The organism is Serratia sp. szju (assembly GCF_044594185.1).
Classification (GTDB): domain Bacteria; phylum Pseudomonadota; class Gammaproteobacteria; order Enterobacterales; family Enterobacteriaceae; genus Serratia; species Serratia bockelmannii.
This window is the reverse complement of record NZ_CP172576.1, coordinates 1,998,513-2,113,855: the sequence shown is the minus strand read 5'-3', so window position 1 is coordinate 2,113,855 and position 115,343 is coordinate 1,998,513. Positions and strand designations below refer to the sequence as shown.

101 protein-coding genes and 1 tRNA gene (2 of these 102 cut by a window edge) are annotated in these 115,343 nt (G+C 59.4%); 59 read left to right on the top strand and 43 right to left on the bottom strand.

Features of this window, described 5'->3' with window-relative positions; all coding sequences use genetic code 11:
- The 3 genes from RE418_RS09925 to RE418_RS09915 form a co-directional block, all read right to left on the bottom strand.
- Positions 1-250: the start of a polysaccharide deacetylase family protein gene (locus RE418_RS09925; protein ID WP_025304228.1), read on the bottom strand. 1,031 nt of this gene lie to the left of the window's left edge; the window shows 250 of its 1,281 coding nt (coding positions 1-250); it begins with the start codon at positions 248-250; its stop codon lies off the left edge, out of view.
- A 177-nt stretch (positions 251-427) separates the two neighbouring features.
- Positions 428-1,198, bottom strand: coding sequence for an ABC transporter permease (locus tag RE418_RS09920; RefSeq protein WP_004937535.1), 771 nt, complete (start codon positions 1,196-1,198; stop codon positions 428-430).
- Positions 1,195-2,118 carry an ABC transporter ATP-binding protein gene (locus RE418_RS09915; RefSeq protein ID WP_015379030.1) on the bottom strand — a complete coding sequence of 308 codons (924 nt, stop codon included), beginning with the start codon at positions 2,116-2,118 and terminating at the stop codon, positions 1,195-1,197. Before RE418_RS09915 ends, RE418_RS09920 begins: the two co-directional genes overlap by 4 nt.
- Positions 2,119-2,328: 210 nt before the next feature.
- On the opposite strand from RE418_RS09915, the gene can reads away from it, so the two are divergent.
- Positions 2,329-2,985 carry a carbonate dehydratase gene (gene can, locus RE418_RS09910; protein ID WP_016930066.1) on the top strand — a complete coding sequence of 219 codons (657 nt, stop codon included), beginning with the start codon at positions 2,329-2,331 and terminating at the stop codon, positions 2,983-2,985.
- Between the two features lie 38 nt (positions 2,986-3,023).
- On the opposite strand, the gene hpt is transcribed toward can, so the two are convergent.
- Together hpt and cueO are read right to left on the bottom strand one after the other, a co-directional pair.
- The gene (gene hpt / locus RE418_RS09905; RefSeq protein WP_048234659.1) at positions 3,024-3,560 is read right to left on the bottom strand and encodes a hypoxanthine phosphoribosyltransferase; all 537 of its coding nucleotides are present in this window, start codon (positions 3,558-3,560) and stop codon (positions 3,024-3,026) included.
- A 98-nt stretch (positions 3,561-3,658) separates the two neighbouring features.
- Positions 3,659-5,302, bottom strand: a complete 1,644-nt coding sequence (gene cueO, locus RE418_RS09900; RefSeq protein ID WP_025304229.1) for a multicopper oxidase CueO — start codon at positions 5,300-5,302, stop codon at positions 3,659-3,661.
- Positions 5,303-5,519: 217 nt separating this feature from the next.
- Here cueO and RE418_RS09895 point away from each other — a divergent pair, with 217 nt between their 5' ends.
- The 3 genes from RE418_RS09895 to speD all read left to right on the top strand — a co-directional run bounded on the left by RE418_RS09895 (position 5,520) and on the right by speD (position 7,678).
- Positions 5,520-5,867, top strand: a complete 348-nt coding sequence (locus tag RE418_RS09895) for a YacC family pilotin-like protein (RefSeq protein ID WP_004937515.1) — start codon at positions 5,520-5,522, stop codon at positions 5,865-5,867.
- A gap of 125 nt (positions 5,868-5,992) precedes the next feature.
- Positions 5,993-6,856 carry a polyamine aminopropyltransferase gene (speE, locus tag RE418_RS09890; protein WP_089181282.1) on the top strand — a complete coding sequence of 288 codons (864 nt, stop codon included), beginning with the start codon at positions 5,993-5,995 and terminating at the stop codon, positions 6,854-6,856.
- Positions 6,857-6,883: 27 nt separating this feature from the next.
- On the top strand, positions 6,884-7,678 hold the full coding sequence (gene speD, locus RE418_RS09885; RefSeq protein ID WP_004937510.1) for an adenosylmethionine decarboxylase: 795 nt from the start codon (positions 6,884-6,886) through the stop codon (positions 7,676-7,678).
- A 32-nt stretch (positions 7,679-7,710) separates the two neighbouring features.
- Here the strand turns inward: speD and yacL are convergent, their stop codons facing one another.
- The 6 genes from yacL to pdhR form a co-directional block, all read right to left on the bottom strand.
- Positions 7,711-8,073: a protein YacL gene (gene yacL / locus RE418_RS09880; protein ID WP_004937507.1), complete on the bottom strand. Its 363-nt coding sequence runs from the start codon at positions 8,071-8,073 to the stop codon at positions 7,711-7,713.
- A 139-nt stretch (positions 8,074-8,212) separates the two neighbouring features.
- Complete coding sequence (gene acnB / locus RE418_RS09875; protein WP_038872455.1) at positions 8,213-10,810, bottom strand: bifunctional aconitate hydratase 2/2-methylisocitrate dehydratase; 2,598 nt, start codon at positions 10,808-10,810, stop codon at positions 8,213-8,215.
- 517 nt (positions 10,811-11,327) lie between these two features.
- Positions 11,328-12,752, bottom strand: a complete 1,425-nt coding sequence (gene lpdA / locus RE418_RS09870) for a dihydrolipoyl dehydrogenase (RefSeq protein WP_004937500.1) — start codon at positions 12,750-12,752, stop codon at positions 11,328-11,330.
- A gap of 233 nt (positions 12,753-12,985) precedes the next feature.
- Positions 12,986-14,869, bottom strand: coding sequence for a pyruvate dehydrogenase complex dihydrolipoyllysine-residue acetyltransferase (gene aceF, locus RE418_RS09865; protein ID WP_043141312.1), 1,884 nt, complete (start codon positions 14,867-14,869; stop codon positions 12,986-12,988).
- Between the two features lie 13 nt (positions 14,870-14,882).
- On the bottom strand, positions 14,883-17,546 hold the full coding sequence (gene aceE, locus RE418_RS09860) for a pyruvate dehydrogenase (acetyl-transferring), homodimeric type (protein ID WP_025304233.1): 2,664 nt from the start codon (positions 17,544-17,546) through the stop codon (positions 14,883-14,885).
- Between the two features lie 165 nt (positions 17,547-17,711).
- A complete protein-coding gene (gene pdhR / locus RE418_RS09855) occupies positions 17,712-18,476 on the bottom strand; it encodes a pyruvate dehydrogenase complex transcriptional repressor PdhR (RefSeq protein ID WP_004937490.1) in 765 nt (254 codons plus the stop codon).
- 631 nt (positions 18,477-19,107) lie between these two features.
- On the opposite strand from pdhR, the gene RE418_RS09850 reads away from it, so the two are divergent.
- Entirely contained in the window at positions 19,108-20,484 is a 1,377-nt protein-coding gene (locus tag RE418_RS09850; protein WP_025304234.1) for an amino acid permease, read from the top strand.
- Positions 20,485-20,547: 63 nt separating this feature from the next.
- Here the strand turns inward: RE418_RS09850 and RE418_RS09845 are convergent, their stop codons facing one another.
- Genes RE418_RS09845 through RE418_RS09835 form a run of 3 tightly spaced genes read right to left on the bottom strand, consistent with a single transcriptional unit; the run spans position 20,548 to position 25,120 of the window.
- A complete protein-coding gene (locus tag RE418_RS09845) occupies positions 20,548-21,783 on the bottom strand; it encodes a c-type cytochrome (RefSeq protein WP_089181283.1) in 1,236 nt (411 codons plus the stop codon).
- The gene (locus tag RE418_RS09840; protein WP_025304236.1) at positions 21,780-22,334 is read right to left on the bottom strand and encodes a (2Fe-2S)-binding protein; all 555 of its coding nucleotides are present in this window, start codon (positions 22,332-22,334) and stop codon (positions 21,780-21,782) included. The genes RE418_RS09845 and RE418_RS09840 overlap by 4 nt, the downstream gene beginning before the upstream one ends.
- Positions 22,331-25,120, bottom strand: a complete 2,790-nt coding sequence (locus tag RE418_RS09835; protein WP_060434526.1) for a xanthine dehydrogenase family protein molybdopterin-binding subunit — start codon at positions 25,118-25,120, stop codon at positions 22,331-22,333. Before RE418_RS09835 ends, RE418_RS09840 begins: the two co-directional genes overlap by 4 nt.
- 208 nt (positions 25,121-25,328) lie before the next feature.
- Between RE418_RS09835 and RE418_RS09830 the strand changes: the two genes are divergently transcribed.
- The gene (locus RE418_RS09830) at positions 25,329-25,913 is read left to right on the top strand and encodes an NTP transferase domain-containing protein (protein ID WP_049296232.1); all 585 of its coding nucleotides are present in this window, start codon (positions 25,329-25,331) and stop codon (positions 25,911-25,913) included.
- Positions 25,914-25,921: 8 nt separating this feature from the next.
- The gene (locus RE418_RS09825; protein ID WP_043141323.1) at positions 25,922-26,974 is read left to right on the top strand and encodes an XdhC family protein; all 1,053 of its coding nucleotides are present in this window, start codon (positions 25,922-25,924) and stop codon (positions 26,972-26,974) included.
- Here the strand turns inward: RE418_RS09825 and RE418_RS09820 are convergent.
- Together RE418_RS09820 and fumA are read right to left on the bottom strand one after the other, a co-directional pair.
- On the bottom strand, positions 26,898-27,764 hold the full coding sequence (locus RE418_RS09820) for a helix-turn-helix domain-containing protein (RefSeq protein ID WP_089181284.1): 867 nt from the start codon (positions 27,762-27,764) through the stop codon (positions 26,898-26,900). The genes RE418_RS09825 and RE418_RS09820 overlap by 77 nt on opposite strands.
- A 150-nt stretch (positions 27,765-27,914) precedes the next feature.
- Positions 27,915-29,561 carry a class I fumarate hydratase FumA gene (gene fumA / locus RE418_RS09815; protein WP_025304241.1) on the bottom strand — a complete coding sequence of 549 codons (1,647 nt, stop codon included), beginning with the start codon at positions 29,559-29,561 and terminating at the stop codon, positions 27,915-27,917.
- 349 nt (positions 29,562-29,910) lie between these two features.
- Here fumA and RE418_RS09810 point away from each other — a divergent pair, with 349 nt between their 5' ends.
- From RE418_RS09810 to ruvX, 6 genes are all read left to right on the top strand, one after another.
- Entirely contained in the window at positions 29,911-30,423 is a 513-nt protein-coding gene (locus tag RE418_RS09810) for a SprT family zinc-dependent metalloprotease (RefSeq protein ID WP_004937462.1), read from the top strand.
- A gap of 101 nt (positions 30,424-30,524) precedes the next feature.
- A complete protein-coding gene (gene endA / locus RE418_RS09805; RefSeq protein ID WP_025304243.1) occupies positions 30,525-31,220 on the top strand; it encodes a deoxyribonuclease I in 696 nt (231 codons plus the stop codon).
- Positions 31,221-31,289: 69 nt separating this feature from the next.
- A complete protein-coding gene (gene rsmE / locus RE418_RS09800; protein WP_025304244.1) occupies positions 31,290-32,021 on the top strand; it encodes a 16S rRNA (uracil(1498)-N(3))-methyltransferase in 732 nt (243 codons plus the stop codon).
- A 10-nt stretch (positions 32,022-32,031) separates the two neighbouring features.
- A complete protein-coding gene (gene gshB / locus RE418_RS09795) occupies positions 32,032-32,982 on the top strand; it encodes a glutathione synthase (RefSeq protein WP_025304245.1) in 951 nt (316 codons plus the stop codon).
- A 147-nt stretch (positions 32,983-33,129) separates the two neighbouring features.
- The gene (locus RE418_RS09790; protein WP_004937452.1) at positions 33,130-33,693 is read left to right on the top strand and encodes a YqgE/AlgH family protein; all 564 of its coding nucleotides are present in this window, start codon (positions 33,130-33,132) and stop codon (positions 33,691-33,693) included.
- Positions 33,693-34,115, top strand: a complete 423-nt coding sequence (ruvX, locus tag RE418_RS09785) for a Holliday junction resolvase RuvX (protein WP_025304246.1) — start codon at positions 33,693-33,695, stop codon at positions 34,113-34,115. Before RE418_RS09790 ends, ruvX begins: the two co-directional genes overlap by 1 nt.
- Here ruvX and RE418_RS09780 read toward each other — a convergent pair.
- Positions 34,112-35,134: a type IV pilus twitching motility protein PilT gene (locus RE418_RS09780; protein ID WP_049204215.1), complete on the bottom strand. Its 1,023-nt coding sequence runs from the start codon at positions 35,132-35,134 to the stop codon at positions 34,112-34,114. The two genes, ruvX and RE418_RS09780, sit on opposite strands and share 4 nt — an antisense overlap.
- Before the next feature lie 20 nt (positions 35,135-35,154).
- On the opposite strand from RE418_RS09780, the gene RE418_RS09775 reads away from it, so the two are divergent.
- Genes RE418_RS09775 through hemW form a run of 6 tightly spaced genes read left to right on the top strand, consistent with a single transcriptional unit; the run spans position 35,155 to position 39,322 of the window.
- Positions 35,155-35,862: a YggS family pyridoxal phosphate-dependent enzyme gene (locus tag RE418_RS09775; protein WP_025304248.1), complete on the top strand. Its 708-nt coding sequence runs from the start codon at positions 35,155-35,157 to the stop codon at positions 35,860-35,862.
- Positions 35,863-35,881: 19 nt separating this feature from the next.
- Positions 35,882-36,703, top strand: coding sequence for a pyrroline-5-carboxylate reductase (gene proC, locus RE418_RS09770; protein ID WP_025304249.1), 822 nt, complete (start codon positions 35,882-35,884; stop codon positions 36,701-36,703).
- A gap of 31 nt (positions 36,704-36,734) precedes the next feature.
- On the top strand, positions 36,735-37,289 hold the full coding sequence (locus tag RE418_RS09765; protein WP_049296239.1) for a YggT family protein: 555 nt from the start codon (positions 36,735-36,737) through the stop codon (positions 37,287-37,289).
- Positions 37,286-37,576, top strand: coding sequence for a DUF167 family protein YggU (gene yggU, locus RE418_RS09760; protein WP_004948014.1), 291 nt, complete (start codon positions 37,286-37,288; stop codon positions 37,574-37,576). The genes RE418_RS09765 and yggU overlap by 4 nt, the downstream gene beginning before the upstream one ends.
- A gap of 17 nt (positions 37,577-37,593) precedes the next feature.
- Positions 37,594-38,187 (top strand): XTP/dITP diphosphatase, encoded by a 594-nt coding sequence (locus RE418_RS09755; RefSeq protein WP_043141349.1) that lies wholly within the window; start codon positions 37,594-37,596, stop codon positions 38,185-38,187.
- Positions 38,180-39,322, top strand: coding sequence for a radical SAM family heme chaperone HemW (gene hemW / locus RE418_RS09750; RefSeq protein WP_033635947.1), 1,143 nt, complete (start codon positions 38,180-38,182; stop codon positions 39,320-39,322). The genes RE418_RS09755 and hemW overlap by 8 nt, the downstream gene beginning before the upstream one ends.
- 37 nt (positions 39,323-39,359) lie before the next feature.
- Here the strand turns inward: hemW and RE418_RS09745 are convergent, their stop codons facing one another.
- The 6 genes from RE418_RS09745 to trmB all read right to left on the bottom strand — a co-directional run bounded on the left by RE418_RS09745 (position 39,360) and on the right by trmB (position 42,867).
- The gene (locus tag RE418_RS09745) at positions 39,360-39,608 is read right to left on the bottom strand and encodes a DUF2442 domain-containing protein (RefSeq protein WP_025304253.1); all 249 of its coding nucleotides are present in this window, start codon (positions 39,606-39,608) and stop codon (positions 39,360-39,362) included.
- On the bottom strand, positions 39,592-39,834 hold the full coding sequence (locus tag RE418_RS09740) for a DUF4160 domain-containing protein (protein WP_004937418.1): 243 nt from the start codon (positions 39,832-39,834) through the stop codon (positions 39,592-39,594). Before RE418_RS09740 ends, RE418_RS09745 begins: the two co-directional genes overlap by 17 nt.
- A 95-nt stretch (positions 39,835-39,929) precedes the next feature.
- The gene (locus RE418_RS09735) at positions 39,930-40,652 is read right to left on the bottom strand and encodes a DUF2884 domain-containing protein (protein WP_043141352.1); all 723 of its coding nucleotides are present in this window, start codon (positions 40,650-40,652) and stop codon (positions 39,930-39,932) included.
- Between the two features lie 30 nt (positions 40,653-40,682).
- Complete coding sequence (gene glsB, locus RE418_RS09730; protein WP_044031973.1) at positions 40,683-41,606, bottom strand: glutaminase B; 924 nt, start codon at positions 41,604-41,606, stop codon at positions 40,683-40,685.
- Positions 41,607-41,821: 215 nt separating this feature from the next.
- Complete coding sequence (locus tag RE418_RS09725; protein WP_025304256.1) at positions 41,822-42,148, bottom strand: YggL family protein; 327 nt, start codon at positions 42,146-42,148, stop codon at positions 41,822-41,824.
- A complete protein-coding gene (gene trmB, locus RE418_RS09720) occupies positions 42,148-42,867 on the bottom strand; it encodes a tRNA (guanosine(46)-N7)-methyltransferase TrmB (protein WP_049204213.1) in 720 nt (239 codons plus the stop codon). The genes RE418_RS09725 and trmB overlap by 1 nt, the downstream gene beginning before the upstream one ends.
- 177 nt (positions 42,868-43,044) lie before the next feature.
- On the opposite strand from trmB, the gene mutY reads away from it, so the two are divergent.
- The 3 genes from mutY (at position 43,045) to mltC (ending at position 45,554) form a co-directional block, all read left to right on the top strand.
- Positions 43,045-44,145: an A/G-specific adenine glycosylase gene (gene mutY / locus RE418_RS09715; RefSeq protein WP_074055087.1), complete on the top strand. Its 1,101-nt coding sequence runs from the start codon at positions 43,045-43,047 to the stop codon at positions 44,143-44,145.
- Positions 44,142-44,414, top strand: a complete 273-nt coding sequence (locus RE418_RS09710) for an oxidative damage protection protein (protein ID WP_004937404.1) — start codon at positions 44,142-44,144, stop codon at positions 44,412-44,414. The genes mutY and RE418_RS09710 overlap by 4 nt, the downstream gene beginning before the upstream one ends.
- A 63-nt stretch (positions 44,415-44,477) precedes the next feature.
- A complete protein-coding gene (gene mltC, locus RE418_RS09705; RefSeq protein ID WP_004937402.1) occupies positions 44,478-45,554 on the top strand; it encodes a membrane-bound lytic murein transglycosylase MltC in 1,077 nt (358 codons plus the stop codon).
- A gap of 50 nt (positions 45,555-45,604) precedes the next feature.
- Here the strand turns inward: mltC and speF are convergent, their stop codons facing one another.
- The gene (gene speF / locus RE418_RS09700) at positions 45,605-47,770 is read right to left on the bottom strand and encodes an ornithine decarboxylase SpeF (protein WP_399676268.1); all 2,166 of its coding nucleotides are present in this window, start codon (positions 47,768-47,770) and stop codon (positions 45,605-45,607) included.
- Positions 47,771-48,476: 706 nt separating this feature from the next.
- Between speF and RE418_RS09695 the strand changes: the two genes are divergently transcribed.
- The 16 genes from RE418_RS09695 (at position 48,477) to RE418_RS09620 (ending at position 67,375) form a co-directional block, all read left to right on the top strand.
- Positions 48,477-48,552, top strand: a tRNA-Phe gene (locus RE418_RS09695).
- 711 nt (positions 48,553-49,263) lie between these two features.
- On the top strand, positions 49,264-49,746 hold the full coding sequence (locus tag RE418_RS09690) for a type VI secretion system tube protein Hcp (protein ID WP_025304260.1): 483 nt from the start codon (positions 49,264-49,266) through the stop codon (positions 49,744-49,746).
- A 47-nt stretch (positions 49,747-49,793) separates the two neighbouring features.
- Positions 49,794-50,276 carry an Hcp family type VI secretion system effector gene (locus RE418_RS09685; RefSeq protein WP_399676133.1) on the top strand — a complete coding sequence of 161 codons (483 nt, stop codon included), beginning with the start codon at positions 49,794-49,796 and terminating at the stop codon, positions 50,274-50,276.
- A 36-nt stretch (positions 50,277-50,312) separates the two neighbouring features.
- Positions 50,313-51,173 carry a hypothetical protein gene (locus tag RE418_RS09680; protein WP_225735547.1) on the top strand — a complete coding sequence of 287 codons (861 nt, stop codon included), beginning with the start codon at positions 50,313-50,315 and terminating at the stop codon, positions 51,171-51,173.
- 929 nt (positions 51,174-52,102) lie between these two features.
- Entirely contained in the window at positions 52,103-53,398 is a 1,296-nt protein-coding gene (locus RE418_RS09675; RefSeq protein ID WP_089181346.1) for a lysine N(6)-hydroxylase/L-ornithine N(5)-oxygenase family protein, read from the top strand.
- A gap of 50 nt (positions 53,399-53,448) precedes the next feature.
- Positions 53,449-54,333 carry an ATP-grasp fold amidoligase family protein gene (locus RE418_RS09670; RefSeq protein WP_025304264.1) on the top strand — a complete coding sequence of 295 codons (885 nt, stop codon included), beginning with the start codon at positions 53,449-53,451 and terminating at the stop codon, positions 54,331-54,333.
- Between the two features lie 617 nt (positions 54,334-54,950).
- Positions 54,951-55,865, top strand: a complete 915-nt coding sequence (locus tag RE418_RS09665) for an alpha/beta hydrolase (protein ID WP_025304265.1) — start codon at positions 54,951-54,953, stop codon at positions 55,863-55,865.
- A gap of 427 nt (positions 55,866-56,292) precedes the next feature.
- Entirely contained in the window at positions 56,293-56,703 is a 411-nt protein-coding gene (locus tag RE418_RS09660; protein WP_019453029.1) for a GNAT family N-acetyltransferase, read from the top strand.
- Between the two features lie 27 nt (positions 56,704-56,730).
- Entirely contained in the window at positions 56,731-57,420 is a 690-nt protein-coding gene (locus RE418_RS09655; protein ID WP_025304266.1) for a PAS and helix-turn-helix domain-containing protein, read from the top strand.
- Positions 57,421-57,440: 20 nt separating this feature from the next.
- Positions 57,441-58,742, top strand: a complete 1,302-nt coding sequence (locus RE418_RS09650; RefSeq protein ID WP_025304267.1) for a cytosine permease — start codon at positions 57,441-57,443, stop codon at positions 58,740-58,742.
- A 530-nt stretch (positions 58,743-59,272) separates the two neighbouring features.
- Positions 59,273-59,887 carry a helix-turn-helix transcriptional regulator gene (locus tag RE418_RS09645; RefSeq protein ID WP_025304268.1) on the top strand — a complete coding sequence of 205 codons (615 nt, stop codon included), beginning with the start codon at positions 59,273-59,275 and terminating at the stop codon, positions 59,885-59,887.
- Positions 59,888-60,784: a queuosine precursor transporter gene (locus tag RE418_RS09640; protein WP_399676129.1), complete on the top strand. Its 897-nt coding sequence runs from the start codon at positions 59,888-59,890 to the stop codon at positions 60,782-60,784.
- Positions 60,762-61,601, top strand: a complete 840-nt coding sequence (gene queF, locus RE418_RS09635; protein WP_043142166.1) for an NADPH-dependent 7-cyano-7-deazaguanine reductase QueF — start codon at positions 60,762-60,764, stop codon at positions 61,599-61,601. Before RE418_RS09640 ends, queF begins: the two co-directional genes overlap by 23 nt.
- A 122-nt stretch (positions 61,602-61,723) precedes the next feature.
- Complete coding sequence (locus tag RE418_RS09630; RefSeq protein ID WP_089181347.1) at positions 61,724-63,868, top strand: phosphocholine-specific phospholipase C; 2,145 nt, start codon at positions 61,724-61,726, stop codon at positions 63,866-63,868.
- 86 nt (positions 63,869-63,954) lie between these two features.
- Complete coding sequence (locus tag RE418_RS09625; protein ID WP_089181348.1) at positions 63,955-65,088, top strand: ABC transporter substrate-binding protein; 1,134 nt, start codon at positions 63,955-63,957, stop codon at positions 65,086-65,088.
- A 163-nt stretch (positions 65,089-65,251) separates the two neighbouring features.
- On the top strand, positions 65,252-67,375 hold the full coding sequence (locus RE418_RS09620) for a TonB-dependent siderophore receptor (RefSeq protein ID WP_089181349.1): 2,124 nt from the start codon (positions 65,252-65,254) through the stop codon (positions 67,373-67,375).
- A 28-nt stretch (positions 67,376-67,403) separates the two neighbouring features.
- Here the strand turns inward: RE418_RS09620 and RE418_RS09615 are convergent, their stop codons facing one another.
- Positions 67,404-68,300 (bottom strand): LysR family transcriptional regulator, encoded by an 897-nt coding sequence (locus RE418_RS09615; protein ID WP_025304273.1) that lies wholly within the window; start codon positions 68,298-68,300, stop codon positions 67,404-67,406.
- Between the two features lie 272 nt (positions 68,301-68,572).
- Between RE418_RS09615 and RE418_RS09610 the strand changes: the two genes are divergently transcribed.
- The 8 genes from RE418_RS09610 (at position 68,573) to RE418_RS09575 (ending at position 79,583) form a co-directional block, all read left to right on the top strand.
- The gene (locus RE418_RS09610; protein WP_043142136.1) at positions 68,573-69,889 is read left to right on the top strand and encodes a M20 family metallo-hydrolase; all 1,317 of its coding nucleotides are present in this window, start codon (positions 68,573-68,575) and stop codon (positions 69,887-69,889) included.
- Positions 69,886-71,337: a M20 family metallopeptidase gene (locus tag RE418_RS09605; protein WP_164067698.1), complete on the top strand. Its 1,452-nt coding sequence runs from the start codon at positions 69,886-69,888 to the stop codon at positions 71,335-71,337. Before RE418_RS09610 ends, RE418_RS09605 begins: the two co-directional genes overlap by 4 nt.
- Positions 71,338-71,437: 100 nt before the next feature.
- The gene (abgT, locus tag RE418_RS09600) at positions 71,438-72,964 is read left to right on the top strand and encodes a p-aminobenzoyl-glutamate transporter (protein ID WP_025304276.1); all 1,527 of its coding nucleotides are present in this window, start codon (positions 71,438-71,440) and stop codon (positions 72,962-72,964) included.
- A 177-nt stretch (positions 72,965-73,141) separates the two neighbouring features.
- A complete protein-coding gene (locus RE418_RS09595) occupies positions 73,142-74,068 on the top strand; it encodes an aminoimidazole riboside kinase (protein ID WP_025304277.1) in 927 nt (308 codons plus the stop codon).
- Between the two features lie 197 nt (positions 74,069-74,265).
- Positions 74,266-75,675, top strand: coding sequence for a carbohydrate porin (locus tag RE418_RS09590; RefSeq protein WP_025304278.1), 1,410 nt, complete (start codon positions 74,266-74,268; stop codon positions 75,673-75,675).
- A gap of 63 nt (positions 75,676-75,738) precedes the next feature.
- Positions 75,739-77,109 carry a sucrose-specific PTS transporter subunit IIBC gene (locus RE418_RS09585; protein WP_043142125.1) on the top strand — a complete coding sequence of 457 codons (1,371 nt, stop codon included), beginning with the start codon at positions 75,739-75,741 and terminating at the stop codon, positions 77,107-77,109.
- Entirely contained in the window at positions 77,109-78,518 is a 1,410-nt protein-coding gene (locus RE418_RS09580; RefSeq protein ID WP_089181700.1) for a sucrose-6-phosphate hydrolase, read from the top strand. The genes RE418_RS09585 and RE418_RS09580 overlap by 1 nt, the downstream gene beginning before the upstream one ends.
- 21 nt (positions 78,519-78,539) lie before the next feature.
- Complete coding sequence (locus RE418_RS09575; protein ID WP_399676124.1) at positions 78,540-79,583, top strand: LacI family DNA-binding transcriptional regulator; 1,044 nt, start codon at positions 78,540-78,542, stop codon at positions 79,581-79,583.
- A 55-nt stretch (positions 79,584-79,638) separates the two neighbouring features.
- Here the strand turns inward: RE418_RS09575 and exbD are convergent, their stop codons facing one another.
- Together exbD and exbB are read right to left on the bottom strand one after the other, a co-directional pair.
- A complete protein-coding gene (gene exbD, locus RE418_RS09570) occupies positions 79,639-80,061 on the bottom strand; it encodes a TonB system transport protein ExbD (RefSeq protein ID WP_004937307.1) in 423 nt (140 codons plus the stop codon).
- 3 nt (positions 80,062-80,064) lie between these two features.
- Positions 80,065-81,063, bottom strand: a complete 999-nt coding sequence (gene exbB, locus RE418_RS09565; protein WP_399676122.1) for a tol-pal system-associated acyl-CoA thioesterase — start codon at positions 81,061-81,063, stop codon at positions 80,065-80,067.
- A gap of 432 nt (positions 81,064-81,495) precedes the next feature.
- Between exbB and metC the strand changes: the two genes are divergently transcribed.
- Entirely contained in the window at positions 81,496-82,692 is a 1,197-nt protein-coding gene (metC, locus tag RE418_RS09560) for a cystathionine beta-lyase (protein WP_043142120.1), read from the top strand.
- Positions 82,693-82,837: 145 nt separating this feature from the next.
- On the top strand, positions 82,838-83,500 hold the full coding sequence (locus RE418_RS09555) for a DedA family protein (protein WP_025304285.1): 663 nt from the start codon (positions 82,838-82,840) through the stop codon (positions 83,498-83,500).
- Between the two features lie 10 nt (positions 83,501-83,510).
- On the opposite strand, the gene RE418_RS09550 is transcribed toward RE418_RS09555, so the two are convergent.
- Positions 83,511-84,431: a LysR family transcriptional regulator gene (locus RE418_RS09550; RefSeq protein WP_025304286.1), complete on the bottom strand. Its 921-nt coding sequence runs from the start codon at positions 84,429-84,431 to the stop codon at positions 83,511-83,513.
- A gap of 107 nt (positions 84,432-84,538) precedes the next feature.
- On the opposite strand from RE418_RS09550, the gene RE418_RS09545 reads away from it, so the two are divergent.
- Positions 84,539-85,567 (top strand): NAD(P)-dependent alcohol dehydrogenase, encoded by a 1,029-nt coding sequence (locus tag RE418_RS09545; RefSeq protein ID WP_025304287.1) that lies wholly within the window; start codon positions 84,539-84,541, stop codon positions 85,565-85,567.
- 7 nt (positions 85,568-85,574) lie between these two features.
- Here RE418_RS09545 and RE418_RS09540 read toward each other — a convergent pair whose 3' ends face one another.
- Positions 85,575-86,462 (bottom strand): AraC family transcriptional regulator, encoded by an 888-nt coding sequence (locus RE418_RS09540; RefSeq protein WP_227255625.1) that lies wholly within the window; start codon positions 86,460-86,462, stop codon positions 85,575-85,577.
- Between the two features lie 226 nt (positions 86,463-86,688).
- Between RE418_RS09540 and yqhD the strand changes: the two genes are divergently transcribed.
- The 3 genes from yqhD to RE418_RS09525 all read left to right on the top strand — a co-directional run bounded on the left by yqhD (position 86,689) and on the right by RE418_RS09525 (position 89,713).
- Complete coding sequence (yqhD, locus tag RE418_RS09535) at positions 86,689-87,852, top strand: alcohol dehydrogenase (protein ID WP_089181352.1); 1,164 nt, start codon at positions 86,689-86,691, stop codon at positions 87,850-87,852.
- 287 nt (positions 87,853-88,139) lie between these two features.
- Positions 88,140-88,964 (top strand): 2,5-didehydrogluconate reductase DkgA, encoded by an 825-nt coding sequence (gene dkgA, locus RE418_RS09530; RefSeq protein ID WP_016930128.1) that lies wholly within the window; start codon positions 88,140-88,142, stop codon positions 88,962-88,964.
- 143 nt (positions 88,965-89,107) lie between these two features.
- Positions 89,108-89,713 (top strand): transglycosylase SLT domain-containing protein, encoded by a 606-nt coding sequence (locus RE418_RS09525; RefSeq protein WP_025304291.1) that lies wholly within the window; start codon positions 89,108-89,110, stop codon positions 89,711-89,713.
- Positions 89,714-89,776: 63 nt separating this feature from the next.
- On the opposite strand, the gene RE418_RS09520 is transcribed toward RE418_RS09525, so the two are convergent.
- Positions 89,777-91,945, bottom strand: coding sequence for a YgiQ family radical SAM protein (locus RE418_RS09520; protein WP_025304292.1), 2,169 nt, complete (start codon positions 91,943-91,945; stop codon positions 89,777-89,779).
- 80 nt (positions 91,946-92,025) lie between these two features.
- Positions 92,026-92,760, bottom strand: coding sequence for a GntR family transcriptional regulator (locus tag RE418_RS09515; RefSeq protein ID WP_043142111.1), 735 nt, complete (start codon positions 92,758-92,760; stop codon positions 92,026-92,028).
- Positions 92,761-93,417: 657 nt separating this feature from the next.
- Between RE418_RS09515 and RE418_RS09510 the strand changes: the two genes are divergently transcribed.
- Both RE418_RS09510 and RE418_RS09505 read left to right on the top strand, forming a co-directional pair.
- Positions 93,418-94,815 carry a cytosine permease gene (locus RE418_RS09510; protein WP_049204426.1) on the top strand — a complete coding sequence of 466 codons (1,398 nt, stop codon included), beginning with the start codon at positions 93,418-93,420 and terminating at the stop codon, positions 94,813-94,815.
- Positions 94,812-95,744, top strand: a complete 933-nt coding sequence (locus RE418_RS09505) for a PfkB family carbohydrate kinase (RefSeq protein WP_399676117.1) — start codon at positions 94,812-94,814, stop codon at positions 95,742-95,744. The genes RE418_RS09510 and RE418_RS09505 overlap by 4 nt, the downstream gene beginning before the upstream one ends.
- Positions 95,745-95,778: 34 nt before the next feature.
- On the opposite strand, the gene RE418_RS09500 is transcribed toward RE418_RS09505, so the two are convergent.
- Positions 95,779-97,029 carry a nucleoside permease gene (locus tag RE418_RS09500; RefSeq protein ID WP_089181701.1) on the bottom strand — a complete coding sequence of 417 codons (1,251 nt, stop codon included), beginning with the start codon at positions 97,027-97,029 and terminating at the stop codon, positions 95,779-95,781.
- Positions 97,030-97,110: 81 nt separating this feature from the next.
- Entirely contained in the window at positions 97,111-97,932 is an 822-nt protein-coding gene (xapA, locus tag RE418_RS09495; protein WP_049204424.1) for a xanthosine phosphorylase, read from the bottom strand.
- Between the two features lie 136 nt (positions 97,933-98,068).
- On the opposite strand from xapA, the gene RE418_RS09490 reads away from it, so the two are divergent.
- Positions 98,069-98,980, top strand: coding sequence for a LysR family transcriptional regulator (locus RE418_RS09490; protein WP_089181355.1), 912 nt, complete (start codon positions 98,069-98,071; stop codon positions 98,978-98,980).
- A gap of 17 nt (positions 98,981-98,997) precedes the next feature.
- Here RE418_RS09490 and ftsP read toward each other — a convergent pair whose 3' ends face one another.
- From ftsP to parC, 3 genes are all read right to left on the bottom strand, one after another.
- The gene (ftsP, locus tag RE418_RS09485) at positions 98,998-100,413 is read right to left on the bottom strand and encodes a cell division protein FtsP (protein ID WP_025304299.1); all 1,416 of its coding nucleotides are present in this window, start codon (positions 100,411-100,413) and stop codon (positions 98,998-99,000) included.
- 132 nt (positions 100,414-100,545) lie between these two features.
- Complete coding sequence (locus RE418_RS09480) at positions 100,546-101,280, bottom strand: 1-acylglycerol-3-phosphate O-acyltransferase (protein WP_025304300.1); 735 nt, start codon at positions 101,278-101,280, stop codon at positions 100,546-100,548.
- A gap of 246 nt (positions 101,281-101,526) precedes the next feature.
- The gene (gene parC / locus RE418_RS09475; RefSeq protein ID WP_089181356.1) at positions 101,527-103,800 is read right to left on the bottom strand and encodes a DNA topoisomerase IV subunit A; all 2,274 of its coding nucleotides are present in this window, start codon (positions 103,798-103,800) and stop codon (positions 101,527-101,529) included.
- 325 nt (positions 103,801-104,125) lie between these two features.
- Here parC and RE418_RS09470 point away from each other — a divergent pair, with 325 nt between their 5' ends.
- Entirely contained in the window at positions 104,126-104,707 is a 582-nt protein-coding gene (locus tag RE418_RS09470) for an NAD(P)H-dependent oxidoreductase (RefSeq protein WP_049204421.1), read from the top strand.
- 33 nt (positions 104,708-104,740) lie between these two features.
- On the top strand, positions 104,741-105,049 hold the full coding sequence (locus RE418_RS09465) for a putative quinol monooxygenase (RefSeq protein ID WP_025304303.1): 309 nt from the start codon (positions 104,741-104,743) through the stop codon (positions 105,047-105,049).
- A gap of 8 nt (positions 105,050-105,057) precedes the next feature.
- Here RE418_RS09465 and RE418_RS09460 read toward each other — a convergent pair whose 3' ends face one another.
- From RE418_RS09460 to nudF, 6 genes are all read right to left on the bottom strand, one after another.
- Positions 105,058-105,954: a LysR substrate-binding domain-containing protein gene (locus RE418_RS09460; RefSeq protein ID WP_025304304.1), complete on the bottom strand. Its 897-nt coding sequence runs from the start codon at positions 105,952-105,954 to the stop codon at positions 105,058-105,060.
- An 81-nt stretch (positions 105,955-106,035) separates the two neighbouring features.
- Complete coding sequence (gene parE, locus RE418_RS09455) at positions 106,036-107,931, bottom strand: DNA topoisomerase IV subunit B (protein WP_025304305.1); 1,896 nt, start codon at positions 107,929-107,931, stop codon at positions 106,036-106,038.
- A 46-nt stretch (positions 107,932-107,977) separates the two neighbouring features.
- On the bottom strand, positions 107,978-108,562 hold the full coding sequence (gene yqiA, locus RE418_RS09450) for an esterase YqiA (protein ID WP_025304306.1): 585 nt from the start codon (positions 108,560-108,562) through the stop codon (positions 107,978-107,980).
- Positions 108,562-109,389, bottom strand: coding sequence for a 3',5'-cyclic-AMP phosphodiesterase (gene cpdA, locus RE418_RS09445; RefSeq protein ID WP_060434581.1), 828 nt, complete (start codon positions 109,387-109,389; stop codon positions 108,562-108,564). Before cpdA ends, yqiA begins: the two co-directional genes overlap by 1 nt.
- A 27-nt stretch (positions 109,390-109,416) precedes the next feature.
- Positions 109,417-109,842, bottom strand: coding sequence for a DUF1249 family protein (locus RE418_RS09440; protein ID WP_004937244.1), 426 nt, complete (start codon positions 109,840-109,842; stop codon positions 109,417-109,419).
- Positions 109,842-110,474, bottom strand: coding sequence for an ADP-ribose diphosphatase (gene nudF / locus RE418_RS09435; protein WP_043142088.1), 633 nt, complete (start codon positions 110,472-110,474; stop codon positions 109,842-109,844). Before nudF ends, RE418_RS09440 begins: the two co-directional genes overlap by 1 nt.
- Positions 110,475-110,821: 347 nt before the next feature.
- Between nudF and hasF the strand changes: the two genes are divergently transcribed.
- Together hasF and dhaR are read left to right on the top strand one after the other, a co-directional pair.
- A complete protein-coding gene (gene hasF / locus RE418_RS09430; RefSeq protein ID WP_089181357.1) occupies positions 110,822-112,339 on the top strand; it encodes a multidrug efflux transporter outer membrane subunit HasF in 1,518 nt (505 codons plus the stop codon).
- A gap of 150 nt (positions 112,340-112,489) precedes the next feature.
- On the top strand, positions 112,490-114,439 hold the full coding sequence (gene dhaR / locus RE418_RS09425; protein ID WP_049208371.1) for a dihydroxyacetone kinase operon transcriptional regulator DhaR: 1,950 nt from the start codon (positions 112,490-112,492) through the stop codon (positions 114,437-114,439).
- Here dhaR and dhaM read toward each other — a convergent pair.
- Positions 114,436-115,343, bottom strand: the 3' portion of a protein-coding gene (dhaM, locus tag RE418_RS09420; protein ID WP_043142081.1) for a dihydroxyacetone kinase phosphoryl donor subunit DhaM. It continues 523 nt past the right edge of the window; the window shows 908 of its 1,431 coding nt (coding positions 524-1,431); its start codon lies beyond the right edge, outside the window; its stop codon occupies positions 114,436-114,438. The genes dhaR and dhaM overlap by 4 nt on opposite strands.

The window sequence follows — 115,343 nt, the reverse complement described above, 5'->3', positions numbered from 1 at the left end:
CGTGCCCGAATTTGAATTCGTAGTATTCCGCATCCGCCGGGAAGACTTGGATCAGCTGCCCGCGCTTCACTTCCCCTACCGGGATCACATGCTCGCCCACCAACGCATAGACTTCGCTATCGCGCTGCGCTTCCATGTATTCAGATTTAACCGCGCCGTCTTCCGACAGCAGATTAGCCAGGCTCACAGGGGAAACCAACGACATCAGAATGCCGAGTAACCCAGCCGTTAACGTGTATTGAGACCGCATGATGATGTTCTGCTTACGAGTGCGTAATGACAAAAGTGAAGGAAATGTGGAGCGCCAGCATAGCACGATTTGAACAGCGGGGAACTAGCGGTTATTTGAGCAATTCTATTGATTTACGCGCCGCCTGCGCCAAATCAAGAAAGGCGCTCCCGCCGGGAAAGCGGGAGCGCGATATGATCAGCTGCGCAGGCCGCGGCCGCGCTCGATCAGATACCAGGACAGCAGATAGAACACCGCGATAAACGCCACCAGCACCGCCATAGTGAACGCCAGCGGCACATCGTTGATGCCGAGGAAGCCGTAGCGGAAGCCGCTGATCATATAGACGATCGGATTCAGCTTGGACACCGCCTGCCAGAATGGCGGCAGCAGCGACAGCGAGTAGAACACCCCGCCCAGGTAAGTCAGCGGCGTCAGCACGAAGGTCGGGATCAGGCTGATATCATCGAAAGTGGTGGCAAACACCGCGTTGATCAGCCCCGCCAGCGAGAACAGGATCGCCGTCAGCAACAGCGTCAGCGCAATCACCCACCAGGCGTGCACCTGCAGCGGCACGAAGAACAGCGAGATGATGGTCACCAGCACGCCGACGCAGATACCGCGGGCCACGCCGCCGCCGACATAGCCGGCGATCACCACGTGGGTCGGCACCGGCGCCACCAGCAGTTCCTCAATGTTGCGCTGAAACTTGGCGCTGAAGAACGACGAGGCGACGTTGGCATAGGAGTTGGTAATGACCGCCATCATGATAAGGCCGGGCACGATGAACTGCATGTAGCTGAAGCCGTGCATATCACCGATACGCGAACCGATCAGGTTACCGAAGATGATGAAGTACAGCGTCATGGTGATCACCGGCGGCACCAGGGTCTGGATCCAGATGCGCGCGAAGCGGTTCACCTCTTTGGCCCAGATGCTTTGTAAGGCCACCCAATACAAACGCGTCATGCTTTCTCTCCATTGCCGTTAACCAGGGTGACAAACAGCTCTTCCAGGCGGTTCGCCTTATTGCGCATGCTCAGCACCTGCACGCCCTGCGCGCTCAGCTGGGCGAACAGGCCGTTCAGCCCCTGCTCGCGCATCACCTCCACTTCCAGCGTCGAGGTATCCGTCAGGCGGCTGTGGTAACCATCCAGCTTCGGCAGCGGGCTCTTCGCCGCCAGATCGAGGATGAAAGTTTCCGACTTCAGCTTGGCCAGCAGCCCCTTCATCGAGGTGTTTTCCACCAGTTCCCCGTTCTGGATGATGCCGATGTTGCGGCACAGCATTTCCGCCTCTTCCAGATAGTGGGTGGTGAGGATGATGGTGGTGCCTTGGGCGTTCAGCTCTTTCAGGAAGCCCCACATCGAGCGACGCAGTTCGATATCCACCCCGGCGGTCGGCTCATCGAGGATCAGCAGCTTCGGCTGATGCATCAACGCGCGGGCGATCATCAGACGGCGCTTCATGCCGCCGGACAGCATACGGGCGCGCTCGTTGCGCTTGCCCCACAGATCCAGCTGATTGAGGTATTTCTCGGCGCGCGCCATCGCTTCACGCCGCGTGACGCCGTAGTAACCCGCCTGGTTCACCACGATCTGCAACACGGTCTCGAACGGGTTGAAGTTGAACTCCTGCGGCACCAGGCCGAGCTGGCGCTTGGCGTTGACGATGTCTTTATCGATGTCATAACCGAACACCCGCACGCTGCCGGCGGTTTTGTTCACCAGCGAGCTGATGATGCCGATGGTGGTGGACTTTCCGGCGCCGTTTGGCCCCAGCAGGGCATAAAAGTCCCCCGCTTCGACGCTCAGGTCGATGCCGCGCAGCGCCTTGACGCCACCGGCGTAAGTCTTGGTCAGCTGCGCTAATTCCAGTGCATAATTCATATGTAAAATAGTACCTTATAACGATGAGTATGCCGCCGCGCCCCTGTTTGCGAGGCTTGAAACACTAACAATAATCCTAGCATCGACGGCGTTTTCACTGCGTCGAATCCGTGCGGTAAATGAGGTTGCACCACTGTTCCGATTTCCAAATTGTGACGCTTACCCTATATTACTCCAACGCAATCTGTTCGTTACGGGTCAATCACCTTCATGAAAGAAATCGAAGAGCTTATCGCCAACAACCAGGCCTGGTCGGCCAATATCAGTCAGGAAGACCCGGAATTTTTCGAACGTTTAGCCCAGGCGCAAAAGCCCCGCTTCTTATGGATTGGTTGCTCTGACAGCCGCGTTCCTGCAGAACGCCTGACCGGCCTCGAGCCGGGTGAACTGTTCGTCCATCGCAACGTGGCGAACCTCGTGATCCACACCGATCTTAACTGCCTGTCGGTGGTGCAGTATGCGGTAGATGTGCTGGAAGTCGAACACATCATCATCTGCGGCCACCTGGGCTGCGGCGGCGTGCAGGCGGCGGTGGAAAACCCGGAACTGGGATTGATCGACAACTGGCTGCTGCACATTCGCGATCTGTGGTACAAGCACAGCTCGCTGCTGGGCGAGCTGCCGCCGGAACAGCGTTTCGACATGCTGTGCGAGATCAACGTCATTGAGCAAGTGTACAACCTGGGCCACTCCACCATCATGCAGTCCGCCTGGAAGCGCGGCCAGAAGGTGATGATTCACGGTTGGGTGTACGGCATTCAGGACGGCCGTCTGCGCGATATGGAAGTGCTGGCGACCAGCCGCGAGAGCCTGGAGATGGGCTACCGCAAAGCGATAGCCAAACTGAAGCAGGATAAAGGCGTATAACCCCGCCGCGGGCGCGGCTTGCCGCGCCCCACATCCAATTACTCGTCCAGCAGCACCACTTTGCCGACGTACGGCAGGTGACGGTAGCGCTGAGCGTAGTCGATGCCATACCCCACCACGAACTCATCCGGGATCGAGAAGCCGACATATTCGACCGGCACCTGCACTTCACGGCGCTCAGGTTTGTCCAGCAAGGTGCAAATCGCCAGCGATTTCGGCCCGCGCAGCGCCAAAATCTCGCGCACTTTGTTCAGCGTGTTGCCGGAATCGATGATGTCTTCCACGATCAGCACGTCTTTACCGCGAATGTCTTCGTCCAGATCCTTGAGGATCTTCACGTCGCGGGTGGTGGACATACCGCTGCCGTAGCTGGAGGCGGTCATAAAGTCGACTTCGTGCGGCACGTCGATCGCGCGGCAGAGATCGGCCATGAACATGAAGGAGCCGCGCAGCAGCCCGACCAGTACCATGTCGCTGCCGCTGTCGCGGTAATGTTCGGTGATCTGGCGGCCAAGTTCGGCGATACGGGTCTTAACTTCCTGCTCGGAAATCATTACGTCTACAGTGTGTTTCATAGTATTCAGGTCAGTTGCCGGAAGAAAGGCGCAGAGTTTAGCATAGCCTTTCGCCGGTGGCGACGCGAGCGCACCGCCACCTGAGCGATGAACCGCGATCAGTCGTCGACGGTAAAGCCCATCATCATGCCGGTATCTTCATGCTCCAACAGGTGGCAGTGGGCCATATACGCATGTTCGCTGCTTGCCGGATGATCGAAACGCACCAGCACTTCGCTGCGCCAACCTTCGACGCGCACCGTGTCCTTCCAGCCGCTGCGATGCGCCGCCGGCGGTTTGCCGTTTTCCGACAGGATACGGAACTGGGTGCCGTGAATGTGGAACGGGTGCAGCATCATGTCGCCCTCACCGGAAATGGTCCATTTTTCATACTGACCCCGTTTGGCGGCAAACATCGGTTTGTTCATGTCGAAGGCCTTGCCGTTGATCATGTTGCCGTGGCTGAAATCGAACGGTTTGGCTTTGCTCTGCGCGCCGCCGTGATCCATCCCGGCCATCTTGCCATGATCCATGCCCTTCATGTTGCCGTGGTCCATGCCCTGCATGCCGCCCTTCTCCATGCCTTTCATGTCTCCAGCGCCCGTCGCGCCATGATTCATGCTCATGCCAGCCATCGCCTGGTGACCATAACGATCCATCAGCGCCTGCATGCCGAGCATATCCAGCTGCGGATCCATCATCAGCTGCAGCCAACGCTCCTGGATACCAGTGGTGGCAGGCAATGTCGGCAGCTTCACCAGGCTGTCCGGCATGGTTTTGATACCCTGTGCCAACGACGGCTGAATGCGCAACACCGGCAGCGGCTGATCGAACGGAGCCAGCGTCATGCCCATCTGTTTCACCGGCAGCGTCACGATATCGAACGCTTTCCCGTCGGAGGCATCCACCAGCACTTCAAAGCGTTCGCCCATCAGCATCGGCAGCTCGGTCAGCTTCACCGGCTCAGCCAGGAAACCGCCGTCGCTGGCGATAACATACAGCGGACGGTTGTCACTGGCCGCCAGATTCAACGAGCGGGCGTTGCAACCGTTGAGAAAACGCAGACGCAGCCAGCCGCGCGGCGCCAGATGTTGCGGATACTGCGCGCCGTTGGTGAACATGCGATCGCCAAACCAGCCCACCGCCGCGCTCATCACGTCCAGGCGGTATTCGATCTGCGCGTCTTTGCCCAGCCGCTTATCCTGCAGGATCACCGGAATATCATCCTGCCCCCAGGTTTTCGGCAGCGGCAGTTTGGCGCTTTCATCGTCTTCCAGCAGCACCAACCCCGCCAGCCCCATCATCACCTGGCTGCCGGTTTTACCGTGCGTGTGCGGGTGGAACCAGCAGGTAGCGGCCGGTTGTTCGACGGTGAAATTCACCGTGCGCGTCGCGCCGGGGTGGATCAGCGCCTGCGGGCCGCCATCGACGTCGCCGGGAATTTCCAGCCCGTGCCAGTGGACGGTACTGGCCTCCGCCAGGCTGTTTTTGATATCGACCGTCACCGGCTGGCCACGCTGCAGCTTCACCGCCGGCCCGAGCAGCGCGCCGTTGAATCCCCAGGTTTTGGTGGCGGCACCGGGCAACCAGCGGGTTTCACCCGCCTGCAGCGCCAGCGCAATCTTTCCCTGCGCGTCCGGCATCAACAGCGGCGGTACCGGCAAGGCCGGCCGATCGGCCGCCCAGGCGGCCCGGCTCCATAACGGCAATGCGCTCGCCGCGCCCAGCGCAGCGGTTAATTTAATAAAATCACGGCGTAACATCGCTGACTCCCTTTTCTCAGTGACATAACTCAATGCCGTCAGCCTAAACCTTCCCCCAGGCGGAAGGTCAAGCCTTTCCTGGCGGTATTTTAAGCTATGCCTCACAATCAAGAGAGTATGACCGGCACGCGCGACGCCGGCCCGGCAGCAATAAAATTTGGTGCCTTTACAGGCAAGTGTGGTAACGTCAGCAGACGACAAACAGGCCTATTTCATGATGAAAAAAACAACGTTATCGATGCTGTTGCTGGCGATGCTGGGCTTCTCCAACGCCAGTCTGGCGCTGAATGAATCCGAGGCGGAAGATCTGGCCGATCTGACGGCGGTATTTATTTATTTGAAAAATGATTGCGGCTACAACGATTTGCCAAATGCGCAAATCAAACGCGCCATTGTCTATTTCGCGCAACAAAACCGCTGGGATTTGAGCAACTACAACAGCTTTAACATGAAGGCGCTGGGCGAAGACAGCTATCGCGATCTCAGCGGCATCGCCATTCCAACGCCTAAGAAGTGCAAATCGCTGGCGCGCGACTCTTTGAGCCTGCTGGCCTACGCCAACTAATTCCGCCCCTCTCCCCCACCCGCCTTTCGCTCTCTCTGTCTGAAATTCAACCGTGCATCGCCAGACAGAGTTAGCTATGATGTTGCGCCGATTTTTCATGGCTGTTATTACGGAGTTTCCCGCACATGACCCAGAAAGAAATTTGGTACGAAACGCTGCATACGGGCTTCGGCCAGTATTTCTCGGTAGAGAAGGTGCTGTACCGCGAGAAGACCGATCATCAGGATCTGGTGATCTTCGAGAACCCGGTCCTGGGGCGCGTGATGGCGCTCGACGGCGTGGTGCAAACCACCGAGCGTGACGAGTTCATCTATCACGAAATGCTGACCCACGTGCCGCTGCTGGCGCATGGCCAGGCGAAGAAAGTGCTGATCATCGGCGGCGGCGACGGCGGCATGCTGCGCGAAGTCAGCCGGCATCCTGGCGTGGAGCAGATCACCATGGTCGAGATCGACGCCGGTGTCGTCGAGTTCTGCCGCCAATACCTGCCCAACCACAGCGCCGGCGCCTATGACGATCCGCGCTTCAAGTTGGTGATCGACGACGGCGTCAACTTCGTGAATCAAACCGACGAAACGTTCGATGTGATCATCTCCGACTGCACCGATCCGATCGGCCCCGGCGAAAGCCTGTTCACCTCGGCGTTTTATGAAGGCTGCGCCCGCTGCCTGAATGAGGGCGGCATTTTCGTTGCGCAGAACGGCGTCTGCTTCCTGCAACAGGATGAGGCGGTCAACAGCCACGCCAAACTGAACCGCTACTTTACCGACGTCAGCTTCTATCAGGCAGCGATCCCGACCTATTACGGCGGCATCATGACCTTTGCCTGGGCGAGCCAGAACCCGGCACTGCGCCAGATCGATCTGCCGACTCTGCAACAACGCTTTAACCAAAGCGGCCTACACTGCCGTTATTACAACCCGGCAATTCACGTCGGCAGCTTTGCCCTGCCGCAATATTTGCTCAATGCCCTGAACGTAACACGTTAAGCGAGAAGATAAAGGAGGTGGCCTAAATTGCATAAGCTAAAACTGCACGGCTTCAACAACCTGACCAAGAGCCTGAGTTTTTGTATTTACGATATTTGTTATGCCAAAACCGCGGACGATCGCGACGGCTATATCGCCTACATAGACGAACAATATAACGCCAACCGGCTGACCGAGATCCTGAGCGAGACCTGCTCGATCATCGGCGCCAATATTCTGAACATCGCGCGTCAGGACTACGAGCCGCAGGGCGCCAGCGTCACCATCCTGGTCAGCGAAGAGCCCATCGATCCGAAAGACGTCGATACGTCGGAACACCCAGGCCCGTTGCCGAATACGGTCGTCGCGCACCTGGACAAAAGCCATATCTGCGTACATACCTACCCGGAAAGCCATCCGGAAGGCGGGCTATGCACCTTTCGCGCCGATATCGAGGTCTCGACCTGCGGCGTCATTTCGCCCCTCAAGGCGCTGAACTACTTAATTCACCAGCTGGAATCCGACATCGTCACCATGGACTATCGCGTGCGCGGTTTTACCCGCGACGTGAACGGCGTGAAACATTACATCGATCACGAGATCAATTCGATCCAGAACTTTATGTCGGAAGACATCAAGGCGCTGTACCACATGATGGACGTGAACGTTTACCAGGAAAATATCTTCCATACCAAGATGTTGCTGAAAGATTTCGATCTGAAGCACTACCTGTTTAACGCGGAGCCGGAGGCGTTGAGCGCAGCCGAACGCAAGCAGATCACCGATCTGTTATGGAAAGAGATGCAGGAAATCTATTACGGCCGCAATATTCCGCATCTGTGATGGAAAGGGCGCGGCACGCCGCGCCCTGATGCTTAGTACTTCAGCATGAAAGAACGATAGGCCTTCAACACCAGCAGGAAGTCCTCAACGCCGCAGAATGAGAGGCTTTCTTCGTCGTAGTAGTTCATCCCCTCTTCCATTTCATCGCCCTCAAACTCCAGCTGATTGGCGCGGATCATCACTTCTTCACCATCCATCAGCAGCGTATATTCATGGCCTTCCAGCTGCCATTGACGCTCGCTGCCTTTGACCTCGGCCGCACCGGCTTCAATCCGGTCCAGCAGGTTGAAATCGCCTTTAACTTCTTCGTTGATCCAGTGGCCAATCGCTTCATGCCCCATCGAAAATCTGACGATCACCTGACCGGTGACGTCACGCAGAAATTCGTAATCCATAGCATGCCCTCCTGAGCCCTTTTTCTTAGTGTAAACATAAATGGCGGACTAACTCAGTGAGCGCTCGCAAAGTTGGCAACTGAGCAAAATAAAACGGGAGGCCAAGGCCTCCCGTTAAACAGTTGCGCAATATAGCGGCTTACACGGCGGTTTGGAAGATCACGCCGTCGGCTTTTTCGGTGTACTGCCCCAGCTGGTCAAAGTTCAGGTAGCGGTAGGTATCCGCCGCCGTCTTGTCGACCTGCGCCATATAGGTCTGGTACTCGTCCGGCGTCGGCAGGCGACCCAACAGGGACGCTACCGCGGCCAGTTCGGCAGACGCCAGATAGACGTTGGCACCGGTGCCCAGACGGTTCGGGAAGTTACGGGTCGAGGTGGAGACCACCGTCGCGCCGTCCGCCACGCGCGCCTGGTTGCCCATGCACAGCGAGCAGCCCGGGATCTCGATACGCGCACCGCTCTTGCCGAAGACGCTGTAGTAGCCTTCTTCGGTCAGCTGAGCCGCATCCATCTTGGTTGGCGGCGCCACCCACAGACGGGTCGGCAGCTGGCCCTTGTGCTGATCCAGCAGCTTGCCGGCCGCGCGGAAGTGGCCGATGTTGGTCATGCAAGAACCGATGAACACTTCATCGATTTTGCTGTTGGCCACGTCGGACAGCAGGCGTGCATCGTCAGGATCGTTCGGCGCGCACAGGATCGGCTCTTTGATCTCGTTCAGATCGATGTCGATCACCGCTGCGTATTCCGCATCCGCATCGCCTTCCAGCAGTTGCGGATCCGCCAGCCATTTTTCCATGCCCTGAATACGGCGCTCCAGCGTACGGCGATCGCCGTAGCCTTCGGAGATCATCCACTTCAGCAGCACGATGTTGGAGTTCAGATACTCTTCGATCGGCGCCTTGTCCAGCTTGATGGTACAACCGGCGGCGGAACGTTCGGCGGACGCATCGGTCAGCTCAAACGCCTGCTCGACCTTCAGGTCCGGCAGGCCTTCGATCTCCAGAATGCGGCCGGAGAAGATGTTTTTCTTGCCCTTCTTTTCGACGGTCAGCAGCCCTTGCTGGATCGCGTAGTAAGGGATGGCGTGCACCAAATCGCGCAGGGTGATGCCCGGCTGCATTTTGCCTTTGAAGCGCACCAGCACCGACTCAGGCATATCCAGCGGCATCACGCCGGTCGCGGCGGCAAACGCCACCAGGCCGGAACCGGCCGGGAAGGAGATGCCGATCGGGAAGCGGGTGTGGGAATCGCCGCCGGTGCCGACGGTGTCAGGCAGCAGCATACGGTTCAGCCAAGAGTGGATCACGCCGTCGCCCGGACGCAGCGAGACGCCGCCGCGGTTCATGATGAAGTCAGGCAGCGTGTGGTGCGTGGTCACGTCGACCGGTTTCGGGTACGCGGCGGTGTGGCAGAACGACTGCATGACCAGATCGGCGGAGAAGCCGAGGCAGGCCAGGTCTTTCAGTTCATCGCGGGTCATCGGGCCGGTGGTGTCCTGAGAACCGACGGAGGTCATCTTCGGTTCGCAGTATTCGCCAGGGCGAATGCCGGCGACGCCGCAGGCGCGGCCGACCATTTTCTGCGCCAGCGAGAAGCCTTTGCTGCTCGCGGCAACCGGTTTGGCGATACGGAACACGTCGCTGTGCGGCAGGCCCAGCGCTTCGCGCGCCTTGGTGGTCAGGCCGCGGCCGATGATCAGCGGGATACGGCCGCCGGCGCGCACTTCATCCAGCAGCACGTCGGTTTTCAGCTCGAAGTTGGCGATCAGCGCACCGGTCTCGTGGTTGCGTACTTCACCTTTGTACGGGTAAACGTCGATCACGTCGCCCATGTTCAGCTCGGACACGTCCACTTCGATCGGCAATGCGCCAGCATCTTCCATGGTGTTGAAGAAGATAGGTGCAATCTTGCCGCCCAGCACCACGCCGCCGCCGCGCTTGTTCGGCACGTGCGGGATGTCATCACCCATGAACCACAGCACCGAGTTGGTGGCGGATTTACGGGAGGAACCGGTGCCGACCACGTCGCCGACGTAGGCCAGCGGGAAGCCTTTCTTGTTCAGCAGCTCGATCTGTTTGATCGGGCCAACGCTGCCCGGCTGATCCGGCACGATGCCTTCACGTTCGTTTTTCAACATCGCCAGCGCGTGCAGCGGGATGTCCGGGCGCGACCAGGCGTCCGGCGCCGGAGAAAGGTCATCGGTGTTGGTTTCGCCGGTGACTTTGAACACGGTGACGGTGATCTTTTCCGCCAGCTCAGGGCGCGACAGGTACCATTCGGCATCGGCCCAGGACTGCATGATCTGCTTGGCGTGCGGGTTACCGGCCTTGGCCTTATCTTCCACGTCGTAGAAGTTGTCGAACATCAGCAGCGTGTGGGACAGCGCTTTGGCGGCGATAGGCGCCAGCTTTTCGTTGTCCAGGGCATCGATCAGCGGATGAATGTTATAACCGCCCTGCATGGTGCCTAACAGTTCAATGGCTTTCTCGGGGGTAACCAGGGGGGATGTCGCTTCGCCTTTGGCGATGGCCGCCAGGAAACCTGCTTTAACGTAGGCGGCTTCGTCGACGCCAGGTGGAACACGGTTAATCAGCAGGTCTAACAGGAATTCTTCTTCGCCTTTTGGCGGATTCTTCAGTAGTTCGACCAGCGCGGCCATTTGGGTGGCGTCTAGCGGCTTAGGGGCGATGCCCTCAGCAGCACGCTCGGCTACGTGCTTACGGTATTCTTCTAGCACGACGTTCTCCTCGCTCTCATTGTCATTTATTGTGCCTGGCGTATATGCAAACCGGGTTTATACCCTTGGGGTTTCACTCTGTGGCTAGGCGATCGGCCCGTAAAGGCCCCGAAACGGTGATTGGGGCAAACAAGCACGGTCAAACAGCGTTACAGCATGAAAGACTGATGGGTAGAGCGCACGGCGATATTGATGCCATCTATCCTGACGGGGCACTGCTGTCGATGTCCTGGACTGTAAGGTACAGTGCCCGGTTCCGCTCAGCCAGCATATCAGGATTTGAAACGGTTGTTAATTCGTTCACATAAAAGCAACATTAAATCTTTGCTGAATCGTTGAGCGCAGCGTAATCGGCTGCCGGACTAGCAGAGCATTATATCCACATAATTAAAATGGATATAAGCATAAGGATCGGAATTTGGCGCAGCGGCCACAAAAATACCGCTTGGTGCATCTGAGCAAAAAAAAAAACGGCCCCTTCTCAGGAGCCGCTTGTTTACCGGTCAAACCAGCAGAATTACTTCTTCTTGGCTTTCGGGTTAGGCAGGTCGGTGATGCTGCCTTCGTAGATTTCCGCCGCCAGGCCCACGGATTCGTGCAGGGTCGGGTGAGCGTGGATGGTCAGCGCGATGTCTTCCGCGTCGCAGCCCATCTCGATAGCCAGACCGATTTCACCCAGCAGTTCACCGCCGTTGGTGCCGACAATCGCGCCACCGATGATGCGGTGAGTTTCTTTGTCGAAGATCAGTTTGGTCATGCCGTCTGCACAGTCGGAAGCGATCGCACGGCCGGAAGCCGCCCACGGGAAGGTGGAGGTTTCGTAGCTGATGCCTTTCTCTTTCGCTTCTTTCTCGGTCAGACCCACCCATGCCACTTCCGGCTCGGTGTAAGCGATGGATGGGATCACTTTCGGATCGAAGTAGTGCTTCATGCCGGCGATAACTTCTGCGGCAACGTGGCCTTCGTGCACGCCTTTGTGCGCCAGCATCGGCTGACCGACGATGTCGCCGATAGCGAAGATGTGCGGCACGTTGGTACGCAGCTGTTTGTCGACGTTGATGAAGCCACGCTCGTCAACTTCAACACCGGCTTTGCCAGCATCCAGCAGTTTGCCGTTCGGCACGCGGCCGATCGCCACCAGCACCGCGTCGTAACGCTGTGGTTCTGCTGGCGCTTTTTTACCTTCCATCGTGACGTAGATGCCGTCTTCTTTGGCTTCTACCGCGGTCACTTTGGTTTCCAGCATCAGGTTGAACTGCTTGCTGATACGCTTGGTGAAGACTTTCACCACGTCTTTATCTGCCGCCGGGATAACCTGATCGAACATTTCAACGACGTCGATCTGTGAACCCAGTGCATGGTATACGGTGCCCATTTCCAGGCCGATGATGCCGCCGCCCATAACCAGCAGACGCTCTGGGACGGTTTTCAGCTCCAGCGCATCGGTGGAATCCCACACGCGTGGATCTTCATGAGGAATGAATGGCAGTTGGATCGGACGAGAACCTGCAGCGATGATGGCGTTGTCGAAGTTGATGGTGGTTGGGCCGTTTTCGCCTTCCACAACCAGGGTGTTAGCGCCGGTGAACTTGCCCAAGCCGTTGACCACTTTCACTTTACGGCCTTTCGCCATGCCAGCCAGACCGCCGGTCAGCTGAGTGATGACTTTTTCTTTCCAGACGCGCACTTTGTCGATGTCGGTTTTCGGCTCGCCGAAAACGATGCCGTGTTCGGCCAGCGCTTTGGCTTCTTCGATCACTTTGGCAACGTGCAGCAGTGCTTTGGAAGGGATACATCCCACGTTCAGGCAAACCCCGCCCAGAGTGGAATAACGTTCAACCAGAACGGTTTCAAGACCTAAGTCAGCGCAACGAAAGGCTGCAGAGTAACCTGCCGGGCCCGCCCCAAGTACCACGACCTGAGTTTTAATTTCAGTACTCATCATGACCTCTTAATTGATTGTCCGGCGGGTCAGACGTCATTTTTATTGCTAATCGATCTCATAACGCCCTTCATCCACCGGGACGCTTACACCGCGAGCAGTTTACAGAATTGTTAATAATCTGCAAAGCGTGTTCGAGTGACCCGTGTCTCAACAATTTTGTCGAGTTGTGCAAAATCCGACAAAACTGCTACAGAATCATCAGGGGCGCAGCATGCTGCGCCCCTTTTGCATTACATCACCAGACGGCGAATGTCGGACAACATGTTGTTGATGATGGTGATGAAGCGCGCACCATCGGCACCGTCGATAACGCGGTGGTCGAAGGACAGCGACATCGGCATCATCAGGCGCGGCATGAACTCTTTACCGTTCCAGACCGGCTCCATCGCAGACTTGGAGACGCCCAGGATAGCCACTTCCGGCGCGTTGACGATCGGCGCGAAGTGAGTCGTCCCGATGCCACCCAGGCTGGAGATGGTGAAGCAGCCGCCCTGCATCTCGCCCGCGGTCAGCTTGCCGTCGCGCGCTTTCTTGGAGATGGCCATCAGTTCGCGAGACAGCTCGGTGATGCTCTTCTTGTTCACGTCCTTGAACACCGGAACCACCAGGCCGTTCGGGGTATCTACCGCCACGCCGATGTTGATGTATTTCTTCAGCGTCAGCTTCTGGCCATCTTCGGACAGCGAGCTGTTGAAGCGCGGCATCTGCTCCAGAGCGGCAGCAACGGCTTTCATGATGAACACGACAGGCGTGAACTTCACGTCCAGCTTGCGCTTGGCCGCTTCTTCGTTCTGTTGCTTGCGGAACGCTTCCAGATCGGTGATGTCGGTTTTGTCGAAGTGAGTCACGTGCGGGATCATCACCCAGTTGCGGCTCAGGTTCGCGCCAGAGATCTTCTGGATGCGGCCCATTTCGACTTCTTCGATCTCGCCGAACTTGCTGAAGTCCACTTTCGGCCATGGCAACATGCCTGGCAGACCGCCGCCAGCAGCAGCCGGAGCTGCTTCAGCGCGTTTCACCGCGTCTTTCACGTAAGTCTGAACGTCTTCGCGCAGGATGCGGCCTTTACGACCGGTACCTTTCACTTTCGCCAGGTTAACGCCGAATTCACGCGCCAGACGACGAATGACCGGGGTCGCGTGCACGTATGCCGCGTTCTCGGCGAACTCGCCTTTGTCGTCAGCTTTCGCAGCCGGAGCGGCGGCTTTAGCGGCGGCCGGCGCCGGCGCAGCGTCCGCTTTAGCGGCTGGAGCGGCGGCAGCGGCAGGCGCAGCGCCTTCCACTTCGAACACCATGATCAGGGAGCCGGTTTTCACTTTGTCGCCGGTCGCGATCTTGATCTCTTTCACGGTACCCGCGAACGGCGCTGGCACTTCCATGGAGGCCTTGTCGCCTTCCACGGTGATCAGAGACTGCTCGGCGGCAACCTTGTCGCCCACCTTAACCATCACCTCGGTCACTTCGACTTCGTCACCGCCGATATCCGGCACGGCGACGTCTTTGGCCGCAGAGGCCGCAGGCGCTGCAGCGGCGGCAGGAGCTTCAGCCGCAGCCGGGGCGGCAGCGGAAGCGGCGCCAGCCACTTCGAACACCATGATCAGGGAACCGGTTTTCACTTTGTCGCCGGTCGCGATCTTGATCTCTTTCACGGTGCCCGCGAACGGCGCAGGGACTTCCATGGAAGCCTTGTCGCCTTCCACAGTGATCAGGGACTGCTCGGCTTCCACCTTGTCGCCCACTTTCACCAGGATCTCGGTCACTTCGACTTCGTCGGCGCCGATGTCCGGCACAGCAACGTCTTTGGCCGCAGCGGCAGCCGGGGCAGCTGCTGCTGCCGCCGGTTTTTCTTCCGCTTTCGCCGCCGGTGCAGCTTCCGCTGCGCCTGCCGCTTCGAAGATCATGATCAGTTTGCCGGTTTCGGTTTTATCGCCGACCGCCACTTTAATCTCTTTCACCACGCCCGCCTGCGGGGAGGGCACTTCCATGGAGGCCTTGTCGCCTTCCACGGTGATCAGCGATTGTTCCGCTTCAACTTTATCGCCGACCTTCACCAGAATCTCGGTGATTTCGACTTCATCTGCACCGATGTCCGGTACGTTGATTTCGATAGACATTATTCAGTACCTCTTAGGCCAGACGCGGGTTAACTTTTTCCGGGTTGATGTCGAATTTCTTGATTGCATCAGCAACCACAGAAGCTTCGATCTCACCGCGTTTAGCCAGTTCACCCAGAGCAGCAACCACCACGTAAGATGCATCGACTTCGAAGTGGTGACGCAGGTTTTCGCGGCTGTCCGAACGACCGAAGCCGTCGGTGCCCAGTACGCGATAATCGCTGGCCGGCACATAAGTACGAACCTGTTCAGCGAACAGTTTCATGTAGTCGGTAGACGCTACCGCTGGCGCGTCGCTCATCACCTGAGCGATGTAAGGCACGCGTGGCGTTTCGGTTGGGTGCAGCATGTTCCAACGCTCGCAATCCTGGCCGTCACGCGCCAGTTCGGTGAACGAGGTCACGCTGTAGGTGTCGGAACCCACGCCGTAGTCCTTCGCCAGGATCTGCGCAGCTTCGCGCACGTGGCGCAGGATAGCGCCGGAGCCCAGCAGCTGTACCTTGCCTTTGCTGCCTTCCAGCGTTTCCAGCTTGTAGATACCCTTGCGGATACCTTCTTCCGCACCCTGCGGCATCGCAGGCATGTGGTAGTTTTCGTTCAGCGTGGTCAGGTAGTAGTACACGTTTTCTGGGTTGTCGCCATACATGCGCACCAGACCGTCGTGCATGATCACCGCCACTTCGTACGCGTAAGCCGGATCGTAAGAGATGCAGTTAGGGATGGTCAGAGACTGAATGTGGCTGTGGCCATCTTCGTGCTGCAGACCTTCGCCGTTCAGGGTAGTACGGCCCGAGGTCCCGCCGATCAGGAAGCCACGCGCCTGTTGGTCGCCCGCTGCCCAGCACAGGTCGCCGATACGTTGGAAACCGAACATCGAGTAGTAGATGTAGAACGGAATCATCGGCAGATCGTTGGTGCTGTAGGAAGTCGCTGCGGCCAGCCAGGAAGAGGCTGCGCCCAGTTCGTTGATGCCTTCCTGCAGGATTTGACCTTTCTCGTCTTCTTTGTAGTAAGCAACCTGCTCACGGTCCTGCGGGGTGTACTGCTGGCCGTTCGGGCTGTAGATACCGATCTGACGGAACAGACCTTCCATACCGAAAGTACGCGCTTCGTCGGCGATGATTGGCACCAGGCGATCTTTGATCGACTTGTTCTTCAGCATCACGTTCAGGGCACGCACGAAGGCGATAGTGGTGGAGATCTCTTTGTTCTGCTCTTCCAGCAGCGAGCTGAAATCTTCCAGCGCCGGCATTTCCAGCTTCTGGGTGAACTCCGGCAGACGGGTTGGCACGTAGCCTTTCAGCGCCTGGCGACGTTCGTGCAGGTATTTGTATTCTTCGGACTCTTTCTCGAAGGTGATGTACGGCAGTTTTTCGATGTCAGCATCGGCAACCGGCACATTGAAACGATCGCGGAAGTGGTGAACCCCTTCCATGTTCATTTTCTTCACCTGGTGAGCGATGTTTTTACCTTCCGCGGTTTCACCCATGCCGTAACCTTTGATGGTGTGGGCCAGGATAACGGTCGGTTTGCCTTTGGTGTCCTGCGCTTTTTTCAGTGCAGCGAAGATTTTCTTCGGATCGTGACCACCACGGTTCAGCGCCCAGATTTCGTCGTCGGTCATGTCTTTGACCAGCGCCGCGGTTTCCGGGTAACGGCCGAAGAAGTGCTCGCGCACGTAAGCGCCGTCTTTGGATTTGAAGGTCTGGTAGTCGCCGTCCAGGGTCTCGTTCATCAGCTGAACCAGTTTACCGCTGGTGTCTTTGCGCAGCAGCTCGTCCCAACGGCCGCCCCAGATCACTTTCAGCACCTGCCAGCCTGCGCCGGAGAAGATGCCTTCCAGTTCGTTGATGATCTTGCCGTTACCGGTGACCGGGCCGTCCAGGCGCTGCAGGTTGCAGTTGATGACGAACACCAGGTTGTCCAGCTTCTCGCGAGTCGCGATGGTGATGGCGCCTTTGGATTCCGGCTCATCCATCTCACCGTCGCCCAGGAAGGCGTAAACGGTCTGCTCAGAGGTGTCTTTCAGGCCGCGGTGTTCCAGGTATTTCAGGAACTTCGCCTGATAGATGGCGCTGATTGGGCCCAGGCCCATGGATACGGTCGGGAACTGCCAGAATTCCGGCATCAGCTTAGGATGCGGGTAAGAGGACAGGCCGTTGCCGTGCACTTCCTGACGGAAGTTGTTCATCTGTTCTTCGGTCAGGCGGCCTTCAAGGAAGGCACGCGCGTAAACGCCCGGAGAGATGTGGCCCTGGAAGTACACCAGGTCGCCGCCGTCTTTCTCGTTGCGTGCGCGGAAGAAGTGGTTAAAGCAGACTTCATAGAAGGTCGCGGAAGACTGGAAGGAAGCCATGTGGCCGCCCAGCTCCAGGTCTTTTTTGGATGCGCGCAGAACGGTCATGATCGCGTTCCAACGGATCGCAGAGCGAATGCGGCGTTCCAGATCCAGGTTGCCTGGGTAGGCCGGTTCGTCTTCTACCGCGATGGTGTTGACGTAGTTGTGCGCTGCAGCACCGGCCGCAACGTTAACGCCGCCTTTGCGGGCTTCTCCCAATACCTGATCAATCAGAAACTGAGCTCGCTCAACACCCTCTTCACGGATGACCGATTCGATCGCCTGCAGCCAGTCGCGGGTTTCGATCGGATCCACGTCATTGTTTAAACGTTCTGACATGGTGGTATTCCTTATCTGTCTAATGGTTTGTTTGGAGCCTGTCTTCCTGTGCTCTGTGCAAAAACACACGAAGACAGGCCCATCAGTTTAGTTGCCGCTTAAGTACTTAACTAAGTACCTCGAACTTAACCCCCGCAGGCTGGTGTACCCTGAAGAGGACAGCTCTTAATCCTTGCGTTGCTGGAGACGCCGTAGCGATCTCTCGCGCCGAGTATGCTCCCGGCTGAGATCCAGCAAGATTTCCTCGATAAACGCCAAGTGGCGATGCGAGGCTTCACGGGCCTTTTCCGGCTCGCGTGCCACAATCGCCTCAAAAATTCCGGCGCGGTGGCTGCTCACTTTTGCCAACATCTCACGGCGCGAGTAGAGCAATTCAAAGTTCTGACGCACGTTCTGTTCCAGCATCGGCCCCATGCAGCGTAGCAGGTGAAGTAACACAACGTTGTGAGCGGCTTCAGTCACGGCGATTTGATACTGCATGACCGCATCGGCCTCGGCGTCGAGATCGCCGCTGTCTTGAGCCTGTTGAATCACGATGTGGCAATCGCGGATGCGCGCCAGATCTTCATCGGTGCCGCGCAGCGCCGCGTAATAGGCGGCAATGCCTTCCAGCGCGTGACGGGTTTCCAGCAGATCGAACTGTGATTCGGGATGGTCGGCCAACAGCTCGGCCAGCGGATCGCTGAAGCTCTGCCACAGATTAGTTTGCACGAAGGTGCCGCCGCCCTGACGGCGCAGGAGCAGCCCTTTCGCTTCAAGGCGCTGAATGGCCTCTCTCAGAGAAGGACGGGAGACATCAAATTGTTTCGCCAGCTCGCGCTCCGGAGGCAGTTTTTCGCCTGGGCGCAGTGTCCCCTCGAGGATCAGGTATTCGAGCTGTTGCTCGATAACATCTGACAACTTGGGTTGGCGGATTTTGCTGTAGGCCATGAGTGAATTCTTCTCTGCGAATGGCGCGGAGTCAATTGGTAATACCAATTTCAAAAACGTGACGGTAAAGTAACAAAGTATTCACCTCCTGTCCATACGGGCCTTGATCGAAATCAGGTTACCCGCACATTTTAACACCCCGCTGAAAACCCCGCTGCAAACCGGTAACGCCGTGATGGTATTACCATTTACGCGATGGGTTGGGGATTTAACTTTTACCAAACCTTACGCAAGGCAGAGTGCAAACTTTTTGCCCGAGTTTTATTGCATGGTTATGACGCTTTAATGAATGGCTATTTGGCGAGCAGCGCAACGGCGGTTCGTTCATTATTTGAACGCACCCCACCGTTCAGATCTACGTTATTTTTGCGCATTATGTGATTTGTTGCTTATTTCATGCACTGAATCCCCCCCGCCGTCACACAACCCGCATTTTGTTTCCTAAACTGCTGCAATCTTAATCACTCACACGACAAAGCAGGTGCAAACCGACGCGCATAACATTATTCTCTGCCAAACGGTAGCGGCGCCGTGGAATTAATAGCTATAACGCCGTAAATAAAACAAAACACACATCGTAACCACTGCTTTACAGGCAGATGGGCATTCACAACGACAGAGGGTTAGATTGATGGATGGTCAACAGCAGGGTGACCAGCTGAAACGCGGCCTGAAAAACCGCCATATTCAGCTCATCGCCTTAGGTGGCGCAATCGGTACCGGGTTATTTCTCGGTATCGCTCAAACAATAAAAATGGCCGGCCCGTCAGTGCTTCTCGGCTACGCCATCGGCGGCTTCATCGCGTTTCTGATCATGCGCCAGCTGGGGGAAATGGTGGTGGAAGAGCCGGTCGCCGGTTCCTTCAGCCACTTCGCCTACAAATACTGGGGCAACTTCGCCGGCTTCGCCTCCGGCTGGAACTACTGGGTGCTGTATGTCCTGGTGGCGATGGCGGAGCTGACCGCGGTCGGCATCTACGTGCAGTACTGGTGGCCGGAGATCCCGACCTGGGTCTCCGCCGCGGTATTCTTCCTGGCGATCAACGCCATCAACCTCGCCAACGTTAAAGTTTACGGCGAGATGGAGTTCTGGTTCGCCATCATCAAGGTGGTGGCGATTATCGGCATGATCGTGTTCGGCGCCTACCTGCTGTTCAGCGGCATGGGCGGCCCGGAAGCCACCGTCACCAACCTGTGGGCGCAGGGCGGGTTCTTCCCGAACGGCGTCATGGGCCTGGTGATGGCGATGGCGGTGATCATGTTCTCCTTCGGCGGCCTCGAACTGGTTGGCATCACCGCCGCCGAAGCCGACAACCCGCAAAAGAGCATTCCGAAAGCCACCAATCAGGTGATCTACCGCATCCTGATCTTCTATATCGGTTCGCTGGCCATTCTGCTGTCGCTGTACCCGTGGGGCAAAGTGGTCGAAGGCGGCAGCCCGTTCGTGCTGATCTTCCACGCGCTGAACAGCAACCTGGTGGCGACCGTGCTGAACGTCGTGGTGCTCACCGCCGCGCTGTCGGTGTACAACAGCTGCGTCTACTGCAACAGCCGCATGCTGTACGGTCTGGCGCAGCAGGGCAACGGCCCGAAAAGCCTGCTGAAGGTCGACGGCCGCGGCGTGCCGGTGGTGGCCATCGGCATCTCCGCCCTCGCCACCGCGCTGTGCGTGCTGATTAACTACCTGATCCCGGGCCGTGCCTTCGAACTGCTGATGGCGTTGGTGGTGTCGGCGCTGGTGATCAACTGGGCGATGATCAGCCTGGCGCACCTGAAGTTCCGCGCCGCCAAAAACCGCGAAGGCGTGGTGCCGAAGTTCAAAGCGTTCTGGTACCCGTTCAGCAACTACCTGTGCCTGCTGTTCATGGCCGGCATCCTGGTGATCATGTACCTGACGCCGGGCATTCAAATCTCGGTGCTGCTGATCCCGGTATGGGTGGCGATCCTGGCCGTCGGTTACGCCATCAAACAGCGCAGCCAACGCGTCGACGGCGTCACCAGCCGTTGAATCCCGTGACCGCGCAATAAAATGGCCCGCAGATGCGGGCCATTTTTTTCGTCTGAACGCCGCTTACTTGCGCAGCGCTTTCACCTGCTCGGCGGTGACGTCCGCCGGCAAACCGCCCCAGGTCACCCGCAGGTAATTTACCAGTTCCGCCACGTCGGCATCGCTCAGACGCTCGCCGAAGCCCGGCATGCTCTGCATGCTTTCACCGTTCGGGAACTGCTGGGCCGGCAGGCCGTCCAGCACCGACACGATCAGGTTCTTGCCGTCCGCCTGGCGCAGCGTGGCGTTATCGCGCATCGCCGGTGCGACGTGCGGTTTGCCTTCGCCTTCGCGCGCATGACAGCCGGCGCACTGATCCAGATAGGTCATGCGCCCGGCATCGCTGCCCTGCCCCATTTTCACCGGCACCGCCGCTGGCGGCTGCTCGCCCATCAGATACAGCGCCAGCGCCTGATGGTCTTCTGGCGTCAAATGACGGGTGCTGAGATCCACCACCATATGCATCTCACTGAAGGCCGAACCCTGCGGCGCGAGGCCGGTGCCAAGGAAGCGGCTGACGTCCTGCGGTGTCCAGCCGCGCTGCGCCAGGCCGTGCGGCGTAATGTCCGGCGCCATGAAGCGGCCGAGATCGCCGCCCTGCATCGGCTTGCCGAGATCCATCTGCCCCAGCGCGCCGCGCGGCGTGTGGCATTCGCCACAGTGGCCCAGCACGTCGGCCAGATAGCGGCCGCGCTGCCATTGCGACGAGCTGCCCTGCGAGCTGGCCGGCAGCGGATCCTGGCTGCGGAACAGCAGGTTCCAGCCGATCAGCGCCATGCGCTGGTTGAACGGGAACGGCATCTCGTTGGCCGGAATGGCCACGTCCACCGCCGGGCGCGTCATCAGGTAAGCGTAGATGTCATCGGCGTCCTGACGCGACATGCCCTTGTACGAGGTGTAAGGCATCGCCGGGTACAGGTGCCGTCCGCCCGGCGCCACGCCCTGCGTCAGCGCCAGGAAGAAGTCGTCCTTGCTCCAGCGCCCGATGCCGTGGTCGCCCGATGGCGTCAGGTTGCTGCCGTAAATCGTGCCGAACGGCGTGTCCAGCGGATAGCCGCCGGCCAACGGCGCCCCGCCGCTGGCGGTATGGCAGGCGGCGCAGTCGGCGGCCTGCGCCAGATAGCGGCCGCGCGCGATCTGTTCGGCGCTGGCGGTCACCTGCTGCACCGGGCCGTCGTAACGGCGGTTTTCCCGCCACCACAGCAGCGCAATCACTACGATCGCCACCAGCACAATCAACACTGCGAGACGTTTTTTCATTGCGCCGTCTCCTTCAGCAGGCCCGGCGTTTTCAGCACCACGTCGCGCACCGCTTCGTAGTAGCGCACGTAGCCGGTGCAGCGGCAGATGTGGCTGTCCAGCGCCTGCTCGATGGCGTTTTCCAACTGTTCGCGGGCGATCGGCTCACGCTTGAGCTTTTCCACGAAAATGGTGGCGGCGTTGACGAAGCCCGGCGTGCAGTAGCCGCACTGGAAGCTGTAGTGCTCCAGAAACGCCTGCTGGATCGGCGACAGTTCAACCACCTCGCCCTGCTCGTCCACCTTGGCATGGCCTTCGACGGTACGCACTTTCTTGCCGTTGAAGAAATGCGCGCCGGTGATGCAGGTGCGCACCTCTTCGCTAGTGCCGCTCGGGTGATCGACGATCGCCACGCAGGCGTGGCAAATGCCCTGCCCGCAGCCGAGGCGCGAACCGGTCAAATCGAGGTACTCATGCAGGAAATCGATCATCATCAAGCCTTCCGGCACCTCGATCGGGCCGTACTGCTTTTCGTTGATGGTCAGGGAAATCGGCTGGGTTTTAATGCTCATTGTAATACCTCACGAATATTTTCTGCACGAACGGGCAAATCACGGAAACGGTGGCCGGTGGCGTCGGCGATGGCGTTGACCAGCGCGGCCACGATCGGGATCATCACCACCTCCGCCATGCCTTTCGGCGGATCGGTTTCCGACAGCGCCGGCAGGATGTCGCCGCTCTGCTTCCACACCGCCACGTCACTAGCGCGCGGCAGGTGGTAACGGTTGAAGTTCCAGGTGCCGTTGCCCGGGCCGTCTTCGTACAGCGGTAAATATTCGTGCAGCGCATGGCCGATCCCCATCGCCAGCCCGCCCTGCAGTTGGCCGGAAACCAGTTCCGGCACGATCAGGTTGCCACACTCCATGATCGAGTGGTGATTCAGCAATTCCACCTGGCCGGTGGCGATATCCACCGCCACTTCCGCCAGCGTGCCAACGGCGCTGTAGTAGGTCACCGCCGCATTGTTGCGCTGGGTCGGCGGATAATAGACCTGCCCGCGCGCCAGCGGTTTGAATTCGCCGCCGGCGTTGCGCAGCGCCATACCGTCGACCGGCAGGCGCTCGCTTTTGCCGTTCAACGTGAAATCGGCCTCCGCCCACTGCCAGCGGTTGAACACGTGCACCGCAGCGCCGGTGACGCCGCCCATCTGATAAGCCGTCTTGGCCAGCAGCTCGAGGCTCAGCACCGACATGCCCGCCGCCGTCAGGCCGCCTTCGACCCAACGCGCATCTTCGCGCCGCACCACCAGCGGCGCCGCCTGGCCGCCGCCGATGCCGGCCTGCCACAGCGCCATCGCCGCCGGCCACAGGCCGTGATCGAAGATCAGGCGCGCCGCTTCGCGGGTGCTGTGCGAGAAGTAATAGGCCGAGTTGCTGGCGCTGGACGGCGAACAGTAGCTCGGCGTCCAGTTGGGGTTGGTTTGCAGCTTGTCCTGCTCTTCTTGCGACATCAGGTAAGGATCGCCGCTGGTGACCATCGGCAGTACCGACCAGTCGGTGACCGAGAAGTGCGCTTCGTCGGCCGGTTTGCCCAGCCACTGCGCGCACAGTACCGACTGCGAGGTCGACATGCCGGTGCCCATCTCCGCGCCGCTGTGATGCAGGGTGATGCGCCCGTCTTCGCTCAGCTCCACCCGGGCGAACGAGGTTTCCGCCCCGGTGCCGAAGTCTTTCTGCACGCAGCCGAAGCCAACGCCATAGCGCTTGCCGGGATAGCGGCTCTCAAACTCGGCCTTGCGTTCGGCGCGCTTGAGCCACATCTCATGCTTCGCCGCCTTCTCCAGCACTTCATCGGCGCGGATCGCACCGGCCGGGATCGCCCCTTGGGTGTTTTTCATGCCGGATTTCAGCACGTTGCGCAGGCGGAACTCGATCGGGTCGATCTTCAGCTCGGCGGCCAGCTCATCCACCATCATCTCGGTGGCGGCCATGCTCTGCAGCGTGCCGTAACCGCGTGCCGAACCGGCGTCGATGGCGCGTGAGGCCAGCCCGACCGACGACAGATCGCTTTTTGGGAAGTAGTAAATCGACTGGGCGGCGGTCGCGCCGACCATCACCACCGAAGGGGTAAAGTTGCTGCGGCCGCCGCCGTCCGCCGTCATGTCACCGAGGAACGACTGCATAACGCCGGTCTGGCGATTCACCGCGATGCGATAGTTCATGTCGAACGCGTGGCGCTTCAGCGCCGTCTGGAACTGTTCGAAGCGATCATTGGCCAGGCGCACCGGGTGGCCGTCGCCGTACATCGCCGCCACTGCGCCGTAATAGGGGAAGTTGTAGTGATCTTTCGAGCCGTAGCCCACGGTGTAGCACGGGTGCAGGATCAGCTGTTTCACCGGCGGGTTGCGCTTGGCCAGCATGCGCGGCATCTCGTCGGCCACTTCCTGCGGCGACTGGGTCGGCACCACCAGATGCAGGGTTTGCGTCTGCGCGTCGAACCAGCCGTTGGCGTTGTCCGGCTCCAGCGCCGAGGTATCGATCGACTGCGTGGTGTAGCGGCGTGACATCACCAGCCAGTCGGCCGGCGGGTTGGCCATCTCGTCGGCGATCTGGCCCGCATAGCGCATGCCTTCCTGATCCAGCTTGCCGCCCTCGCGCCCTTCCGGCCACACCGGCAGGTGCTTTTTCATCGATACCGGGAAGATTGGCGTGTCCTTCAGGCTGGAGAAGCGATCGTCGTCGAACGGTTGATCGCCCCCCACCCGCACATAGCGGAAGCTGCCCCAGGGATCGCGCTCCAGCGGGCCGGTGACCGCGCCGAATTTGATGGTCTCTTCACGGAATTTCAGCTTGTCCTTGGCAAAGCGGAATCGGGCGAAGTCGTGATAGATCAGGATCGCCACCGCCTGGCCGAGGTAGGCCGGGGTTTTGCCGCTCGGCAGCAGCATGTCGTCACCGTAGAACGCCGGGAAGGCCAGGCCATCGCGCGCCAGATCTTCCGCCGTCACCAGGCGATCCGGCTGCAGGTCGTCCCCCAACAGCGACAGATCGACCCCTTCGAACAGCCGGTCGGCTTTGGTGACGCGCAGAATGAAGGCGTGCGCCTGTTTCTGCGGCCAGTGCGGCATGTCCACCGCGCGGATATCGCGCGCGAACACCTTCTGCCCCATGACCTTGGCGCGGCCATCGATGCGGAAACGGACGCGTTTGGTCTGCGGATCCCAGTTGGGCGACTGGAGGATTTTTTGCTCGAACAGCGCGGCGTAGGCGCGGCTGTACAGGGGGGCGAGATACACAGACACCCCCGCAATCACGGCGCTTTTGATAAAGCGGCGCCGCGACGGGTTGAAATTGCTCATAAATAAGTCCTTCACGTCTTTCTTGTAATTGGTTTTTGTTCGCGGTGTTGTTGCGCAAACGCTGACGACCTTGCCGTAGACGTCATAAGCATATGCTTATAACTAAAATTATGTGATGATTAACAGGCTGTTTTCAACAAAAAAACATTTGCAAAACACAGGTAGTTTGTAGGCTAATAAATAATTTGCGCAAACGCGGACTTCAACCATGACCACGGGCATTGTCATTACCGCCGCCGGACGCGGGGAGCGCTTTATCCAGGCCGGCGGCCAGGGCAACAAATTGAACGCCGGATTCGCCGATGCGGCGGGCGAGCAGCGATCGCTGTTCGAACACACTCTGCGCCAGGCGCTGGCTTCCGGCCTGCCGGTACAGGTGGTAACCCGGCCGGATAATCTGCCGGTGCTGGCAGCCTGCGCCGCCAAGGAAGTGCCGGTCACCCTGCTCGCCAGCGGGGGCCTCGGCGACTCGATCGCCGCGGGCGTTGCGGCCACGCCGCACTGGCAGGGCTGGCTGATCCACCTGGCCGATATGCCGTTCGTCGGCGCCGACGTTTTCCGACAGGTGGCGGATGCCTTACGGCAGCACTCGATCGTGCGCCCCTGCTATGCGCAACAGCCCGGTCACCCGGTCGGCTTTTCCGCCCGATTGCGCAAACCGCTTTGCCAACTGCGCGGCGATAATGGCGCGCGTGAACTGCTGCAAGGCGCGGCGGTACACCTGCTGCCGCTTGAGTACCCCGGCGTCGTGCAGGATATTGATCTTCCATCGCAACTCCCGGCCAGCGAGTAAACTCACCTATGCAACATCTTGATGTCACCGTGGTCAGCCAGGCGATAAGCTGGCTGCAGCAACAGCCGGTCTGGTTATGCACCGTGCTCAGTACCTACGGCTCTTCGCCGCGGTCGCCGGGCGCGTTGATGGCCGCGACCCGAGACGGCCGCTACAGCGGTTCATTGTCGGGCGGGTGCGTGGAGGAGGACTTTCTACGGCGCGTAGCCGCCGGGGAGTATCAGGCGCCCAGCCAGGTGATCCGTTATGGCGAAGGCGGCATGACGCCCAACGTGGCGCTGCCCTGCGGCGGCGTGCTGGACGTGCTGATCGAGTATCTGCCGGCGGGAGAAGCCAGCGTCGCTTATCTGCAACGCATCGCCGGCGCGCTGGAAGGGCATCACGCGTTGATCAAACGCCTGACGCTGCCCCACGCCTGCCACAGCCTTGAGCAGAGCCACTTCACCAGCGCCACCCAGGTCGAACGCCGGCTCGAGCAGATCACCCTGCACATCGCGGCCGCGCCACGCCTGCTGATCGCCGGGTTGTCCAGCGTGGCGCTGTACTGCGCCGACTTCGCCGTGGCGCTGGGGTTTGAGGTGCTGGTGTGCGAGAGCCGCCCGGAGGCGCTGGATAACTTCGCCGCCGAGCTGAAACCGGGCGTGACGCTGCTGCGCCAGTTTCCGGCCAAGTTCATTGAGGACGGCGGTTGCCACGCCAATACCGCCGTCGTGGCGCTGACCCACGATCCGCGCATGGACGACCTGACGCTGATGGAAGCGATCCACACCCCGGCGTTTTACATCGGCGCCATGGGCTCGCTCAGAAACAGCGCGCGGCGGCGCCAGCGTTTGCAGCAGATTGCCGAATTCACGCCGCAGGAGCTGGAACGCATTCATGCGCCGATCGGCCTGCCGCTGGGCAGCAAAACCCCGGCGGAGATCGCCCTGGCAGTGATGGCGGCGATCGTGCAGCAGAAAAACCGGCGGCCGGCCGCCGACGGGATCAGTGCAACGGCACCACCGGCACCAGATGCTGCAGCTCCAGATACAGCTCCTCTTTCCCGCTCAGCGAATAGCTGAACACCGTCATGTCCGGCCCGTCACCGCGGGCCAGCCCCATTTCGGGTAGCACCTGCGTGTAAATTTTAATGATGTGGTCGTTGAGCGCCACCGGCTTGCCGGAATAGCGAAAACGGCAAAACTCGCCGTGGATCTCCGGCAGCGGCTCCAGCGCCACGCCTTCGCGCAGCGGGTAGTCCGTCGTCACGCCCAGGGTATAATCGACCCTGACCCGCTCGCCGTCCGGCACCAGTTGGGTAAACGAATAGGTTTGTGCCGGGCGCTCACCCAGCAAAGTATAGAACTGCCCTCGCAGCGCGCTGCGCTGCGGCAGGTGCGACTTGTCCAGCTTCTCGATATCCAGATGGTACGCGTAATGTTTGCCGTGAAAGGCATATTGCCCTCTGGCGATGCTGACGCGTTCGACCTGAATATCGCCGGGCTGGCTGGCCGCCAGCGAACGCACCAGATTGCTGAAGTCCTGCTTGCGGGCATGGCGATACACGCTGGGCGATTCGGCGAAGTGCTTTTTGAAACAGCGCGAGAATGTCTGCTGATTATCGAATTGATATTCAACCGAAATATCGAGGATGCTCTTCTGCGTGAAACGCAAGGCGAAGGCGGCGAGGTAGAGACGGCGAGCGCGGATATACGAGGCTAACGATAATCCGGTCTGCTTTTTGAACATGCGCTGCAGGTACCATTTCGTGTAGCCTGACTTGGCAGAAACGATATCCAACGATAGCGGATTGGTCAGGTTATCTTCAATCCAGACCAGCAATTCCTTGATGTGACTTTCCTGCGTTCCCATGTGCTTGCCGAACCTTCTGTTGCCGATATTCCATTAGTCGAATTTTAGTGCTACCCGCGTAGGGTATACAGGTTAAAACTCGACGTCCAGCAAGCTACAGGACTTTACACACTCCCCTTCACCGCCCGCGGGCGGCGAAGGGGGCAGCGATTATTTCAGGCAGCTGGAGCACTGACCGGCCTGAATCTTCTGGAAGAAGTCATTGCCTTTGTCATCCACCAGGATAAACGCCGGGAAATCTTCCACTTCGATTTTCCAGATCGCTTCCATGCCCAGCTCAGGGTACTCCACGCACTCCAGGCTCTTGATGCTCTGCTGCGCCAGCACCGCCGCCGGGCCGCCGATGCTGCCGAGGTAAAAGCCGCCGTGCTTGTGGCAGGCATCCGTCACCTGCTGGCTGCGGTTGCCTTTCGCCAGCATGATCATGCTGCCGCCGTGGGATTGCAGCAGATCGACGTAGGAGTCCATACGCCCAGCGGTGGTTGGCCCCAAGGAACCGGACGCGTAGCCTTCCGGCGTTTTGGCCGGGCCGGCGTAGTAGATCGGGTGATCCTTGACGTACTGCGGCAAGCCTTCACCGCGATCCAGGCGCTCTTTCAGCTTGGCGTGCGCGATATCGCGGCCGACGATGATGGTGCCGCTCAGCGACAGGCGGGTGGAAACCGGGTACTGCGACAGCTGTTTGAGGATCTCGGCCATTGGACGGTTGAGATCGACTTTGATCGCCTCGCCTTCCCCGGCCTGGCGCAGCTCCTGAGGAATGAATTTACCCGGATTGTGCTCCAGTTTTTCCAGCCAGATGCCGTCGCGGTTAATCTTGCCTTTGATGTTGCGGTCTGCCGAGCAGGAAACGCCCATGCCGACCGGGCAGGACGCGCCGTGGCGCGGCAGGCGCACCACGCGGATATCGTGCGCGAAGTATTTGCCGCCGAACTGCGCGCCCAGCCCCAGGTTCTGCGCTTCTTGCAGCAGTTCCGCTTCGAGTTCCAGATCGCGGAACGCCTGACCATGCTCGTTGCCTTCGGTCGGCAGGCCATCGTAATACTTGGTCGAGGCCAGTTTGACGGTTTTCAGCGTCGCTTCCGCCGAGGTGCCGCCGATGACGAACGCCACGTGGTACGGCGGGCAGGCCGCAGTGCCCAGCGTGCGCATCTTGTCGACCAGATAGTTTTTCAGCTTGCCCGGCGACAGTAGCGCCTTGGTTTCCTGATACAGATAGGTTTTGTTGGCAGAACCACCGCCCTTGGCGATGCACAGGAATTTGTATTCTTCGCCGTCCACGCTGTAGAGATCTATCTGCGCCGGCAGGTTGCTGCCGGTATTGACCTCTTTGTACATATCCAGCGCGGCGTTCTGCGAATAGCGCAGGTTCTCTTCGATGTAGGTGTTGTACACCCCGCGCGACAGCGCTTCTTCATCGCCGCCGCCGGTCCAGACGCGCTGGCCCTTTTTGCCGACGATGATCGCCGTGCCGGTATCCTGGCAGGTCGGTAAAATACCCTTGGCGGCGATTTCTGAGTTACGCAGAAATTGCAGCGCAACGTACTTGTCGTTTTCGCTGGCGTCCGGATCGTCGAGGATATCGGCCACCTGCTGTTGATGCGCCGGGCGCAGCATGAACGAGGCGTCGTGGAACGCATGCTGGGCAAGCAGGGTTAACGCTTCAGGGGCAACTTTCAGTATTTCCTGGCCTTCAAACTCGCTCACGGAAACGTGGTCGCGGCTCAGCAGATAATATTCGGTATCGTCTTTCTTCAGCGGGAACGGATCTTGATAGTGGAACGGTTTATTCGACATTGATCTCTCACTTGCAACATCAGCTGCGTTAAATTCACACTTGTGGCGCGCGAGGCGGCGCCTTGTCAAAAAACTGCCTCCACCTTACGTATTTTTAATCAGTCAGTTATTGCGCCAAATCGCAAAATAACCGCTCTTTGCGTAAGGGATTACCACAGGCGGCGTTTCAACCTTGCTCGGTGAGAACTGCGGGTACAGGCTCATCATGCACGCTTTATTATCCCGCAGTTAACACATTGATTACAATCCATCGACGGCGATCGCTTTATCAATGTGGCGAAAAAACGCGGATGCGGATTTGCGTCGGAGCATATTGTCAGCCGCCGTGCCATTGCTTAAGCTAGCCGCAATGAACAAACCAAGAATCCCCATCGCGCTGCAACAAGCGGTGATGCGCTGCCTGCGAGAAAAGCTGCAGTTGGCACGCCAGCATTTTGCCGTCGAGTTCCCCGAACCCAGCATCGTCTATCAGCAACGCGGCACCAGCGCGGGCACCGCCTGGCTGCAAAGCTGGGAAATCCGTCTGAACCCGGTGCTGCTGCTGGAAAACCAACAGCCGTTTATCGATGAGGTGGTGCCGCATGAGTTGGCGCACCTGCTGGTGTTTCGCCAATTCGGCCGGGTGGCGCCGCACGGCCGCGAATGGCGCTGGATGATGGAAAGCGTGCTACTGACCCCCGCCAGCCGCACTCACCGTTTCGAAACCGCCTCGGTGCAAAGCAAAACCTTCCCCTACCGCTGTGGCTGCGGGCAGCACCAGCTCACCATTCGCCGCCATAACCGCGTGCTGCGCGGCGAAAGCGAATACCGCTGCCGCCGGTGCGGCGAAAAACTGAAATTTCTTGCTAGCGAGAACCTTTAGTTAAACGATTTATACGTTAAAACAAGCAAATATCGCCATTTGCCACTGCCGGCAAGTTCCGTTACCCTGCCTGCTTTTCCAATTTTGAGCTGTTTTGGAATATGCTTCGCAGAATTTTGTTTATGGCGGTTTTCGCCGCAGGCGCCGTACAGGCGCACGGCATCAATAACTTCTCTCAGGCCAAAGCGGCGGCGGCCAAGATTAATCAGGATGCGCCGGGCAGCTTTTACTGCGGCTGCCGCATCGACTGGCAGGGCAAGAAGGGCATCCCGGATCTCGCCGGCTGCGGCTATCAGGTACGTAAAAACGCCCAGCGCGCACAGCGCATCGAATGGGAACACGTAGTGCCGGCCTGGCAGTTCGGTCACCAGCTGCAGTGTTGGCAGGACGGCGGGCGCAAAAATTGCAACAAGGACGCCACCTATCGCCAGATAGAAACCGATCTGCACAACCTGCAGCCGGCGATCGGCGAAGTGAACGGCGACCGCAACAACTTCATGTACAGCCAATGGAACGGCGGCGCAGGCCAGTACGGGCAATGCCCAATGAAGGTGGACTTCAAGAATAAACAGGCGGAGCCGCCCGCCCGCGCCCGCGGCGCCATTGCCCGCACCTACTTCTACATGCGCGATCGCTACCAGCTGCGGCTGTCACGCCAGCAAACCCAGTTGTTCGAGGTGTGGAACCGGCAATATCCGGTGAGCCAATGGGAATGTCAGCGTGAAGCACGTATCGCCAAGGTGCAGGGCAACCACAACCCCTATATTCAACAGGCTTGTCAGCAGCGGAAAAGCTAACCTACTATAGCCTTTATCTTTCATGGCGCCGCCAACCCGCGGCGCCGTTTCGTCAGGATCAGACTACCCATGCGCATACCCCGCATTTACCATCCGCAGCCGTTGACCGATCGGGCGGAGATCGCCCTCAGCGAGGACGCCGCCAACCACGTCGGGCGCGTGCTGCGCATGAGCGCCGGCCAGGCGCTGCAGCTGTTCGACGGCAGCAACCAGGTGTTCGACGCCGAGATAGTCCGGGTGGACAAAAAGAGCGTGCTGGTGCGCCTCGGCGACGGCCGCGTGGAGGACATCGAATCGCCGCTCAACCTGCATCTGGGCCAGGTGATCTCGCGCGGCGAGAAGATGGAGTTCACCATTCAGAAATCCATCGAGCTGGGCGTCAACGTCATCACCCCGCTGTTTTCCGAGCGCTGCGGCGTCAAGTTGGACGGCGAGCGTCTGGCGAAGAAAATCCAGCAATGGCAAAAGATCGCCATCGCCGCCTGCGAGCAGTGCGGCCGCAACCGCATTCCCGAAATCCGCGAGGCGATGTCGCTGGAGGCCTGGTGCGCCGAGCAGGACGGCAGCCTGAAGCTCAACCTGCATCCGCGCGCCAGCCACAGCATCAACACGCTGCCGCAGCCGGTAGACCGCGTCCGCCTGCTGATCGGCCCGGAAGGCGGTTTGTCCGCCGACGAAATCGCCATGACCACCGACCACGGATTTACTGATATTCTGCTGGGACCACGCGTTCTGCGTACCGAAACCACAGCGCTCACCGCCATTACCGCTCTGCAGGTCCGCTTCGGCGACCTGGGTTAAAGGAGAAAAGATGATTAAGCTCGGCATCGTGATGGATCCTATCGATTCCATCAACATCAAGAAAGACACCAGCTTCGCCATGCTGCTCGAAGCGCAGCGCCGCGGTTACGAATTGCACTACATGGAGATGAACGATCTCTATCTGCACGCCGGCGACGGGCGCGCCCGTACCCGCCTGCTGAGCGTGAAGGAAGACAAGGAGAGCTGGTTCAGCTTCGGCGCCGAGCAGGATCTGGCGCTGCACGATCTGGACGTGATCCTGATGCGCAAGGATCCGCCGTTCGATACCGAATACATCTACGCGACCTACATTCTGGAGCGCGCCGAAGTCAAAGGCACGCTGGTGGTCAACAAGCCGCAAAGCCTGCGCGACTGCAACGAGAAGCTGTTCACCGCCTGGTTCCCTGAGCTGACGCCGGATACGCTGGTCAGCCGCAGCGCCGCACACATCCGCAAATTCCACCAACAGCACGGCGACATCATCCTGAAACCGCTGGACGGCATGGGCGGCGCGTCTATCTTCCGCGTGAAGCAGGACGATCCTAACCTGTCGGTGATCATCGAAACCCTGACCGAACACGGCAGCCGTTTCTGCATGGCGCAGAACTTCCTGCCGGCGATCAAGGACGGCGACAAGCGCATCCTGGTGGTGGACGGCGAGCCGGTGCCTTACTGCCTGGCGCGCATTCCGGCGCAGGGCGAGACCCGCGGCAACCTGGCGGCCGGCGGCCGCGGCGAAGCGCGTCCACTGAGCGAGAGCGACTGGAAAATCGCCCGTACCGTCGCCCCGACGCTGAAAGAGAAAGGGCTGATCTTCGTCGGTCTGGACGTGATCGGCGATCGCCTGACCGAGATCAACGTGACCAGCCCAACCTGCGCACGCGAGATCGAGGCGGCATTCCCTATCTCGATTACCGGCATGCTGATGGACGCGATTGAAAAGCGCCTGGCGGCGAAGTAATGCGTCATGCGGGCGGCATGCCGCCCGCTATCCTGTATCGCGCCTGCCAAAGCCCGCCTTTCCGGCAGCGGCTTGAAAGGCGGCGGGTATAGCCGCATACTGGCGGCTGTTTATTTTCTCACCCATTGATTACCTTATACTAACGCCATGAATTTACAGCACCATTTTCTGATCGCCATGCCAACGCTGCAGGATCCTCGCTTCAAGCGCTCGGTGATTTACATTTGCGAGCACAATGAAGAAGGCGCCATGGGTTTGGTGATCAATAAACCGGTGGAGCAGTTCACGGTAGCCACGGTGCTGAGCAAGCTGAAGATCATGCCGCCTGCGCGCGATCCGGCCATCAGCCTGGACAAGCCGGTGTTCGCCGGCGGCCCCCTGGCGGACGATCGCGGGTTTATCCTGCATACGCCGCGCCACGGCTTCGGCGCCAGCATTCAAATTTCGCCCAACACCATGATCACCACCTCGAAAGACGTGCTGGAAACGCTCGGCACGCCAGAGCAACCGGACGACGTGCTGGTGGCGCTGGGTTATGCGGGCTGGGAAAAGGGCCAGTTGGAGCAGGAAGTATTGGAAAACGCCTGGCTGACCATCGAAGCCAACACCGACATTTTGTTCCGCACGCCGATCGCCAGCCGCTGGCGCGAGGCGGGGAACCTATTGGGTATCGACATTCGCAGCATCGCCAACCACGCAGGACACGCCTGATGAGCAACCGCACCATTATCGCCTTCGACTTCGGCACCAAAAGCATTGGCGCGGCCATCGGCCAGGAGTTGACCGGCAGCGCCCGCGCCCTGCCGGCCTTCAAAGCGCAGGACGGCTCGCCGGACTGGCTGAAAATTGAAAAACTGCTGAAGGAGTGGCAGCCGGATTTGGTGGTGGTCGGCCTGCCGCTGAACATGGACGGCACCGAACAACCCGTTACCGCCCAGGCGCGCAAGTTCGCCAACCGCCTGCACGGCCGCTTCGGCATCCAGATCGATCTGCATGACGAGCGCCTGAGCACCGTGGAAGCGCGCGCCAACCTGTTCGACCGCGGCGGCTTCCGCGCCCTTGATAAAGGCAGCGTGGATTCCGCCTCCGCGGTAGTGATCCTCGAGAGCTGGTTCGAACGGCAGCTGGGCTAAACACCCGTTCCCTCCCCCGCACAGTCCCCCAACACACCGGCGTCAATCCGCTGCTGCAAACCTTGCTCAAAGGTTTGCATGCCGGACTGTGCGCCGGTTTGCAACACGCTCGCCAACTGATGCGTTTTCCCTTCGCGGATCAGGTTGCTGACCGCCGCCGTCGCCGTCAGCACTTCGAAGATCGCCACGCGTCCGCCGCCGGGCCGCCTCATCAGCTTTTGCGCGATCACCGCCTGCAGACTGCCGGCCAGCTGGGCGCGCACATAGGGTTTTTCTTCCGCCGGAAACACGTCCACTAACCGTTCCACTGCCTGCGACGCGCTGCGGGTGTGCAGCGTCGCCAGCACCAGGTGGCCGGTCTCCGCCGCGGTGAGCGCCAGCCGGATGGTGGTGGTATCGCGCAGCTCGCCCAGCAGGATCACATCCGGATCTTCGCGCAGCGCGGCGCGCAACGCCGCATCAAAGCTGTGGCTGTCGCGGCCGATCTCCCGCTGCTGGATCAGCGATCGCCGGCTGCGGTGCAGGAATTCAATCGGATCCTCCAGCGTCAAAATGTGCCGCTGCTGGTGCCGGTTGATCTCGTCGATCATCGCTGCCAGCGTGGTGGACTTGCCGCTGCCGGTGGCGCCGGTGACCAGGAGAAGCCCATCGTCGCGCCGCAGCAGCGCCGGCACGATGGCCGGCGCTGCCAGCTCGGCAAGCGAAGGCGATTGCCCGGCAATACGCCGCAACGCGAGAGAAATCCCCGCGCTTTGTTGAAAAATGTTGGCGCGCAACCGCTCCCCGCCCGGCCTGTGCAACGCCAGATCGACCTGCCCCAGCCGCCGCAGGCTCTCGCGCTGCTGCGCATTCAGCAATCCATCGCAGAGGGCCTGCGCGCCTTGCGCCGTCAGCGTTTGCGCCGCCGCCAGCGGCTGCAGTTCACCGTCGATGCGCAACATCGGCGGATGACCGGCACAAAGGTGCAGATCGGAAGCATTATGCTTTACACTAAGGGCCACGAATTCATCGATATCCATATCACTCTCCCGGGTCAATAATGAGCACTATCCAACAGAACCTGCAGGATGTCAGAAACCGCATCGCGGCCGCCGCGCAAAACTGCGCACGGGCGCCGGAAGAAGTTGCTCTGCTTGCAGTCAGCAAAACCAAACCTGTGGCGGCGATCGAAGAAGCCATCGCCGCCGGCCAGCGCGCCTTCGGCGAGAACTACGTGCAGGAAGGGGTAGACAAGATCCGGCATTTCGCCGAGTCGCCGCAGGGCGGTGAGTTGGTGTGGCACTTTATCGGCCCGCTGCAATCCAATAAGAGTCGGCTGGTGGCGGAACATTTCGCCTGGTGCCATACCGTGGATCGGCTGCGCATCGCCCAGCGCCTGAGCGATCAGCGCCCGGCCGACCTGCCGCCGCTCAACGTGCTGATTCAAATCAACATCAGCGATGAGCAGAGCAAATCCGGCATTGCATTAAGCGAACTGCCGGCGCTGGCCGAGGCGCTCGCTGCGCTGCCGAACCTGACGCTGCGCGGCCTGATGGCCATCCCGGCGCCGGAAGCGGATTACCAGCGGCAGTTGGCGGTATTCAACCAGATGAACGACGCCTTTCTCGCCCTGCGCCAGCGTTATCCGCAGGCCGATACGCTGTCGATGGGCATGACGGACGATATGGCGGCAGCGATTGCCGCAGGCAGCACCCTGGTGCGCATCGGCACCGCAATTTTTGGCGCCCGCGACTACTCGCAGGCCTGACAAACAGACGAGGGATTTGATGCAACATCGCAAGATTACCTTTATCGGCGCCGGCAACATGGCGCGTGCAATCATCGCCGGCCTGGTGGCGGGCGGCTATCCGGCCAAATCCATCAGCGTCTGCGCCCCTTCGGCGAAAAACCGTGACGCGCTGGCGGCGGACTACGGCATCGTCAGCAGCGGCGACAACGTCGCCTGCGCGCGTGAAGCCGAGGTGGTGGTGCTGGCGGTCAAACCGCAGATGATGGCCGACGTGTGTCAGCCGCTGCGCGAACAGGTCGATTTCGGCGGCAAACTGGTGCTGTCGATCGCCGCCGGTATTCAGGTCAGCCGTTTCTATCAGCTGCTCGGCGACCAACTGGACATCGTGCGCATCATGCCCAACACCCCGTCGCTGGTCGGCAAGGGCATGAGCGGGCTGTACGCGCCGGCGCAGGTCAGCCAACAGGATCGCGACTACACCGGCGATTTAATGGCGTCGGTCGGTAAAGTTTGCTGGGTAGATGACGAAAATGGCATCAACGGCGTGATCGCCGCCGCGGGCAGCGCCCCGGCTTATTTCTTCCTGTTTATGGAAGCGATGCAAAAAGAGGCCGAACGCATGGGCTTCGACAGCCAGACCGCGCGCGATCTGGTGCAGCAGGCCGCTTCCGGTGCTGCCGCCTTGGTGGAAGCCAACCCGGATACGCCGCTGGGCACGCTGCGCGAGCAGGTGACTTCCAAAGGCGGCACCACCGCCGAAGCGCTGCGGGTGTTCAACGAACGCCAACTGCCGGAAACCGTGGCGCAAGCAATGCAGGCCGCCGTTTCTCGTGCGCAAGAAATGGAAAAATTATTTTAAATAACCATGAGTTAAGGAGAAGGACCACTTCATGCTAACGCTGACTTTCCTGGTCAAGACCGTTATTGATCTGTACGTGATGGTGCTGTTGCTGCGCATTTGGATGCAATGGACGCGCACCGATTTTTATAACCCGTTCTCGCAGTTTGTGGTGAAGATCACCCAACCGGTGGTCGGCCCGCTGCGCCGCATCATCCCATCGCTGGGGCCTATCGACAGCGCTTCTCTGCTGCTGGCGTTCCTGTTGATGACCATCAAGTACCCGCTGCTGCTACTGATCCAGGGCGGCGCGATATCGCTCAGCCCGTATAACCTGCTGTTCGGCCTGATCTCGCTGGTCAAATCCGCCGGCTACCTGATCTTCTGGGTGATGATCATTCGTGCGCTGATGAGCTGGGTAAGCCAGGGCCGCAGCCCGATCGACTACGTGATGTACCAGCTGACCGAACCGTTGATGGCGCCGATCCGTCGCATCATTCCGGCGATGGGCGGCATCGACTTTTCCGCCATGGTAGTGATCCTGATCCTCTATCTGATCAACTACCTGGGCATGGATGTGTTCGGCGAGATCTGGTTCCTGCTGTGAGTGCCGTCACTCCGGTGCTGGACGGGCTGGCGATCAGGCTATATATTCAGCCGAAAGCCAGCCGCGACCAAATTATCGGCTTGCATGGCGACGAACTAAAAGTCGCCATCACCGCCCCGCCGGTCGACGGCCAAGCCAACGCCCATTTGATCAAGTTTATCGCCAAGCAGTTCAAAGTGGCGAAAAGCAACGTCACCATCGAGAAAGGCGAACTGGGGCGGCATAAACAGTTACGCATCGTGAATCCGCAACAGATCCCCGCCGTGGTCGCGGCGCTCATCGAATAATTTTCAAGGTAGTCATTATGCAAAAAGTCGTTCTTGCCACCGGTAACCCGGGCAAAGTGCGCGAACTTGCCGACCTGTTGGCCGATTTCGGCCTGGACGTGGTCGCGCAAACCGATCTGGGCGTGGAATCCGCCGAAGAGACCGGCCTGACGTTTATCGAAAACGCCATTCTGAAAGCGCGCCATGCGGCACAGGTCACCGGCCTGCCAGCGATCGCCGACGACTCCGGTCTGGCGGTCGACGCGCTGGGCGGCGCGCCGGGCATCTACTCCGCACGCTACGCCGGTGAAGACGCCGACGATCGGCAGAACCTCGACAAGCTGCTGGCGGCGATGAAAGACGTGGCGCTGGGCAAGCGCGGCGCGCAATTCCACTGCGTGCTGGTCTATCTGCGCCATGCGGCAGACCCGACGCCGCTGGTGTTCCACGGCAGTTGGGCCGGCGAAATCACCGAACAGGCCGCCGGTGAAGGCGGCTTCGGTTACGACCCTGTCTTCTACGTGCCGGAACTGGGGCGCACCGCCGCCGAGCTGAGCCGCGACGAGAAGCGGGCGATTTCGCACCGCGGCAAGGCGCTGAAGCTGATGTTGGAAGCCATGCGCAATGCTTAAGCTGCCCCCGCTGAGTCTCTACATCCACATCCCGTGGTGCGTGCAGAAATGCCCGTATTGCGACTTCAACTCCCATGCGCTGAAGGGTGACGTACCGCATCAGGAGTACGTCGATCATCTGTTGGCGGATCTGGATGCCGACCTGCCGCTGGCCGGCGGCCGGGAAATCAGCACTATCTTTATCGGCGGCGGCACCCCCAGCCTGCTGAGCGCCGAGGCGATGCAGGCCTTGCTGGACGGCGTGCGGGCGCGCATTCGCGTCGCCGACGACGCCGAAATCACCATGGAGGCTAACCCCGGCACCGTGGAAGCCGATCGCTTCAGCGGCTACCAGCGCGCCGGCGTCAACCGCATCTCCATTGGGGTGCAAAGCTTCAGCGCCGAGAAGCTGACCCGCCTGGGGCGCATCCACGGCCCGGAAGAAGCCAAACGCGCGGCGACGCTGGCGACCGGCCTTGGCCTGCGCAGCTTCAACCTCGATCTGATGCACGGCCTGCCGGATCAGTCGCTGGAAGAGGCGCTGGACGATCTGCGCCAGGCGATCGCCCTCAATCCGCCGCACCTGTCGTGGTATCAGCTGACCATCGAGCCGAACACCCTGTTCAGCTCACGCCCGCCGGTCTTGCCGGACGACGACGCGCTGTGGGACATCTTCGAGCGCGGCCACCAGCTGCTGAGCGCCGCCGGATACCAGCAGTATGAAACCTCGGCCTACGCCAAGCCGGGCTACCAATGCCAGCACAATCTCAACTACTGGCGCTTCGGCGACTATCTGGGGATCGGCTGCGGCGCGCACGGCAAGGTGACCTTCAGCGACGGACGCATCCTGCGCACCGCCAAGACCAAGCACCCGCGCGGCTTTATGCGCGGCGACTACATGGACAAGCAGCATGAGGTGGCGGCGGCGGATCGGCCGTTCGAGTTCTTCATGAACCGCTTCCGCCTGCTGGAAGCCGCGCCGCGCGCCGACTTCGTCAACTACACAGGGCTGGCGGAAAGCGTTATTCGCCCGCAGCTGGACGAAGCGCTGGCCAAAGGCTATTTGGAAGAAACCGCGGAGCATTGGCAAATTACCGAGAAGGGCAAGCTGTTCCTCAACTCGCTGCTGGAACTGTTCCTGGCGGACGACGAGTAAAAAAAAAGCGCTGAATGATCAGCGCTTTTTTTCATGTTCAGGCGGCATTATGAGGGCGGTGCGTCACGTCGCCACGCCCCTTCAGCAATCCCTCAACGGAAACATCCTCGTCCAACGCGTCCCAATGGATGCCGCGAGCGCTGAGCTCATACCCCGCCCGCTGTTCTTCCGTCGCGTTCAACAAACGGGGAAACCAGGCCAGCGGCACGCCAATAATTCTGGCGTCACTTAGTTCGACCCACATCGTCGTATCGTCAAAGCTGACGCGTTTAGCCGAAATACTCATGCCAAGCCTCCAAAAACAATGCCTGATAGGTATCAACCAGACCAGCCAACTCTTTTAGCGTTCTGGCGTTAAAGCCATCATTACGCGCCAACTGCACGCCAGGAACCAACCAAAATTTCGCTTCAGCCTCAGCGTCTCTGATATGAACATGCGGCGGCTCAAGCGGGTCACCCTCATTTGAATAAAAAAAGAACCTATAGCCTTTATAACGGAATATCACTGGCATCAATGCAAAATCCTTTTGCCGATTGATTATAGTTTAGCCAGTTTCTCAGATAGCCGTCGTGAGGTCAAAGAACGCACGGCGGCTATGCCTATCCGTTACTTCAACGCCTTCAGCAGATCCTTGCGCTGGGTTTCCAGTGCGGTGACGCGGTTGCACACGTCATGACCGAAGTTCTGGAAGTCCTGCTCCTGGTTGTTCCATTCGTTCTGGATCGCCTTCTGCAAGCCGCCCAGGTTGCCCATGATCGCCTGCAGCGGGTTGCCGCCGCTGTTGGCGGCCTGTTTGACGCCCATCTCGTTCAGGCTGTCCTGCAGCACCCCGCCCATGCTCTGCTGCACGATGTTGCGGCCGTCCTGTTCCACCTGGTCAATCGCCTGGTGGTGGAAGGTCAGACCGTCGCTGCGGTGTTCGATGATGCGGTTCATCTGCTGTTTCAGTTGGCCATTCAGGGTGGTCAGCCGGTTGCGCACGTTACTGTTGCTGCCCAGCTCTTTAACGATCACCTTATCCAGCGCCGAGCGGGCTTTCTCCAGGTGTTTCTGCGCGCCGTCGTCGATCCACGGCAGCTGCTTGCGCAAGGCGCTCTGGTAACTGAAGGCTTTCTGCCGCTGGCTGTCGTTCAAGCTTAGCGCCTGGCCGTTGCGGATCACGTCGCCATCCGGCGATATTTGCAGGTCGCCACTGGCGCCTTTCACCTGCACGCTCTGCGGGCTGATGATCACATCATCCTGGGGTTTAACGCTGCATTGGTACTCAGCGTGGGCCTGTGCGGCAGTCGCCGCCAGCAGCAGTAAGGCTAACCCGGTTTTCTTCAACATAGCTTCTCCTGACTCCCATCCAGATTGGGATTAAAAAATCGAACGACCGATACGTTGAGACAACAGTTCCAGCGCCGCAGTTCCCGCCAGTGAGTTGCCGGAGGCATCCAGCTCCGGCGACCAGACGACGATCGACAGCTCGCCCGGCACGATGGCCACGATGCCGCCGCCCACGCCGGACTTGCCCGGCATCCCCACCCGATAGGCGAATTCGCCGGCGCCGTCGTACATGCCGCTGGTCATCATCAGGGCGTTGATCTGCCGGGCCTGCAGCGGGCTGATCACCGCCTCGCCGCTGAGATCGCGGCCGTGATTGGCCAGATAGACGAAGCTGCGCGCCAGCTCCACGCAGCTCATGCGCAGCGCGCAGTAGTGGAAATAGGTTTGCAGCACGGTAATCACATCGTTCTCGAAGTTGCCGAACGACTTCATCAGATAGGCGATGGCCGCATTGCGATCGGAGTGTTCGAACTCGGAGCGCGCCACCCGCAGGTCATAGGCCAGGTCGTCTTCGCCGGCCAGCTGGCGCACCACCTCCAGCATGCGCTGCTTGGGGGCGCTGAGCCGAGTTTGCAGCATGTCGCACACCACCAGTGCGCCGGGGTTGATAAACGGATTGCGCGGTTTACCCTGCTCCATCTCCAGCTGCAGCAGCGAGTTGAACGGCAGGCCGGAAGGCTCTTTGCCGACGCGCCGCCAGATCTCAGGCTCCTGATAGCGCGTCAGCGCCAGCGTCAGGCTCAGCACTTTGGAGATCGACTGAATGGAGAAGCGCTCCGCGGCGTCGCCGGCCTGGAACAGTTCGCCGTCCACCGTGCAGACGGCGATCGCCAGCCGATCGGCGGGCACTTCCGCCAACGCCGGGATGTAGTCGGCCACTTTCCCCTGGCCAATCAGCGGGCGCACCTGTTGCAGGATCTCCTCCAGCAGCGCGTTATCCAATGTTGTTACCACCTCGGTCACACTCCGGGCAAAACAAAGGCGCCGTTAAGGCACCTTAAATCCATCCCCGTCATACTTGAATCCGCATCTGTGTTGGCTGCGAGCGCTCACCCCAGTCACTTACTGAAGTAAGCTCCTGGGGACTCACACTCTTGCCGCCGTGATGCAAATCCAATTATTTAGGGGGAAATAAGCGGCGCGAAGCCGCGCTCATCGGGCAAGCGCGATCAATCCCACCAGATATCGAACAGATCGCTGACCTTAACGTCGGACAGTTTGCGCGCTTCCAGCCAGTTTTTCACCAGTTCGCGATGCTCGTCGGTGCAGTGGCCGATCTTCTGCAGGCAGATCAGACCTTCCCACTGCAGGTAGCCGCTGCCGTCAAACGCCAGACCGTTCGGCTCGATCACTTCATCGATGAAGGTATCGAGCGTGCTGTCGATATCTTCCACCGACGTGCCTTCGGCGAAGCGCCAGGCTACGGAGAAACCCAGCTCCTGAAATTCTTCAATGTGCAACTTTTTACGTAAACGACGACTGCGGTTCTTAGCCATTATTCTTTCCTCTCAAACATCAAGTCCCAAACGCCATGTCCCAGGCGCTGGCCGCGTAATTCAAATTTCGTCAGTGGGCGCGAATCCGGACGCGGCACATAATCATTATCGCTGGAAAGATTACGGTAGCCTGCGACCCCGTTCATAACCTCTAACATATGTTCCGCATAAGGTTGCCAATCGGTGGCCATGTGGAAGACCCCGCCGGTCTTCAGCTTGCGCAGCACCAGTTCGACAAACGGCGTTTGCACGATGCGGCGCTTGTTGTGGCGCGCCTTGTGCCACGGATCGGGGAAGAACAGCTGCACCATGTCCAGCGAGCCGTCCGGGATCATGTTTTCCAGCACTTCAACCGCATCGTGGCACATCACGCGCAGGTTGCTCAACTTCGCCTCGTGGGCGTCGGCCAGGCAGGCACCCACGCCCGGCGAGTGCACTTCGATCCCTAAAAAGTTCTGCTGCGGGTTGTTGCCCGCCATGGTCACCAGCGAGGCACCCATGCCAAAACCGATCTCCAGCACCGTCGGCGCTTCGCGGCCAAACAGCGCAGCGAGATCGACAGCGTCAGTCTGATACTCCACGCCCATCACCGGCCAATAGTTCTCCAGCGCGTGCTGCTGGCCTTTGGTCAGCCGCCCCTGGCGGCGGACAAAACTGCGGATACGGCGCATCGCGCGGCCGTTCTCATCAAATTCCGGGGAGATGACGTCATTAATCATAGTGCTTTCTGTCTGTTTGGCTGCCAATTAGGGAAACGCGCATTATGCAAAGATACATTGGTTTAGCAAGTGTTCATCTTCTGTACCCGCCGTGCGGCGTCGGAAAGTTCCGGTTTACAGCATCATGACTCTATGCTGCAATCTCGCTTCATTTTCTGCCGGATAACGACGCTGCTCATGATGCAAGCACAACAATTCGCACAGGTGGTGCTTGACTGGTACCAGCGCTACGGCCGCAAGACCCTGCCATGGCAGCTGGAGAAAACCGCCTATCAAGTATGGCTCTCCGAGGTGATGTTGCAACAGACCCAGGTTGCCACCGTCATTCCTTATTTTCAGCGCTTTATGGCCCGTTTTCCTAACGTGCGCGCGCTGGCGGAGGCCCCGCTGGACGAAGTGCTGCATCTGTGGACCGGTCTCGGCTATTACGCCCGCGCCCGTAACCTGCACAAGGCGGCGCAGACCATTGTCTCACAGCACGGCGGCGAGTTCCCGACAACCTTCGCAGAAATCGCCGATTTGCCGGGCGTTGGCCGCTCTACCGCCGGCGCGGTGCTGTCGTTGGCGCTGGGCCAACACTATCCGATCCTCGACGGCAACGTGAAGCGCGTGCTGGCTCGCTGCTACGCGGTGGAAGGCTGGCCGGGCAAGAAAGAAGTCGAAAACCGGCTGTGGAAAATCAGCGAAGAGGTGACCCCAGCCCAGGGCGTTGGCCAGTTCAACCAGGCGATGATGGATCTGGGCGCTATGGTCTGCACCCGCTCCAAGCCCAAGTGCGAGCTCTGCCCGCTCAACGTCGGCTGCCTGTCTTACGCCAACCACAGCTGGGCCAACTACCCCGGCAAGAAACCCAAACAGACTCTGCCGGAAAAAACCGCCTACTTCTTATTGCTGCAGCACGGCGACCGCGTGTGGCTGGAACAACGCCCGGCGGTGGGCCTGTGGGGCGGCCTGTTCTGCTTCCCGCAGTTCAGCGCGCGCGTGGATTTGGAACTCTGGCTGCAGCAGCGCGGTCTGAAAGGCAAGCGCCTGGAACAGCTGACCGCATTTCGCCACACGTTCAGCCATTTCCATCTCGATATCGTGCCGATGTGGCTGTCGCTCGACGCGGCGGGCAGCGGCATGGATGAGGGCGCGGGTCTCTGGTATAACTTAGCGCAGCCGCCGTCGGTCGGGCTGGCAGCGCCGGTAGATCGCCTGTTGCAACAGCTGGCGAAGCAGCCCCCGATCCAACAAAACTTATATGGCGATAGCGCCATCGATGAGGAATTAGCATGAGCCGCACCATTTTTTGTACTTTCCTTCAACGCGACGCCGAAGGCCAGGACTTCCAGCTTTATCCCGGCGACGTCGGCAAGCGCATCTACAACGAGATCTCCAAAGAAGCCTGGGGCGAGTGGATGAAGAAGCAGACCATGCTGATCAACGAGAAGAAGCTGAACATGATGAACGTGGATGACCGCAAGCTGCTGGAAGAGGAAATGATCAAGTTCCTGTTCGAAGGGCACGACGTGCACATCGAAGGCTATACGCCGCCGAGCGAATAACGCTGTTGGGGCCAGGCGCTGGCCCGCTTCAATCCTCTTATACTTCTTCCAAACGGCTTTAAGATGAAGAAAATTTTAGCTTTGCTCGTAATAGCGCCTTTGCTGATCTCCTGTTCCGGCAAAAAAAGTGAAGAAATCAACGAAGCCTGGATCAAAGATACCAACGGCTTCGACATTCTGATGGGCCAATTTGCCCACAACATCGAGAACATCTGGGGTCTGAATGAAGTTCTGATCGCCGGGCCGAAAGACTACGTTAAATATACCGACCAATACCAAACCCGCAGCCACATCAACTTCGACACCGGCGCCATTACCATCGAGACCATCGCCACCACCGATCCGGCTGCGCACCTGCGCCAGGCGATCATCAGCACGCTGCTGATGGGTGACGATCCGGGTTCGATCGACCTCTATTCCGACGCCAACGATATCCAGATCAGCAAAGAGCCGTTCCTGTACGGCCAGGTGCTGGATAACAAGGGCGCGCCGATCCGCTGGGAATGGCGCGCGGCGCACTTCGCCGATTACCTGCTGCAGACCAAGCTGCAAAAACGCACCTCCGGCCTGCACGTGATCTACTCGGTCACCATCCAACTGGTGCCGAACCACCTGGACAAACGTGCGCATAAATACCTGCCGATGGTGCGCAAGGCGTCGGAAAAATACGGCGTGGACGAGTCGCTGATCCTGGCTATCATGCAGACCGAATCGAGCTTCAACCCGTATGCGGTGAGCGGTTCGGACGCGCTGGGCCTGATGCAGGTGGTGCAGCACACCGCCGGTAAGGATGTGTTCCAGATGCGCGGCAAATGGGGCACCCCGAGCCGCAGCTACCTGTTCGATCCGGAGAACAACATCGACACCGGCACCGCCTATCTGGCTATCCTGCAGAACAACTACCTGGGCGGCATTCAGAACCCGACCTCGCGCCGCTATGCGGTGATCACCGCTTACAACGGCGGCGCAGGCAGCGTGCTGCGGGTGTTCTCCAGCGACAGAACGCGTGCGGTGGGCATCATCAACGGCATGCAGCCGGGCGACGTGTACCAAACGCTGACCACCAAGCACCCGGCCGCCGAGTCGCGCCGCTATCTGGTGAAAGTAAATACCGCGCAGAAGAGCTACCGCAGAAAGTAACGCTTCCCGCGTGGATAAATGAGAAGGGCCGGTGCGAACCGGCCCTTTTTCTATGGCTTGATCATATAGCCGAAGATGCGCTTCCAGCCGTGATCTTTTTTCTCGATGTAGACTCCCTGCAGCTCCGGCGAGAAGCCCGGCAGGCGGTTGATGCCCTCTTCCAACGCCAGGAAATAGCGCTGCACCGCGCCGCCCCACACTTCGCCCGGCACCACGCACAGCACGCCCGGCGGGTACGGCAAGGCCCCCTCCGCCGCGATGCGCCCTTCCGCCTGGCCGATCGGCACCAGCTCGACGTTGTCGCGGATAAACTCCACGTTGGCGTCCTGCGGGTTCATCACCACCGGCGGGAAATGATCCTGGCGGAACATCTCTTTTTGCAGCTGCTTGACGTCGAAGCTGACGTACAGATCGTGCATCTCCTGGCACAGCCGGCGAATGCTGTAGCCACGATAGCGCTGCTCGTTCTTGCGGTATACCGTTGGCAGCACCACGCTCAGCGGCGCGTCTTCTGCAACATAGCGCTCGAACTGCGCCAGCATCTCCACCAGCTGTTCCATCTTGGCCGGGTTTTCCGCCGGAGTCAGCAGGAACAGGATCGAGTTGAGATCGCACTTCTCCGGCACGATGCCGTTCTCGCGCAGGAAGTTGGCCAGAATGGTGGCCGGCACGCCGAACTCGGTGTATTGGCCAGTCGCGGCGTCAATCCCCGGCGTGGTCAGCAGCAACTTGCACGGATCCACCAGATACTGATCCTGGGCATAGCCTTCGAAGCCGTGCCACGTTTCCCCCGGTACGAAGGTGAAGAAACGCGCGTCGTTGGCAATCAGATCGGTATCGTAATCCTGCCAGTCCTTGCCCGCCACCTGCAGCGGAATAAACGGCTTCAGCTGCGAGCAGCGCGTGAGCAGCTGTTTACGCGTCTCGATGCCCAGCTTGACGCAGTCCATCCACATGCGACGTCCGGCGGCGCCGGCATGCATCTTGGCGTTGACGTCCAGCGCGGCGAACAGCGGATAGAACGGGCTGGTCGACGCATGCAGCATGAACGCATTGTTCAGATGCTTATGGTTGCAGTGGCGCTTCTGCCCTTTGATATGGTCGTCTTTCTTGTGGATCTGCGAGGTCTGCGAGAACCCCGCCTGCTGTTTATGCACCGACTGGGTGACAAAAATGCCCGGATCGTGCTCGTCCAGCTCCAGCAGCAGCGGCGAGCACTCTTTCAGCATCGGAATAAAGCCTTCGTAGCCCACCCAGGCGGAGTCGAACAGGATGTAATCGCACAGGTGGCCGATGGTGTCGATCACCTGGCGAGCGTTGTAAATCGTGCCGTCGTAGGTACCGAGCTGAATGATCGCCAGCCGGAACGGCCGTGCCGCTGCGGCTTTCTCCGGCGCCACTTCGCGGATCTGCTCGCGCAGGTAGCGTTCGTCGAAGCAGTGCGCATCGATACCGCCGATAAAGCCGAACGGGTTGCGGGCGGTTTCCAGATAGACCGGCGTAGCGCCGGCCTGGATCAGCGCCCCGTGGTGGTTGGATTTATGGTTGTTGCGATCGAACAGCACCAGATCGCCACGGGTCAGCAGCGCGTTGGTCACCACCTTGTTGGCCGCCGAGGTGCCGTTGAGCACGAAGTAGGTTTTATCGGCGTTGAACACCCGCGCCGCGTGCTTTTGCGCATCCTTGGCCGATCCTTCGTGGATCAGCAGATCGCCCAGCTTGACGTCGGCGTTGCACATATCGGAACGGAACAGGGTTTCACCGTAGAAATCGAAGAACTGCCGGCCGGCCGGGTGTTTGCGGAAGAACTCTCCGCCCTGATGCCCCGGGCACGCAAAGGTCGAGTTTTCCATCTCGACGTAGGTCTTCAGCGTTTTGAAGAACGGCGGCAGCAGCGCCTGCTCGTAGGCGTCGGCGGCGGCCTCCAGCTGCGCCATGTAGAATGGCTTGCTGGCGCCGGCCAGCAGCGCGAAGATCCCGCTGACAAACGGCAGATAATCCGGGGAAAGATGCTCGTCCCCTTCCACCGCCACGAAGGTCGGAATATCGAACCCCGTCGCCTGCAAGCACGCCAGAATGCCGGCGTCCACGTCGGCGACCGACACCACCACCGCCGCCACGTCGGTGTAGTCCGTCTGCTCTACGCGCACGATCTGGCGCAGCGTCTCAATGGTGGCGACCAGGCTGGCGCTGGTCGCGATTTTCAATTCTTTCATCATGCTGACTCTCAAACGGTGAAGGATGAGGGTGTGCCACCGGCACGGTAATGAGATAACGCGGTTATCCCGGTAAAAGCGATACCCGGGCACGGCAGCATAAGCGGCGTGCGTGACCGGCTCATGATCGGGGGATCATCAGGCGGCTATCGGGGGAACTGGTCTTGGCAGCATCCGACAGGCATCAGTAAAATCAGGGCAGAAGCGCTGGCTTTACGCATGCCTAACAGCGAGCATCAGGCGGCCTTACCGCATGGCCGGCAGGCGTATTCGGGCGGAGGACGTGCGGAGGAAACAACGACGGAACGGTGACGGCGTCAGATGTCTGGTGCGCAGCAGCGCTTGAGCAACAAAACCAGTCATGCCAATAACCCTCTGGCTTATAAGAAGCGGGAACACCGTCAGGGAACGGAGAGTGCTAAAATTTGCGCAATGATTGCATGATTCGATACGAGGTTCAAGCGAGAATCATCTGGGTTGAGCTTGCGTTAATAAAAATGTAACACGTTGTTATTTAAAAACAAACATGAAACACAGCATTGATAAAGTGGTATAAATACACGTTTTTTATGCATATTTATTGGGTGGCGATATCGCCACAGGCTCTAGCGCCTCGGGTTCGCTGCCTGAAAATAGAGCAACCGATCGGCTTTGTGACAGAAAGCGATTGACGCCATCCGGCCAATACGGTTTAATGCGCCCCGTTGCCCGGATAGCTCAGTCGGTAGAGCAGGGGATTGAAAATCCCCGTGTCCTTGGTTCGATTCCGAGTCCGGGCACCATATTCAGAAGAACCCGCCTATGGCGGGTTTTTCGCTTTCTGGGGTACGGACTCTCCATCGAACTGCGTTCGATTATTCGGTCTGAGACCTCACCCTGCGGGCCAGCGCTAAAGCGCTGTTCAACACGGCGCCAGCGCCGGTTGTCCGAGTCCGGTCGCCCTATTCAGAAGAACCCGCCTATGGCGGGTTTTTCGCTTTCTGGAGTACGGACTCTCCATCGAACTGCGTTCGATTATTCGGCCTGAAGACCTCACCCTGCGGGCCAGCGCTGAAGCGCTGTTCAACACGGCGCCAGCGCCGGTTGTCCGAGTCCGGTCGCCCTATTCAGAAGAACCCGCCTATGGCGGGTTTTTCGCTTTCTGGAGTACGGATTCCCCATCGCTTCATCCGATGGGGTGTAACTTCGCATTACAGGTGGACTCTCTCGAAAGAGCGCCCCTAATCCCCAACTACCCGAACGTCAAACGAACGCGCTCATATTCCGTGTTTATTGAGTGTTTTATTGTCGAACGGTGATGGGAGACAGTTACGAACATATAACCGCATCCCATTGTTAAATAATAATATATTGCAAAAAAACTAGGAACATTCCGAATAAAAACGACATTACTGTCAATTCATTCATATAGGGCTATGCTGAATTTTACCCATTGATAAGGCATTTTTAACCTATTCCGCTGCCAACACGAAATAATGGAGGATCCGGCGACAATGGCCATTGATATGTATATGAAAGTTGAAGGAATGACGGGCGAGTCCCAAGACAGCAATCATAAAGGATGGACCGACGTACTTTCGTTTAACTGGGGCGCTTCACAGCCAGGAAATATGGCTGTTGGCGGCGGGGGTGGCTCTGGCAAAGTGAATTATCAAGACCTCCGTATTCAAGCCCTTATCGACAAATCTACGCCCGCTATTCTCAAATATTGTTCCAGTGGAAAACATGTCGCGAAAATCGAGCTTTCCGTATGCAAAGCGGGCGGCAACCAGGTGGAGTATTCCAAAATCGTTCTCGAAGACGTTCTGGTGACGCAAACTGATTTTAACGGTGTAGGCCAAAATGATGCGATCGTGGTTGATTACGCCTTCCAGGCGTCAAAAGTCACCATGAGTTACTGGGAACAAGGCAGCAGCGGCACTAAAGGCGCGGAAAGCAAATCTGGTTGGGATATCAAGCAGAATAAAGAGAGCTAAGCGCATTCTGGCACCTAACAATACGTTAATGATCGGGTGATAAAATCATGGCAATGGATATGTTTTTAAAAGTTGAAGGCATTAATGGTGAATCGAAAAATGCGAATCACAAGCAATGGATCGATGTCTTTTCCTTTAACTGGGGCGCGCGACAGCCTGGCAATATGGCCGTTGGCGGCGGCGGCGGTGCGGGTAAAGTGAACTTTCGCGATCTGACCGTACAGGCTCTGATAGATAAAGCGACACCTGCCTTATTGAAATACTGCTCGGCCGGTAAACATCTCGCCAAGGTGCAGTTGTCTCTTTGCAAAGCCGGTGGGCAGGAAGTGGAATATACCCGCATTACCCTGGAAGATGTATTGGTGACTCATACCGACTTCATCGGTGTCGAGCACGGTTCCACGCTAGGTATTGAGTACTCTTTTCAGGCCGGTAAAGTGTCGATGGAATACTGGGAGCAAGCGAAGCAAGGTAATAAAGGGGCTTCGGTGCAGATGGGCTGGGATATTAAGAAAAATAAAGAAAGCTAATCACATTACGGTGCATATCGTAATGACGGGGGCATTATGGCATTTCCTAAGTCACATGAAATTTTAGCTCTGACATCGCAACACGAATCGAATAATCGGGTGTCGGCCAACTTTTTGACCCGCGAGATTTTAAATGAGGCGCTGATCCTCGTCAGGTCTCTGTCACCAGAAGAAGTCTTTCGATTAACAAAAACGGAGACCGGCCAGATCGCGTTTACGCTGGGTGAACTCAAAGATGAAAACAACCGCCGGTTGACAGCCAATACTATTGAGTCAGGACAACGACCAGGCGGAAGAATTAATCACCTGGATAACCGAATTAATGTCTCTTTTCCCGGAACCTCATGGCAAATGGGAGCCCGTGTTCAGCATTTTGAGAATATCGCATCGAGTACCGTAGGCGGGGCCGGTCTGGTTTTGATCGCGGGATTATGGACGGGAGCCGGTTCTGGCGTTGGCAGCATTTTAGGCCGAAATGCCGCCCAGCTCGCTGTAGTGACAGGCACTTATTTGGGTAAACGCTTCGTGACCAATAAAACCATGGTCGTGAATCAGATGGCGGCGCATATCAAAAACCTTGCCGATATGTTTAACTCTACCCACAATGCCTTTAATGATTTCAAGTTTGAAAGCGCAGCCAAACGCGCACAATACAGCCCCGATCCTCAAGCAGAGTACCCTATTACATTTGAACAAAAAGTCACGGATAATAATGCAGTTCCTGCTAACTATGCCGAGACCATTCAGGCCATCGTGCGCCGTTTTGTAACGGGAACCTACGAGCGTGTAGATATCGTCGGCCAGGGCGATATGTTTATAAAAGTTTTTTTCAGCGATGGGGAACTGGACATTTCGAAAGCCCAGTATGACTATCTCAGCAATTTGAAGCTCCCGTGATTGATCAACCTGGCAGGTCTTCACGCTTGTGGCGCAACGGTAGCCATTCAGTCCAGGGGGCAAAAATGCCTCGAGCTGACCAAAAGATTTTTATTGTCGGTAAGAATGGTCAATGATGATGACAAGGCAGATTGCCGGATCGGATTCAACCGTTGCGCCAGCGTGGCCAGGTTTTTCACACTCGCCTCGAGCAAGCGTCCTCTCCGGCCAGCCTTTGCCCGGCATTAATTAAACGAACCCTAACACCGGTAGTTAACGCGAACCATCCGCGCCCATAGGGTGATGCAACTCGGGGTAAAATATTGCCGTTCGGGGGGCAACAAGAAGAGATAAAGGTACAGAAGTGTGCGTATCACCTTAGTGAAAGAGTGTGATACCCTGCCGCAAAAAACAAAATAACACATTGAATTTAATGATAAAAACTAAATCACAACGCGCAGATTTCATAATTTCACTTCCGATTTCATCTTTGCAAAAAGCATCCTGCCTCTAATATCACGTTATTTCACCTTCCCCGTGCCTATTTTAAGGCTATTCTAAGCAACGAATACACCGATCCCGGCAATGCAATGGCATAGACACCAGAAAAGCAGATAAGAACTCATACGGTGGGCATCCTCCCTGGTGGCCGTTTTCATGGCTTGATGAATCAGGGAGAGATCGGATTTTTACTTAGGAATATTCATTAAATACACGCGCAAAACCTTCATAGGAATTTTCATGGAAAGAAATACACCCGTAGCCTTTACCTAATGCGCTACCGAATTCTAAACGGGTATTTAAAAGTGCGGTATTTTTGGCCTGCACACCGTTTAATTACATTTAATTCGTGAAGCTTACTTATAAGAAAAAGGCAGCCTGGTTGCTATAAGCCACCCTATCTGCGGCCGTATTTCTGGGTATTACTCTCATTATACTGGAGCTTATTAATGAATCAGCATTTGGATATCATCGGTATTGGCCTTGGCCCGTCGAATCTTAGCCTGGCAGCCTTAGGAAGTGAAATAGAGGGATTTACGGGACAATTCCTTGAACGCAAACCTCATTTCTCCTGGCACCCAGGGATGATCCTGGCGGACTGCAGTATGCAGACCAACTTTTTAAAAGATTTAGTGAGCGCGGTTGCCCCAACCAATCGCTACAGTTTTCTCAACTATCTGGTAAAAAACAGAAAATTTTATCGTTTCCTGACGACGGAGCAGCGCACCGCATCGCGCGAAGAGTTCGCCGATTACCTCACCTGGGCCGCCGCCGGGATGGGATCATTGGCATTCAATCAAGACGTTCAGCGGGTCGAATTTGACGATCGGCAGCGCCAGTTCGTGGTGACCACCTCGAATAAGGTCTTCCACGCCAGGCACGTAAGTATCGGTATTGGCAAGAAAATAAAGCTGCCTGATTGCGTGACGACGCAAAGCGATCGCTGTTTCCACGCCAGCGAAATGATGCTGCGCAACCCCGATCTGACCGGCAAACGCGTGGCGATCGTCGGTGGCGGCCAGAGCGGCGCAGACCTGTTCCTCAATATTTTTAAAGGGGAATGGGGGCAACCGGAGCAGCTCGACTGGATATCGCGCCGCAACAACTATAATGCGCTCGATGAAGCGGCCTTTGCCAACGAATACTTCACGCCCGATTACGTCGAGAGCTTTTACTCACTGGATAGCGCGGCCAAACGGCATATGCTGGCCGAACAGAAAATGACCTCAGACGGCATCACCAGTGAGTCGCTGCTAGCGATTTATCGCGCCATGTACCACCGCTTCGACGTCCTGCGCGAGAAATTATGGGTGCGCCTGCTGCCCAGCCGTTCGCTGACGGCCGTGAAACACACGCTGGATAACGCCTACCAACTCGAAACGCGTCATCATCTCGATCACGGCGAAGAAGCCTTCAAGGCGGACGTGGTGATCTTTGCCACCGGTTATCAATCGGCCACGCCAGAGTTCCTTGAACCTTTGGCCCACCGCTTACTAACCACTGCGGAGGGCGAATACCGCATCGCCCCAGACTTTACCTTTGAGTGGGAAGGCCCGGCGGAGAACTGCTTATTCGCCATGAACGCCAGTATGCACAATCACGGCATTGCCGATCCGCAGTTGAGCCTGATGGCGTGGCGGTCGGCTCGCATTCTTAATCGGGCGTTAGACCACAAGCCATTTGAACTGGGAACAACGCCGACAGCCATTCAATGGCGCAGTGAAAGCGCACCACCCGCGTTTTAAATACAAGAACGACTTAATCATTGTCACTACGCTTTGATGGAATTACGTATATGAAAAGACAAGTCATTAAATTTATTACGAAGCAGCTGGCCGTATTGGCCCCCGAATTCAAGGCCAGATTGCTCTACAAAAAAGCATTTGGCAAACCGTTAAACTTGCAGGCGCCGTCCACCTGGAATGAAAAGATCAATCACCTGAAATTGAATGGCTATAGTCACAATGCGTTGGTGAAGCAGTGTGCAGATAAATATGCGGTAAGACAGTACATCAAAGATCAAGGGTGCGAAGAGATCCTTAATGAATTGTACTTTGCCTGTGATTCAGTAAACGATATTCCGTGGGACGCATTGCCGGATAAGTTTGTGATCAAAGGGAATCACGGTTCCGGGTATAACCTGATTTGCCAGAATAAAAAATTGCTGAATATCAAGAGCGCAAAAAAATTGATCGACGCTTGGATGAAAGACGATTATTGGAAAACTTATGTAGAGCTCAACTACAAAGGGATACAAAAAAAGATCATTGGGGAGAAATATATCGAATCGGCCAATGGTCACGGACCTGAAGACTATAAAATCTATTGTTTCCGCGGTGTACCTTACTGCACGTTGCTGTGTGTCGGCAGAGAAACCGGGTCGCCGAAGTATTACTTCTTTGACAAAGATTTCAAGTTTCTGTGCTACAGCGATGACTGCCTGGCCTTGAGCCAGGAAGAAATAGACGCCTTCGTGAAGCCAGAAGGCTACGATGAGCTGTTTGAGTACGCCTCACGCTTGTCCGCGCCCTTCGAGTTTGTTCGCGTTGATTTCTACATCTCCAAAGGCCAGATCATTTTCGGCGAATTGACCTTTACCCCATCCGCCGGGCTGGATACGGATATTCTGCCGCCAACCGATGTTTTGCTTGGCGAGATGTTGACGTTGCAACAGCACTGATTTTCACCTGGTCCCACATCCCACAGTGAAGATCGGCTGCGCCTGAGGATAAATACCGGCCGGCCTTTTTGCAGCCCGCGGGCCGGTATTGCCCTGAGGGATATCGGGCCGATGACCTCGCCTGTTCATGCCACCGTTACAGCAAAATCTCTGCTGCCTATCCCTGGCAGCCCACACCCGACCCAAGTGCAATACGCCAGTCAGATCACATAACCATTTGAAAAACAATGGTATTAAGTGATTAATAAGAATCACTTACATATTTATAATAAAATGTTCTATATGTATAGGAAGCTATAATATAAGATACAGGAAAGTTTCCCTGGTGTTGTTGTGTGTCTTTGCCCTATTTTATAGGGCTTTTTTCGCTAAAAATCGTTGATAACCGTGTGTTTTTACCTACCTTCACCATTTCCCCCTCCATAAAAACCATAACTATTTCTAATTAATTGTAATCCCTCTTATTCCTGACTTACCAATAATAACAATGAGTTGCTATTAACCTGGCAAAGCAACGCCTGGCAGCGCTTCGCGACCGGAATGTCCGCCCTAAAGGTAGGTTTTTACCGGGCGCGAACGGATGCTACTATCGGCCTTTTTCGAGGATGTTGATCCGCATGTTATTGTCCAACCGGCATTTTATCTCCGCGCTTCTGGCGCTCGCCATCGGCCTTTGGCTGCCGGGCTCCGTGATGGCCAGGCCCGATTTGGAACGCAAGATCGGCACTACCGTAGCCGATAGCGATACTGCGGATTACCGCTTCAGCGATCTGCGATTCACCTCCGCCGATGGCCAACGGCATTATCGTGTTCGCATCGCCCAACCGCGTCAGGCGCCTGTGCCAGACGGCTATCCAACGGTTTATTTCCTCGACGGCAATGCGGTGCTGATGGAGTTGAACGCCGCCTTACTGGCCAAATTGGCAGCAACGAAGCGGCCACCGGTGCTGGTGATGATCGGCTATGACAACGATCTGCGCATCGATGCCGCCGGCCGCACCTACGACTATACGCTCCCTCTGCCGGCAGGCATGAAGAAACCGCCGCGGGCCGTCGGGGGCGCGGATGCGTTCCTGCAATTGATTGAGACCCAGATCAAACCGGCGATCGCCGCCAAACTGGCGGTCGATCCTCAGCGGCAAACGCTGTGGGGGCACTCCTACGGCGGGCTCTTCGTTCTGCATACGTTGTTCACCCATCCCACCGCCTTTCAGCGCTACATCGCCGTGGAACCCTCGCTGTGGTGGGGCGACGGCATGATCCTGCAAGAAGCACAGCAGATGACAGAACGGCGCGCGGCGCCGGCGGCCAGGTTGCAACTGTGGGTTGGCCTGGCAGAACGCGATCGGGCTGCCCCGCCCGGCGTGAAGAGCCCCGCTCTGCCGGCGGACGCAACGCGTTTATTGGCCGAACACCTGGCACAGCTCGACGGTCTCACCGTCGGCTATCGCGAATGGCCTGCCCTGGGACACGGCGCCATGCTGGGTGCGGCCATCGAGCCGGCGCTGGGCAGCGTCATTGCAGAGGACTAAATCAGCGGATCAGAAGCTATCGGCCATATTTTCATCTGCGGCGCATATCTTCTGATAAGAAGAGTGTTTACTATCTGAGACAGAGAATGGCGGGCGCGGGTGGGGGCGTCAAAAAACAAAGTGGCTCCCCCGTCGGCAAGTGAGCTTGCTCTATCCGGTGGAGCCATACAGTACTGCAGTTTTCCCGGTGGGGCCCTGGTGAGGCGCAAGTAGGAAAAGATGGTGTTAGCAGGGCATTTCAGCGTTTTAATACCGCCTGTTTCACTATTTTCTTCTCCCTGTGGCACCTACTATAAGCGGCCTCTCACCTGGCGGAAAAGGGTGAAAACCACCCTTGAAATACATTAATGAAAGTGATATTAGAAGCGGTTAGGGCGAAAGCGCCTAGTTCAGTTTTGAATAATTAAATCAGGGAATTATATTAAAAATGAATATTAATATCACCGACAAACCCAACCCGCAGGATGAAGAGTTCGTTATCGACAGCCTCTGGGCTCACAACCATAAAACCCAGCCAGTAGACATTCACCCACTGTTCCTGACCGTCACTGACGACAACCAGCAGATCGTCGGTGGCCTGGTCGCACGCACCTGGTGGGGCGGCCTGGAAGTGCAGTATCTGTGGGTCGGCGATCAATGTCGCAAAAGCGGTTACGGCCGCCAGCTGATGCAACTGGCCGAAGAAGAAGCCCGCAAGCGCGGTTGCCATATGGCCTATGTCGATACTTTCGATTTCCAGGCCCGAGGCTTCTACGAAAAACTGGGCTACCGGGTCTACGGCGAGCTGGGCGACTACGCGCATCGCCACACCCGCCATTACCTGGCTAAAAGCCTGTAACGCGGCCTGAGCGGCGCAGAGGTAGGTATGGATTCATCGCATAAAAATAATGAATCTTATTTTAAGGGCCTCATCACCATGATGGAGCACCTGAGCGAGCCCTGGGGCATCAAAGACCAGCTGTCCCGCCACCTTTATATGAATCGTGCCGCTTATCTCTATACCAATACGCCGCTGAATTTCGACGTCGCCGGCAAATATGACCACGAATTCCCCGCCGACTGGGCCGACTCCGCCGCCGACTTTATCGAGCATGACAAAATGACCGAAGCGGCGCGCGATCGGGTCACGGTCATAGAAACCCACTACTGGTACGGCAAAGACAGCCTGACGCCGTTTATCAGCGAAAAGCTGCCGGTGTACAACGATGACAAACAGGTGATTGGCGTGATCTGGAACGCCAAGCCGATGAACAGCCTGTCACCGCTGAAATACATCAATCAGCAAAAACCCAGCGTATTGACCACCGAAGTCAATAACGAGCTGTTCACCCGTGCCGAACTCGATGTCATTTTTCTTATGCTGCAACGATTTACGGTAAAAGAGATCGCAAAAATCTATAACGTCAGCAATAAGACCATCGAAAACCGCATTTATAACATTTACCAGAAGGCCAACGTGCATACTCAGCAACAATTTGAGGAATACTGCAAATACGCCAATCTGGATAACTACATTCCCGATCGCCTGATAACCAAAGGCATTCAGTTTATTTGAACCGCAAGGAAGATCTCACCGTGATAAAGATCGAAGATTATCCGCTCACCCGGGTGCCGCAGGATAAAAGAGTCTCGTTTTTAAGCGTGGCCATCGTGCATATGGGCATGTTGACCGCGCTGGACCAGTTCATGCTCGGCGCCGTACTCGGCAACTCCATGACGCTGATTGACGCTTTCACCGCCATTTTCGTCGGCAGCCTGATCTTCGGCGTGGTGACCTACGGCCTGGGGCTGGCGGGCATGCGTGAAGGCATTTCCGGCAGCCTGCTGGCGCGCTGGTGCGGCTTCGGCCGTCTGGGCTCGGTGCTGATCGGCGTGGTGGTGGCCGTCAGCCTGCTGGGATGGTTCGGCATTCAGAACGCCATTTTCGCCAAGTCGCTCGACTTCGCGCTCGGCAATAAGCTGGGCTTTGGCTTGGCCGCCGGGCTCTCGGGCACGCTGTTGACTATCCTGGTGGCATTCGGTTTCAAGGCGCTGCGCATCGCCGCACGTATCGCGGTGCCGATGTTCATCATGCTGGTGGCCTTTATTTCAGTGACCGCGCTTTCCGGGCATAACCTGCAGGAGATCATCCAGCTGGCGCCGCCGGGTGAACCGCTGACCATCAGCGCCGGCATCACCATCGTCGTCGGCGGCGCCATCGTGGCCAGCCTGATGACCCCCGATCTGACCCGTTACTCCAAAAACGGCAAGCACGTGCTCGGCGTCACGCTCTTCACCATCATCGCCGGCGAGTTCGTGGTAAACGGCCTGGCGATCCTGATCGCCAAAACCCTGGGCACCGCGGATGTAGTCACCATCATGTCACAAGCGGCCGGCGGCGCCGGTTTGCTGGTAGTGGTGTTCTCCACCCTGCGCGTCAACGATCTCAACCTGTATTCCTCTTCGCTGGGCATCGTCAACGCGGTGGAAGGCATCACCGGCAAAAAGCTGAAGTACACCTACACCACGTTGGTGATCGGGATTCTGGGCACTACGCTGTCGGTGCTGGGCATTCTCGACCGCTTCGTCGACTTCCTGACGGTGCTTGGCGTGGTCTTCCCGCCGATTATCGGCATCATGTTGGTGGACTATTACCTGCTGCGCAGCCACCGCAAGATCCTGGACGAGAGCCGCCGCACGGGCCAGTTGCCGAACGAAACGCCAACCATCGGCTGGGCGGCGATCGTCGCCAGCATCGCCGGCGGCGCCGTTGGCCTGGCGACCGAATGGGGCGTACCGACCATCAATTCCCTGGTAGCGGCCAGCCTGCTGTATTGGGTGCTTAAACTGGCCTTCAGTCGGGCGCAAAAACCGCTGGCCTCGCAGAAGTCTCTCTGATTTTCGCGCACGCGGTAATGCACTCCTCCGGTATCGGGGGAGTGTTTGACGCTCGAAAAGGGGATTCAATGCAAAAGATGGGGCCGATCGCGCAGACAAACGGCCGTGGTGTTTAGGGTCCCTGGTGTCGGTAGCAAGCTATCCATTTATGCTCAGAGTGTGGCAATGCCCCCTCTGAGCTTTTTATTATAAAAACTGTCGGCTTCCGTATTTTGATCGTAAAGAAAAACTTCAGCTTGCATGAACAGTAGCCCATGAAATCGGCTTTGGTCAACATAAAAGTAAACATAAAACCGGCTTTTGTGTTCACTTTTCTATAAGTAAAACCTAATCAATTGATTTGCACGGCTTTATCTTTCTCGCAGAGGAAGCAGGCTACCCCCGCTGACATCACTGCGCTAAACGGCTGACGGTAAACAATAATTACCGCTAATAATCAGTTCGTTACCCGCTCGTCTGCGCCTTTTTATCTGGACAACGCCAATGCGTAAGATATAGTGAAGCCTGCGTAATGTTTGTAAGGACAGCCAATGAAAACCACCAACGCACAGCGCAAAATCAACATCATTAAAAATATTGAATATCTGATGCGTACCCGCGGTGAAACCAAGGCTTCCTTTTCCAATCGCAGCGGCCTGACGCGCACTACCCTCTACAAAATTCTTGACGGAAGAGTGAACAACGTTCAGCAATCCACCGTGAATCGGATCTCCGACTTCTTCGGTGTCTCCTGTGAAGAGATCGAAGACTACGATCTGGAAAAACTGGAGCTGCTCAACGAAACGCTGTCCACCGAAGGCAACAAGAACCCTTCCGCCATTCCGGTGATCCCCCAGTCGCGCTATCTGGCCGTCTCGCAGCGCAAGATCGGGCAGCTGGTCACCGAGTTTCCTCTGACTTATTTCTTCGGCGATGAGTCGAACATGTTGGCAATGAAAATAGAGACCGAAATTAAAGGGTCATTTATTCCCGGCGAGGTCATCATCATCAAAAGGCCGCCGGTACTGATTTGCGATTCACCTTTGCTGTATCACTCGGGAAAACGCGGCTTCTTTGTGGTTGACGACAAAGACAGCGAAAGCATGGACAAACGCCCTCAGGACACCGTGCAATTCCTGGGTTACATCGTTGGAGAAAGGTTATAAATGGAACCGAATCAGAAGTTCAAGCTGTTGGGCTTCACCCGGCATGGCACCATCGCGGCCAATGTCATGGTATTGGCCACCGGCAAAACCATTACCATGGGGCTGAATGAGCTGGCCGACAGCGAAATATCAGAAGATCTGAGCCGGCACGAGCTGCAGGCGCTGTACCGCAAACTCTATGGCGACAACCAACACAAAACCGCCTACGAGCTCAGCGATCGCCACGAACGCTCCTGGTACGCCTACCTGATTATTACCGTGGCGCTCAGCGTGATTTATATTTTCTCAACGCTGTGCGGCGTCAAGCCGATCCAAATCCCGGTGCTGAATCTCATCACGCCGCCGGCGATCTTCATCTACCCGCTCACGTTCATTCTGGTGGATATCCTCAACGAATTCTACGGGTTGCGGCTGGCACGGCGCACGATTATCATCTCGTTTATCGCCAACCTGACCTTCGTCCTGGGGGTCTGGGTAACAACGCTGGTGCCGAGTATTCCGCAGTGGGAGTACAGCGAGACCTACAACGGTATCGTGCACAGCATCATGGCGGTGCTGGTGGCCTCGTCGGCGGCCTATCTGATCTCCGAGAACGTCAACTCCTACCTGCTCTGCAAAATCAAAGAGTTGACCAACTCCCGCTACCTGTTTGTGCGCGTGATCACCAGTACCGTAGTGGCGTCGGCCATCGACAGCGTGGTGTTCTGTACGCTGGCGTTCTACAACGTGCTGAGCTGGGACATCATCAAAACCATGATCCTGTCGCAGTTCCTGATCAAGGTGGTTTACGCCCTGCTGGGCGTCGGGCCGATCTACGCCACCCGCAGTCTGTTTAACCGCTACATCAATACCGAACAAGCAAAGGGCAATGAATATGCATATCCAAAAGCAAGATAAGATCACCCATCTTGGCGCGAACTCCGATTATCCGGATCAATATGCTCCCGCATTGCTCGAAGCCCTGCCGCGCGCGCGCGGCCGCGATCTGATCGGCGTGGACGAGCGGCAGCTGCCATTCAGCGGCTTCGATCTGTGGACCGCCTTCGAGTTGTCGTGGCTCAACGGCAAGGGCAAACCGGTGGTGGGCATCGGCGAATTTACCTTCCCGCACTCTTCTTCCAACCTGATCGAATCCAAATCGTTCAAGCTGTATCTCAACAGCTTCAACCAAACGCGCTTCGACAGCGTGGAACAGGTGAGCGCCGCCATGCAGAAGGATCTGTCGCAGGCGGCCAATGGCCAGGTCACCGTCAAGCTCTATCCGGGTTTGGAAGGTTATCCGGCGCAGATCGATCGTCTGCCGGGCATCAACATCGACGATCTGGATATCGCGGTCGACGACTTCGCCTTCAAACCGGAATACCTGAGCGGCGCGGCCGATCAAGGGGAGCACGTAGCGGAGACGCTGTCTTCCAATCTGCTGAAATCCAACTGCCTGGTCACCAACCAGCCGGACTGGGGCAGCGTGGTGATCCACTATGAAGGCCGCAAAATCGATCGCGAAAGCCTGCTGCGCTACCTGATCTCCTTCCGCCAGCACAACGAATTCCACGAGCAGTGCGTCGAGCGCATTTTCAACGACATCAAGCAGAGCTGCCGCCCGGAAAAACTCAGCGTGTTCGCGCGTTACACCCGCCGCGGCGGCCTGGACATCAACCCCTTCCGCAGCGATTTCGAAACGGCGCCAGCGCTCGGCCGCCTGATCAGGCAGTAAGCGTTACCCCCCAATGCTCCCGCCAGGGAGCATTGTTTCCTCGCTTTCATCTCCCTGTTATTTTTCGCCATTATCGTCGTCAGCGGCTATCTTCAAAGCACACTGACGGAGATTAACGACGCATGCCTGACCTTTCTCGCAGAGACCTACTGCGGGCCGCCGCCATTGGATCGGCTTTCACGCTGTTGCCCGCCTCGATTCGCAAAGCGCTGGCCATTCCCGCCAATAACCGCACCGGCACCCTGCGCGACGTCGAACACGTGGTGATCCTGATGCAGGAGAATCGCTCTTTCGACCACTACTTCGGCACCCTGCCGGGTGTACGCGGCTTCAGCGATCGCTTTACCATCCCATTGCCCGGCGATCGCCTCGTCTGGCAGCAGCAGGGCGCCGAGCGGCTGGTGCTGCCCTACCATCTGGACAGCAAACGCGGCAACGCACAGCGCGTCACTGGCACGCCGCACTCGTGGGTGGATGAGCAAGCCGCCTGGGATCACGGCCGCATGAGCGCCTGGCCCACCTACAAAACGCCGGCCTCGATGGGCTACTACCGCCAGCAGGAGCTGCCGTTCCAGTTCGCACTGGCCAACGCCTTTACCCTGTGCGACGCCTATCACTGCGCTATCCACGCCGGCACCAACACCAACCGGCTGTTCCACTGGACCGGCACCAACGGCCCGTCCGCCGCCGACGTAGCGGTGGTGGTCAACGAGTGGGACAGCCCCGGCCCGGCGGAGATCGGCTACCAGTGGACAACCTATCCGGAACGGCTGGAGGCGAGCGGCGTCAGCTGGAAGGTGTACCAATTCCTGCCGGACAACTTTACCGACAACCCGCTGGCGGGCTTCCGCCAATACCGCGCCGCCAGCATTCAGGTGGGCAACCCGGCGCGGCCGCCGAAAGGCTTCAACGCCTTCGTACCTTATCGCGACGAGCTCAACGCGACCGCGCCGCTGTACAAGGGCAACGGCAACACCCTGCCGGCCGCCGACGGCAACGATCTGGACGCCATGCTGGCCGGATTCCGTGCCGACGTGCAGCAGGGCAAACTGCCGCAGGTCAGTTGGATCATCGCGCCGGCGGCCTATTCGGAACATCCCGATCCCTCCAGCCCGGTGCAGGGCGGCTGGTTCACGCAAGAGATCCTCAACGCGCTGACCGATAACCCGGAGGTGTGGAGCAAAACCGTCCTGCTGGTCAACTACGACGAAAACGACGGCTTTTTCGATCATATGCCTTCGCCTTCCGCGCCGTCGCTGCGCGAAGACGGCAGCTTCGCCGGTAAATCGACGGTGCCGTTCGATACCGAGATCTTCCAGCACGTGGCGCCGCCCGGCTCGCAGGATCAGCCGCCGCCGGACGGCCGCATCTACGGCCCCGGCCCGCGGGTGCCGATGCTGGTGCTATCGCCCTGGAGCCGCGGCGGCTGGGTCAATTCGCAGGTCTTCGATCACACCTCGGTGCTGCAATTCCTGGAAAAGCGCTTTCAGGTGCATGAACCCAACATCAGCGCCTGGCGCCGCGCGGTGTGTGGCGATCTCACCTCAGCGTTCAATTTTGTCGACCCTAACGGCGAAGCGCTGCCAAGCCTGCCCGCCACCAGCCGCCACGCCGCCGATGGCCTGCGCCAGCGCCAGGAACAGCTGCCGCAGGTGCCGCTGCCATCGCCCGCCCACCAGCGTTTGCCGCACCAACGCCGCCTGGCGCGCCCTTCCCGCGCACTGCCCTACCAGCTGCACGTCGAGGCCACCGTCGCGACCGAGCAGCGCCGCGTGACGTTGAACCTGTTCAATACCGGCGAGCAGGGAGCGGTATTTCACGTCTACGACTGGCGAGACCTGACGCAAATCCCGCGCCGCTATACCGTCGAGGCCGGCAAGGCGGTCAGCGACGACTGGCAGGCGGACAATGAGTACCATCTATGGCTGCTCGGCCCCAACGGCTTTCATCGCGAGCTGCGCGGCGTCCTGAGTCGGCCGCAGCCGGAAGTGCGTTTGCGCCCAACGGGCCGCAGCCTGCAGCTGCAGTTGAATAATCCGGGCACCGAAGCGATAGCGGTCACCCTCGAACTCTGCCCTTACACTCAGCAAGGCCCGTGGCCTATTACGCTGCCTGCGGGCGGCAGCCACCAGCAAACGTTTGACGCCCGCACCAGCGGCGGCTGGTATGATCTTACGCTGCGAGGCCCCGGCTGGCTGCGACGCCTGGCGGGGCGGCTGGAGGACGGTGAGCACAGCGTCAGCGACCCGCTGATGGGCCAGGGATGATCTATCGGCATCAAGGGAGTTCAAAAAGCGAAAGGATATCGCTTATCATTGCGTTCTCGTTCTTCGCCGATTACCCAAGGATCTTCATGCCCGCTGTTCTTATCGCTAAAGCCGGCCGCTGGTTGGCCGCCTGTGTGTTGCTGTTGGCCGGCACCGCTCAAGCCGCGCCGATCGTCGTCACCGATGTCGCCGGCCGCCAGGTCACCCTGCCGCAACCGGCCAAACGCGTTATCCTGGCCGATGCCCGTGCGCTGCTGGCGCTGAATATTCTGCATCCGCAGGAGCCGCTGAAAAACATCATCGCCTGGGACAACTCGCTGAAGGTCAAAGCGCCGGATCTGGTGGAGGCCTACGCGAAAAAATTCCCGCAGGTCATGCAGATCCCCACCTTCGACAACCCCTACACCAGTGATTTCAGCGTGGAAAGCGCGGTGGTGCGCCAACCGGATCTGATCATTTTCGACATCGGCCTGCTGAGCAAATTGAAAGACAGCGGCGTGCTGACCCAGCTGGAAAAAGTCGGCATCCCAGTGCTGATCATCGATTTTCGCCAGCAGCCGCTGACCAACACCGTCGCCAGCATGGCGCTGTTGGGAAAAGTGTTTGACGAGCAGCCCAACGCCGATGCTTTTATCCGCCTCTATCAGCAACGCCTCGAACTGGTGCGCCAGCGGGTCGCCACGCTGAAACCGGAGCAGCGCCCCAGCGTCTTCATCGAGCGCAGCGCCGGCATCAAAGGCGAACAGTGCTGCAACACCTTCGGCAAAGGCAGCTTCGGCCAGTTCATCGATACCGCCGGCGGCAACAATATCGGCAGCAAGCTGTTTTCAGACATGGGTGGAGAAGTGAACGTCGAGCAGGTGATCAGCAGCAACCCGGATTTCTATCTGCTGACCGGTGCCGACTGGAGCCGTGGCCATCGCGGCACGCTGGCGGTACCACTGGGTTACACCACCGATATGGCCACCAGCCAAAAGAAACTGGCGCATCTGCTGGATCGTACCGGTATTAACGTGCTGAAAGCGGTGAAAGAAAAACGCGTGATGGCGATTTATCATCAATTTTACGACACGCCGCTCAACTTTATCGCGGTTGAAGCGATCGCCAAATTCCTGCACCCGGCGCTGTTTAAAGATATTGATCCGCAAGCGGATATCGAAATGGTGCACCAGAAATTCACCGCGCTGGATTACAGCGGCGTCTTCTGGCTTACGCCATAATAACCTCCCGCAGGGCCCGCCAGTCGGGTCCTGTTTCCCGCATTCATTATTTAGTTACCCACTTAACTATCCCGTAACAATTCTATTTACTTGCCAATAATTATCATTAAGATTGTCTTTTCTAAAAAAACACATCCGGGTCTGAAACTCTTAAGGCATTATTATGTCACCTCTTTTTCGGCTTTCCCTGCTGACGGCTTCCATCGCCATCGCATTCCCTGTCCTTGCTACTGATAACTCATCTCAGAACGATACCGACACCGTGACCGTCGTCGGCAACTGGCTGGACAACCCTGATACCAGTTCGGTGCTGCTCAACCATCCGGGCGCGCGTTCCATCGTCACCCAGCAGCAGATGCATGAGCAAGGCGACCAAACCATCGCCGACAGCCTGCGCGGTGTGCCCGGCGTGCAGGTGCGCGACAGCAACGGCACCGGCGGCAGCGATATTTCGCTCAACGTCGGCGTGCGCGGCCTGACATCGCGTCTTTCTCCGCGCTCCACCATTCTGATGGATGGCGTCCCGCTGGCGGTTGCGCCTTACGGCCAGCCGCAGCTGTCGATGGCGCCGCTATCGATCGGTAACCTGCAATCGGTGGACGTGGTGCGCGGCGGCGGTGCGGTGCGCTACGGGCCGCAAAACGTCGGCGGCGTGATCAACTTCGTTACCCGCGACATTCCCAAAACGTTTGGCGGCACCGCCAGCGTACAAACCCAGGGCGCCAGCCACGGCGGCCTGAAGACCCTGACCAGCGCCTCCGTGGGCGGCACCGCAGACAACGGCCTCGGCGCCGAGCTGCTCTATTCCGGCCTGCACGGCCAGGGCTACCGCGACAACAACGACAACACCGACATCGACGATTTCATGCTGAAAACGCGTTATGCGTTCACCGATCGCGACGAACTGCTGGCCAATTTCCACTACTACGACGCCAAAGCCGGCATGCCGGGCGGGCTGAGCAGCGCGCAATACGCGCAGAACCCGTTCCAGTCCACGCGGCCGTGGGATCAGTTCGAAGGCCGCCGCAAGGATATGTCGTTCAAATACAAACATCAGGAAGACGACAAGCAGTTCGAAGTGTTGACCTACTTCACCGACAGCTACCGCGGCAGCAACATCGAATCGGAAGGCACCGGCAAAAACGCGGGCCAGCGGCGCATGGTCTCCTATCCGCGCCACTATTCAACCTGGGCGATCGAACCAAGCTATTCGCAGCTGTTTCGCTTCTGGAATATGGCGCACGAGATCACCCTCGGTTACCGCTACCTGAATGAAACCATGGACGAAAAAGCATCGCGTTCCGCCTGGTATAATCCGGCGAATATCGGCTCGACGCCGGATACCCCGGACTATTACCAGCATACCTCCGGCGGTACCGCAGCCAACGCGTTCTATATCGACGACACCATTAACGTCGGCAACTGGACGGTCACGCCGGGCCTGCGTTATGAAAGCATTCGCACCCACGTGGACGATTCGTTCAACAACATCAGCCGCGAGAAAAGCTACAGCGAGCCGCTGCCGTCATTGAACGTGATGTACCACCTGTCCGACGCCTGGAAACTGTTCGCCAACGCCAACACCTCGTTCGGCAGCATGCAGTATTTCCAACTGACCAAAGGCGGCAACGGCAACCAGCCGGCGCCGGGGCTGACGGCGGAAAAAGCGCGCACCTATGAGTTCGGCACCCGCTACGATGACACCGTGGTCAAGGCCGAGGCCACGCTGTTCTACATCGACTTCGATAACCAGCTGCAGTACATCAGCAACGACGTGGGCTGGACCAACATGGGCGCCACCAAGCACAAAGGCATCGAGCTGGCGCTCAGCTACGATCTCAGCGAGCTGAATCGGGCGCTCGACGGCGCCAGCGTCTACACCAGCTATACCTACACCAAAGCCAGCACCGACAAGGGCGACTTCGCCGGTAAAGATCTGCCGTTCTACTCGCGCCAGGTCTATACCGTCGGCACGCGTTACGCCACCGGCAGCTGGGTATGGAATCTGGACGGTTATGCGCAGTCGAAACAGCATTCGCCGGGCACCGGGCCGGAGTACATCACGCAGGAAAGCGCCGATGGCCAGTTCGGCAACATCGCCGGTTACATGGTGTGGAATATGCGCGGGGAATATAACTTCGGGCCGCAGCTGTCGAACCTGACGCTGGGCGCCGGGGTGAAAAACCTGTTCGATCAGCGCTACTTTACCCGCTCCAACGACAATAACTTCGGCAAGTACGTCGGTGAACCGCGCACCTTCTTCGTGCAGGGGTCGATCGCCTTCTGATACCCGGGCCCCCGATGGGGCTTCGGTATCACCGACAGTAAAGACGAAACAGGCGCGCCAAGTGCGCGCCCATCGGCGTCAAGGTGGTGTCCTTGCGTTGGATAAGATAAAACGTCGCTTTCGGCAAACTCTCTTCCAGCTCAAGCGGCACCAAATGCTTGCCCAGAATCGGATCCGAAATCACGTCCACCGACAGAATGCTGACAAAATCGCTCTGCGCCACCAGGCTGGTACAGGCCATAAAGGTCTCGCAGGTCACGCTGATCGACGGCGCCATGCCCAAGTCCCCGAACAGATCGTGCAATAGCCGGTAATAACTGCCTTTCGGCGTCGGCATGGTCCAGTCGCAGTGCTGCAGCTGTTTCAGCGAGGTTGCCCCTTCCATCGGATGCCCTTTACGTACCACCACCCGATACTCTTTTTCCATCAGCCGTTCGTACTGCAACTCGTTGTCGAGGCTGCTGGGGTAGTAGGTATTGACGGTAAAATCCAGCTCGCCCTGACGCAGTTCAGGGATCATCGACACCAGCTGCCCCTCGACGATGCGCACCTTCACGTTGGGATACTCACGATGAAACTGAGTGACCACCTGCGGCATCACAGTACGCGCAATGCTGCCACCAACGCCGATATTCACCGTGCCGCCCGCCAACCCCAGCCGCTGCTGGATATCTTCCTGCGCCACCCGCAGCTCTTCAAGGATCAGGCTGGCATGCTGGAAAAAGTTATCGCCACAGTCGGTCAATACCACCCCCTGGCTACGGCGAATAAACAGCTTGGCGCCCAGCACCTCTTCCAGCTCCTGAATGGCTTTGGTCAGTGCAGGCTGGGAAAGGCGCGAGGTACGGCTAGCGGCGCGGATGCTGCCCTGGCGGCTAACGTCCACAAATGCACGTAATTGGTGCAATTTTATCGAGGCTGGCATAGGCGAAAGGCGATAACCGTTATTTATCAATAGCAAGATATTGGCATCTTATTTAGCCAGATTCCATTGTGTACATTCGGAAAAAACATAATAAATAACCAAATTCTTATTTCGCTTAATTAAGCGCATTTTCTGCGCCAATAAGCGCCATTCACGGCAGTTAGTAACCAAATACACCTTTTTATTTGCAAGAGCATCACCGTCTGATTTCAGTTCAGAGCATAACTGCTGCCTGGAGCGATCCAGCGCGCGATAACTTATGAGATATCACTATGACTAATTCGCTTTCGATGTTGGTGGCCGATCTGTACCCGCAATTGCAGGCCTGGCGCCGCGACTTCCACCGCTATGCCGAATCCGGCTGGTTTGAGTTCCGCACCGCCACCCTGGTGGCGGAAGAACTCGATCGGCTGGGTTACCGCCTGCAGCTAGGCCGCGAGGTCATCAAGGCCGAGGCGCGCATGGGACTACCCTCGTCCGATGAGCTGGAGGCGCAGGAACTGCGCGCCCGCAATCAGGGCGCGTTGGAAAAATGGTTGCCGCATTTTTCCGGCGGCTTCGCCGGCATCGTCGCAACGCTCGATACCGGCCGCCCCGGCCCGACTATCGCCTACCGCGTGGATATGGACGCCCTCGATCTCAACGAATTGCTGGAACCCGAACACCTGCCGTTCCGTGAAGGCTTCGCCTCTTGCAACAGCGGCATGATGCATGCATGCGGTCATGACGGCCATACCACCATCGGCCTGGGGCTGGCGCACGTGTTCAAAAGCCTGGAGTCCCTGCTTAGCGGCACCGTCAAATTGATCTTCCAGCCGGCGGAGGAAGGCACACGCGGCGCAAAATCGATGGTGGAGGCCGGCGTGGTGGACGACGTCGATTTCTTCACCGCGGTGCATATCGGCACCGGCGTGCCGGCCGGTGAGCTGGTATGTGGCAGCGACAGCTTTATGGCCACCAGCAAGCTGGACGTTACCTTCCGCGGCGTCGCCTCCCACGCCGGCGCCAAGCCGGAAGACGGTCGCAACGCACTGCTGGCGGCGGCGCAGGCTGCGCTAGGGCTTTACGCCATCCCGCGCCACAGCGAAGGCAGCTCACGCATCAATGTCGGCGTGCTGCAGGCCGGCACCGGCCGCAACGTGATCGCCGATCGGGCGTTTATGAAGGTGGAGACGCGCGGCGCCACCAATGAGATCAATACGTTCGTCTATCAGCAGGCCCTGAACGCCATCGAAGGCGCCGCCAAAATGCACGGCGTCGCCTGCGACATCGCGCTGATGGGCGCGGCGCAGAGCAGCAAACCGACCCAACCGTGGGTGGATTATATCCGCCGCCAGGCGCAGCAGATAACCGAGCTGACCTCGGTGGTCGATCGCCGCGAACAGGCGGCGGGTTCAGAAGACGCCACCTACATGATGGAACGGGTGAAATCCCGCGGCGGCCAGGCCTCATACGTCATTTTCGGCACCGAGCTGAGCGCCGGGCACCATAACGAGAAATTCGACTTCAACGAACAGGTGATGGCGGTGGCGGTGAAAACGCTGGCGTCGCTGGCGCTGAACCTGCCGACATTCGGGAGCGGAGCATGAGCAACTCAGAACTGCAGGCATTTATCGACGACTACATTGACCAACGTCAACCCCGCTTCAGCACGCTGAGCGACGCGATTTGGGATCACCCGGAAACGCGCTTCAACGAGACCTATTCCGCCACGTTGCTGGCCGATGCGCTGGAACAGGAAGGCTTCTCGGTCGAACGCGGCGTGGGCGACATCGAGACGGCGTTTATCGCCAGCTACGGCAGCGGCCACCCGGTCATCGCGCTGCTGGGCGAGTACGACGCGCTGGCCGGGCTGAGCCAGCAGGCGGGCTGCGCCACGCCGCAGCCGCTGGTGGAAAACGGCAACGGCCATGGCTGCGGCCACAATCTGCTGGGCACCGCGGCGCTGGCGGGCGCCTTCGCCGCCAAGGCGTGGATGCAGCAGAACCGGCTGACCGGCACCCTGCGCTTCTACGGCTGCCCGGGCGAAGAAGGCGGCTCCGGCAAAACCTTTATGGTGCGCGAAGGCCTGTTCGACGACGTCGACGCCGCCCTCACCTGGCACCCGGAAGGCTTCAGCGGCATGTTCAACACCAGCACGCTGGCCAACATTCAGGCGGCGTTTCACTTCAAGGGCGTCGCCGCCCATGCCGCCAACTCGCCACACCTGGGGCGCAGCGCGCTGGACGCGGTGACGCTGATGAATACCGGCGCCAACTTCCTGCGCGAACATATCGTGCAAGAAGCGCGACTGCACTACGCGGTCACCCACACCGGCGGCAGCTCCCCCAACGTGGTGCAGGCCGACGCCGAGGTGTTGTACCTGATCCGCGCGCCGCAGCTCGACCAGGCGCAGGACATTTACCAACGGGTGATTAACATCGCCAAGGGCGCAGCGCTGATGACTGACACCCAGATGGACGTGCGCTTCGACAAAGCCTGCTCCAACTATGTGCCGAACCGCAGTCTTGAACGCGCGATGTATCAAAACCTGTGTGATTTCGGTCTGCCCGAGTACAGCGACGCCGAACGCCGCTTCGCCGAGGAAATCCGCCAGACGCTGAGCCGCGACGATCTGCGCAACGCCAAACTCAACATAGCCCGCACCGGTGGCGCAGCCGGGCGCGAGTGGGTACAACTGCTGGGAGATAAGGTGCTGATGGACGAGGTCGCTCCTTATGTGGAGTCCGACGACCTGCTGTACGGTTCTACCGACGTTGGCGACGTGAGCTGGGTGGCGCCAACCGCCCAATGCTTTAGCCCCTGTTTCGCACTCGGCACTCCTCTGCACACCTGGCAACTGGTGGCGCAGGGCCGCACCGCTATCGCCCATAAGGGCATGTGCCTGGCCGGCAAGGTGATGGCGGCGACCGCCATCGATCTGCTGAGCGACAGCGCCCTGCTGGCGAGCTGCCGCAGCGAGTTTGAGCACCAACGCGCCGAACAGCCGTATCGATGCCCTATCCCACAGGGGGTAAAACCCTCCCCATTGAAATAGCATGAACAGACAGGGCCCGGTTCACCGGGCCACTAAGAATAATTATAAATAAATCAAATAATAACAATCACACAACAGAGCAAACACAGAGGGTAAAATCATGAGTGAGGCCACAACGCCAATCAATAAAAGCCCCGGACGCGTTTTTTACTGGGTGGAACGCATCGGCAATAAGATCCCTAATCCGTTTTTACTGTTCGTCTATTTGATCCTGGTGCTTATGCTGGCCACCGCGCTATTTTCCTGGCTCGACGTGGCGGTGAAAAATCCGGCCACCGGCGAGCTCATCAAGGTGAATAATCTGATGAGCGTGGCGGGCATGCAGTGGATATTTCCCAACATCATCCATAACTTCAGCAGCTTTGCGCCGCTGGGGGCTATTTTGGCGCTGGTGATAGGCGCCGGCCTGGCGGAAAAGGTCGGCCTGCTGCAGGCGCTGATGTACAAAATGGCCTCGCGCGTCAGCGCCCGCTACGCCAGTTATATGGTGCTGTTTATCGCCTTCTTCAGTCATATATCGTCGGACGCCGCGCTGGTGGTGATGCCGCCCCTTGGCGCACTGATGTTCGTGGCGGTGGGCCGCCACCCAATAGCCGGACTGCTGGCGGCGATCGCCGGCGTCGCCTCCGGCTTTACCGCCAACCTGTTGATCGTCACCACCGACGTATTGCTTTCCGGTATCAGTACCGAAGCCACCAAAGCGGTGGATGGCGCGGTTCACGTCAGCGTGATCGACAACTGGTACTTTATGGCCACCTCAGTGGTCGTGCTGACCATCGCAGGCGCGCTGCTCACCGACAAATTTATCGAGCCCCGTCTGCCGAAGTGGCAAGGCAGCGCCGAAGACAAAATCGCAGCGCTGACCCCGCTGCAAAACCGGGGGCTGATGATGAGCGGTATCGCCGCGCTGGTGTTTATCGCCATCATCGCCGCTCTGGTGGTGCCGGAGGCCGCGCCGCTGCGTGACCCAAACACCGGTTCGGTGATCCCTTCCCCGTTCATCAAGGGTATCGTGCCGATCATCATCCTGTTCTTCTTCACCGTCGCCATTACCTATGGCGTAGTCACCAAACAGATCCGTCGGCCGGACGATATTCCCCACCACTTGCTCGATCCGATGAAAAGCATGGCGGGTTTTATCGTGATGGTATTTCCGCTGTCGCAGTTCGTGGCGTTCTTTAACTGGAGCAACATGGGCAAGTTTATGGCCGTCGGCCTGACCGATATGCTGGAAGCCGCCGGCATGAGTGGCGCACCGGCATTTCTCGGCCTGATGTTCCTCTCCGCCTTCCTGTGCATGTTCATCGCCAGCGGCTCGGCGATCTGGTCAATTTTAGCGCCGATCTTCGTGCCGATGTTTATGCTGCTCGGTTTCCACCCGGCGTTCGCCCAGATGATCTTTCGCATCGCCGACTCTGCGGTGCTGCCGCTGGCGCCGATGTCGCCGTTCCTGCCGCTGTTCCTCGGCTTCCTGCAGCGCTACCGCAAAGACGCGCAGCTCGGCACCTATTACGTGCTGATCCTGCCCTATCCTTTGGTGTTCTTCAGCGTGTGGATTTTGCTGCTGCTGGTCTGGTATGCGCTAGGCTTGCCAATCGGTCCCGGCGTCTATCCGAAGCTGGGCTAAATGCCCTGCTATCTCGCCCCGCGCTGGTTCGCGGGGCAGATTCCCTCCCCCCAAGCCCAGCAGAAAGATTGATCTTCCTCACTGCCCAAGCGGCTCTGAGGATTATTTCATTGCCTTGCTAAATCGGTTCTTCTATTTTAGCTAACCATCTGACAACGACAAAAATAGGGATTAAGCATGATGAATCGCGTATGGGTACTGGGCGACGCCGTGATCGACCTGGTGCCGGAAAATGCCAACGGTTATCTCAAATGCCCCGGCGGCGCGCCGGCGAACGTGGCGGTGGGTATCGCCCGGCTCGGTGGCGACAGCGCTTTTATCGGGCGTGTGGGGCAAGACGGCTTCGGCGCCTTTCTGCAGCAGGTACTGAGCGATGAAGGGGTGGATATCGGTCATATGCGACCGGATCCCGACCACCACACTTCCACGGTGGTGGTGGATCTCGATCTGCAGGGTGAGCGCTCATTCACGTTTATGGTGCAGCCCAGCGCCGATCTGTTTTTGCAGCCCGACGATCTGCCGGCTTTCCAACGGGGCGAATGGCTGCACCTCTGCTCCATCGCGCTTTCGCAAGAACCCAGCCGCAGCGCGGCCTTTGCGGCGATGGAACGCATTCGGGCGGCCGGTGGCCGGGTCAGTTTCGATCCCAACATCCGCGAAGAGGTCTGGCGCCAGCCGGAAGCGCTGCGCCCCTGCCTGCAAAAGGCGCTGTTGCTGGCGGACGTGGTGAAACTGTCGCGCGAAGAGCTGGCTTTCATCAGCCACCTTGACGATGTAGAGAACGGCATCCGCTGGATGATGCAAACCTACCCGACACGCCTGCTGCTGGTGACGCTGGGCGGCGACGGCGTCTGCGTACACGATGGGCATCGCCTGCGCCATTTCCGCGCGCCGTCGATCGTGCCGGTCGATACCACCGGCGCCGGCGACGCGTTTGTCGCCGGTCTGTTAGCGGCGCTGGCACGCCTTCACGAATTGCCGCAGGAAACGCAGTGGCCGGCGGTTATCGCCCAGGCTCAGGCCTGCGGCGCACTGGCCACCACCGCCAAAGGCGCCATGACCGCCCTGCCCCGCGCCGAAGAGCTCACCGCTTTTCTGCGCTGATCCCCTGCATCCACGGCGATCCCCTGGGCGCCGTGGTCTTTTACTCCCCACGATTTGCGCACTCGATCACAATAGCTGAATCGGGTTAGCAAACTTGATTGCCAGCCCGCTTCTTGATCGTTATCTTTCGCCATGAAAAACCGGTTTAGCAATTTAGCAAAAAATAATAACAACCCTTACCCGGATGATAGACGATGATGAAAAAACTCAGCTATTTGGCGATAACAACAGGGCTTTTCCTCTCTGCTTCCAATGCAGCGGCCTCGGGCAGCGGCAGCATCGAGGCGCGCCTCAACGCGCTGGAACAGCGCCTGGCGCAGGCGGAACGGCGCGCCGCACAGGCTGAAACCCGCGCGACGGCGGCGGAACGCCGGGCGCAACAGCTGGAGCAGCGCACCGCCAACACGGAACGGCAAACCGCGCAGATTGCGCAGCATACCGCCGCGCCGCAAACGCCAATTGCCCCGATCAGCGCACTGAAACTGAATGGATTCAATGATCTGAAACTGTACGGCGACGTGGAGTTCAATCTGGACGGCGCCAGCCGCAGCGGCCAGCTGACGTCGCTGAAAGGCAGCGACCACAAAGACTGGAAGCCTGGCAACAAAGAACGCTGGGATATCAACGGCCGCATTCTGGTCGGGCTGGACGGCTACCGCCGCAATCCGGACGGCAACTTCTCCGGCTTCAGCGTGCAACCGCTGGCAGACATGAGCGGCAAAATGAACCTGGATGACGCCGCCTTCTTCTTCGGCAATGAAAAGAACTGGCAAACCAAAATCGGCCGCTTCGAAGCCTACGACATGTTCCCGCTGAATCAGGACACTTTCATTCAATACTCCGGCAATACCGCCAACGATCTGTACGCCGACGGCTTCGGCTATATCTACATGATGAAAGAAGGCCGCGGCCGCAGCAGCAGCGGCGGCAACCTGATGTTGAGCAAATACGCCGGTGATGTCTATTTCGAGCTGAACACGCTGGTGGAGGACGGCACTTCGCTGTTCCAGGACAGCCGCTATCACGGCAACGCCCTGGACAATAAGAAAAACGTCGCCTATTTGCGCCCGGTGATCGCCTGGAAAAAAGACGCCTTCAGCATCGCGGCGGCAATGGAAAGCAACGTGGTAAATAACGCCTACGGGTATCAGGACAGCCAGGGCCGCTTCGTCGATCAGTCCAAGCGCAACGGTTACGGCATGACGATGAGCTGGAACAACAGCGCCGCCAACCCGGATAACGGCGTGGTGGCCAACCTGAGCACCGCCTATCTGGATGCCTCAGGCGAGCAAGACTTCACCGCCGGCGTGAACGTGCTGTGGCGGCGCTTCGAACTGGGTTATATCTATGCCCATAACAATATCAAAGAGTTCAATACCGCCGGGATCGCCGCCGATATCCACAACCCGCTCAGCGAACCGGGCAACTACGACATCCATACCGTTCACGCGTCGTATCAGATACCTAACATTATGAATATGAAGAATTTCAATCTGTATTTAGGCGCCTATGTGTCGCTGCTGGAAGCCAACGCCGACAACAAGATCGCCAACGGCGACAACGATCAACGTTACGGCATGCGCGCCAGATTCAAGTATTTCTTCTGACATCGATTCACGACGCTGCGTCGCAAACTGCGCGGCGGCATTTTTATTTAGCAAGGGGACAACATGGACATTACCGCAACCGCCAACGCGCTGTTGCCGCTGCTCGGCGGTAAAGAGAACATCGCCAGCGCCGCCCACTGCGCCACGCGCCTGCGTCTGGTGCTGGTGGACGACAGCAAGGTGGACAAAGAGGCCATCGGCAAACTGGACGGCGTCAAAGGCTGCTTCAGCAACGCCGGTCAAATCCAGGTAATCTTCGGCACCGGGCTGGTCAACAAGGTGCATGCGGAATTCATCAAGGCGGCGGGCGTCAGCGAATCCAGCAAGGCCGAAGCCGCCGATATCGCGGCGAAAAAGCTCAACCCGCTGCAGCGCATCGCCCGCCTGCTGTCGAACATCTTCGTGCCAATCATCCCGGCGATCGTCGCTTCCGGCCTGTTGATGGGGTTGCTCGGCATGGTGAAAACCTACGGCTGGGCCGATGCCAACAGCGCGCTGTTCATCATGCTGGATATGTTCAGCTCGGCGGCGTTCATTATCCTGCCGATTCTGATCGGCTTCACCGCCGCACGCGAATTCGGCGGCAATCCCTACCTGGGGGCCACGCTCGGCGGCATTTTGACGCATCCGGCGCTGACCAACGCCTGGGGCGTCGCCGGAGGGTTCCACACCATGAACTTCTTCGGGCTGGACATCGCCATGATCGGCTATCAGGGCACCGTATTCCCGGTGCTGCTGACGGTGTGGTTCATGAGCCTGCTGGAGAAACGGCTGCGTAAAGTGATCCCCAACGCGCTCGATCTGATCCTGACGCCGTTCCTGACGGTGGTCATCTCAGGCTTTGTCGCCCTGCTGTTTATCGGCCCCGCCGGCCGCGCGCTGGGTGACGGCATCTCCTTCGTGCTCAGCACGCTGATTGCCCATGCGGGGTGGTTCGCCGGGCTGCTGTTCGGCGGCCTCTATTCCGCTATCGTCATCACCGGTATTCACCACAGTTTCCACGCGGTAGAGGCCGGGCTGCTCGGCAACCCCACTATCGGCGTCAACTTCCTGCTGCCGATCTGGTCGATGGCCAACATCGCTCAGGGCGGCGCCTGCCTGGCGGTGTATTTCAAAACCCGCGACGCCAAAATCAAAGCCATCGCGGTGCCTTCCGCCTTTTCCGCCATGCTCGGCATCACCGAGGCGGCGCTGTTTGGTATCAACCTGCGCTTCGTGAAACCCTTCCTGGCAGCGCTGGCGGGCGGCGCGCTCGGCGGCGCCTGGGTGGTGGCCAATCACGTCGGCATGAACGCGGTCGGGCTGACGGCGATCCCTGGCATGGCGATTGTGCAGGCCAGTTCGCTGGTCAGCTATATCATCGGCCTGGCGATCGCGTTTGGCACCGCCTTCATACTCTCCCTCCTGTTGAAATATAAAACGGACGCGCAATGATGGAAGAACTCAGCTTAATCAAACAGGCGATGCAGGCGGTCATGAACGGCCAGCCACGCGCGCTGCGCGATCCGCACCGCCCGGCCTGGCATCTGGCGCCCAGCGTTGGCCTGCTGAACGATCCCAACGGCTTCATCCAGCACAACGGCGTTTATCACCTGTTCTATCAGTGGAATCCGCTGGGCTGCGATCATCGCAACAAGTGCTGGGGACACTGGCAGTCGACCGACTTGCTGCGTTGGGCGCATCAGCCGCTCGCCCTGGCACCAGGTGCCTGTTACGACAGCCACGGCTGTTATTCCGGCTCGGCGGTGGTGGCGGAAGATAAAATCACGCTGATCTACACCGGCAATGTGAAATTCCCCGACGGCTCACGCACTGCCTATCAATGCCTGGCTCAGGAAAGCGAACGGGGCGAATACCGCAAGCTCGGGCCGGTGCTGCCGCTGCCGGACGGCTACAGCGGGCACGTACGCGATCCCAAAGTGTGGCGTCATCAGAATGCGTGGTACATGGTGCTCGGCGCGCGTGACTTGCAGGATCGCGGCAAGGTGCTGCTGCTTCGTTCCAGCGATCTGCGCGCCTGGCAACCGCTGGGCGAGATCGCCGGTTCCGGCCTGCACGACCTGGGTGAATTCGGCTACATGTGGGAGTGCCCAGACCTGTTCTCGCTGGAGGACGCCGACGTGTTGATCTGCTGCCCGCAGGGGCTGGCGCCGCAGCCGGAACGCTATCTCAACAGTTATCAGGCCGGCTATCTGCTCGGCAAGCTGGATTACCTGCAGCCGGCCTTCAGCCACGGCGAATTTCGCGAGCTGGACGCCGGCTTCGAGTTCTATGCACCGCAGACGACGCTGGCGGAAGATGGCCGCCGCCTGCTGTTCGGCTGGATGGGCGTGCCCGAGCAAGATGAAGAAGCTCATCCGACGCGCCGTTACGGCTGGATCCACACCATGACCTGCCCGCGCGAGCTGTCGCTGCGGCATGGCCGCCTCCACCAGCGCCCGGCGCGCGAGCTGCAACAGCTGCGCGGCGAGCGAGCATGCTGGCAAGGCTGTGCCGATGATGCCCCCGCCTATGCGCTGGGGACTGCGGAGCTGCAGCTGACGCCGCAGGGCGCGTTCAGCGCCGCGTTTGGCGAGGCAATGACGCTGAACTGGGACGGCGAAAGGCTGCAGCTGACGCGCGCTTCCCTGGCCGACGGCCAGCCGGAGCACCGTTACTGGCGCGGCCCGGTCACGCATCTGCAGTTGCTGTTCGATCGTTCCAGCGTGGAGATCTTCATCAACCGCGGCGAGGCGGTGATGAGCGCGCGCTACTTCCCGGCCAGCGAGCCGCAACTGCGGCTGTCCGGAAGCGCGCCGCTGGCGTTGGAATACTGGCCGCTGACGCCATGCATGCTAGAATGACGCATCCTCCGATGACTTCAGATGGCGTCAGTGAAAAAAAATAAACGCATTACCATCAGTGACATCGCCACGCTGGCCGGGGTGTCGAAATCGACCGCCAGCCTGGTGCTGAACGGCCGCAGCAAGGAATATCGGGTGTCCGACGACACCCGCGACCGCGTTCTGGCGCTGGCGCACGAACACCATTATCAGCCCAGCATCCACGCCCGCTCTTTGCGCTCCAACCGCAGCCACACGCTGGGGCTGGTGGTGCCGGAGATGACCAACTACGGCTTTGCGGTGATTTCGCGCGAGCTGGAAACGCTGTGCCGCGAAGCCGGTCTGCAGCTGCTGATCGCCTGCACCGATGAAAACCCGGCGCAGGAGATGATGGCGGTGAACAGTCTGGTACAGCGGCAGGTGGATGGCTTGATCGTCGCCTCCAGCCAGTTGAACGATGCAGAATACCAGAAGATCAACGCCGGGATACCGGTGGTGCAGATGGACCGCCTGATCGCCGGCTCCGAACTGCCGCTGGTGATCACCGACTCGGTTAATGCGACCGCCGACCTGGTGGAAAAGGTCGCGCGCCAACATCCGGATGAGATCTATTTTCTCGGCGGGCAGCCGCGCATTTCGCCGACCCGCGATCGCCTCGCCGGCTTCCAGCTTGGCCTGGAGCGCGCCGGCATCACGTGCAAACCGGAATGGATCATCAACGGCAACTATCACCCCAGCTCAGGTTACGAGATGTTCGCTCAGCTGTGCGCACAGCTGGGGCGTCCGCCCAAAGCGCTGTTCACCACCGCCTGTGGCCTGCTGGAGGGCGTATTGCGTTATCTGACGCAGCATCAGTTGATGGAGAGCGACATTCACCTGTGCAGCTTCGACGATCACTACCTGTTCGATTGCATGACGCTGAAGATAGATACGGTCGCGCAAGACTGCCTGGCACTGGCGCAACATAGCTTCGACAAAGTCACCGCGCTTATCGACGAACGGCCGCTGGAACAGAGCGCGCTTTATCTGCCGGGCCGTATCCACTGGCGTCATGCCGGTTCCCGGGCGTTGTTAGCCGGGGAGTGATATCTCAGAATCAATAAAAAAGGGCGCCTGAGCGCCCTTTATCGTTTTGCTGCCGCTACTTGGCGGCACCTTCCATACCCACCAGCCCCACTTTCAGGTAACCGGCTTTACGCAAGGTGTCCATCACGCTCATCAGCGTTTCATAGTCCACGCTCTTGTCCGCCTGGAAGAAGATGGTGGTTTCTTTGTTCGCCTGAGTGCGTTGATCCAGCACCGAAGTCAGCTGATCGGCATTCACCGGCTGATCGCCAACGTAGAGCTGCTTGTCAGCCTTCACCGACAGGAAGACCGGTTTCTCCGGCCGCGGCTGCGGTTTGGCGGAGGAGGCCGGCAGATCGACGCGGATATCTACCGTTGCCAGCGGCGCGGCCACCATAAAGATGATCAACAGCACCAACATGACGTCGATAAACGGCGTCACGTTGATTTCATGCAGTTCGCCGCTGTCGTCCAAATCTTCATTTAAGCGCATCGCCATGGCTCACCCCGCCCGCAGTTGGTGTGCGTGCTGTGAGCGCTTGGCTTCCGCCGTTGCGGCCAGATCCAGATCGCGGCCCTGCAGCAGCAAGACCTGCGCCGCCACGTCGCCTACCTGGGCGCGATGGCCGCTGATGACGCGGGCGAAGATGTTGTAGATAACGACCGCAGGGATCGCCGCTACCAGGCCCATCGCAGTCGCCAGCAGCGCCTCTGCGATGCCCGGCGCCACGACCGCCAGGTTGGTGGTCTGCGAATGGGCGATGCCGATAAAGCTGTTCATGATGCCCCAGACGGTACCGAACAGGCCGACGAACGGCGAGATGGCACCAATGGTGGCGAGGAAGCCGTTGCCGCGGCCCATGTTACGGCTGTAGGCCGCCACGCGGCGCTCGAGACGGAAACCGGTGCGTTCTTTGATGCCGTTGTTGTCGTTGGATTCCGCAGACATCTCCAGCTCATTTTGCGCATCGTTCAGCAGTACCGCACTGACGCTCTCCGGGGAGAAGTTTTGCGCCAGCTCGGAAGCTTCATCCAGCGAGCGCGCTTCGGCCAGTGCCAACTGCTCGCGACGCAGACGGCGCTTGGCGCGCAGCAGTTCACTGCCTTTAGCGAACAAAATGGTCCAGGTCACGATAGACGCCAGCACCAGGCCGATCATCACCGCTTTCACCACCGCGTCGGCGTGCTGGTACATGCCCCAAATGGACAGGTCCATGCCCCAAATGGACAGGTCCATGCCGCGGGTTTCCGGTGGCTGGATCGTCGGTGCCGGGTTCACCGGCGTGATGCTTTCCGGCGCAGCGGCTGCAGGTGCAGGCGCGGTGGTCGGCGCAACGCTTTCGGTAACGGCCGGATTGGCCGCCGGCGCTGCCTGCGCGCTGCCGGCCAGCCCCACAACCAGCACCATAGAAGCCATCAGGCTGCGGCCAAAGGCCTTGCCCCACTGCGCCCGGCCCTGACCGAACGATCCTTGATTTAAATTCTTGCCAGCCGTTTTCACGCTGTGCCTCCACCCATTACCGATCAAAATTAAGGAATAATTCAGCGTGCGATCATATCAAACCAACCGGGGATTGATAGTAGTTCTCATTATTATTTACCAAATAAACGCGAAAATTTTAGCCAGCCCCGCGGCAAAGCGCCAATCCGCGCCCGTTCACCGCCAAACGCTCCTTTTATGGGGGTTATTTCGTTACTTTTCTCCCACAACGGTGCAACAAGACCACGCTGCCGAACGACGTCTCGACCGATGAATGGGCTTCTCTCTCGCCGCTCGGCAGAAGGATGAGGCGAGAAATGCGCCGCTGACAGCCAATTATAGCCGTTTCTATATCCAGAAGTTAAAACGTCTGGATGGCTATATCAACTCATGCTAACGTAAGGGCTATCGTAAACGGGCACGTGCAGAGCAACCAGAGGTGAGCCAGGTACCATGACGTCAAAACACATCGAAACCACGCTGATCGGCGCCGGCCGCGGCAAACGCTACACCCAGGGCTCCGTCAATCCCGTCACGCAACGCGCCTCTTCTTTGGTCTTCGACTCCGTCGCCGCCAAAAAGCACGCCACCGCGCAACGCGCCCACGGCGAGCTGTTTTACGGCCGACGCGGCACGCTGACCCACTTCGCCCTGCAAGATGCGATGGTCGAGCTGGAGGGCGGCGCCGGCTGCGTGCTGTACCCCTGCGGCGCGGCGGCGGTGGCCAATGCGATCCTGTCGTTCGTCGGCGCCGGCGATCACCTGCTGGTCACCGGTTCGGCGTACGAACCGACCCAGGATTTCTGCACCCACATCCTCGGTCGCATGAACGTCAGCACCACCTATTTCGATCCGTTGATCGGCGCCGATATCGCCACGTTGATCCAACCCAATACCCGCGTGGTGTTCCTGGAATCCCCCGGCTCCATCACTCTGGAAGTGCAGGATATCCCGGCCATGGTGCAGGCCATTCGTGCCGTGGCGCCGGAGGTGGTGATCATGATCGACAACACCTGGGCGGCGGGCGTGCTGTTCAAGGCGCTGGATTTCGACATCGATATCTCCATTCAGGCCGGCACCAAATACCTGATCGGCCATTCCGATTACATGCTCGGCACCGCCGTCGCCAACGCGCGCTGTTGGGAGCAACTGCGCGAGTACTCCTATCTGATGGGGCAGATGGTGGATGCCGACACCGCCTACATGGCGAGCCGCGGCCTGCGTACCCTGAGCGTGCGCCTGAAGCAGCACGAGCGCAGCAGCATTGAGGTCGCCAACTGGCTGGCCGAACGGCCGGAGGTGGCGACGGTCAATCACCCAGCCCTGCCCAGCTGCAAGGGCCACGAGTTCTACCGCCGCGACTTCAGCGGCTGCAACGGGCTGTTCTCTTTCGTGCTGAAAGAGCGGCTGGATGATGCGCAGCTGGCCGCTTACCTGGACAACTTCAGCCACTTCAGCATGGCCTACTCCTGGGGCGGCTTCGAGTCGCTGATCCTGGCCAACCAGCCGGAAGAGCTGGAAGCCATCCGGCCGGCGGGCGGCGTCGATTTCTCCGGCACGCTGGTGCGCATACACATCGGCCTGGAGAACGTCGAAGACCTGATCGCCGATCTGGCGGCCGGTTTCGATCGCCTCAACGGCGTGCGCTAAGGCGGATTCCGGTAATTTTCTTCGTCTCGTTTAATGTCGGCTTAAGCTATTAGCGGTACACTAACCGGATAACTGTCAGATACGGTAACCGCCGCATCCTGGAGAACGTGACCCCGGGCGCAACCGGCATGCAACAGGACATAAAATGGATGTATTACGAGAGATTATTCATGCGCTTTGGCAGCAGGACTTTATCGCCCTCGCCGATCCTAGCGTGATTTGGGTGGTTTATGCCGTGCTTTTCACCACCCTGTTTTTGGAAAACGGACTGCTGCCCGCCTCCTTCCTCCCCGGCGACAGCCTGCTGCTGCTGTCGGGTGCGCTGATCGCCAAAGGCGTGATGGGCTTTGCCCCCACCCTGTTGATTCTGACCGCCGCCGCCGGTCTCGGCTGTTGGCTGAGCTATATCCAGGGCCGCTGGCTGGGCCACACCGGCCTGGTGAAAGGCTGGCTGCTGCAATTGCCGGCGCAATATCACCAGCGCGCTCATAACCTGTTCAATCGCCACGGGCTGACGGCACTGCTGATCGGCCGTTTCCTCGGCTTCGTGCGCACGCTGCTGCCGACCATGGCCGGCATTTCCGGGCTCAACAGTTCGCGCTTCCAGGTGTTCAACTGGCTGAGTGCGGCGATCTGGGTCTGCGCGCTGGTCGGCCTCGGTTACGCGTTCAGCCAAATCCCTCTGGTGAAACGCTACGAAAGCCAGGTGATGACCGGCCTGATGCTGCTGCCGCTGTTGCTGCTGTTCGTCGGCCTGCTGGGCGCCATGCTGGTGATCTGGCGTAAAAAGCGCGCCTCCTCCTCCTGATCCAGGCGCACTACAGCGCCTTCTCAACCAACGCCAGACTGGCGGGCAACTTGCTCACCAGCGTATCCACCGCCAGCCGCACCTTCAGCGGCAGGTGGGGCGTGTGTGGCCATACCGCATGTGCATCAAAGGCGGCGCCCGGCCGATCGCGCAGTAAGCGTACCAGCGCCCCGCTCAACAGCTGCTCACGCACCAGCCAGCACGGCAGCCAGGCGATGCCGAAACCCGCCGTCGCTGCATCCGCAATCGCCTGCAAATCGTCCATCTGCAACCGGTTATTCGGCATCACGTCCTGCGGTTTGCCGTTCTCGTCCAGCACCCGCCAGCTGCGCCGCGCGCCGGCGCGCATATAGGTCACCGCCTCGTGCTGAGCCAGTTGCTCAATGCTGTGCGGTTCGCCGCACCGCTGCAGATAGGCCGGCGAGGCGCACAGCGTCATGCGGTGATCGCCGATACGACGCGCCACCAGCCCGCTGCTGTTGGCCAGCGTGCCGTTACGGATCGCCATATCGAAACCGTCCTCAATCAGATCCACCACCCGATCGCTGAACGACAGCTCCAGCTCCAGGCCAGGGTGCTCACGCGTCAGATCGGTCAGCAACGGCGCAATACACATGCGGCCAAACAGCACCGGCATCGACACCCGCAGCCGGCCGCTGACCTGCCGCTTGCCCGACTCCAGCAACGTTTCCGCGCTGCGGATCTCCTCCAGCGCCCGCAGGCAGCGCTCATAGAACAACGCACCGTCGTCGGTCAGGCTCTGGCTGCGGGTGGTGCGATGAAACAGCCGCACGCCCAGCCGCTGTTCCAGCCGGGCGATGGTTTTCCCTACCGCCGAACGCGACAGGTGCAACCGACTGGCCGCCAACGCAAAACTGCCCGCCTCCACGGCGGTGACGAATACCGAAATGCCGCTCAATCGATCGCTCATGATTTGTCGCTCTGAAAGAAACAATCTGCGGAAATCTTATCGCCACTGGCGAACCTCTATCAACGATATTATCGACAGGTCGTTAATCGCTGACTTTGGAGAACATCATGACCGACACGATGCAACGCTGGACGATGGATACCCTGGGGCGTGAACACCTGCAGCTGACCACCGAAGCGGTTCCGCAGCCGGGGCCACACGAAATCAGAGTGAAAGTGAAGGCGGTAGCGCTCAACTACCGCGACAAAATGATGATTGAAAGCGGCATGGGGCTGACGCTGCCGCAGTCGTTCACCCCCGCCTCTGACATGGCCGGCGAGGTCGACGCTATCGGCCCCGGCGTCAGCCGGTTCCAACCCGGCGCCCGGGTCATCTCCACCTTCAGCCCCGGCTGGCTCGACGGCCGGCAAAAACCGTACGGCGATGCGCGCCAGGTGCCTTACCACACCCTTGGCGGCTTCTATCAGGGCGTACTGGCGGAATACGTGATTTTGCATGAAGACTGGCTGGTGGCGGCGCCGACGTCGCTGGACGACGCGCAGGCCAGCACCCTGCCGTGCGCCGGGCTGACCGCGTGGTTCGCGCTGGTAGAGCAAGGCAAACTGCATGCCGGCGAGACGGTGCTGGTGCAAGGCACCGGTGGCGTGGCGCTGTTCGCGCTGCAGATCGCCAAAGCGCACGGCGCCGAGGTGTACGTGACCTCCGGCAGCGATGAAAAGCTGGCGCGCGCCCGGGCACTGGGCGCCAGTCACGGCATCAACCGGCTGAACGGCGATTGGGTGGAGGCGGTTTATGCGCTGACGCAGGATCGCGGCATCGACCATGTGATCGACACCGTCGGCGGCCCGAATCTCGGCAACTCAGTACGCGCCGTGGCGGTGGGCGGCCGCATCTCGGTGATCGGCGTGCTGGCGGGCGCCGAGATTTCCGCGCCCGCCGGCCTGCTGCTGCTGAAATCGGCGCAGATCCAGGGCATCGGCGTCGGCCATCGCCGCGCGCTGGAAGATCTGGTGCGCGCCGTGGACGCCGTCAACCTGCAGCCGGTGATCGATCAGGTATACCGCTTCGACCAGCTGCCGCAGGCGTTGGATCATCTCGATCGCGGGCCGTTCGGCAAGATCGTTCTGACCCCGTAAACGCGGCTCAGCCCTCCAGCAGCAGCGGATTGGCATCGCGCAGCCGGGCGACTTCATCGCTCGGCGTCATGCCGAACAGCCGTTTGAATTCACGACTGAACTGCGACGCGCTCTCGTAACCGACGCGGATCGCCGCCGTGCTGGCCTTCAGACCGTCATGCACCATCAACAGGCGCGCCTTATGCAGCCGGTACGATTTCACGTACTGCAGCGGAGAGGTGTTGGTCACCGCCTTGAAGTTATGGTGAAACGCCGACACGCTCATGTTGACCTCGCTGGCCAACTGCTCGACGTTGAGATTGTCGGCATACTGATTTTCTATGCGCCGCAGCGCCTTGGCGATCTGGCTGAAGTGGGTATGTCGATTAACCAGCTCCTGCAGCGACGCACCGCAGGTGCCGCGCAGCACATAGTAGAGGATCTCGCGCACGATCTGCGGCCCCAGCACCCGGGCGTCGAGCGGCTTGGCCATCACGTCCAGCAGGCGTTCAGTGGCACACAGCAGCGCTTCCGTCAGCTCGGCCAGATTTACCCCGTTGCTCTCCGCCCGCGGCTGCATCAGGTAGTCGTCGTCGCCGATGTCGATCAGCAAATCCTGCAGCATTTGGGTATCGATATTGACCGCCAACCCCACCAGCGGCAACTCCGGGCTGGCGAAGGTTTCGCACTCGAACGGCAGCGGCACCGTCATCAGCAGGTAGTTGCGCGGATCGTATTGGAACACCTTGTTGCCGCAATAGCCGACCTTGTGCCCCTGAAAGATGATGACGATCCCCGGTTCGTACATTACCGGTTGACGCGGGCAGTGGCGATCGACATACAGGATCTTCACCCGCGGCACCGGTGACGGCGTATAGCCGTTGCCGGTGGCGATAGCCATCGCCTGGCGTGCCATGCGGCTGCGCAGCGCATCGATTTCAGTCACGGAAACACCCTCTTACAGTCAGAACGATTCGGCATAAATCATAATTTAAAGCTCTCCATTTCTACAGGCAGTTGTAGAAATAGGCAAGAACCAAACAGGAATGTGCATTGTGCGTTGCCGCCAGGTTCCTGACAATACGGGCCAGACACCTTTGCGCCGCGTTGGCGCCCGCCTGACAGAAAGAGAGAAATCAACCATGCAAAACTTCATTCTGCATACCCCAACCAAAATCCTGTTCGGCAAGGACCAAATTGCCGACGTGGCCGGCCAGATCCCAGCGGACGCACGCATCCTGATCACCTACGGTGGCGGCAGCGTGAAGAAAAACGGCGTGCTGGATCAGGTGTACAGCGCGCTGGCCGGCCGTGACGTGCGTGAGTTCTCCGGCATCGAGCCGAACCCGACCTACGAAACCCTGATGAAAGCGGTCGAGGTGGTGAAAGCGGAAAACATCGATTTCCTGCTGGCGGTCGGCGGCGGTTCGGTGGTTGACGGCACCAAGTTCATCGCCGCCGCGGCCCGTTATACGGCCGACAGCGATGCCTGGCATATTCTGCAGACCGTCGGCAGCCACATCACTGACGCGGTGCCGATGGGCTGCGTGCTGACGCTGCCGGCCACCGGTTCCGAGTCCAACAGCGGCGCGGTGATCACCCGGAAGAGCAGCGGCGACAAACAGCACTTCTTCTCGCCGCTGGTGCAGCCGCGCTTTGCCGTGCTGGATCCGGTCGTGACCTACTCGCTGCCGCCGCGCCAGGTAGCCAACGGCGTGGTCGACGCCTTCGTACACACCCTGGAGCAGTATCTGACCTACCCGGTCGACGCCAAGGTGCAGGATCGCTTCGCCGAAGGCCTGCTGCTGACCCTGCTGGAAGACGGCCCGCGCGCGCTGGCCGAGCCGGAAAACTATGCGGTGCGCGCCAACGTGATGTGGAGCGCTACCATGGCGCTGAACGGCCTGATCGGCGCCGGGGTGCCGCAGGACTGGGCGACCCACATGCTGGGCCATGAACTGACCGCCATGCACGATCTCGACCACGCACAAACGCTGGCCATCGTGCTGCCGGCGCTGCTGCACGAGAAGAAAGCGCAGAAGCGCGAAAAACTGCTGCAGTACGCTGACCGCATCTGGGACCTGCGCGAAGGCAGCGAAGACAGCCGCATCGACGGCGCCATCGCCGCCACCCGCGCCTTCTTCGAACAGATGGGTGTACCGACCCGCATGGCGGATTATCAGCTCGACGGCAGCAGCATTCCGGCGTTGCTCGACAAGCTGCATCAGCACGGCATGACCGCCCTGGGCGAGCATCAGGACATCACCCTGGACGTCAGCCGCCGCATTTATGAAGCGGCGCGTTAATCGCAAAACGGCGATTTTTTGCTAGGCTTTAGTCTCCGTCAGCCATTTTTCGCCGCATCCGGCGCCCGGCCGATCGCCGGGCGCCGTCGGGCGCCTCAGCGCGCCGCCGATCGTTTCGCACCATTCGTCTTACCGCTCATTCGCAGGGAGAGCGGGGAGAGAATCGCCCTCCCGCCACCGCTGAAATTAGGCTGGCAAACCCGGCAACCGCCCATTTTGCCAACTAGAATTTATCTATAGCCGTTTCGGTGCCGCAGGCGCCGCAATCCGTACACAAGGAGATGCGCATGACAACGCAACAACCCATCATCAAACTCCACGATGGTAATCTGATGCCGCAGTTGGGTCTCGGCGTTTGGCAGGCGAGTATTGAAGAGACCACCCGCGCGGTCAGCAAAGCGCTGGAGATCGGTTACCGCTCCATCGACACCGCCGCGATCTACAAGAACGAGGAAGGCGTCGGCGCCGCGCTGCAGTCCAGCGCGCTGCCGCGCAGCGACCTGTTCATCACCACCAAGCTGTGGAACGACGATCAGGGCGATCCGCTGGCGGCGCTGGAAACCAGTCTGGAAAAGCTCAAGCTGGACTATGTGGATCTGTATCTGATCCACTGGCCGCGCCCACAGCAGGATCAATACGTCTCCGCCTGGCGCGAGCTGATCAAACTGCGCGAACAAGGCCTGGTGAAAAGCATCGGCGTATGCAACTTCCATACGCCGCACCTGCAGCGTCTGTTGGATGAAACCAACGTGGCGCCGGTCGTCAACCAGATCGAGCTGCACCCGCTGCTGCAACAGCGCCAACTGCGCGCCTGGAACGCTACGCACCATATCGCCACCGAATCCTGGAGCCCGCTGGCGCAGGGCGGTGAAGGGGTATTCGACCAGCCGCTGATCAAGGCCCTGGCCGAGAAATACGAGAAAACCCCGGCGCAAATCGTGGTGCGCTGGCACCTGGACAGCGGTCTTATCGTGATCCCGAAATCCGTCACGCCGTCGCGCATTCGCGAAAACTTCGAGGTATTTGATTTCAAACTCGATAAGGACGAACTGGGCGAGATCGCCAAGCTGGACGTCGGCAACCGCCTGGGGCCGGATCCGGATACCCTGTAAACCCACGCTCAAGCCCTCTCCCGCCGGAGGGGGCTTTTCCTTCCCACACATTGCTCCTTTGCGCCGCCTGACGTTATGATGACGACGCCGGAGGCTCCGGCCACCGGTTAACGCCGTTAAAAAACAGACAAGCACGGAGCACCATGAAATTCTCTTTCTCACACGGGTCACGGCTGGGCATGCTTTGCATCATGCTGGTGCTGGCGGGTTGCGCCGGCAAGAAACAGCGCGTCAGCTACGATCGCCACGCCTTCGATAGCGCCATCAAAGACGCCGCCAGCGAATACGGCGTGGACGCCAAGCTGATCACCGCCATGATCCAGGTGGAGTCCGGCTTCAACCCTTCCGCAGTGAGCAGATCCAATGCGATCGGCCTGATGCAGCTGAAAGCCGATACCGCCGGCTGCGATGCCTACCGCTACAAAGGCAAACGCGGCTGCCCGGACGACGATGACCTGCGGGATCCCGACACCAATATCGATCTCGGCGCCGCCTATCTGGCCACCTTGCAAAAACAACAGCTTAAAGGGATCGCCAATCCCGTCACGCTGCGCTACGCCACCATCATCGCCTACGTCAACGGCACCGGCGCGCTGCTGCGCACCTTCTCCAGTAACCGCCAGCAGGCGATCGCGATGATCAACAACCTGTCGCCAGAAGCCTTTAACTGGCACGTGCGCAAATACCATCCCGCACCGCAGGCGCCGCGCCATTTGATGAAAGTGGAAGCCGCTTACGAACGGTTGTAATTAGCTAAAGTAAAAAGGAGAACCCGGGGGTTCTCCTTTTTGTTTGCGCACGCGGCGTGGTCGTTACGGCTTGGCCTTGCGAATCGGCTTGCGCGGCGGCCGGTTGGACGGCGTGCGCTGCCGATTAATATCGGTATGTTTGGTCAGCGCCGGCCGGGTGTGGCGCTGCAGCCGTTTCGCCTCGCGCTGCTCGTCGATGCTCGGCGCCGGCACCAGACACTCGCGGCGGCTGCCGATCAGGTGCTTCAGCCCCATCTCTTCCAGCGCGGTGCGGATCAGCGCCCAGTTGGCCGGATCGTGGTAACGCAGCAGCGCCTTATGCAGGCGACGCTGGCGCTCGCCGCGCGGCACCACCACGTCTTCACTCTTGTACCCCACCTTGCTCAGCGGGTTTTTGCCGCTGTAATACATGGTGGTGGAGTTGGCCATCGGCGAAGGATAGAAGTTCTGCACCTGATCGAGGCGGAAACGGTTCTTCTTCAGCCACAGCGCCAGGTTCACCATGTCTTCATCGCGGGTGCCCGGGTGCGAAGAGATGAAGTACGGGATCAGGTACTGCTCTTTGCCCGCCTGCTTCGAATAGTGATCAAACAGCTGTTTGAAGCGATCGTAGCTGCCCATGCCCGGTTTCATCATTTTCGACAGCGGGCCTTCTTCGGTGTGCTCCGGCGCGATCTTCAGGTAGCCGCCGACGTGGTGGGTCGCCAGTTCCTTGATATAGCGCGGATCTTCCACCGCCAGATCGTAACGTACCCCGGAGGCGATCAGGATCTTCTTGATGCCCTCCAGCGAACGCGCGCGGCGGTAAAGCTTGATGGTCGGCTCGTGGTTGGTATCCATATAGGTGCAGATCTCCGGATACACGCACGAGGCGCGGCGGCAGGTCTGCTCGGCGCGCGGGTTGGTGCAGCGCAGCATGTACATGTTGGCGGTCGGGCCGCCCAGATCGGAGATCACGCCGGTAAAGCCCGGCACCTTGTCGCGGATCTCTTCGATTTCGCGAACGATCGAATCTTCCGAACGGCTCTGGATGATGCGCCCTTCATGCTCGGTGATCGAACAGAACGAACAGCCGCCGTAGCAACCGCGCATGATGTTCACCGAGAAACGGATCATGTCATAGGCCGGAATGCGATCCTGGCCATAGGACGGGTGCGGCACACGCTGATAAGGCAGGGCAAAGACGCTGTCCATCTCCGGCGTGGTCAGCGGGATCGCCGGCGGGTTGATCCACACGTAGCGGTCACCGTGTTTCTGCATCAGCGCGCGGGCGCAGCCTGGGTTGGTTTCATGGTGCAAAATGCGCGAGGTGTGCGCATACAGCACCTTGTCGCCCTTCACTTTCTCGAAGGACGGCAGCAGCACGTAGGTCTTCTCCCACGGCTTCGGCTTGGCGGCGCGCACCGTGACAGGCTTGGCTTCCGGCTCTTTCGGCTTGGCGCCGTCGGCGCACGGCAGATCCTCGCCGTACGGGTTCGGGATAGGTTCGATGCGGCCCGGCTTGTCGAGGCGGGTGGAATCCACGCCGCTCCAGCCCGGCAGCGCTTCTTTGCGCATCACCGCGGTATTGCGAATATCGTGGATATCGCCGATCTTCTCGCCGGCGGCCAGACGGTGCGCCACTTCTACCAGCGGACGTTCGCCGTTTCCGTAGATCAGCATGTCGGCTTTGGAATCCACCAGCACCGAACGGCGCACGGTATCCGACCAATAATCGTAGTGGGCGATGCGGCGCAGACTGGCTTCGATGCCGCCCAACACGATCGGCACGTCTTTATAGGCTTCTTTGCAGCGCTGGCTGTAGACCAGGGTGGCGCGATCCGGGCGTTTGCCGCCGACGTTGCCGGCGGTGTAAGCATCGTCGTGGCGCAGTTTGCGATCGGCGGTATAGCGGTTGATCATCGAGTCCATGTTGCCGGCGGTGATGCCGAAGAACAGGTTCGGTTTCCCCAACCGCATGAAATCTTCTTTGTTGCTCCAGTCCGGCTGCGCGATGATGCCGACGCGGAAGCCCTGCGCTTCCAGCATGCGGCCGATGATCGCCATGCCGAAGCTCGGGTGGTCGACATAGGCGTCGCCGCTGATGATGATCACGTCGCAGCTGTCCCAGCCCAGTTGATCCATCTCGGCTCGCGACATCGGTAAAAACGGCGCGGTGCCATAACATTCCGCCCAATAAGGCTTATAGGAAAACAGTTCACGATCGGGTTGGATCAGGCTGGTGGTGCTCATTCTGCCGCTCTTTTTACAGGTTAATTAATCGCCGGGCGGCGATTATACGCACTAGTGACAAAAAGAGCATGGTTATTTCGCTAACCATTCACCTCGAATTCATAAACATCGCTGCGGCACAAGATATCACTGTACTCCAATGCCTCGCCCCGGGCGTTGCGGCTGGTCTGGATGATGTGCAACAACGGCGCGCCGCACGGTACGTTGAGCAGTTCGGCGACCTCGTCGCTGCAGGATACCGCCTTCAACAGAAAGTGTTTATCTTCAGGCACGATGCCGCGCGATTGCCATAGCGCATACAGCGAATGTTCCAGCTGCCCCGGTTCTGGCAGGAAGCGCGGCGGTATATAGGTGGTTTCCAGCGAGACCGGGCTGCCATTCAGCAAGCGTAACCGCCGCAGTTTAATCACCTCGTCTCCCTCCGCCAGCCCCAGCGCCGCCGCGGCCTTGGCCGGCGCGCCGACCCGGGTGCGCAGCAGCCATCGATTGCTGACGCGGCTGCCGTGGCGCAGCGCCTGAGCGGTGAAACCGCTGTCCTTATCGAGGGAATAACCAATGTGCATCGCCACGCGGGTACCGACGCCCTGCTGCCGCGAAATCAGCCCCTTCTCCTCCAGCAGCTTCATCGCCTTGCTGACGGTGACGCGCGACAGCGCCAGGCCTTCCGCCATCTGCCGTTCCGGCGGCAAAAACGCCTCCGCCGCCAACACCTGCTGCCTGATTGCAGTTTCTATCGCCGTCGCCAGCTGAATATAACGCGGCGCTACCGCCCCCTGCGCCAGATGGCCACGCAGCCAGGCCATAAAATCCGTCATTCGCCCGCCCTCCTGCTTATGCCATTTGTCTGAATTTCATTTTTATCCTATCGCCTGTCCAGCGATAAGCTCCTCACCTTAACTAAAATATCGCTAATGTTTTCAGAGTGGCATCACAATTTTTGCCTAATGGACTTTCATTGGATCTAGATCGCGCGTAATCTGTGCTTATTGATGTTGATACATCAATAGCACCAACACCAGGGACCCACTTTAAAAACAATAAAAAACCCGCTGCCAGCCCTAAAGGATACCCTTGATGGCCGGCAGCGGGCATATACTGCCAGCACAAACGGCCGATAATAAGCAACGGAGCTAATGGATAGCTTGCTCACGGCTCATAGCCGCGTCACAGGATCCTATCGCGTGAGCGAACCGGACTGATGTCGGCAAATAGAAACGTACCCGCTTCGCCAACCCCCGCTGCAGACCCACTCTTTGGCTACACTCATTGGCGCCGTGCGGCCGACGTGCCTCACCCGATAAGGCGGATACCGCCCTCATTTTGACAGACCTGGCGGTCTCAGCCGCTACACACTGCGCGGAATCGGCGTCGTCCCCCAACAACGGGATAGCCGGCCTCAACCGCGCCAACGGAATCGATTTTCAGTCAACTGCGGCGGCCCTCGCGGCCCTGCGCAACAGGGATCATTTGCTATGACCGATATCAATCGCAATGAAGCATGGAAGGTAGAAAGCACCGGTATCGACCGGGTGCCGGACGCGGAGCAGACCGGCAAGCCCATCGAGCTGTTTTGGATCTGGTCGGCGGCCAATATCGGCATCCTCGGCGTAGTGTACGGCGCCATCATCGTCGGCTTCGGCTTATCTTTTCTGCAATCGGTGCTCGCCGCGCTGGTCGGCGTCGCCAGCTTCGTGCTGGTCGGCCTCACCAGCTTCGCCGGCAAGCGCGGGCGCACCTCTACGCTGACGCTGTCGCGGGTGATTTTCGGGCTGAAGGGCAACGTGGCGCCCACCCTGTTCAGTTGGATCAACCTGATGGGCTGGGAAGCGGTCAACGTGATCACCGGCACCCTGACGCTGGCGGCGCTGTTCGAGGCCTTCGGGTTGGGGGCCAGCCACCTGCTGACCGCGCTCAGCCTATTGTTGTTCGGCGGGCTCACTGTCGTCGTCAGCCTGCTGGGGCAAAATACCGTGGTCTGGATGCAAAGCTGGTTCAGCCGCATCTTCGGCACCATGACGCTGATCGTGGTGCTCTATATCCTGTTCAACACCGAGTGGAGCCAGGTGTTGGCGCTGCCTTCCGGCAGCTGGTTGACCGGCTTCCTGCCGGCGGTATCGGTGATCGCCGCCGGCACCGGCATCAGCTGGGCAATCGCCGGCGCCGATTACAGCCGCTATCAAAGCCCGAGCTCGTCGAGCAAAGGCATTTTCGCCGCGGTGATGGGCGGTGCCTGTTTGCCGCTAATGCTGCTGATGCTGGCCGGTATTCTGCTTTCCGTGCAGCTGCCCGATCTGGCCAGCGCCGCCAACCCCATCGCGCTGATTGGCTCGGTGCTGCCCGCCTGGATGGCGATCCCTTATCTGCTGGCCGCCACCGCCGGCATCGTCACCATCGCGGTGCTCAGCCTGTATTCCGCCAGCCTTAATCTGCTGACCATCGGCGTACAGGTCAAACAGTGGTTGGCGGTATCGATCGACGCGGTCGTGGTGCTGGGCATCGCCCTGTATGTGCTGTTCATCTCCGGCGACTTTATGGGGCCGTTCATCTCCTTCCTGGTGTTCTGCGGGGTGTTCCTGGCGGCCTGGGAGGCGATTTTCCTGCTCGATTACCTGTGCCTGCGCCGTCGCCACGGGTATGATGGCAACGCTTTGTACGGCCTGCATGGCCAGAACCGCGGCGTGCGCAAAGCCCCGCTGTTTTGCTGGTTCCTCGGCGCCCTGTGCGGCCTGCTGGTCACTAAAACTGGTTTTATCGACGGCCCGCTGGCCAAAGGCTTGTTTGCCGATTCCAGCCTGGGGCTGTTTGTGTCGTTTGCGGTGAGTCTGATCGCTTACGGTCTGTACCTGACCCAACGCAGAGAACATCAATGAGTGAGTGGGAAGCTGTAACACCTGTCCTGGTGATTGGGGGCGCGGTCGGCGATCTGGTGATGACGCTGCCCCGCCTGCCGACCAGCGGCGAAGATATCGAAGCCCAGCCGCAGGCGCGGCAAATCGGCGGTTGCGCGTTCAACGTGGCGCGCGCGCTGACGCGCCTTGAAGTGCCGGTGATCAACGGCATGCCGGTTGGCAACGGCGAATGGGGCGCGGCTGTCGAAGCCGCCATGGGCGAACTGGGGCTGGAGGTGCTGTTGCGCCATGGCCAGATGGACAATGGCTGGTGCCTGGCGCTGGTGGAGCCGAACGGCGAACGCACCTTCATCACGGTTTCCGGTTGCGAAAGCCAATGGAATAAAGCGCAGCTGGCCACGCTGCCGCTGACGGAACACACCCTGATCTACGCCAGCGGCTACGAGCTGGCGGGCGAAAACGGCGAAGCGCTGCGCGAGTGGCTGACGCGCATGCCGTTCGACCAACCGCGTCTGATCGATCCCGGCCCGCGCATCGCCCAACTCAGCGAAGATTTCTTCGCCATGCTCAGCGACAGCCACACCCTGCTGACGCTCAACCGCGCCGAAGTGGCCGCGCTGTGCGGCGCCGGCGACGCGGTGGATGCCGCGCAGCGCTACGCCGCCGCCCGTAACCTGACGTTGATCTGCCGCCTGGATCGCGACGGCGCCTGGATCTACGACGGCCGCACGCCGCCGCTGCACATTCCCGCCTATCCGGTAGACGTGGTCGATACCATCGGCGCGGGCGATGCCCACTGCGCCGGTTTACTGGCGGGCCTGTCCGCCGGCTGGCCGCTGCCGCAGGCGGTCGATCTGGCCAACCGGGTCGCCGCTTGCGTGGTGGCCAGCCTCGGCGCCGCCAATCCGCCGGACCGGCATCACCTGCAACAACGCTTCCCGCAGGCCTGACGTTTCAAGGCGCCGTCACTCGGCGCCTTCTGCCTTAGTGCGCCGCCGCCGCGCTCTCCTGCGGCGAGTGGCGATAGTTGAAGCTCAACGCGAACACAATCCCCAGCACCAGCGTATACAGCGCAAACACCAGCCAGATGCTCTGCCAGTCTTTCACGCCGTCATGGCTGAAGAAATCCACCACTTCGCCGCTGGCGAGCGCCCCCAGATAGGCGCCCAACCCGTTCACCATGGTCATGAACAGCCCCTGCGCGCTGGCGCGGATGCGGTGATCGGCCTCTTTCTCGACGAAGATGGCGCCGGAGATATTAAAGAAGTCGAACGCACAGCCGTAGACGATCATCGACAGCAGCAGCAGAACGAAACCAAAGCCGACCGGCGTGCCGTACGCCAGGAACAGGAAACGCAGCGTCCAGGCCGCCATGCTGATCAACATCACCTGCTTGATGCCGTAACGGCGCAGGAAGAAGGGAATGGTGAGGATAAAGAACACTTCGGAGATCTGCGACAGCGACAGCAGCACCGCTGGATACCTGACGCTGAGGCTGTCCTGATACAGCGGATTGAGCGACAGATCGTGCAGGAACGGGTTGCCGAAAGTATTGGTTATCTGCAGCGCCGCGCCAAGCAACATGGCGAACAGGAAAAACAGCGCCATGCGCCGCTGGCGGAACAACACCAGCGCATCCAGCCCCAGCACGCTCACCCAGCTCTTCGACTCGGCCGCGCGGTTGGTCGGGCAGCGCGGCAGCGTCAGCGAATAGGCGGACAGCAGCAGCGACGCCGCAGAAGCCAGATACAGCTGCAGATTGCTGAGCTCGATTTGGCTAAAGCCGACCAGCCACATTGCCAGAATGAATCCCACCGTGCCGTACACCCGCACCGGCGGAAAGTCCTTCACCGTGTCAAAGCCGTGCTTCTCCAGGCAAAAATAGGAAATGGCGTTGGAGAGCGCGATGGTCGGCATATAAACCATGGCGTTGAACAGCATCACCCAGAACATCAGCATCGGTTGCTCGACCTGCGCCGCGCAGTACAGCGCCAGCGCCCCGAACAGGTGGCAAAGCGCATACAGGTAGTTGGCCTTCATCCATCGATCGGCGATGATGCCCGCTAGCCCCGGCATGATCAGCGCGGCGATACCCTTGGCGCTGTAAACCATTCCCACCTGCATACCGCTGAAATGCAGCGTGTTGATCATGTAGGAGCCCAGCGTCACCAGCCAGGCGCCCCAAATAAAGAACTGCAGGAAAATCATGACTTTTAATCGTGTTTTTATCGCCATCGCCATCACCTTGTTATTATGTTTTCAACGATGATTGGTGCGGCGGGCCCCCTGCAGCCCGCCGCCGGTTTGCTTGCGGTGTTACAGCGTTTTGAACAGCTCGCGGATCAGGCGCATGAAATCGTCCGCCGCCAGCGCCGCGCAGCTGAGCGTTTGTTCGTGGGAAAGAGGCGTATCCGACAGCCCTTCGGCGTAGTTGGTCATCGCGGACACCACCAGCACCTTGAGACCGCAGTGGCGCGCCGCCAGGACTTCCGGCACGATCGACATGCCCACCACGTCGCAGCCCAGGGTCTGCATCATGCGGATCTCCGCCGGCGTTTCGAAATTCGGCCCGGTGTAGGCAGCGAATACCCCTTCCGCCAGCGGGATGCCCGCGCTTTCGGCCACCGCCGCCAGTTGGGCGCGCAGATCGCGATCGTAGGCGTTCGCCAGGCTGAAAAAGCGCGGCCCGAAGCGCTCGTCGTTGGCGCCGACCAGCGGCGATTCCGGCATGAAGTTGATGTGATCGGTAATGGCGACCAGGCTGCCCGGCGCCACCGAGCGGCGCAGCGAACCGGCGGCGTTGGTCGCCAGCAGGAATTCGCAGCCCAGCAGTTTGAAGGTGCGCACTGCGGTGGTCATCACCTGCATGCCGCGTCCTTCATAGAAATGACCACGCCCTTTCATGCACAGGACCGGCACGCCCTCCAGCTTGCCGGCGACCAGTTGCCCGGCGTGGCCGGCGACGCCGCTCACCGGGAAACCTGGCAGCTCCGCGTAGTCGAGGGTGACGGTTTCGGTCATCACCTCCGCCAAAGCGCCGAGCCCGGAGCCGAGAATCAAGGCCGCTTTCGGCTGGAAGCCCGGCAAACGGGTGCGGACGACATCGGCGCAGGTAAAAGCATCTTCTTGATTAAACATCGTATTCTCTCTTTCAGCGGGGGATAATAATCCCCATAGTAGAGAGCGAGGCGCGGCCGAGACCAATACATTCTTGGCGGCCGATTTATTCCATTTACCTATAAGTTGAGCTGCGTCACAGGAGGCGTTACCCCGGATGAACCCGCCCCAAGCCCTGCCCGATCCCGGCCGGATTAACTTCCGCCTGCTGCACTATTTCCGCGTGGTGGCGGAAGAGATGAACTTCACCCAAGCGGCGCGACGGCTGAATATGTCACAGCCGCCGCTCAGCAAGCACATCAAGGATCTGGAAAGCCAACTCGGGGTGGTGCTGTTCAAACTCACCACCCGCTCCATGACGCTGACGCCGGCCGGCCGCACGCTGCTGCGCAACGTCGAGCGACTGCTGGATCAGGCCGACAGCGCGCTGCATCAGGTGCAACAGATGGGGCGTGGCGAAGGCGGCCATATGGTGGTCGGTATGGTCGGCACCTCGGCCTGGGGCGGGCTGATCGCGGCGCTGCGGCGATTCAGCGAGCGGAGCGCCGGCGTCACCTGGTCGTTGAACGAGCTGACGCCCAGCCAGCAAATCATCGCGCTGCAAAAGCGGCATATCGACATCGGGGTCTGGCGAGAGGCACAGCAACAGACGCTGCCGGGGTTGACCTGCCAACGGTTGGCAAGCGAAAGCATCGCCGTGGTGCTGCCGCTTGATCATCCGCTGGCGCAGCAGGAAAACATTCCGCTGGCGGCGCTGCAGAACGATAGCTTCATCGTGCTGCCGCCGCATGAGGCCAGCCTGGGGCTGTATCTGCACAATCTGTGCCTGCAGCAGGGATTTTTGCCGGACGTCGCTTATCAGGTTAACGAGCCGCAAACCCTGCTGGCGCTGGTGGCGGAAGGCTGCGGCATTACGCTGCTGCCGGACAGCTACGGCCGCATTCCGTGGCCCGGCGTACGCTTTTGCTCGCTGCAACAGGCGCCGCCGGCGGATCTGTACGCGGTTTACCGCGCAGACAGCGTCACGCCGGTGGTGCAGGCCTTCCTGGAGATGCTGCGGGCGCCCTAAGCGGCCCGCAGAGCGGGTTACATTGTCGGCTGTACCATCAGCTGGCCGGCGGTGCCGCGATCGGCCATCTCCAGCGTCTGGCTGTAATACAGGAACGGGAAGTGTTCGGAGGTAGGTTGGTTGAAATACACCAACAGCTCGACGTCGCCATCGACCCAGACGGTGTCCTTCCAGCCGCGATCTTCCGCCATCGGCTGCGCGCCGTTGACGCGTTTGATCAGGAACTGCACGCCCTGAATATGGAACGACTGCGGCGTATCCGCATGAATGTTCCAACGTTCCCAGGTGCCTTGCTGTGCCTGTACGTCGATGCGGTTCATGTCCCAAATCGCGCCGTTGATGCCGGCGCCGCCGTCACCCAGGCGGAAATCGCGGGTGCGGCTGGCGCTGCCGTCCAACAGCTGATCCGCCAGCAGGCGCATCGGCAGGTTGTCGGTCACCAGCGGCAGCAGGCCGGTCGGGCGCAGCGTCAGCACCTGGGTGGACACCAGAATGCTCGACGGCTCGAACAGGCCGCGCAGGCGATCCATGATGCCCGCCGCTTCACCAGCGGTGATGGTCACCTCCTCGCCCTTCGACATGTCGATCAGCACTTCCCGGCGTTCGCCCGGCGCCAGCGAAAGCTGTTGCACCGCGACCGGCGCAGGCAAGAAGCCCTGATCGCTGGCGATCACGTTGAACGGCCGCCCGTCGCTGAGCTGCAGGGTATAACGCCGCGCGTTGGAGGCATTTAGAAGGCGCAAACGCACCCAGCCGCGCGATACGTCGACATACGGGTTTTGCACGCCGTTAACCAACAGCGTATCGCCGACGAAGCCGCCCTGCGACGGCGCGTCGTATTGTGGCGTGCCGAAGTTATCGAAGCGTTTGTCTTGAATGATCAACGGGAAATCGTCGACGCCATAGTGGTTGGGCAGCGGCAGCGCTTTGCTGACGGCATCCTCCACCAGCCACAGCCCGGCCAACCCGTTGTAAACGTGCGGCGCCATACGGTTTGGGGTGTTGGCGTGGTACCAGCAGGTAGCCGCCGCCTGACGGATGGGCAGCACCGGCGACCAGTCAACGTTGGGTGACATCATGCGCGGCGCGCCGCCCATCAGGGTGCCCGGCACCTGCAGACCGCTGATGGTCATCGCCACCGGCTCCTGCAGACGGTTGCTGTAAATCAGTTTGACGTCGTCACCGCTGTAAACCCGCACCGTCGGCCCCAGGTACATGCCGTTGATGCCCCACACCGCCGCTTTGCGGTTATCCATAAACGCCCAGTGGGCGCGCTGCAAGGTCAGGAACAGCGGCTGACCGCGGCGAGACTCCAGCAGCGGAGGAATGGGTAACGGGGTCTGCGTTCCGCTCGCTTCAGCCCTCAGCGGCACGGCGCCCGCGCACAGCGCCAGGCCCGATGCCTGTAAAAACTGACGTCGACTGAGTGACATATCTTCTCCATGAAAAGCAATAACTAAACCGTGTGCAAAACCCAAACGCCCGCCAATCAAGATTAGCAGGCGTTCAGGCGTTAACGGCGCTGAACGCCAATTAAAACCTTATTCTTTGAAGCCGGTAGACTCTTATTTTTTGGCGGCGTTGCGCTGGGCGACTTCAGCGTCCAATTCGGCGATTTTCGCCTCCATCAGCTCGCGGCAATGGGCCGCCAGCTCGCGTACGTTTTCTTTGCCGTATTTGCTGGTATCCACCGGCGCCAACATCTCGACGATCACATGCCCGTTATTCCAGCGATTAAGATTTATATTACCGCTGGTGGTGGATACACAGATCGGTACAATCGGCACGCCGGCGGCGATGGCCGCGTGGAACGCGCCGGTTTTAAACGGCATCAGCCCACGGCCACGGCTGCGGGTTCCTTCCGGGAACATCCAGATAGAAATGTCTTTCTTTTTGAATTGCTCCGCCACCTGGGCGATGGTGCCGTGCGCCTTGGCGCGATTATCACGATCTATCAGCAGATTACCGGTCAGCCAATACAGCGGGCCGAAAAACGGGATCCATACCAGACTTTTTTTACCGACGGTCACGGTGCGCGGCTGCACAATATTAGAAGCCGTCACCATGTCGTAGTTATTTTGGTGGTTGGCGATATAGATGCACTTGCCGTTGTTGGCCGCATCGGCCGGCACGCGGGTTTCAACCTTGATGCCGAACAGCGTCGACAGGCGGCCGAAAAGATGGCCGAAGGTCGCCACATGGCGGGGGTTGCGCGGGCTGAACAAGCAATAAATAGAACCGAAAATACACACCAGAATACAGAAGAGAGTGGCGAGAACGGCACGCAAAATCAATAACATAACAACCTCATTAGCACACTGCCAACGCAGTTTACTTCGCTGCGCAGATTCCTTTACTCATTATTTGCCGGCCGGGCGATAAGCACGCCCATGTCGCCCGCATTTCTCGCTATTTTCCTGCCAGGCGGCAGTACGCACAATAATTTTATGCGCAGAAATGTTAACTATTTGGAAAATAAACGCCAGCAAAAATAAATAAGGCGGCCACAGCATGCTGCGACCGCCCGTTAACGCTAGCGCCAACGCTTACTCTTCGCTGTCGCCACCCGACGCCCGCACCGGCGCATCCACTTCGACGCGATCGATGCGCTGCAGGCCACGCGGCAGCTGGGTCCCCTTGCGGCCGCGCTCCGCCCGGAACTTCTGCAGATCTTCCGGGCGCAGCGTCAGCTTGCGTTTGCCAACGTGCAACGTGACGGACGCCTGCGGCGGCAGCACGAACAGCCAGGCCAGCTTGTCTTCACCGGCTGCGGCCTGCGCCGCCGGAATGGAGACGATCTTGTTGCCCTTGCCCTTCGACAGCTGCGGCAGATCGGCGACCGGGAACATCAGCATGCGCCCGGCGGCGGTGATCGACAGCAGCATATCGTCTGCGCCGTGAATTTCCATCGGCGGCAGCGCTCTGGCGTTGTCCGGCAGCGTGATCATCACCTTGCCGGCGCGGTTGCGCGCCACCAGATCGTTGAAGGTACAGACGAAGCCGTAACCGGCGTCGGACGCCATCAGCAGCTTCTGATCGTCGGCCGCCATCAGCACCTGCTCAATGGTGGCGCCCGGCAGCGGTGTCAGCTTGCCGGTCAACGGCTCGCCCTGCCCGCGTGCCGACGGCAGCGTCATCGGATCGAGCGCATAGCTGCGCCCGGTAGAATCGATGAACACCACCGGCTGGTTGCTCTTGCCGCGTGCCGCACCACGGAAACTGTCGCCGGCCTTGTAGCTCAACCCGGCAGGATCGATATCGTGGCCCTTGGCGCTGCGCACCCAGCCCATTTCCGACAGCACAATGGTCACCGGCTCGGACGGCACGAAGTCATGCTCGCTCATCGCCTTGGCTTCCGCACGCTCGGTCAGCGGTGAACGGCGATCGTCGCCATAGGTTTGCGCATCGGCCTGGATCTCTTTCTTGATCAGCGTATTCAGCTTGCGCTCGGACGCCAGCAGCGCCTGCAGCTGATCGCGCTCTTTCGCCAGCTCATCCTGCTCACCGCGGATCTTGACCTCTTCCAGTTTGGCCAGGTGACGCAGTTTCAGCTCGAGGATCGCTTCCGCCTGGGTATCGGAGATGCCGAAACGCTGCATCAGCACCGGCTTCGGCTCATCCTCGCTGCGGATGATGTGGATCACCTCGTCGATGTTGAGGAACGCCACCAGCAAACCTTCGAGGATATGCAGACGCTTGAGCACTTTCTCGAGGCGGTAGTTCAGGCGGCGGCGCACCGTATCGCGACGGTAGGCCAGCCATTCGGTGAGGATCTCCACCAGCCCTTTCACCTGCGGGCGGTTGTCCAGACCGATCATGTTCATGTTGATGCGGTAGCTGCGTTCCAGATCGGTGGTAGCGAACAGGTGATTCATCACCTGCTCCAGATCGATGCGGTTGGAACGCGGCACGATCACCAGACGCGTCGGGTTTTCGTGGTCGGATTCATCGCGCAGATCCTCGACCATCGGCAGCTTCTTGGCGCGCATCTGGCTGGCGATCTGCTCCAGCACCTTGGCGCCGGAAACCTGATGCGGCAAGGCGGTGATCACCGCGCTGCCATCCTCTTTCTTCCACACGGCGCGCATGCGCACCGAGCCGCGGCCACTCTGGTAAATTTTGCGAATCTCATCGCGCGGAGTGATGATCTCGGCTTCGGTCGGGAAGTCCGGCCCCTGCACGAACTCGAGCAGATCATCGAGCGAGGCGCCCGGTTTGTCGAGCAGCGCCACCGCCGCCGCGGCGACTTCACGCACGTTGTGCGGCGGAATGTCGGTCGCCATGCCGACCGCGATGCCGGTGGTGCCGTTCAGCAGGATGTTTGGCAGACGCGCCGGCAGCATCTTCGGCTCTTGCAGCGTGCCGTCAAAGTTCGGGATCCAATCGACCGTGCCCTGGCCCAGTTCGGCCAGCAAGACTTCGGCGTATTTGGACAGGCGCGATTCGGTATAGCGCATCGCCGCGAACGACTTGGGATCGTCCGGCGCGCCCCAGTTCCCCTGGCCGTCCACCAGCGGATAGCGATACGAGAACGGCTGCGCCATCAGCACCATGGCTTCATAACACGCGCTGTCGCCGTGCGGGTGGTATTTACCCAGCACGTCGCCCACGGTACGGGCGGATTTCTTGAATTTGGCGCTGTTGTTCAGCCCCAGTTCAGACATGGCGTAGATGATGCGGCGTTGTACCGGCTTCAAACCGTCGCCAATGTACGGCAACGCCCGATCCATGATGACGTACATGGAATAGTTCAGATAGGCGTTTTCAGTGAATGTGTGCAGCGGTAAACGCTCTACACCGTCATGAGTCAGATCACTCATTACTCAATTATCCTCAGACCGTGGCTTGGCAATCCCTTGGACGACAAAAGGCATCGCTTGTCGATTCTGCCCGCGATAGTAACCCATCTGCGGGGTAGCTGTCACAGTTGGCGCAAGGATCGCCGGCGGCGGCCGGTTGCGCAATGCGGTTTATGCAAAATTTCGCTACCTGGCGGCTTCTTTATTGACTGGCAGTCAACACTGTTGTGCGCCGGATCGCATTTTTACTTGCCTGACTAACGATTACACTCGTCGCCAGCGAGATGGTTTCCGCCTTTTCGGCGGGAAGCATGCCATATCTTAACTCTGACGGGAGCCGCGAAAGATGAGCAATATCCTGATTATCAACGCTAAAAAACAATTCGGCCATTCCAACGGCGAACTCAACCAAACCCTGAGCGACGTGGCGGAAAGCTTCCTGCGCGATCTGCAGCACGATGTGCAGGTCACCGTGGTCGACGACGGCTATGACATCGAAGCCGAAGTACAGAAATACCTGTGGGCCGACGCGGTCATCTATCAGATGCCGGGCTGGTGGATGGGCGAACCCTGGATCCTGAAAAAATACATCGATGAAGTGTTCACCGCCGGCCACGGTAGCCTGTATGCCAACGACGGCCGCTCTCGTTCTGACGAAAGCAAAAAATATGGCTCCGGCGGCCTGATCCAGGGCAAGAAATACCTGCTGAGCCTGACCTGGAACGCCCCGCTGGAGGCCTTCACCGATCCCGATCAGTTCTTCCACGGCGTCGGCGTCGACGGCGTTTACCTGCACTTCCACAAGGCCAACCAGTTCCTGGGGATGGAAGCGCTGCCGACCTTCATCTGCAACAATGTGATCAAAGAGCCGAATATCGCGGACGACATCACGCGTTATCGCGAGCATCTGGCGAAAATTTTTGCTTAACTGACGCAGAACATTCTCATCAACGAGGTAAGCATGATCACCGTAATCGCAGAAATCAAAGTGAAACCCGGCCACCGCGCCACCGTACTGCAAGCCATTGAAAAACTAGTGCCGCTGGTGCTGGCGGAAGACGGCTGCGGCGAATACACGCCGATGGTCGACAGCAATACCCAGGCGCCGTGGCAGAAGCGGTCGCCGGATTCGGTGTTCATGCTGGAGAAATGGGAAAGCATGGCGCATCTGGAAAAACATCTGGCCATTGAACACATGCTCAAACACCGCGACACCCTCAAAGACAGCGTGCTGGACACCGAGATCTACATCCTGGAAAACGCCCTGTAAGCCCCGCCTTATAACGTCTGCGCGTCGATGTGCGCGCTGACGTAGTCAAGAAAACAGGTGATGCGCGCCGCCAATTGCGTATTGCGGTAATACACCGCATTAATCGGCTGGCGCACGTCCAGCGTCTCCTGCTCCAGCAACGTCACCAACTTGCCGGCTTCCCGATCGCGACGGGTCATAAAGTCTGCCAGCTGTACGATCCCCTCGCCCCGCAGCGCCAATTGCCGCAGCGTTTCACCGCTGGACGCCGAGATCGTTGGCGTGATGGTGAAATGCGGCGCCTGGCGATAGCGCAACGGCCACTGGTTCAGTGATTCCGGCTGGGTAAAACCGAGCAGACAATGCCGATGCAACGCCTCCACGCTCTGCGGCGTGCCGTGCTGCTGCAGATAAGCCGGGCTGGCGAGGATGCGCAACCGGCTGGCGCCCAGCGCGCGCGCATGAATGGTCGAATCGCGCAACGCACCGATGCGAATAGCGATATCCGTGCGTTTTTCCAGCAGATCGATAACCAGGTTGTCGGTGTTCAGCTCGAGCGAAATTTGCGGATAACGTTCCCTGAACCCCGCTACCAGCGGCACGATGACGTGCTCCATAAAAGGCGCAGCCGCATTTATCCGCAACCGCCCGGCCGGCATCTGCCGACGCACCGCCATTTGTTCTTCGGCATTTTCCACCGAGTTGATGATCGTACGCGCATGGCTCAGGAAGCTTTCCCCCTCTTCGGTCAGCTCCAGGCGACGCGTAGTGCGGCGCATCAGGGTGGTATCGAGCTTGTTCTCCAGGCGGCTGAGCGCGCGGCTGATGCCGGATGTCGTCTGGCCGAGCCGATCGGCAGCGGAGGTGATGGAACCGCTGTCAACCACCGAGGTGAACGCCAGCAATTCTTCGAGCGTGATCTTCATGCATTTCGGCCCAGGTTATCGGGCGCCGCATGAACGCCCTGCGGGAAAGCAGGCCCGGCGTTCACCGGGCCAGGGTCAGGCTCAGACCGCCAATTCGGCCATGTCGCCCTTGTCTTGCAGCCAGTTACGGCGATCTTCCGAACGCTTCTTGGCCAACAGCATGTCCATCACCGCCAGCGTCTGATCGACATCATCTTCCGCTACCGTCAGTTGCACCAGCCGGCGGGTATTCGGATCGAGGGTGGTTTCGCGCAGCTGCAGCGGGTTCATCTCACCCAGCCCTTTAAAGCGCTGGACGTTCGGCTTGCCCTTCTTGCGCTTCAGCTGTTCCAGCACGCCGGCCTTCTCTTCTTCATCCAGCGCGTAGAACACTTCTTTACCGAGATCGATGCGGTACAGCGGCGGCATGGCGACATAAACGTGGCCGCCTTTCACCAGCGAACGGAAGTGGCGCACGAACAGCGCGCACAGCAGCGTGGCGATGTGCAGGCCGTCGGAGTCCGCATCCGCCAGGATGCAGATTTTGCCGTAACGCAGCTGGCTGAGATCTTCGCTGTCCGGATCGATGCCGATCGCCACGGAAATGTCGTGCACTTCCTGCGAGGCCAGCACTTCGTCCGAGGAGACTTCCCAGGTATTCAGGATTTTGCCCTTCAGCGGCATGATCGCCTGATATTCGCGATCGCGCGCCTGCTTGGCCGATCCGCCCGCCGAGTCCCCTTCCACCAGGAACAGTTCGGTCATGGCCAGATCCTGCGAGGTGCAGTCCGCCAGCTTGCCCGGCAGCGCCGGCCCGCTGGTCAGCTTCTTGCGCACCACTTTCTTGGCGGCGCGCAGACGGCGCTGGGCGCTGGAAATCGCCAGCTCGGCCAGCTGTTCCGCCGCCTGAACGTTCTGGTTCAGCCACAGGCTGAAGGCGTCTTTCACCACGCCGGAAACGAAGGCAGCACACTGACGCGAAGAGAGACGCTCTTTGGTCTGCCCGGCGAACTGCGGATCCTGCATCTTCACCGACAGTACGTAAGCGCAGCGATCCCAGATATCCTCCGCCGACAGCTTCACGCCGCGCGGTAGGATGTTGCGGAATTCGCAGAACTCGCGCATCGCGTCCAGCAGCCCCTGACGCAGGCCGTTAACGTGGGTGCCGCCCTGCATGGTCGGGATCAGGTTGACGTAGCTTTCGGTCAGCAGCTCGCCGCCTTCCGGCAGCCACAGCAGCGCCCAGTCCACCGCTTCGGTGTCACCGGCGAAATTGCCAACGAACGGCGCTTCCGGCAGGGTGATCAGGCCGTTAACCGCTTCCATCAGGTAATCGGTCAGGCCGTCCTGGTAGCACCAGCGCTGCTCGGTGTTGTTCACCTTGTCGATGAAATAGATCTCGACGCCGGGGCACAGCACCGCTTTGGCTTTCAGCAGGTGAGTCAGGCGCGATACCGAGAAACGCGGGCTGTCGAAAAACTGTTCGTCCGGCCAGAAGTGCACGCTGGTGCCGGTGTTGCGTTTGCCGCAGGTGCCGGTCACCGTCAGGTCTTGCACTTTGTCGCCGTTTTCGAAGGCGATGCCATAGACGTTGCCGTCGCGGCGCACGTTGACTTCTACCCGCTTCGACAGGGCGTTGACCACCGAGATCCCAACGCCGTGCAGGCCGCCGGAGAACTGGTAGTTTTTATTCGAGAATTTACCGCCGGCGTGCAGCCGGCACAGGATCAACTCAACCGCCGGCACGCCCTCTTCCGGGTGGATGTCCACCGGCATGCCGCGGCCGTCGTCGATCACTTCCAGCGACTGATCGGCGTGCAGGATCACGTCGATACGCTTGGCGTGACCAGCCAACGCTTCGTCGACGCTGTTATCGATCACCTCTTGGCCGAGGTGGTTTGGGCGCGTCGTGTCGGTATACATGCCGGGACGACGGCGCACTGGTTCTAGACCGCTGAGTACTTCAATGGCATCAGCGTTATAGCTGGATTGAGTCATCGTTGATTATTTTTTCGTGGTTAAAGGGAGGTGCCGGAACGGTCCGTCAGACCGCGTTTAGCCCTAAAAAATCCACAATCTGGGGGAAGTAGTGCTCGAAACCGACGAAGGCGTGGTTTCCACCCGACTCCACCGTTTGCCGACACGCGGTGTAATACGCCACTGCCTGGCCGTAATCGAGAATTTCATCGCCCGTTTGCTGCAGCAGCCAGATTAAATCCGGCGACTCCAAGGGATCGATCTGCATCACTTTCAGATCGTAAACGTGCCGAGACTCTAACACATATTGCTGGCCGGTGTAGGGGTTCTCGTTGGCGCCGAGATAGTCCACCAGCAGCTCAAACGGCTTGACCGCCGGGTTGACCACCACCGCCGGCAGGGAAAAACACTGCGACAGCCAGGTGGCATAATAGCCGCCCAGCGATGAGCCGACCAGCCCGAGCGTTTGCCCGGCGCGTTCCAGCACCATATTTTCCAGCATCTCGGCGGCCTCCGCCGGAAAGGCCGGCAGCTGCGGCACCAGCATCTCGATGTCGGGATGGTGCTCGGCCAGCCAGGCCTTGAAGGCCACCGCCTTGGCCGACTGCGGCGAACTATTGAAACCGTGCAGGTAGAGCAGCGTCGAAGGCATCAGTATCCATCCGAGTCCATATCGGGGCGGAAATCGTCGTTTTCCAGGCGGAACACCTGCGTCTCGACGCGGCCGTCCGGCAACAGATCGAGGTAACGCCAGCCGGGGGAGACGTCGTCGATGGTAAAGTTAGTGCAGTGCGGCTTGAATTGCACGCAGGTGGACGGCGTCGCCAACAGGCGCCGGCCCTGCCATTCCAGATCCAGATCCTGATGAATGTGCCCGCACACTACGGTATTCACTTTCGGATAACGCAGCAGGATCGCGCCCAGCATATGCGGGTTGCGCAGGCTGTGCTGATCGAGCCAGGTGCAACCGGACGGCAGCGGATGATGGTGCAGCAGCAACAGCGTATAGCGCTCGGGGTGAGCCTGCAGGCAGCGCTCCATCCACTCGAGCTGATACTCGCTCAATTCGCCGTGCGGCACGCCGAACACCTGGCTGTCCAGCATCAGCACCTGCCAGTCGTCGCCCAGCAACACCTGTTTGGAAGGGGCAATGCCGGCGGCGGCCAACGCGTCGACCATCGCCGGTTGGAAATCGTGGTTACCCGGCAGCCACACGCAGGGGGCCGGCAATTGCGCGATGCCGGCGGCGAAGTGGCGGTACGCCTCTTGCGAATGATCCTGCGCCAAATCTCCCGTGGCGACGATCAAATCAACGTCGCGGCGCTGCGCCTGGATGGCGTCCAGCACCGCGTGATAGCTGCGATAGGTATTGATGCCGAGCAACGTCTCGTGTTCGCCGGCAAAAAGGTGGGTATCTGTTATTTGTAGAATCCTGACCGCGGCCCCACTCGCCACGGGCAGTTTAAACAGGCTTTCCAAATGGTGTCCTTTGTTATTTCAGTCTGTCTAACAAACCGGAACCGCCATCGCTCCATGCGCCAAACAGTAGCGCAGCCAATCAGCAAGAAACTGGTTAATTTGATGCTTTTCGTCGCGTTGATGCAACTTTTTATTAGGATAATCATAACGCGCTTTAAAGCGGTAGATCTGCTGACTGGAACACACTTCCGCAACCATGGCGTCATGGTACAACCGCACCGTCATCGCGGGCAGGCTCCAGTAGCTGACCGCTGGAAAGATCTGCTCGATCTCCACCAGCGACGTGTAACGCGTGGACTCAACGATGGTCAAACGATAGCCGGCGCCGTTCACCTGATAAGTCACCGTTTCGCCCGCTTCATCGTTGCGCGGTAGCAAGCGGCGCAATTGCGCGAAGTTGGTTTCGCACAATCTCATCATTTCGGGGAAATCAGGGGTATAGCGCTGTTTCATTAGTTGGCCCACTCTTTTCTCAACGATTCATGGTGCAACGCCAGCCATTGCAATGCAATCACTGATGCGGCGTTATCGATCGCGCCCTCCTCTACCCAGCGGTAAGCCTGCTCGCGGCTGACCACGTGGACGCGGATATCTTCATGCTCTTCCGCCAGACCGTGGATACCCTCGGCGGTGCGGGCGTCCACTTCGCCGACCATGATCGACAAACGTTCGCTGGTACCGCCGGGGCTGGCCAGGTAGCTCAGCACCGGCTTACAGCGCCCGACCACCACGCCGGCCTCTTCCTGCGCTTCGCGGCGGCACACGTCTTCGACGCTTTCGCCGGTTTCGATCATACCCGCCACCATTTCCAGCAGCCAGGGCGAATTACGGGTATCGACCGCGGCGATGCGCAGTTGTTCAATCAGCACCACTTCATCGCGCACCGGATCATAGGGCAGCAGCACCGCCGCATGGCCGCGCTCGAAAATTTCACGCGTGATTTCAGGGCTCATTTCGCCATTGAACAACCGATGGCGAAACCGGTATAAATTGAGTGAAAAAAAACCACGGTACAGCGTCTCGCGTGCAATAATTTCTACATCTTTTTTATCGAAAGTAACGGGCGACGGCTGCGAACGGTTCATGCGCGAATTCTCCTGCTTGAGTATGCCGATAAAATAAACGGTTTTGATGACAGAAACAGCGGGACTCTCCGCCGCGGCTTTATGTTAGGCTGTTTCTCGCCGCCGGATGCGGCACGTTTGTGCGCTCGCAGGTAATAGCGGGAAACAATCCGGATTGTCAGCCATAATATCAGCTGCAGTCGACCGGGGCAGTACGCCAAGGTAAATGGGCGGTCTGAAAGGTAAAAGTTACGTGAGATGGCACATTCAGCCACCTGATGCGTACCGCAGACTCTGCTAGAATCGGCAACTATTTCGTCTATCGTCAGCGCTAACATAGCAATATTGCTGCACAACAAGGAATGCAAATGAAGAAACTGCTCCCCCTTCTTATCGGACTGAGCCTGGGCGGCTTCAGTGCAATGAGCCAGGCAGAGAACCTGCTGCAGGTCTACAAACAGGCCAGGGAAAGTAACCCGGATCTGCGCAAAAGTGCTGCTGACCGCGACGCCGCATTCGAAAAGATCAATGAAGCGCGCAGCCCGCTGTTGCCGCAGCTCGGTTTAACCGCAGGTTACGATTACACCAACGGTTATCGTGACAGCAATGGCGTTAACAGCAACGTGACCAGCGGTTCGCTGGCATTGACGCAAACCCTCTTCGACATGTCGAAATGGCGCCAGCTGACGCTGCAGGAAAAGACCGCCGGCATCTCCGACGTCACCTTCCAGACCGCAGAGCAGTCGCTGATTCTCAACACCGCCACCGCTTACTTCAACGTGCTGAAAGCGATCGACACGCTGTCCTATACCCAGGCGCAGAAAGACGCGGTCTACCGCACGCTGGATCAAACCACCCAACGCTTCAACGTGGGCCTGGTGGCGATCACCGATGTGCAGAACGCCCGTTCGAACTATGATACCGTGCTGGCGGCCGAAGTCTCCGCCCGCAACGATCTGGATAACGCGCTGGAAACGCTGCGCCAGGTGACCGGGGCCTTCTACCCGGAGCTGGCCTCGTTGAATACCGATCGCTTCAGTACCCAGCGCCCGGAAGCGGTGAACAACCTGCTGAAAGAAGCGGAAGCGCGCAACCTGAGCCTGCTGTCCGCCCGTCTGAGCCAGGATCTGGCGCGTGAGCAAATCCGCGCAGCCCAAACTGGCTATATGCCGACGATTGACGTCAGCGCGTCGACCGGCATCAGCAATACCAAATACAACGGCTCCAACACCGGCGGCGCGAATGCCGCACGCTACAGCGACTCCGATGCGGGCCAAAATAAGGTCGGCATCAGCTTCAACCTGCCGCTATACAGCGGCGGCGCGACCAACTCGCAGGTCAAACAAGCGCAGTACGGCTTCGTCGGCGCCAGTGAGCAGTTGGAAAGCTCCCACCGCAGCGTGGTGCAGACCGTGCGTTCGTCGTTCAACAACGTTAACGCCTCGATCAGCAGCATCAACGCCTACAAACAGGCGGTGATCTCCGCGCAGAGCTCCCTGGACGCGATGGAAGCCGGTTATCAGGTCGGTACCCGCACCATCGTCGATGTGCTGGACGCCACCACCACCCTGTATAACGCCAAACGTCAACTGTCCGACGCGCGTTATACCTATCTGATCAACCAGCTGAACATCAAGTCGGCGCTCGGCACGCTGAACCAGAACGATCTGCTGCTGCTGAATGGCGCGTTGGGCAAACCGGTGTCGACCGCGCCTGACGCCGTCGCACCGCAAAACCGCGCGCAGGACGCCTATGCGGACGGTTATCAGGACAATGCGCCGATGCAACAAACCGCGGCGCCGGCACCGGCGGCCACTCGCGCATCCGCGCCGGCCGTTACCACCAGCCAACCGGCTCGCCACAGCGGCAACCCATTCCGTAACTGATGCGCGCACGTTGATAAACACGGGGTCCGGCCTGCGCCGCGCCCCGTTTTTTTTGCCCCGATTTCCCCGCTTCTGCCCACCGCCTCACAGCCGCCGCTACACCAGGTGGTATCATCTTCACTCTCGTTTTCGCAGTCTGGATGAGGTTCGATGGACAACGATTCACGCTGGCAGCGGCTGATTAACGACGGTGAACTGCCGCCGCCGCTGCGCCCGACACAAACCGTTTACGCCTCCTGGCTGCGTTGCCGCAGCCTGATGCAGCCCGATGTCTGGCAAGCTCCGCACCGTGCGCAGGGCGCCACCTTCGAATCGATTTGCCGCCGCAAGAACGATCTGCTGACGCTCGGCCAGGCGGCTCTGGAAGACGCCTGTGAATACATGGAGCCGCGGCGTTGCCTGCTGATGATCCTCGACGAGAGCGGCTGCATGCTGTGGCGCTGCGGCGACGCCCAAACCTGGGAGCATCTGCAGCAACTGGGATTCGCCCCCGGCGCTTACTGGGCCGAGGGACAGATCGGCACCAATGCTCCGGCGCTGGCGGCGGCGGAAGGCCACCCGGTACGGGTGAGCGGTGAAGAGCATGTGCGCCAGGCGCTGCACGGCTGGTCGTTCTGCGCCACGCCGGTCTACGACAACAGCGGCCGCCAACGCGGCTCGATCGCCCTGGGTTGCCTGCTGCCCGATTGCGCCGCCGGCGATCTGTCGCTGACGCTGGCCATCGCCCGCGAAATCGGTAACTCGCTGAACGCCGACGGCCTGCTGGCGGAATCCAACCGCCATCTGAATCAGCTTTACGGCCTGCTGGACGGCGTGGACGACGGCGTCATGGCCTGGGATCACCGCGGCTACCTGCAATACATCAACCAGCGCGCCGCCGGCCTGCTGAAGCTGGACGAACAGCAGAGCCAGGGCAAGCCGCTGACGCAGCTGTTGACGCTGCCCGCGCTGCTCAAGCGCGCCATCGCCGATCGCCAACCGCTGCAACACGTCGAAGTCACCTTCGAAAGTCAGCGACAATTTATCGCCGCATTGCTGACGCTCAAGCCGATTTTCGACGGCGATCGCTGCAGTTTCATCGCCCTGCTGCACCCGCTCGAACGGCTGCGCCAGTATGTCAGCAGCCAGCTGGGGCGCGTCAGCCACAGCTTCGAACAGATGCCCTCCACCTCGCTGGAAATGCGGCGACTGATCCGTTACGGGCAGCAGGCGGCCAAAGGCCAGCATCCGATCCTGTTGCGCGGAGAAGAAGGCGTTGGCAAAGAGCTGCTCAGCCAGGCTATCCACAACGCCGGCGAACGCGCCGCCGGGCCGTATATCGCCCTCAACTGCCAGCTGCTGACGCAGGCGCAGGGGCTACGTGAGCTGCTGGGCAACGACGCCAGCGAAGAAGAGGCGGGCCAGCTCAGTAAATTCGAATTGGCCAACGGCGGCACGCTGTACCTCGAACAGATCGAATACCTGCCGGCGGAGATGCAGTCGGCGCTACTGCAGGTGTTGAAAACCGGCGTGGTGATCCGCCTCAATTCCAGCCGGGTGATCCCGGTCGATGTGCGTGTGATCGCCGGCAGCGCCGCCGATCTGCCGCTGCTGGTGCAGCAAAACCGTTTCCGCCGCCAGCTATTTTACAGCCTGCAGGCGTTCGAAATCCTGATCCCGCCGCTGCGCCAGCGGCTGAGCGATATTCCGCTGCTGGTCAAACACCATTTGCGCACGCTGGAGCAGCATTTTCAGTGTCGCTTCCGGGTCGATGACGAGGTGATGGCCCAGTTGGCGCTTTATCTGTGGCCGGGCAACGATTTGGAACTGAAAGGGGTGGTGGAGCGCGCGGCAATGATTTGCCACGGCCACCACATCCAGTTGGCGGATCTGCCGGCGCACCTGCTCGGCCAGCCGTCGCTGCTGGAAAGCGATCCGCAGCCCGGCGCACCGCTGTTGACGCTGACGGACATGGAACGCCAGGCGATCCTGCGCGCGGCGACCGTCAGCCGTGGCCAGGTGACGGAGATGGCGCAGCTGCTGGGCATCGGCCGCACCACGCTGTGGCGGAAGATCAAACAGCACGGGATCGACATCCGCCAGTTCAAGCTGCGTGCCTAGTGGCTGAGCTGCAATACCCCGCGCGCGGCGTCCAGCATCGCCTTCTGCCCGCTGCGGGTTTTGCTCAGGCAATCCTGCATGCCGACCACCATCGGAATGCCCATCGCCTTCGCCAGAATGGCGCTGTGCGACAGGGCATTGCCGCCGCTCAGGCAGATGCCGAGCACCAGCCGCCTGTCGAGCATCACCACCTCCGAGGGCATCAGCTCGTCCATCACCAAGATTGACGGTTCTGCGAGCGCCATGGCCGGCAGCGGCAGCCCCTGCAGATGGCACAGCGTACGGCGCAGCATGTCGCGCACGTCCAATTCGCGCGCCCGCATGTAGTCGTCATCCAACTCACGGTACTCTTCGGCGATCGCCCCCAGCACCTGCCGCCAGGCCTGCTCGGCGCTGCACAGCTGTTGCGCGATGCGGGTGTAAGCCGCCTGCTGCAGATCCGGATCGTCCAGCAGCATGCTGTGGGCGCCGAAGATCGCCGCCTGCGGCTTGCCGATCAGCGTGCCGGTACGCTCCGCCAGCCGGTTCAGATCGCTCAGCGTGTGCTGTAGCGCCTCCCGCAGGCGTTGCTGTTCGCCCAACACCTCGTCCGCACCAATCCGTCGATCGACGGTTGGCGGCCAGACGCTGTGGGCCTGGAACACGGGTCCGCTGGTGACGCTTTCCGCCACCGGGATACCGTGCAGCGAAGGCTGCTGCCGCTCGGAGACCGTCTCGCCGAAATGTTGTTCCGCCAGCGCTTTGAACGCCGCCAGCGCCTCGTCCGCCTGCGCACCGTCGGCGATCAGGCGAACGGTGTCGCCGTGACGCACCTGCAGCAGCGCCAGCTGATTGAGGCTGCGCGGATCGACGCACTGCCCCTGCTTCTCCAGCACCAGCTCGGCCTTGAACGGCGCCAGCGTCT

What these genes read in the sequence shown, in the direction of transcription:
- RE418_RS09575 (WP_399676124.1), top strand. Translation starts at nt 78,540, where the DNA reads ATGGCGTCAGTGAAAAAAAATAAACGCATTACCATCAGTGACATCGCC.
- RE418_RS09790 (WP_004937452.1), top strand. Translation starts at nt 33,130, where the DNA reads ATGAATTTACAGCACCATTTTCTGATCGCCATGCCAACGCTGCAGGAT.
- hpt (WP_048234659.1), bottom strand. Translation starts at nt 3,560, where the DNA reads ATGAAACACACTGTAGACGTAATGATTTCCGAGCAGGAAGTTAAGACC.
- gshB (WP_025304245.1), top strand. Translation starts at nt 32,032, where the DNA reads ATGATTAAGCTCGGCATCGTGATGGATCCTATCGATTCCATCAACATC.
- endA (WP_025304243.1), top strand. Translation starts at nt 30,525, where the DNA reads ATGCTTCGCAGAATTTTGTTTATGGCGGTTTTCGCCGCAGGCGCCGTA.
- RE418_RS09440 (WP_004937244.1), bottom strand. Translation starts at nt 109,842, where the DNA reads ATGAAACAGCGCTATACCCCTGATTTCCCCGAAATGATGAGATTGTGC.
- yqhD (WP_089181352.1), top strand. Translation starts at nt 86,689, where the DNA reads ATGCAAAACTTCATTCTGCATACCCCAACCAAAATCCTGTTCGGCAAG.
- RE418_RS09640 (WP_399676129.1), top strand. Translation starts at nt 59,888, where the DNA reads ATGGAACCGAATCAGAAGTTCAAGCTGTTGGGCTTCACCCGGCATGGC.
- RE418_RS09525 (WP_025304291.1), top strand. Translation starts at nt 89,108, where the DNA reads ATGAAATTCTCTTTCTCACACGGGTCACGGCTGGGCATGCTTTGCATC.
- RE418_RS09825 (WP_043141323.1), top strand. Translation starts at nt 25,922, where the DNA reads ATGCAACATCTTGATGTCACCGTGGTCAGCCAGGCGATAAGCTGGCTG.
- cueO (WP_025304229.1), bottom strand. Translation starts at nt 5,302, where the DNA reads ATGTTACGCCGTGATTTTATTAAATTAACCGCTGCGCTGGGCGCGGCG.
- parC (WP_089181356.1), bottom strand. Translation starts at nt 103,800, where the DNA reads ATGAGTGATCTGACTCATGACGGTGTAGAGCGTTTACCGCTGCACACA.
- parE (WP_025304305.1), bottom strand. Translation starts at nt 107,931, where the DNA reads ATGACTCAATCCAGCTATAACGCTGATGCCATTGAAGTACTCAGCGGT.
- yqiA (WP_025304306.1), bottom strand. Translation starts at nt 108,562, where the DNA reads ATGCCTTCGACGCTGCTCTACCTGCACGGTTTCAATAGTTCGCCGCAG.
- RE418_RS09655 (WP_025304266.1), top strand. Translation starts at nt 56,731, where the DNA reads ATGGATTCATCGCATAAAAATAATGAATCTTATTTTAAGGGCCTCATC.
- proC (WP_025304249.1), top strand. Translation starts at nt 35,882, where the DNA reads ATGCAACATCGCAAGATTACCTTTATCGGCGCCGGCAACATGGCGCGT.
- RE418_RS09835 (WP_060434526.1), bottom strand. Translation starts at nt 25,120, where the DNA reads ATGAGCAATTTCAACCCGTCGCGGCGCCGCTTTATCAAAAGCGCCGTG.
- RE418_RS09470 (WP_049204421.1), top strand. Translation starts at nt 104,126, where the DNA reads ATGAGCAATATCCTGATTATCAACGCTAAAAAACAATTCGGCCATTCC.
- RE418_RS09520 (WP_025304292.1), bottom strand. Translation starts at nt 91,945, where the DNA reads ATGAGCACCACCAGCCTGATCCAACCCGATCGTGAACTGTTTTCCTAT.
- RE418_RS09810 (WP_004937462.1), top strand. Translation starts at nt 29,911, where the DNA reads ATGAACAAACCAAGAATCCCCATCGCGCTGCAACAAGCGGTGATGCGC.
- RE418_RS09660 (WP_019453029.1), top strand. Translation starts at nt 56,293, where the DNA reads ATGAATATTAATATCACCGACAAACCCAACCCGCAGGATGAAGAGTTC.
- RE418_RS09685 (WP_399676133.1), top strand. Translation starts at nt 49,794, where the DNA reads ATGGCAATGGATATGTTTTTAAAAGTTGAAGGCATTAATGGTGAATCG.
- RE418_RS09480 (WP_025304300.1), bottom strand. Translation starts at nt 101,280, where the DNA reads ATGTTATTGATTTTGCGTGCCGTTCTCGCCACTCTCTTCTGTATTCTG.
- mutY (WP_074055087.1), top strand. Translation starts at nt 43,045, where the DNA reads ATGATGCAAGCACAACAATTCGCACAGGTGGTGCTTGACTGGTACCAG.
- RE418_RS09460 (WP_025304304.1), bottom strand. Translation starts at nt 105,954, where the DNA reads ATGAAGATCACGCTCGAAGAATTGCTGGCGTTCACCTCGGTGGTTGAC.
- lpdA (WP_004937500.1), bottom strand. Translation starts at nt 12,752, where the DNA reads ATGAGTACTGAAATTAAAACTCAGGTCGTGGTACTTGGGGCGGGCCCG.
- RE418_RS09740 (WP_004937418.1), bottom strand. Translation starts at nt 39,834, where the DNA reads ATGCCAGTGATATTCCGTTATAAAGGCTATAGGTTCTTTTTTTATTCA.
- ruvX (WP_025304246.1), top strand. Translation starts at nt 33,693, where the DNA reads ATGAGCAACCGCACCATTATCGCCTTCGACTTCGGCACCAAAAGCATT.
- RE418_RS09820 (WP_089181284.1), bottom strand. Translation starts at nt 27,764, where the DNA reads ATGGGAACGCAGGAAAGTCACATCAAGGAATTGCTGGTCTGGATTGAA.
- RE418_RS09625 (WP_089181348.1), top strand. Translation starts at nt 63,955, where the DNA reads ATGCCCGCTGTTCTTATCGCTAAAGCCGGCCGCTGGTTGGCCGCCTGT.
- RE418_RS09830 (WP_049296232.1), top strand. Translation starts at nt 25,329, where the DNA reads ATGACCACGGGCATTGTCATTACCGCCGCCGGACGCGGGGAGCGCTTT.
- RE418_RS09710 (WP_004937404.1), top strand. Translation starts at nt 44,142, where the DNA reads ATGAGCCGCACCATTTTTTGTACTTTCCTTCAACGCGACGCCGAAGGC.
- RE418_RS09645 (WP_025304268.1), top strand. Translation starts at nt 59,273, where the DNA reads ATGAAAACCACCAACGCACAGCGCAAAATCAACATCATTAAAAATATT.
- mltC (WP_004937402.1), top strand. Translation starts at nt 44,478, where the DNA reads ATGAAGAAAATTTTAGCTTTGCTCGTAATAGCGCCTTTGCTGATCTCC.
- RE418_RS09585 (WP_043142125.1), top strand. Translation starts at nt 75,739, where the DNA reads ATGGACATTACCGCAACCGCCAACGCGCTGTTGCCGCTGCTCGGCGGT.
- RE418_RS09765 (WP_049296239.1), top strand. Translation starts at nt 36,735, where the DNA reads ATGCTAACGCTGACTTTCCTGGTCAAGACCGTTATTGATCTGTACGTG.
- RE418_RS09680 (WP_225735547.1), top strand. Translation starts at nt 50,313, where the DNA reads ATGGCATTTCCTAAGTCACATGAAATTTTAGCTCTGACATCGCAACAC.
- RE418_RS09895 (WP_004937515.1), top strand. Translation starts at nt 5,520, where the DNA reads ATGAAAAAAACAACGTTATCGATGCTGTTGCTGGCGATGCTGGGCTTC.
- RE418_RS09845 (WP_089181283.1), bottom strand. Translation starts at nt 21,783, where the DNA reads ATGAAAAAACGTCTCGCAGTGTTGATTGTGCTGGTGGCGATCGTAGTG.
- RE418_RS09630 (WP_089181347.1), top strand. Translation starts at nt 61,724, where the DNA reads ATGCCTGACCTTTCTCGCAGAGACCTACTGCGGGCCGCCGCCATTGGA.
- RE418_RS09615 (WP_025304273.1), bottom strand. Translation starts at nt 68,300, where the DNA reads ATGCCAGCCTCGATAAAATTGCACCAATTACGTGCATTTGTGGACGTT.
- RE418_RS09735 (WP_043141352.1), bottom strand. Translation starts at nt 40,652, where the DNA reads ATGTTGAAGAAAACCGGGTTAGCCTTACTGCTGCTGGCGGCGACTGCC.
- rsmE (WP_025304244.1), top strand. Translation starts at nt 31,290, where the DNA reads ATGCGCATACCCCGCATTTACCATCCGCAGCCGTTGACCGATCGGGCG.
- RE418_RS09840 (WP_025304236.1), bottom strand. Translation starts at nt 22,334, where the DNA reads ATGAGCATTAAAACCCAGCCGATTTCCCTGACCATCAACGAAAAGCAG.
- RE418_RS09580 (WP_089181700.1), top strand. Translation starts at nt 77,109, where the DNA reads ATGGAAGAACTCAGCTTAATCAAACAGGCGATGCAGGCGGTCATGAAC.
- metC (WP_043142120.1), top strand. Translation starts at nt 81,496, where the DNA reads ATGACGTCAAAACACATCGAAACCACGCTGATCGGCGCCGGCCGCGGC.
- RE418_RS09780 (WP_049204215.1), bottom strand. Translation starts at nt 35,134, where the DNA reads ATGGATATCGATGAATTCGTGGCCCTTAGTGTAAAGCATAATGCTTCC.
- RE418_RS09595 (WP_025304277.1), top strand. Translation starts at nt 73,142, where the DNA reads ATGATGAATCGCGTATGGGTACTGGGCGACGCCGTGATCGACCTGGTG.
- nudF (WP_043142088.1), bottom strand. Translation starts at nt 110,474, where the DNA reads ATGAACCGTTCGCAGCCGTCGCCCGTTACTTTCGATAAAAAAGATGTA.
- RE418_RS09610 (WP_043142136.1), top strand. Translation starts at nt 68,573, where the DNA reads ATGACTAATTCGCTTTCGATGTTGGTGGCCGATCTGTACCCGCAATTG.
- speE (WP_089181282.1), top strand. Translation starts at nt 5,993, where the DNA reads ATGACCCAGAAAGAAATTTGGTACGAAACGCTGCATACGGGCTTCGGC.
- fumA (WP_025304241.1), bottom strand. Translation starts at nt 29,561, where the DNA reads ATGTCGAATAAACCGTTCCACTATCAAGATCCGTTCCCGCTGAAGAAA.
- RE418_RS09690 (WP_025304260.1), top strand. Translation starts at nt 49,264, where the DNA reads ATGGCCATTGATATGTATATGAAAGTTGAAGGAATGACGGGCGAGTCC.
- RE418_RS09915 (WP_015379030.1), bottom strand. Translation starts at nt 2,118, where the DNA reads ATGAATTATGCACTGGAATTAGCGCAGCTGACCAAGACTTACGCCGGT.
- RE418_RS09850 (WP_025304234.1), top strand. Translation starts at nt 19,108, where the DNA reads ATGGATGGTCAACAGCAGGGTGACCAGCTGAAACGCGGCCTGAAAAAC.
- trmB (WP_049204213.1), bottom strand. Translation starts at nt 42,867, where the DNA reads ATGATTAATGACGTCATCTCCCCGGAATTTGATGAGAACGGCCGCGCG.
- RE418_RS09540 (WP_227255625.1), bottom strand. Translation starts at nt 86,462, where the DNA reads ATGGCACGCCAGGCGATGGCTATCGCCACCGGCAACGGCTATACGCCG.
- RE418_RS09590 (WP_025304278.1), top strand. Translation starts at nt 74,266, where the DNA reads ATGAAAAAACTCAGCTATTTGGCGATAACAACAGGGCTTTTCCTCTCT.
- abgT (WP_025304276.1), top strand. Translation starts at nt 71,438, where the DNA reads ATGAGTGAGGCCACAACGCCAATCAATAAAAGCCCCGGACGCGTTTTT.
- RE418_RS09745 (WP_025304253.1), bottom strand. Translation starts at nt 39,608, where the DNA reads ATGAGTATTTCGGCTAAACGCGTCAGCTTTGACGATACGACGATGTGG.
- RE418_RS09755 (WP_043141349.1), top strand. Translation starts at nt 37,594, where the DNA reads ATGCAAAAAGTCGTTCTTGCCACCGGTAACCCGGGCAAAGTGCGCGAA.
- RE418_RS09775 (WP_025304248.1), top strand. Translation starts at nt 35,155, where the DNA reads ATGAGCACTATCCAACAGAACCTGCAGGATGTCAGAAACCGCATCGCG.
- RE418_RS09505 (WP_399676117.1), top strand. Translation starts at nt 94,812, where the DNA reads ATGAGTGAGTGGGAAGCTGTAACACCTGTCCTGGTGATTGGGGGCGCG.
- RE418_RS09620 (WP_089181349.1), top strand. Translation starts at nt 65,252, where the DNA reads ATGTCACCTCTTTTTCGGCTTTCCCTGCTGACGGCTTCCATCGCCATC.
- pdhR (WP_004937490.1), bottom strand. Translation starts at nt 18,476, where the DNA reads ATGGCCTACAGCAAAATCCGCCAACCCAAGTTGTCAGATGTTATCGAG.
- yacL (WP_004937507.1), bottom strand. Translation starts at nt 8,073, where the DNA reads ATGGATTACGAATTTCTGCGTGACGTCACCGGTCAGGTGATCGTCAGA.
- speF (WP_399676268.1), bottom strand. Translation starts at nt 47,770, where the DNA reads ATGAAAGAATTGAAAATCGCGACCAGCGCCAGCCTGGTCGCCACCATT.
- RE418_RS09550 (WP_025304286.1), bottom strand. Translation starts at nt 84,431, where the DNA reads ATGAGCGATCGATTGAGCGGCATTTCGGTATTCGTCACCGCCGTGGAG.
- aceE (WP_025304233.1), bottom strand. Translation starts at nt 17,546, where the DNA reads ATGTCAGAACGTTTAAACAATGACGTGGATCCGATCGAAACCCGCGAC.
- RE418_RS09605 (WP_164067698.1), top strand. Translation starts at nt 69,886, where the DNA reads ATGAGCAACTCAGAACTGCAGGCATTTATCGACGACTACATTGACCAA.
- xapA (WP_049204424.1), bottom strand. Translation starts at nt 97,932, where the DNA reads ATGTTTAATCAAGAAGATGCTTTTACCTGCGCCGATGTCGTCCGCACC.
- RE418_RS09465 (WP_025304303.1), top strand. Translation starts at nt 104,741, where the DNA reads ATGATCACCGTAATCGCAGAAATCAAAGTGAAACCCGGCCACCGCGCC.
- RE418_RS09500 (WP_089181701.1), bottom strand. Translation starts at nt 97,029, where the DNA reads ATGGCGATAAAAACACGATTAAAAGTCATGATTTTCCTGCAGTTCTTT.
- queF (WP_043142166.1), top strand. Translation starts at nt 60,762, where the DNA reads ATGCATATCCAAAAGCAAGATAAGATCACCCATCTTGGCGCGAACTCC.
- RE418_RS09665 (WP_025304265.1), top strand. Translation starts at nt 54,951, where the DNA reads ATGTTATTGTCCAACCGGCATTTTATCTCCGCGCTTCTGGCGCTCGCC.
- RE418_RS09555 (WP_025304285.1), top strand. Translation starts at nt 82,838, where the DNA reads ATGGATGTATTACGAGAGATTATTCATGCGCTTTGGCAGCAGGACTTT.
- RE418_RS09510 (WP_049204426.1), top strand. Translation starts at nt 93,418, where the DNA reads ATGACCGATATCAATCGCAATGAAGCATGGAAGGTAGAAAGCACCGGT.
- aceF (WP_043141312.1), bottom strand. Translation starts at nt 14,869, where the DNA reads ATGTCTATCGAAATCAACGTACCGGACATCGGTGCAGATGAAGTCGAA.
- RE418_RS09675 (WP_089181346.1), top strand. Translation starts at nt 52,103, where the DNA reads ATGAATCAGCATTTGGATATCATCGGTATTGGCCTTGGCCCGTCGAAT.
- RE418_RS09490 (WP_089181355.1), top strand. Translation starts at nt 98,069, where the DNA reads ATGAACCCGCCCCAAGCCCTGCCCGATCCCGGCCGGATTAACTTCCGC.
- RE418_RS09725 (WP_025304256.1), bottom strand. Translation starts at nt 42,148, where the DNA reads ATGGCTAAGAACCGCAGTCGTCGTTTACGTAAAAAGTTGCACATTGAA.
- RE418_RS09515 (WP_043142111.1), bottom strand. Translation starts at nt 92,760, where the DNA reads ATGACGGATTTTATGGCCTGGCTGCGTGGCCATCTGGCGCAGGGGGCG.
- RE418_RS09920 (WP_004937535.1), bottom strand. Translation starts at nt 1,198, where the DNA reads ATGACGCGTTTGTATTGGGTGGCCTTACAAAGCATCTGGGCCAAAGAG.
- RE418_RS09670 (WP_025304264.1), top strand. Translation starts at nt 53,449, where the DNA reads ATGAAAAGACAAGTCATTAAATTTATTACGAAGCAGCTGGCCGTATTG.
- hemW (WP_033635947.1), top strand. Translation starts at nt 38,180, where the DNA reads ATGCTTAAGCTGCCCCCGCTGAGTCTCTACATCCACATCCCGTGGTGC.
- RE418_RS09545 (WP_025304287.1), top strand. Translation starts at nt 84,539, where the DNA reads ATGACCGACACGATGCAACGCTGGACGATGGATACCCTGGGGCGTGAA.
- dkgA (WP_016930128.1), top strand. Translation starts at nt 88,140, where the DNA reads ATGACAACGCAACAACCCATCATCAAACTCCACGATGGTAATCTGATG.
- dhaR (WP_049208371.1), top strand. Translation starts at nt 112,490, where the DNA reads ATGGACAACGATTCACGCTGGCAGCGGCTGATTAACGACGGTGAACTG.
- can (WP_016930066.1), top strand. Translation starts at nt 2,329, where the DNA reads ATGAAAGAAATCGAAGAGCTTATCGCCAACAACCAGGCCTGGTCGGCC.
- ftsP (WP_025304299.1), bottom strand. Translation starts at nt 100,413, where the DNA reads ATGTCACTCAGTCGACGTCAGTTTTTACAGGCATCGGGCCTGGCGCTG.
- hasF (WP_089181357.1), top strand. Translation starts at nt 110,822, where the DNA reads ATGAAGAAACTGCTCCCCCTTCTTATCGGACTGAGCCTGGGCGGCTTC.
- exbD (WP_004937307.1), bottom strand. Translation starts at nt 80,061, where the DNA reads ATGGCGATGCGCTTAAATGAAGATTTGGACGACAGCGGCGAACTGCAT.